89 protein-coding genes and 2 pseudogenes (1 of these 91 running past the window's edge) are annotated in these 115,343 nt (G+C 70.3%); 36 read left to right on the top strand and 55 right to left on the bottom strand.

The genetic code is table 11. The annotated features are described in order from the left end of the window. From ABEA10_RS48935 to ABEA10_RS48895, 9 genes are all read right to left on the bottom strand, one after another. On the bottom strand, positions 1 to 560 hold the start of the coding sequence (locus ABEA10_RS48935; protein ID WP_345475567.1) for a beta-ketoacyl synthase N-terminal-like domain-containing protein. 1,900 nt of this gene lie to the left of the window's left edge; the window shows 560 of its 2,460 coding nt (coding positions 1-560); its start codon is at positions 558 to 560; its stop codon lies beyond the left edge, outside the window. A 14-nt stretch (positions 561 to 574) separates the two neighbouring features. After that, positions 575 to 9,577: an SDR family NAD(P)-dependent oxidoreductase gene (locus tag ABEA10_RS48930; RefSeq protein WP_345475566.1), complete on the bottom strand. Its 9,003-nt coding sequence runs from the start codon at positions 9,575 to 9,577 to the stop codon at positions 575 to 577. Between the two features lie 42 nt (positions 9,578 to 9,619). Continuing rightward, positions 9,620 to 15,841, bottom strand: a complete 6,222-nt coding sequence (locus ABEA10_RS48925; protein WP_345475565.1) for an SDR family NAD(P)-dependent oxidoreductase — start codon at positions 15,839 to 15,841, stop codon at positions 9,620 to 9,622. Between the two features lie 111 nt (positions 15,842 to 15,952). After that, complete coding sequence (locus tag ABEA10_RS48920; RefSeq protein WP_345475564.1) at positions 15,953 to 17,620, bottom strand: NAD(P)/FAD-dependent oxidoreductase; 1,668 nt, start codon at positions 17,618 to 17,620, stop codon at positions 15,953 to 15,955. 188 nt (positions 17,621 to 17,808) lie between these two features. Beyond that, the gene (locus tag ABEA10_RS48915; RefSeq protein ID WP_345475563.1) at positions 17,809 to 19,083 is read right to left on the bottom strand and encodes an NAD(P)/FAD-dependent oxidoreductase; all 1,275 of its coding nucleotides are present in this window, start codon (positions 19,081 to 19,083) and stop codon (positions 17,809 to 17,811) included. Between the two features lie 294 nt (positions 19,084 to 19,377). After that, on the bottom strand, positions 19,378 to 20,640 hold the full coding sequence (locus ABEA10_RS48910) for an MFS transporter (protein ID WP_345475562.1): 1,263 nt from the start codon (positions 20,638 to 20,640) through the stop codon (positions 19,378 to 19,380). 14 nt (positions 20,641 to 20,654) lie between these two features. Beyond that, positions 20,655 to 22,322, bottom strand: coding sequence for an FAD-dependent monooxygenase (locus ABEA10_RS48905; RefSeq protein ID WP_345475561.1), 1,668 nt, complete (start codon positions 22,320 to 22,322; stop codon positions 20,655 to 20,657). Then, positions 22,319 to 22,843 carry a truncated hemoglobin gene (locus ABEA10_RS48900; protein ID WP_345475560.1) on the bottom strand — a complete coding sequence of 175 codons (525 nt, stop codon included), beginning with the start codon at positions 22,841 to 22,843 and terminating at the stop codon, positions 22,319 to 22,321. The genes ABEA10_RS48905 and ABEA10_RS48900 overlap by 4 nt, the downstream gene beginning before the upstream one ends. 87 nt (positions 22,844 to 22,930) lie before the next feature. Then, the gene (locus tag ABEA10_RS48895) at positions 22,931 to 23,125 is read right to left on the bottom strand and encodes a hypothetical protein (protein WP_345475559.1); all 195 of its coding nucleotides are present in this window, start codon (positions 23,123 to 23,125) and stop codon (positions 22,931 to 22,933) included. Positions 23,126 to 23,411: 286 nt separating this feature from the next. Between ABEA10_RS48895 and ABEA10_RS48885 the strand changes: the two genes are divergently transcribed. The 4 genes from ABEA10_RS48885 to ABEA10_RS48870 all read left to right on the top strand — a co-directional run bounded on the left by ABEA10_RS48885 (position 23,412) and on the right by ABEA10_RS48870 (position 30,465). Further along, entirely contained in the window at positions 23,412 to 25,454 is a 2,043-nt protein-coding gene (locus ABEA10_RS48885; RefSeq protein ID WP_425551068.1) for a sigma-70 family RNA polymerase sigma factor, read from the top strand. 96 nt (positions 25,455 to 25,550) lie between these two features. Continuing rightward, a complete protein-coding gene (locus ABEA10_RS48880) occupies positions 25,551 to 27,503 on the top strand; it encodes an AfsR/SARP family transcriptional regulator (RefSeq protein WP_345475558.1) in 1,953 nt (650 codons plus the stop codon). Positions 27,504 to 27,536: 33 nt separating this feature from the next. Continuing rightward, the gene (locus tag ABEA10_RS48875; protein ID WP_345475557.1) at positions 27,537 to 28,205 is read left to right on the top strand and encodes a class I SAM-dependent methyltransferase; all 669 of its coding nucleotides are present in this window, start codon (positions 27,537 to 27,539) and stop codon (positions 28,203 to 28,205) included. Between the two features lie 508 nt (positions 28,206 to 28,713). Continuing rightward, complete coding sequence (locus tag ABEA10_RS48870; protein WP_345475556.1) at positions 28,714 to 30,465, top strand: NAD(P)/FAD-dependent oxidoreductase; 1,752 nt, start codon at positions 28,714 to 28,716, stop codon at positions 30,463 to 30,465. Between the two features lie 194 nt (positions 30,466 to 30,659). On the opposite strand, the gene ABEA10_RS48865 is transcribed toward ABEA10_RS48870, so the two are convergent. Together ABEA10_RS48865 and ABEA10_RS48860 are read right to left on the bottom strand one after the other, a co-directional pair. Then, a complete protein-coding gene (locus tag ABEA10_RS48865; RefSeq protein WP_345475555.1) occupies positions 30,660 to 31,490 on the bottom strand; it encodes a methyltransferase domain-containing protein in 831 nt (276 codons plus the stop codon). A 428-nt stretch (positions 31,491 to 31,918) separates the two neighbouring features. After that, positions 31,919 to 32,230 carry an antibiotic biosynthesis monooxygenase gene (locus tag ABEA10_RS48860; protein WP_345475554.1) on the bottom strand — a complete coding sequence of 104 codons (312 nt, stop codon included), beginning with the start codon at positions 32,228 to 32,230 and terminating at the stop codon, positions 31,919 to 31,921. Positions 32,231 to 32,428: 198 nt separating this feature from the next. Between ABEA10_RS48860 and ABEA10_RS48855 the strand changes: the two genes are divergently transcribed. Then, a complete protein-coding gene (locus ABEA10_RS48855; protein ID WP_345475553.1) occupies positions 32,429 to 32,767 on the top strand; it encodes an FG-GAP repeat protein in 339 nt (112 codons plus the stop codon). A gap of 120 nt (positions 32,768 to 32,887) precedes the next feature. Here ABEA10_RS48855 and ABEA10_RS48850 read toward each other — a convergent pair. Continuing rightward, positions 32,888 to 33,076 (bottom strand): annotated as a pseudogene (locus ABEA10_RS48850) (amino acid permease); the annotation flags it as partial. Between ABEA10_RS48850 and ABEA10_RS51495 the strand changes: the two are divergent. Further along, positions 33,074 to 33,640: pseudogene (locus tag ABEA10_RS51495) on the top strand (IS1634 family transposase); the annotation flags it as partial. The pseudogenes ABEA10_RS48850 and ABEA10_RS51495 overlap by 3 nt on opposite strands. Before the next feature lie 18 nt (positions 33,641 to 33,658). Here the strand turns inward: ABEA10_RS51495 and ABEA10_RS48845 are convergent. Together ABEA10_RS48845 and ABEA10_RS48840 are read right to left on the bottom strand one after the other, a co-directional pair. Continuing rightward, the gene (locus ABEA10_RS48845) at positions 33,659 to 34,783 is read right to left on the bottom strand and encodes an enolase C-terminal domain-like protein (protein WP_345475552.1); all 1,125 of its coding nucleotides are present in this window, start codon (positions 34,781 to 34,783) and stop codon (positions 33,659 to 33,661) included. Beyond that, a complete protein-coding gene (locus tag ABEA10_RS48840) occupies positions 34,780 to 35,703 on the bottom strand; it encodes a ketopantoate reductase family protein (RefSeq protein WP_345475551.1) in 924 nt (307 codons plus the stop codon). Before ABEA10_RS48840 ends, ABEA10_RS48845 begins: the two co-directional genes overlap by 4 nt. 107 nt (positions 35,704 to 35,810) lie before the next feature. On the opposite strand from ABEA10_RS48840, the gene ABEA10_RS48835 reads away from it, so the two are divergent. Then, entirely contained in the window at positions 35,811 to 36,407 is a 597-nt protein-coding gene (locus tag ABEA10_RS48835; protein WP_345475550.1) for a TetR/AcrR family transcriptional regulator, read from the top strand. Between the two features lie 222 nt (positions 36,408 to 36,629). Beyond that, the gene (locus ABEA10_RS48830) at positions 36,630 to 37,421 is read left to right on the top strand and encodes a maleylpyruvate isomerase family mycothiol-dependent enzyme (protein ID WP_345475549.1); all 792 of its coding nucleotides are present in this window, start codon (positions 36,630 to 36,632) and stop codon (positions 37,419 to 37,421) included. A 213-nt stretch (positions 37,422 to 37,634) separates the two neighbouring features. On the opposite strand, the gene ABEA10_RS48825 is transcribed toward ABEA10_RS48830, so the two are convergent. After that, entirely contained in the window at positions 37,635 to 38,297 is a 663-nt protein-coding gene (locus ABEA10_RS48825; RefSeq protein ID WP_345475548.1) for a peroxiredoxin-like family protein, read from the bottom strand. A gap of 208 nt (positions 38,298 to 38,505) precedes the next feature. Between ABEA10_RS48825 and ABEA10_RS48820 the strand changes: the two genes are divergently transcribed. Both ABEA10_RS48820 and ABEA10_RS48815 read left to right on the top strand, forming a co-directional pair. After that, complete coding sequence (locus ABEA10_RS48820; RefSeq protein WP_345475547.1) at positions 38,506 to 38,994, top strand: peroxiredoxin family protein; 489 nt, start codon at positions 38,506 to 38,508, stop codon at positions 38,992 to 38,994. A 19-nt stretch (positions 38,995 to 39,013) separates the two neighbouring features. Then, positions 39,014 to 39,736, top strand: a complete 723-nt coding sequence (locus ABEA10_RS48815; protein WP_345475546.1) for a mycothiol-dependent nitroreductase Rv2466c family protein — start codon at positions 39,014 to 39,016, stop codon at positions 39,734 to 39,736. A gap of 366 nt (positions 39,737 to 40,102) precedes the next feature. Here the strand turns inward: ABEA10_RS48815 and ABEA10_RS48810 are convergent, their stop codons facing one another. Continuing rightward, entirely contained in the window at positions 40,103 to 40,252 is a 150-nt protein-coding gene (locus ABEA10_RS48810) for a hypothetical protein (protein WP_345475545.1), read from the bottom strand. Between the two features lie 406 nt (positions 40,253 to 40,658). Here ABEA10_RS48810 and ABEA10_RS48805 point away from each other — a divergent pair, with 406 nt between their 5' ends. The 4 genes from ABEA10_RS48805 (at position 40,659) to ABEA10_RS48790 (ending at position 45,871) form a co-directional block, all read left to right on the top strand. Further along, a complete protein-coding gene (locus ABEA10_RS48805; protein ID WP_345475544.1) occupies positions 40,659 to 41,615 on the top strand; it encodes a GlxA family transcriptional regulator in 957 nt (318 codons plus the stop codon). Then, positions 41,612 to 42,211: a DJ-1/PfpI family protein gene (locus ABEA10_RS48800; RefSeq protein WP_345475543.1), complete on the top strand. Its 600-nt coding sequence runs from the start codon at positions 41,612 to 41,614 to the stop codon at positions 42,209 to 42,211. Before ABEA10_RS48805 ends, ABEA10_RS48800 begins: the two co-directional genes overlap by 4 nt. Positions 42,212 to 42,951: 740 nt before the next feature. Next, positions 42,952 to 44,484 carry an alpha/beta hydrolase gene (locus tag ABEA10_RS48795; RefSeq protein ID WP_345475542.1) on the top strand — a complete coding sequence of 511 codons (1,533 nt, stop codon included), beginning with the start codon at positions 42,952 to 42,954 and terminating at the stop codon, positions 44,482 to 44,484. Positions 44,485 to 44,518: 34 nt separating this feature from the next. Then, positions 44,519 to 45,871: an alpha/beta hydrolase family protein gene (locus ABEA10_RS48790; protein ID WP_345475541.1), complete on the top strand. Its 1,353-nt coding sequence runs from the start codon at positions 44,519 to 44,521 to the stop codon at positions 45,869 to 45,871. Positions 45,872 to 46,376: 505 nt separating this feature from the next. Here the strand turns inward: ABEA10_RS48790 and ABEA10_RS48785 are convergent. The 5 genes from ABEA10_RS48785 to ABEA10_RS48765 form a co-directional block, all read right to left on the bottom strand. Then, positions 46,377 to 47,402, bottom strand: a complete 1,026-nt coding sequence (locus ABEA10_RS48785; RefSeq protein ID WP_345475540.1) for an ABC transporter substrate-binding protein — start codon at positions 47,400 to 47,402, stop codon at positions 46,377 to 46,379. 26 nt (positions 47,403 to 47,428) lie between these two features. Beyond that, the gene (locus ABEA10_RS48780) at positions 47,429 to 48,244 is read right to left on the bottom strand and encodes an ABC transporter permease (protein ID WP_345475539.1); all 816 of its coding nucleotides are present in this window, start codon (positions 48,242 to 48,244) and stop codon (positions 47,429 to 47,431) included. A gap of 25 nt (positions 48,245 to 48,269) precedes the next feature. After that, a complete protein-coding gene (locus ABEA10_RS48775; RefSeq protein WP_345475538.1) occupies positions 48,270 to 49,109 on the bottom strand; it encodes an ABC transporter ATP-binding protein in 840 nt (279 codons plus the stop codon). Next, positions 49,106 to 50,296: an FAD-dependent monooxygenase gene (locus ABEA10_RS48770; protein WP_345475537.1), complete on the bottom strand. Its 1,191-nt coding sequence runs from the start codon at positions 50,294 to 50,296 to the stop codon at positions 49,106 to 49,108. The genes ABEA10_RS48775 and ABEA10_RS48770 overlap by 4 nt, the downstream gene beginning before the upstream one ends. A gap of 228 nt (positions 50,297 to 50,524) precedes the next feature. Further along, positions 50,525 to 50,842, bottom strand: a complete 318-nt coding sequence (locus tag ABEA10_RS48765; RefSeq protein ID WP_345475536.1) for a hypothetical protein — start codon at positions 50,840 to 50,842, stop codon at positions 50,525 to 50,527. Positions 50,843 to 51,164: 322 nt separating this feature from the next. Between ABEA10_RS48765 and ABEA10_RS48760 the strand changes: the two genes are divergently transcribed. Continuing rightward, positions 51,165 to 51,497 (top strand): transposase, encoded by a 333-nt coding sequence (locus ABEA10_RS48760; protein WP_345475595.1) that lies wholly within the window; start codon positions 51,165 to 51,167, stop codon positions 51,495 to 51,497. 346 nt (positions 51,498 to 51,843) lie between these two features. Here ABEA10_RS48760 and ABEA10_RS48755 read toward each other — a convergent pair whose 3' ends face one another. The 3 genes from ABEA10_RS48755 to fdxA form a co-directional block, all read right to left on the bottom strand. Beyond that, complete coding sequence (locus ABEA10_RS48755) at positions 51,844 to 52,986, bottom strand: acyl-CoA dehydrogenase family protein (protein ID WP_345475535.1); 1,143 nt, start codon at positions 52,984 to 52,986, stop codon at positions 51,844 to 51,846. 358 nt (positions 52,987 to 53,344) lie between these two features. Next, the gene (gene dapC, locus ABEA10_RS48750; protein WP_345475594.1) at positions 53,345 to 54,427 is read right to left on the bottom strand and encodes a succinyldiaminopimelate transaminase; all 1,083 of its coding nucleotides are present in this window, start codon (positions 54,425 to 54,427) and stop codon (positions 53,345 to 53,347) included. Between the two features lie 71 nt (positions 54,428 to 54,498). Beyond that, a complete protein-coding gene (gene fdxA, locus ABEA10_RS48745; RefSeq protein WP_345475593.1) occupies positions 54,499 to 54,825 on the bottom strand; it encodes a ferredoxin in 327 nt (108 codons plus the stop codon). Positions 54,826 to 54,844: 19 nt separating this feature from the next. Here fdxA and ABEA10_RS51490 point away from each other — a divergent pair, with 19 nt between their 5' ends. Continuing rightward, positions 54,845 to 55,186 carry a putative acetyltransferase gene (locus tag ABEA10_RS51490; protein WP_425551067.1) on the top strand — a complete coding sequence of 114 codons (342 nt, stop codon included), beginning with the start codon at positions 54,845 to 54,847 and terminating at the stop codon, positions 55,184 to 55,186. Positions 55,187 to 55,244: 58 nt separating this feature from the next. Here the strand turns inward: ABEA10_RS51490 and ABEA10_RS48740 are convergent, their stop codons facing one another. The 3 genes from ABEA10_RS48740 to ABEA10_RS48730 form a co-directional block, all read right to left on the bottom strand. Continuing rightward, complete coding sequence (locus ABEA10_RS48740) at positions 55,245 to 56,132, bottom strand: enoyl-CoA hydratase-related protein (RefSeq protein WP_345475534.1); 888 nt, start codon at positions 56,130 to 56,132, stop codon at positions 55,245 to 55,247. A 137-nt stretch (positions 56,133 to 56,269) separates the two neighbouring features. After that, positions 56,270 to 57,226, bottom strand: a complete 957-nt coding sequence (locus tag ABEA10_RS48735; RefSeq protein WP_345475533.1) for a hypothetical protein — start codon at positions 57,224 to 57,226, stop codon at positions 56,270 to 56,272. A gap of 91 nt (positions 57,227 to 57,317) precedes the next feature. Beyond that, positions 57,318 to 58,235, bottom strand: a complete 918-nt coding sequence (locus tag ABEA10_RS48730) for a hypothetical protein (RefSeq protein WP_345475532.1) — start codon at positions 58,233 to 58,235, stop codon at positions 57,318 to 57,320. 181 nt (positions 58,236 to 58,416) lie between these two features. On the opposite strand from ABEA10_RS48730, the gene ABEA10_RS48725 reads away from it, so the two are divergent. The 5 genes from ABEA10_RS48725 (at position 58,417) to ABEA10_RS48705 (ending at position 62,904) form a co-directional block, all read left to right on the top strand. Further along, a complete protein-coding gene (locus ABEA10_RS48725) occupies positions 58,417 to 59,166 on the top strand; it encodes a class I SAM-dependent methyltransferase (protein WP_345475531.1) in 750 nt (249 codons plus the stop codon). Positions 59,167 to 59,180: 14 nt separating this feature from the next. After that, positions 59,181 to 59,801, top strand: coding sequence for a cysteine--tRNA ligase (locus ABEA10_RS48720; protein WP_345475530.1), 621 nt, complete (start codon positions 59,181 to 59,183; stop codon positions 59,799 to 59,801). A gap of 114 nt (positions 59,802 to 59,915) precedes the next feature. Beyond that, on the top strand, positions 59,916 to 60,500 hold the full coding sequence (locus ABEA10_RS48715; protein ID WP_345475529.1) for a hypothetical protein: 585 nt from the start codon (positions 59,916 to 59,918) through the stop codon (positions 60,498 to 60,500). Beyond that, positions 60,494 to 61,231, top strand: a complete 738-nt coding sequence (locus tag ABEA10_RS48710; protein WP_345475528.1) for a hypothetical protein — start codon at positions 60,494 to 60,496, stop codon at positions 61,229 to 61,231. The genes ABEA10_RS48715 and ABEA10_RS48710 overlap by 7 nt, the downstream gene beginning before the upstream one ends. Continuing rightward, the gene (locus ABEA10_RS48705; RefSeq protein ID WP_345475527.1) at positions 61,228 to 62,904 is read left to right on the top strand and encodes a serine/threonine-protein kinase; all 1,677 of its coding nucleotides are present in this window, start codon (positions 61,228 to 61,230) and stop codon (positions 62,902 to 62,904) included. Before ABEA10_RS48710 ends, ABEA10_RS48705 begins: the two co-directional genes overlap by 4 nt. On the opposite strand, the gene rraA is transcribed toward ABEA10_RS48705, so the two are convergent. Beyond that, on the bottom strand, positions 62,901 to 63,380 hold the full coding sequence (rraA, locus tag ABEA10_RS48700) for a ribonuclease E activity regulator RraA (protein WP_345475526.1): 480 nt from the start codon (positions 63,378 to 63,380) through the stop codon (positions 62,901 to 62,903). The genes ABEA10_RS48705 and rraA overlap by 4 nt on opposite strands. Positions 63,381 to 63,389: 9 nt before the next feature. Next, positions 63,390 to 63,845: an Lrp/AsnC family transcriptional regulator gene (locus ABEA10_RS48695; protein WP_345475525.1), complete on the bottom strand. Its 456-nt coding sequence runs from the start codon at positions 63,843 to 63,845 to the stop codon at positions 63,390 to 63,392. Between the two features lie 113 nt (positions 63,846 to 63,958). On the opposite strand from ABEA10_RS48695, the gene ddaH reads away from it, so the two are divergent. The 4 genes from ddaH (at position 63,959) to ABEA10_RS48675 (ending at position 68,428) form a co-directional block, all read left to right on the top strand. Beyond that, positions 63,959 to 64,834 (top strand): dimethylargininase, encoded by an 876-nt coding sequence (gene ddaH, locus ABEA10_RS48690; RefSeq protein WP_345475524.1) that lies wholly within the window; start codon positions 63,959 to 63,961, stop codon positions 64,832 to 64,834. Between the two features lie 64 nt (positions 64,835 to 64,898). Then, positions 64,899 to 66,092 (top strand): ornithine--oxo-acid transaminase, encoded by a 1,194-nt coding sequence (gene rocD, locus ABEA10_RS48685; protein ID WP_345475523.1) that lies wholly within the window; start codon positions 64,899 to 64,901, stop codon positions 66,090 to 66,092. A 138-nt stretch (positions 66,093 to 66,230) separates the two neighbouring features. Continuing rightward, positions 66,231 to 66,821, top strand: a complete 591-nt coding sequence (locus tag ABEA10_RS48680; RefSeq protein WP_345475522.1) for a PadR family transcriptional regulator — start codon at positions 66,231 to 66,233, stop codon at positions 66,819 to 66,821. Then, positions 66,818 to 68,428, top strand: a complete 1,611-nt coding sequence (locus ABEA10_RS48675; RefSeq protein ID WP_345475521.1) for a DHA2 family efflux MFS transporter permease subunit — start codon at positions 66,818 to 66,820, stop codon at positions 68,426 to 68,428. Before ABEA10_RS48680 ends, ABEA10_RS48675 begins: the two co-directional genes overlap by 4 nt. On the opposite strand, the gene ABEA10_RS48670 is transcribed toward ABEA10_RS48675, so the two are convergent. The 4 genes from ABEA10_RS48670 to ABEA10_RS48655 all read right to left on the bottom strand — a co-directional run bounded on the left by ABEA10_RS48670 (position 68,429) and on the right by ABEA10_RS48655 (position 71,725). Then, complete coding sequence (locus tag ABEA10_RS48670) at positions 68,429 to 68,935, bottom strand: flavin reductase family protein (RefSeq protein WP_345475520.1); 507 nt, start codon at positions 68,933 to 68,935, stop codon at positions 68,429 to 68,431. Positions 68,936 to 69,006: 71 nt separating this feature from the next. Then, positions 69,007 to 69,411, bottom strand: a complete 405-nt coding sequence (locus ABEA10_RS48665; RefSeq protein WP_345475519.1) for a DUF6113 family protein — start codon at positions 69,409 to 69,411, stop codon at positions 69,007 to 69,009. Between the two features lie 39 nt (positions 69,412 to 69,450). Next, a complete protein-coding gene (mshB, locus tag ABEA10_RS48660) occupies positions 69,451 to 70,299 on the bottom strand; it encodes an N-acetyl-1-D-myo-inositol-2-amino-2-deoxy-alpha-D-glucopyranoside deacetylase (protein ID WP_345475518.1) in 849 nt (282 codons plus the stop codon). Between the two features lie 28 nt (positions 70,300 to 70,327). Beyond that, on the bottom strand, positions 70,328 to 71,725 hold the full coding sequence (locus ABEA10_RS48655) for a serine/threonine-protein kinase (RefSeq protein ID WP_345475517.1): 1,398 nt from the start codon (positions 71,723 to 71,725) through the stop codon (positions 70,328 to 70,330). A 117-nt stretch (positions 71,726 to 71,842) separates the two neighbouring features. On the opposite strand from ABEA10_RS48655, the gene ABEA10_RS48650 reads away from it, so the two are divergent. The 3 genes from ABEA10_RS48650 to ABEA10_RS48640 all read left to right on the top strand — a co-directional run bounded on the left by ABEA10_RS48650 (position 71,843) and on the right by ABEA10_RS48640 (position 74,876). Further along, complete coding sequence (locus ABEA10_RS48650; RefSeq protein WP_345475516.1) at positions 71,843 to 73,927, top strand: S9 family peptidase; 2,085 nt, start codon at positions 71,843 to 71,845, stop codon at positions 73,925 to 73,927. Positions 73,928 to 74,000: 73 nt separating this feature from the next. Next, on the top strand, positions 74,001 to 74,234 hold the full coding sequence (locus ABEA10_RS48645) for a hypothetical protein (protein ID WP_345475515.1): 234 nt from the start codon (positions 74,001 to 74,003) through the stop codon (positions 74,232 to 74,234). Between the two features lie 66 nt (positions 74,235 to 74,300). Continuing rightward, entirely contained in the window at positions 74,301 to 74,876 is a 576-nt protein-coding gene (locus tag ABEA10_RS48640; RefSeq protein WP_345475514.1) for an arsenate reductase/protein-tyrosine-phosphatase family protein, read from the top strand. Positions 74,877 to 74,922: 46 nt separating this feature from the next. Here the strand turns inward: ABEA10_RS48640 and ABEA10_RS48635 are convergent, their stop codons facing one another. The 11 genes from ABEA10_RS48635 to ABEA10_RS48585 all read right to left on the bottom strand — a co-directional run bounded on the left by ABEA10_RS48635 (position 74,923) and on the right by ABEA10_RS48585 (position 89,345). Further along, on the bottom strand, positions 74,923 to 76,371 hold the full coding sequence (locus ABEA10_RS48635) for an ATP-binding protein (protein WP_345475513.1): 1,449 nt from the start codon (positions 76,369 to 76,371) through the stop codon (positions 74,923 to 74,925). 112 nt (positions 76,372 to 76,483) lie between these two features. Next, entirely contained in the window at positions 76,484 to 78,292 is a 1,809-nt protein-coding gene (locus tag ABEA10_RS48630; protein ID WP_345475512.1) for an ABC transporter ATP-binding protein, read from the bottom strand. A gap of 64 nt (positions 78,293 to 78,356) precedes the next feature. Beyond that, positions 78,357 to 80,045, bottom strand: coding sequence for an ABC transporter transmembrane domain-containing protein (locus ABEA10_RS48625; RefSeq protein WP_345475511.1), 1,689 nt, complete (start codon positions 80,043 to 80,045; stop codon positions 78,357 to 78,359). Between the two features lie 118 nt (positions 80,046 to 80,163). Further along, the gene (locus tag ABEA10_RS48620; protein ID WP_345475510.1) at positions 80,164 to 81,153 is read right to left on the bottom strand and encodes an ABC transporter ATP-binding protein; all 990 of its coding nucleotides are present in this window, start codon (positions 81,151 to 81,153) and stop codon (positions 80,164 to 80,166) included. Continuing rightward, positions 81,143 to 82,207 carry an ABC transporter ATP-binding protein gene (locus ABEA10_RS48615; protein ID WP_345475509.1) on the bottom strand — a complete coding sequence of 355 codons (1,065 nt, stop codon included), beginning with the start codon at positions 82,205 to 82,207 and terminating at the stop codon, positions 81,143 to 81,145. The genes ABEA10_RS48620 and ABEA10_RS48615 overlap by 11 nt, the downstream gene beginning before the upstream one ends. Continuing rightward, positions 82,204 to 83,130, bottom strand: a complete 927-nt coding sequence (locus tag ABEA10_RS48610; protein ID WP_345475508.1) for an ABC transporter permease — start codon at positions 83,128 to 83,130, stop codon at positions 82,204 to 82,206. Before ABEA10_RS48610 ends, ABEA10_RS48615 begins: the two co-directional genes overlap by 4 nt. Further along, positions 83,123 to 84,049 carry an ABC transporter permease gene (locus ABEA10_RS48605; protein ID WP_345475507.1) on the bottom strand — a complete coding sequence of 309 codons (927 nt, stop codon included), beginning with the start codon at positions 84,047 to 84,049 and terminating at the stop codon, positions 83,123 to 83,125. The genes ABEA10_RS48610 and ABEA10_RS48605 overlap by 8 nt, the downstream gene beginning before the upstream one ends. Position 84,050: 1 nt before the next feature. Continuing rightward, positions 84,051 to 85,631, bottom strand: a complete 1,581-nt coding sequence (locus ABEA10_RS48600) for a peptide ABC transporter substrate-binding protein (RefSeq protein WP_345475506.1) — start codon at positions 85,629 to 85,631, stop codon at positions 84,051 to 84,053. Positions 85,632 to 85,838: 207 nt separating this feature from the next. Beyond that, entirely contained in the window at positions 85,839 to 86,585 is a 747-nt protein-coding gene (locus tag ABEA10_RS48595) for a succinate dehydrogenase/fumarate reductase iron-sulfur subunit (RefSeq protein WP_345475505.1), read from the bottom strand. A gap of 85 nt (positions 86,586 to 86,670) precedes the next feature. Further along, positions 86,671 to 88,611 (bottom strand): fumarate reductase/succinate dehydrogenase flavoprotein subunit, encoded by a 1,941-nt coding sequence (locus ABEA10_RS48590; RefSeq protein ID WP_345475504.1) that lies wholly within the window; start codon positions 88,609 to 88,611, stop codon positions 86,671 to 86,673. After that, a complete protein-coding gene (locus tag ABEA10_RS48585; RefSeq protein ID WP_345475503.1) occupies positions 88,608 to 89,345 on the bottom strand; it encodes a succinate dehydrogenase cytochrome b subunit in 738 nt (245 codons plus the stop codon). Before ABEA10_RS48585 ends, ABEA10_RS48590 begins: the two co-directional genes overlap by 4 nt. A 79-nt stretch (positions 89,346 to 89,424) precedes the next feature. On the opposite strand from ABEA10_RS48585, the gene ABEA10_RS48580 reads away from it, so the two are divergent. Beyond that, positions 89,425 to 90,366 carry a LysR family transcriptional regulator gene (locus ABEA10_RS48580; RefSeq protein WP_345475502.1) on the top strand — a complete coding sequence of 314 codons (942 nt, stop codon included), beginning with the start codon at positions 89,425 to 89,427 and terminating at the stop codon, positions 90,364 to 90,366. On the opposite strand, the gene ABEA10_RS48575 is transcribed toward ABEA10_RS48580, so the two are convergent. Continuing rightward, the gene (locus ABEA10_RS48575) at positions 90,353 to 90,904 is read right to left on the bottom strand and encodes a hypothetical protein (protein WP_345475501.1); all 552 of its coding nucleotides are present in this window, start codon (positions 90,902 to 90,904) and stop codon (positions 90,353 to 90,355) included. The two genes, ABEA10_RS48580 and ABEA10_RS48575, sit on opposite strands and share 14 nt — an antisense overlap. Positions 90,905 to 91,247: 343 nt before the next feature. Here ABEA10_RS48575 and ABEA10_RS48570 point away from each other — a divergent pair, with 343 nt between their 5' ends. The 3 genes from ABEA10_RS48570 to ABEA10_RS48560 are packed head-to-tail and all read left to right on the top strand — an operon-like array spanning position 91,248 to position 94,747. Next, on the top strand, positions 91,248 to 92,078 hold the full coding sequence (locus ABEA10_RS48570; RefSeq protein WP_345475500.1) for a hypothetical protein: 831 nt from the start codon (positions 91,248 to 91,250) through the stop codon (positions 92,076 to 92,078). 13 nt (positions 92,079 to 92,091) lie between these two features. After that, a complete protein-coding gene (locus ABEA10_RS48565; protein WP_345475499.1) occupies positions 92,092 to 93,969 on the top strand; it encodes a fumarate reductase/succinate dehydrogenase flavoprotein subunit in 1,878 nt (625 codons plus the stop codon). Between the two features lies 1 nt (position 93,970). Then, complete coding sequence (locus tag ABEA10_RS48560; protein WP_345475498.1) at positions 93,971 to 94,747, top strand: succinate dehydrogenase/fumarate reductase iron-sulfur subunit; 777 nt, start codon at positions 93,971 to 93,973, stop codon at positions 94,745 to 94,747. Between the two features lie 348 nt (positions 94,748 to 95,095). On the opposite strand, the gene ABEA10_RS48555 is transcribed toward ABEA10_RS48560, so the two are convergent. Both ABEA10_RS48555 and ABEA10_RS48550 read right to left on the bottom strand, forming a co-directional pair. Continuing rightward, a complete protein-coding gene (locus ABEA10_RS48555) occupies positions 95,096 to 95,566 on the bottom strand; it encodes a hypothetical protein (protein WP_345475497.1) in 471 nt (156 codons plus the stop codon). Positions 95,567 to 95,699: 133 nt separating this feature from the next. Then, positions 95,700 to 97,847: a hypothetical protein gene (locus tag ABEA10_RS48550; RefSeq protein WP_345475496.1), complete on the bottom strand. Its 2,148-nt coding sequence runs from the start codon at positions 97,845 to 97,847 to the stop codon at positions 95,700 to 95,702. 567 nt (positions 97,848 to 98,414) lie between these two features. On the opposite strand from ABEA10_RS48550, the gene ABEA10_RS48545 reads away from it, so the two are divergent. The 3 genes from ABEA10_RS48545 to ABEA10_RS48535 all read left to right on the top strand — a co-directional run bounded on the left by ABEA10_RS48545 (position 98,415) and on the right by ABEA10_RS48535 (position 102,611). After that, the gene (locus tag ABEA10_RS48545) at positions 98,415 to 98,957 is read left to right on the top strand and encodes a DUF4282 domain-containing protein (protein WP_345475495.1); all 543 of its coding nucleotides are present in this window, start codon (positions 98,415 to 98,417) and stop codon (positions 98,955 to 98,957) included. Positions 98,958 to 99,027: 70 nt separating this feature from the next. Then, positions 99,028 to 101,388: a protein kinase domain-containing protein gene (locus tag ABEA10_RS48540; protein ID WP_345475494.1), complete on the top strand. Its 2,361-nt coding sequence runs from the start codon at positions 99,028 to 99,030 to the stop codon at positions 101,386 to 101,388. Further along, positions 101,385 to 102,611 carry a response regulator receiver protein gene (locus ABEA10_RS48535; RefSeq protein ID WP_345475492.1) on the top strand — a complete coding sequence of 409 codons (1,227 nt, stop codon included), beginning with the start codon at positions 101,385 to 101,387 and terminating at the stop codon, positions 102,609 to 102,611. The genes ABEA10_RS48540 and ABEA10_RS48535 overlap by 4 nt, the downstream gene beginning before the upstream one ends. A gap of 30 nt (positions 102,612 to 102,641) precedes the next feature. Here the strand turns inward: ABEA10_RS48535 and typA are convergent, their stop codons facing one another. After that, positions 102,642 to 104,498, bottom strand: coding sequence for a translational GTPase TypA (typA, locus tag ABEA10_RS48530; RefSeq protein WP_345475490.1), 1,857 nt, complete (start codon positions 104,496 to 104,498; stop codon positions 102,642 to 102,644). A gap of 304 nt (positions 104,499 to 104,802) precedes the next feature. Between typA and ABEA10_RS48525 the strand changes: the two genes are divergently transcribed. Then, entirely contained in the window at positions 104,803 to 106,710 is a 1,908-nt protein-coding gene (locus ABEA10_RS48525; RefSeq protein WP_345475489.1) for a serine/threonine-protein kinase, read from the top strand. On the opposite strand, the gene ABEA10_RS48520 is transcribed toward ABEA10_RS48525, so the two are convergent. From ABEA10_RS48520 to ABEA10_RS48490, 7 genes are all read right to left on the bottom strand, one after another. Continuing rightward, positions 106,705 to 107,004, bottom strand: coding sequence for an MTH1187 family thiamine-binding protein (locus tag ABEA10_RS48520; protein WP_345475488.1), 300 nt, complete (start codon positions 107,002 to 107,004; stop codon positions 106,705 to 106,707). The genes ABEA10_RS48525 and ABEA10_RS48520 overlap by 6 nt on opposite strands. Next, positions 107,004 to 107,393, bottom strand: a complete 390-nt coding sequence (locus ABEA10_RS48515) for a (deoxy)nucleoside triphosphate pyrophosphohydrolase (RefSeq protein ID WP_345475487.1) — start codon at positions 107,391 to 107,393, stop codon at positions 107,004 to 107,006. Before ABEA10_RS48515 ends, ABEA10_RS48520 begins: the two co-directional genes overlap by 1 nt. A 75-nt stretch (positions 107,394 to 107,468) precedes the next feature. Continuing rightward, positions 107,469 to 108,560, bottom strand: a complete 1,092-nt coding sequence (locus tag ABEA10_RS48510) for a C40 family peptidase (protein ID WP_345475486.1) — start codon at positions 108,558 to 108,560, stop codon at positions 107,469 to 107,471. Positions 108,561 to 108,621: 61 nt separating this feature from the next. Continuing rightward, positions 108,622 to 109,248: a hypothetical protein gene (locus ABEA10_RS48505; RefSeq protein WP_345475485.1), complete on the bottom strand. Its 627-nt coding sequence runs from the start codon at positions 109,246 to 109,248 to the stop codon at positions 108,622 to 108,624. A gap of 7 nt (positions 109,249 to 109,255) precedes the next feature. Next, on the bottom strand, positions 109,256 to 111,502 hold the full coding sequence (locus ABEA10_RS48500) for a type IV secretion system protein (RefSeq protein ID WP_345475484.1): 2,247 nt from the start codon (positions 111,500 to 111,502) through the stop codon (positions 109,256 to 109,258). Positions 111,503 to 111,588: 86 nt separating this feature from the next. Continuing rightward, positions 111,589 to 114,117, bottom strand: a complete 2,529-nt coding sequence (locus ABEA10_RS48495) for an ATP-binding protein (RefSeq protein ID WP_345475482.1) — start codon at positions 114,115 to 114,117, stop codon at positions 111,589 to 111,591. Positions 114,118 to 114,246: 129 nt separating this feature from the next. After that, positions 114,247 to 115,343, bottom strand: a 1,097-nt coding sequence (locus tag ABEA10_RS48490; protein ID WP_425551066.1) for a MinD/ParA family ATP-binding protein, incomplete at its 5' end; no start/stop codon positions are given.

The raw sequence follows: 115,343 nt of genomic DNA, 5'->3' as shown, positions 1-115,343 counted from the left end.
CCGGCGCCGAAGCACAGACCACCGCCGGTCGTGTAGTACGGGTCGATGCGGGTCCGTGAGGAGTCCTCCAGCCGCTCGCTGTACTCCGACGCCATCATGCCCAGGTAGACGCCGACGTTCAGCCGCTCGGACCGCCGTACGGCGACGCCCCCGCGCTCGAGGGCCTCCCAGGCGGTCTCCAGAAGCATCCGCTGCTGCGGATCGAGCAGTTTGGCCTCCCGATGGGTGATGCCGAAGAACTCCGCGTCGAAGTGCGCGATGTCGGAGATGAAGCCACCGCGGTCGACGTACGAGCGGCCCGGCCGGCCGACGACCGGGTCGTAGACCGCGCGCAGGCCGGGGCGGTCGCCCGGGATCTCCGACACCGCGGTCTCCTCGCCGCGCAGGAAGTCCCAGTACCGGTCCGGGGAGTCGAGGTCGGGAGGAAACCGCAGGCCCATGCCGACCACGGCGATCGGTGCGTGCCGGGCGCCCTCCAGCTCCCGGATCCGTGCCTTCAGCCGCTGGGACAGCCGGAGCTGGTCCTCCAGCAGCCTGCGAATCTCCGGGGAGTCCACCATGTCCACTCTCATTTCTAGGATGTGAGGTCTGCCCGCACGGCCTCGACGAGCTCGTCGAAGGACAGGTCGGCCGGGTCCGCCGCGCCGTCTTCGTCGCCCGCACCGCCCCGGCCGGTCACGTCGTTCTCGCCGGCCGGTCCGGGCTCCTCGCCGAACAGCAGCCCGGTGACATGGGTGGCGAGCTGTCCGACGGTGGGATGGTCGAGCGCCACCGTGGCGGGCAGGTCCGCGCCGAGCGCGTGGGCCAGCCGGGTGCGCAGGTCGATCACCATGATCGAGTCCAGTCCGAGCTCGCTGAACCCGACGTCGTCCTCTGCCGGCGCCGGGGCGCCGAGAACGCCGGCCACCATGTCGCGCACCGCGTCGCGGAGCCGGTCGTCGCGGTCCACCGGATCGGTGCCGGCCAGCCCATCGGCCAGCCAGCCGCGCGGCCGCCCGTCCGGCTCCGGCTCGGATGGCCCCTCCCTCTTCACGCCCAGCTCCGCGAGCAACTCCGCGCGGGGATGGCCGGCCGCGTTGGCGAGGTACCGTTCCGCGTCGAGCGCCACGGCCACGAGCCGGGTGTGGCCGCCGTCGACGGCGAGCCCCAGCAGTTCCTCGGCCTCCTCGTCGGTCAGGGCGCGGGTGCCCATCCGCTCGATCGCCCGCTCCACCGCCGACGAGGCCGCCATGCCGCCCTTGACCCGCGGGATCCACGCGCCCCAGTCGATGCTCGTCGCCGGAAGACCACGGGCGCGCAGTGACTCGGCGAGGCCGTCGAGGTAGCCGTTCGCGGCCGCGTAGTTGGCCTGTCCCGCGGTCCCCAGCACGCTCGATGCGGAGGAGAACAGCACGAACGCGTCCAGCTCGTGGTCGCGCAGCTCCGCGGCCAGGGCCGCGGCGCCGCGCGCCTTGGCCGCGAACACCGTCTCGAACGCCGCGGGAGTGAGGGCGTCGAAGGCGTGGTCGTCGTTGACCCCGGCCAGGTGCAGGACGGTGCGAAGCGGCTGGTCGCGCCCTGCCTCGGCCACGGCCCGCCGGCACGTCTGCGGCGCGGTGACGTCGCCGCGTACCACGTGGACGCGCACTCCGAGCTCGGTCAGTTCGCGGATGACCTTCCGGGCGGCCTCGTCGGGTGCCGAACGCCCCATCAGCGCGATCGACCGAACGCCCTTGCGGGCGAGAAAGGCGGCGACGCTGAGGCCGAGCGCGCCGAGACCGCCGGTGATCAGAGCGGCACCCTCACCGATGACGGTGTCTTCGGCGGCGTCGGACCGGTCGGCGGCGCTGAGCCGTGCCACCTGGACCTCGCCGGCGCCGATCTTCAGCCGTGTCTCGGGAACGCCCTCGTCGAGGGAGCCGAGCAGCGCTCGCGCGAGCGTGGCGTCGTCCCATCCACCGGCGAGTGTGACGCGCAGCAGCCGGCGATCCGCCTGCTCGGTCTCCAGTGCGGTCAGCAGGCCGTACAGCGACTCGCGTACCGGCGCCGCGTGTTCGTCGCCCGCGCACAGCACGGCGTAGGGAACCTCGCGCGGGACCTCGCGGAGTCGCTCGGCGAGGGCGATGACCGAGGCCAGCGCATCGTCGGGCGTGCTCGCGTCCGCATCGGCGAAAGACGCGTCGACGATCAGGTCGGGGACCTCATCGCCGAGTTCGCCGGCCGCCGCGGCCGTGACGCGATGGCCCGTGGATTCGAGCGCGCGGCGCAAACCCGCGGAACCGCCGTCGCGGTCGATGACCGCGACGTGCCGCCGGTGCCCGGCCACCGCCTCCGCCGCATCCGCTGCCGGCCGCCGCGGAGTCCACGACAACGTGTAGGCGTGCACGGTGCTCTCCCGCAAGGACCGTTGCAACAGCGCGCGGGGAGCCCTCCGGAACCGGAAGCCCTCCACGGCCAGGACGGTCGCGCCGCCCGGATAGAAGAGGTGGAGGTCCGCGGCGTCGATGTGCAGCAGGTCATCGGACTCCCGGTCCTGGCGGGTGGCCCGCACGTGGCCCCACAGCTCACGGCCGGGCACGGGGCGCCCGGGGAAGGCGAGCCGTGCCGCCGCGAACGGGATGCCCAGGGCCCCCTGCTCCGCCGCCTCGCTTCCGGGCAGGCCGACCGCGAAGGCGACCGTGCTCTGCAGCACCGAGTCCAGCAGGCCGGGGTGAATCTCGTATCCGGCCGGGTCCTCGTTCATCTCCGGCGGCTCGGCGTACCGGACCAGCGCCTCGTCCCCGCGGATCCAGACCTCGCGGATCCAGCGGAACGACGGGCCGAGGTGGTAACCGAGCGTCCGCAGGTGCTGGTAGAAGTCGTCGCCGGACAGGTGGCGCTCCGCGCCGCCGACGAACGCGCCGGCGTCCGGCACGGGCCAGGACGCCGCCGGGTCCGGCGGGACCACCCGGGCGGCCAGATGCTCCTGCCAGCGGTTCGTGTCCGGGTCGATGAGGCTCTGCACGCTCACCGTACGCGCGCCGTGGTCCTGTATCGCGTCGATGATCTGCATTTCGTAGCGCTCGCCCTCGTGCAGGACGAGCGCGCGCGGGAAGTGCAGGTCCTCCAGGACGAGCGGTGATCCGTCGGCGCCGAGAGCCGACAGCACGGTCGCCGTCTGGGACGCACCCGGCACCGACACGGTGCCGAAGAGCCGGTGGTCGGTGAGGTGGGCGGGGAAGTCGGTGCTGCGCTCGGTGGCGAACACCCGGCCGCGCAGCCCGGGCGAACGCAGTTCCGTGCCCCACGCCGCACGCCGGACCGCGCCGGACGACGCATGCCACGGCACGTCGCTCCAGTGCCGGATCTCGGCGAACGGGTACAGCGGTGCCGGCGGACGGTCCCCGCCCGCCCGCGGATGGATGCGCTGCCAGGCGAAGTCCTGCCCCTGCTCGTACAGTGCGGACACCGCGGTGATCATGGCGGCCCGATCGCTCGACCGGCGGCGCAGCGAGGAGACGAGGCCGCCGCGGGGCGTGAGTTCGGCGGCCTTCACCAGGTTGATGAGGGTCCGGTCCGGGCCGATCTCCAGGCAGACGTCGATGTCGAGGTCGCCCAGCCGCCGCGCCCCGTCGTGGAACCGCACCGGGTTCCGGGCGTGGCTCGCCCAGTACGCCGCGTCGTACTCTCCGGGCTCGACGAGCCGCCCGGTCAGGTTCGAGATGATCGGCACCTGCGGCGCGCGCATCTCCAGCGCGGCGACGGCCGCCGTGAACTCCTCCAGCATCGGGCCCAGCAGCCGGGAGTGGAACGCGTGCGACACGCTGAGCCGGCGGTGCCGGACCTTCCGCTCCTTCAGCCGTTCCACGAACGCCGCGATCGCCTCGGACGGACCGGACACCACGGTCGAGCCGGGCCCGTTCACCGCGGCGACGTCCAGGTCGCGGTCCGCGATCCAGCCGGCGACGTCCTCCTCGGAGGCCACGACCGACACCATGGCCCCGCGTTCGGTCGCCTGCATCAGCCGCGCCCGCTCCGCGATCAGCCTGAGGCCCGCCTCCACGTCCAGCACACCGGCGTGGATCGCGGCGGCGATCTCCCCGACGCTGTGCCCCATCACGACGGCCGGGGTGACGCCCCAGGACTCCCAGAGGGCGGCGAGCGCGATCTCCAGGGTGACGAGTGCCGGCTGGGTGACCCGCGTCTCGTCGATCACCGCCGGATCGTCGCCGTACAACGTCAGCTCGGCGAGCGACGCGCCGAGCAGGGGTGTGAGCGTCCGGTCGCAGCGCTCGAAGGCGTCGCGGAAGACGGGTTCGGTCTCATAGAGCTCGCGGGCCATGCCGAAGTACTGGCTGCCCTGCCCGGCGAACAGGAACGCGACGCGCGGGGCGCCGGTGGCGGGCCCCTTGGGCGCCGGTGCGGCCAGACCGGTCAGCAGCGCGTCCCGCGTCGTGCCCAGCAGGGCGCGGCGGTACGGGAAGTGGGCACGCCCCACGGCCGAGACGGCGGCCAGGGCGCCGAGCTCATCGTCGGAGGAGGTCTTCAGCCGGTCCGCCCACACGTCCGACAGCCTGGCCAGCCCCTCCGCGTCGGGCGCGGACAGCGTGATCAGGTGGGGTCCGTCGGGGGCGTCCGCGCCGGGTTCGCGGCCGCCCGGGTCCTCCGCCGGCGCCGCAAGGACGAGGTGGGCGTTGGTCCCGGTGAAGCCGAAGCCGGACACGCCCGCGATGCGCCGTCCGCCGCCGGCCGGCCACGGCGTCGGCGCCGCGACGACCTCGACGTTCATGGCGGACCAGGCCACATGCGGGTTGGGTTCGCGGAAGTGAAGGTTGGCGGGGATCATCTCGTGACGCATCGCGAGGATCGTCTTGATCACGGCCACGACGCCCGCCGCGGACTCGCAGTGACCGACGTTGCTCTTCACCGACCCGATGCGCAGCGTTTCGTCCGGCCGCCGGCCCTCTCCCAGCACGCGCCACGCCGCGCCGATCTCGACCGGGTCCCCGAGGGAGGTCCCGGTGCCGTGCGCCTCGAGGTAGGACACGTCCCGTCCGGTCACGCCGGCGTCGGCCAGGGCGGCGCGGAGCAGTGCCTCCTGCGCGGTGCCGCTGGGCGCCGTCAGGCCCGACGAGGCGCCGTCCTGGTTGACGCCGCTGCCGAGGATCACGGCCAGTACCCGGTCTCCGTCGCGCCGGGCGTCCGACAGCCGCTTGAGGACCAGCACGCCACAGCCCTCCGCGCGGACGAAGCCGTTCGCGTCGGCGGAGAACGCCTTGCACCGGCCGTCGGGCGAGAGCATGTGGGCCCGGCTCACGGCCACCGACGACGTCGGGTCGAGGATGATGTTGACACCGCCCGCCAGCACCGCGTCGGTCTCGCCCCCGCGCAGGGATCTGACGGCCAGGTGCAGGGCCACCAGCGACGAGGAGCAGGCGGTGTCCACCGCGACCGCCGGTCCGCCGAGTCCCAGCAGGTAGGCGATGCGGCCGGCGGCCGCGTTCAGCGCGGTGCCCGTGCTGTAGTAGGCGTCGATGTGCTCGGGCCCGCCGCGGGCGAGGATCCGCGCGTAGTCGCTGTAGCTGACACCCACGAAGACGCCGGTACGCGAGCCTTTCAGGCCGTGAGGGTCGATGCCGCCGTCTTCCAGGGCGTGCCACGCCGACATGAGCAGCAGCCGCTGCTGTGGGTCCAGGTCGTCGGCCTCACGTACCGGGATGTCGAAGAACGCGGCGTCGAAACGGTCGATGTGGCGGAGGAAGCCGCCCTGGTCGGTCGTCATCCGGCCGGTTCGCCGCGCGTCCTCGGTGAAGAGCATCGTGTCCCGGCGGTCCCGCGGCATGGCCGTGACACCGTCTTCGCCGCCGCGCAGCAGGTTCCACAGCTCGTCGACGGAGTCCGCGCCGGGGAACCGGCCGGCCATGCCGACGATCGCGATCGGTTCACCCGGGCCGTCGCCCGTTCCCTCACCGGTCGCCGGCCCGCCCGCCGGCCGGTCCGCCGCGCGCGGAACGGGCCGCGGGCGGTGACCGACCGGCCGCCCCGTACCGCCCGCCACGCGATCCGCCTCCGCGGCCACGGGCCGGGCCAGGATGAACGCCGTCAGCTCGGCCACTGTCGGATGGTCGAAGACATCGGCGGCCTGCAGGTCCACGCCGAACGCGGCGGACAGCCGGCCGACGAGATCGACTGCCATGATCGAGTCGATGCCCAGGTCCATGAACCCGGTGTCCTCGGCGACCGCGGACGCGTCGGTGTGGCCCAGTTGCTCCGCCACCATGCGCCGTACGTGCGAACGAGCCGCCGCGGGACGGCTGCGCTCCGGGAGCTCCGCCAGCTCCGCGGCGAGCGACGCCTCACCGCGCGCCGGCTCCACGGCCCCGGCGGTGTCCTCCGTGACCACACCGGCGTACAGGCCGCGCCGCCGTACCGCCGCCATCACGCCGGTGAACCGCGGGAGGTCCAGCAGGCAGGCGATCACGTGTCCGGCAGGGCCGGCGGCCCGCGCGGTCAGTGCCGCGCGGCCCTGTTCGGCGCTCAGCGCGCCGACGCCGATCCGGTCGTATCGGCGCAGTGACGCGTCGTCGGCCATCCCGGCGCCGGCCAGCGCCCACGGGCCGTACGCGATGCTCACCGCCGGAAGCCCCAGCGACCGGCGGTGAGCCGCGAGGGCGTCCAGCGCTCCGTTCGCGGCGGAGTAGGCGCCCTGTCCCTCGGTCCCCCAGACCGCCGAGACGGACGAGACCAGAACGAAGAAGTCCAGCGGCCAGTCGCGCGCGGCCTCGTGCAGCCACCAGGCACCGGCGAACTTGCCGAGCAGCGCGGACTCGAAGTCGGCGGCGGTCAGCCGGGACAGCGGAACAGGGTCCGCCACCCCCGCGGCGTGGACGACGCCACGTACCGGCGGCATCTCCGTGAGGCAGGCGCGGGCCTCGGCGAGCGCTTGCGGTGTCTCGCAGCCGCCGCCCCGGTACACGACGTGTGCTCCCGGCTCGCGCAGCCGGGCCAGGAACGCGGTGGTGTCCGTGTCCAGGGTCTCCGGGGCGCGGCGCCCGATCAGCAGCAGGTGACGGGCTCCGCGGCGAACCAGATCGGCGGTGATCTCGCGCCCGACCGCCCCGAGCCCGCCCGTGACGACATAGGTGGCGTCGCCCCGCACGGGAAGCTCCGGCCGGTGCCCGCTCGCGGCGCGCAGCCGCGCCGCGAGCACCCGGCCTCCGCGGACGGCCACCAGGTCCTCGCCGGCCGCCGGTGGGTCGATGCCGGACGCGGCGGCGACGAAGGCCAGCAGCGCCCGCGTGTCCTCGGCCGTCGGTTCCCCCGGAAGGTCGATCACACCGCCCCAGGCGCCGCCGGCCTCCAGGCCGAGCACGGGCGCCAGGCCGTGCAGGGCCCCGTGGCCGACCGTGATCGCGGTGTCGCCGTCGCCGACGCGGCGGGCCGCGCGCGTGACCAGGAACACGCGCGCGTACGGCCCGCCGGCATCGGCCGCGGCGCTGACCGCCGCCGTCACCGCGGAGCAGAGCGCCGCTGTGACGGCCGCCGGGGAGGCGTGGCCGGCCGCGGCGTCCGAGAGCGGAGCCGCCTTAATGGTCAGGATCAGCGTGGTCCGTCCGCCGGCGGCGTGCGTCTCCCAGAACCCGCGCCAGCCCTCGGCGCCGTCCGGCGCTTCGAGGCGCCGCCAGCCCGCCGGGACGGCCGTGGGGCCGCCGCCGAGCACCGTCCCGGTCCGCCCCAACGCCACGGCCTCGCCGACCAGCAGACCGACAAGTTCGTCGTCGTCGCCCGCGATGACCAGCGGGCCGCCGTCGGCCGCCGCGGCCGGTGCCGGAGCCGACGGTGCGGTCTCCCACGCCAGCTCGTACGCCACCGGCGCCGCCGGTTCCACCGCGACATGGCCGGGCGCGTGCCGGACGCGCTGCCACGGATAGGCCGGCAGGTCGATGATCCGGCGGGGCAGGTCCGCCGCCGGTCCGCCGTCCTCATCGCCGGGGCCGATCGTGACGGCCGCGGACGGCGTTCCCGCGGCCAGCGACCGCAGCGCCGCGGCCGCGTCGGCGGGGTTCGCCGCCGTGACGCGCGCCCGGACGTCGTGCCGGGCGCGTCCCCGGGTGACCGTGTAGGCGAACGCCGCGTAGTCGTCCGGGCCGATCCGGGCCACCCGTTCGGCGTAACGGCCGGCCATCGCGCGGAGGGCCTCAGGGGTCTTGGCGGAGACCTCGAATCCGTCCATCCGCTCCGGCCCGGTGCCCGAGACGGTGGCGTCACCGGGGTCGGGCGCGGCGAGGATCAGGTGCGCGTTGGTGCCGCTCATGCCGAACGAGCTGACGCCCGCGTAGCGTCCACCCGCCGAATCCCAGTCCGTCAGCTCGGCCGGAACCCCGATCGCGGTGCCGGACAGGTCGATGCGGGGGTTGAGGACGCGAAAGTGCACGACCGGCGGCGCCGCGCGGTGGCGCAGGCAGAGGATCGCCTTGAGGAGCCCGGCGACACCGGCCGCCGACTCCAGATGCCCGAAGTTCGTCTTGACCGCGCCGGTCAGGAGGGGCGCGCCGCCGTTGCGCCGGCCGATCGCGGTCGCCAGCGCCTCCATCTCGATGGGATCGCCGAGGGACGTACCGGTGCCGTGGGTCTCGACGTATCCGATGTCGGCGGGCTCGACACCGGCGTCGGCCATCGCCTGTTCGAGCAGCGCCACCTGGGACAGGACGTTCGGCGCGGTGAACCCGCCCGACCTCCCGTCCTGGTTGACCGCCGAGCCGTGGATCACGGCGTGCACGCGGTCGCCGTCGCGCAACGCGTGGTCGAGCCGCTTGAGCACGAGCGCGCCGCAGCCCTCACCGCGGGTGAACCCGTTGGCGCGAGCGTCGAAGGTCCGGCACAGGCCGTCGGGCGACAACGACCGCGTCTCCTGCACGAGACGGGTCGAGCGGGGGGACATGATGAGGTTCACCCCCGCCGCGACCGCCGTCTCGCACTCGCCCCGGCGAAGCGCCTGGACGGCGAGGTGCGCCGCGACGAGGGAGGAGGAGCACGCCGTGTCGACCGCCATGGCCGGTCCGGTGAAGCCGAGGGTGTAGGCGATGCGGCCGGCCGCGAAGTTGTGGCCGTTGCCGGTCGTCCAGTACGCGTCCGGGTCCCCGGTCAGCCACTCGCGGTAGTCCTGCCACATGATGCCGAGGTAGAGGCCGGTCTGGGCGCCGGCGAGCCGGCCCGGGGGCAGCGCCGCGTCCTCCAGCGCCTCCCAGGTGACCTCCAGGAGGAGCCGGTGCTGTGGGTCGAGCCCGCGCGCCTCGCGGGGGCTGATGCCGAAGAACGCGGCGTCGAAGTCCAGCACCTCGTCGAGAAAGCCACCCCGCTGCGGCAGGGTCGCCCAGGCGTCGGCGAACGGCCCCTTACGCGCCTCCGGCATCGGGCGCACCAGGTCACGGCCCTCCGCCAGCGCCTCCCAGTACGCGTCGAGGTCCTCGATACCGCCCGGGAGGCGCAGCCCGGTGCCGATGACGGCGATCGGCTGGTTCCCCTCCTGCTCGTCCAGCCGCTGCCGCAACGACCGGATCGTCTCGAGCGCCCGCGTGAGAGGAGTCTGTTTCCCGTCGGTGAGGCTCATATCTTCCATGCAGTCGTTTCCTCGCTGTCGAATGAGAGGCTTCGTCGCGCGTCAGGACACGTCGGACAACTGCTCACAGAGCGCGCCGGCCAGCGTCCTCGTGGTCGAGTAGGTCCACAGGAGAGTCGGCGAGAGCCGCAGACCGAACGCCGATTCCAGGCGATTACGCAGCTCGAGGCTCATGAGCGAGTCAAGGCCGAGCGCCTTGAACGGTGTCTCCGGCTCCATACGGGCCGGGTCGGCGCGCAGCACGCGGCCGGCCAGCTCGCGCACCTTCTGCTCCACCAGCTCCGCCCTGGCCTCCGGTGCGGCCTGCCGCACGAGGGCGCGGAACTCCCCGCCGGACACGTCGGCTGCGCCGCCCCGCCGGGCGACCTCGTACAGCAGTTCCCAGCTCGGCAGCGCCGCCGTGTCGGGATAGGCGTCGAACCAGCGTCGCGGATCGAGCGGCACGTAGCCGATGACCGGTTCGTCCTGGCCGAGCATGTCGGCGAGCGCCGGCCACGCCTCCTCCACGGTGATCCCGCCCATGCCGCGCTCTTCGAGCCGGGCGCCGCGTTGCTCGTCGGCCGCCGCGAGACCGATCCCGGTGAACGGTCCCCACTGCACGCTCAGCGCGGGCACACCCCGCCTGCGGCGCGCCTCGGCGAGCGCGTCCAGGAAGGCGTTGCCGGCGGCGTACGCCGCCTGGCCGGCGTTGCCGACGAGCGCGGCGGCCGAGGAGAACAGCACGAACAGGTCGAGCGGGTCCTCCGCGGTGGCCTCGTCGAGGTTGTGCGCCCCGTCGGCCTTCGGCGCGAGAACCCGGGCGATCTGCTCACCGGTCAGGTTCTGGATCGTCGCGTCGTCGAGAAGTCCGGCGGCGTGCACGACGCCGCGCAGCGGCGGCAGGTCCGCCCGCAGCGACGCGAGGCTCCGCCGTAGCGCCGCGGCGTCCGCGACGTCGCACTGGACGGTCTCGACGCGTGTTCCGGCCTCGCGCATCCGCGCCAGGAGCTTCGCCGTGGTGTCGTCGGGCTCCGACCGGCCCATGAGGGCGATGGCTCCAGCGCCGTGGTCGGCGAGGAACCGCGCGAACGACAGGCCGAGCGCCCCCAGGCCACCGGTGACCAGGTAGGTGCCGTCGGCGCGGAACCTGCCACCGGGCATGGGCACGGCGGTGACCGTCTCCACGCTCTGTGGCTCCGTGAGCACGATACGACCGACGTGCTGGTTCCGCGCCATCTCGAACAGCGCCGCACCGGCCCGTGCGAACGGGCGCCGGTGCACCGGCAGCGGTTCGAGGTCGCCGGAGCGGATGTGTTCCCAGACGGTCCGAAGAATCTGGACGAACCTCGCGGGGTCACGCTGGGCCATCCCTCTCACGTCCGGGGCGGAGAGGGTGATGCCCTTGGCGAACGCGCTGAGGCCGACGCGGCGGCCCTTCATGATGTCCTGCCGGCCGGCCTCGACGAACCGCCCGCCGGGGGCGAGGACGTCCAGCCCCGCAGAGATCGCCACGCCGGGCAGGAAGTTGAGGACCACGTCGACGCCACGGCCCTCCGTCGCGGCCCGCACGCCCTCGGCCCAGGACAGATCACGCGAGTCGAAGACGCCGCCGATCCCCATCTTGCGCAGGTGAGCGCGCTTGCCCTCGGTGTCGGCGGTGGCCAGGACGCGTGCGCCCAGGAGCCGCGCGACGTGCACCGCCGCCAGACCGACCGTGTCGGCGGCCGCCTGGATCAGGACGGTTTCGTCCGCGCTGACGCGGCCGTGGTCGACGAGCATGTACCAGGCCATCGCCATGACCAGGGGCAGCCCGGCGGCCTGCGCGTCGTCGAGACCGCCGGGCACGGGGAGCACCCGCGCGGCGGGCACCGTCACGTGGCAGGCGAGGGCCCCGGGGACGCACGCGGCGACCCGATCCCCCGGTGACACCAGGGCGACGTCGGGGCCGACGGCGACGACGCGGCCCATGCACTCGTCTCCCAGGACGGCGGCGGCCTCGTCCGGCGGGCCGGGGAACGCGCCGGCCGCCTTGAGCGCGTCGGTGGGGTTGAGCGCGGTGGCGCAGACCTCGATCTCCACCTCGCCGGGCCCCGGTTCCCGCCGGGCCGCCGGAACGCAGCCGACACCGTCGGGCCGCCCGGGACGCAGGACGGCGACGCGGAACGGCTGCGCCGCGGTACGGGGCGGCGGCAGTTCGGCCGCCGGCGTGCCGGCCGTCTCGCCCGCGGTCAGCCGGGCGGCCAGGCGCCGCTCGCCGCGCAGGGCCACCTGGTCCTCCTCACCGAAGAGGATTTCGGCCGCGCAGGCGGTCGCCCAGTCCGGCGCGGACGGGTCGACGTCGATCGCACGGGCGTTCAGCTCGCCGTGCTCGCGGCGCAGCACGCGGGTGTAACCCCAGTAAAGGGCGGCTCCGGGGTCGGGGCGGTCGGCCGGCGTGACCGCCTGGGCCAGCGCGGTGACCACCGCCAGGCGCGGCGGAACGCCCATGCCGGCACAGGCGCCCACGAGCCGGGTCAGCCGCTCGAGGCCGAGACGGTACGTGCCGAGTTCCGCGCCCGCAGCGGGCACGGCGTACACGACTCCGTCGACGTGGGGAAGGTCGATCGCCCCGGCCGTCTCCGGATCCGCGACGGCGACGAGCTCCGCTCCGGCGAGCGTCAGGGCCGTACCGAGCGCGGCGTCACCGAAGACGATCCACCGGCCGGGTGACGCCGGCGCGTCGCCGGACCTACCCTCCGTCACGTCGATCCAGCGGATGTGGTGCCGGCGCTCGGCTCCGGCCGCGGCCGGGGCCGCGCCGGGCAGTGGCTCCAGCGCGAGCCCCTCCATGACCATGAGGGGAACCCGTGTCGCGTCGAAGACGCGAACGTCCACGAGACCGTCGTCACGGCGAACGGCGTGGGACCACACCTCGGTCACGGGCTCGGCCGGGTCGCCGAGCAGCCGGACGGCGCGTACGGCCGTGGGCACCAGCGCCTCGTCACCGTCGAACAGCGAGAGCGCCACCTGGAGGGCGCCGTCCCACAGAGCCGGGTGCAGCAGCGTGTGCGGACGGTTGCCCGGCAGCAGCCGGTCGGCGAGCCGGACCCGCCCCGCCGCCTCGGCGTCTCCCTCCCGGACGTGCACCGACCGCACACTCTGGAACATGGGCCCGTAGCCGAGTCCTCGTTCGGCGCACCGCCGGTAGAAGGCGTCGCCGCTTCCGGCGCCGTCATCGGCCCAGGCCGGGAACTCCGGAGCGGGCGGGCCGCCGGCGTCGGCGAAGGAGACCCGCGCGGTCGCGTTCACGACCCAGGCTTCGCCGCTCTCGGGCAGCGAAAGGAGCCGGAACCCGCCACCGTCGGCGAGGTCGTCCCGCCACTCGGCGGTCAGCCGGACCGATCCGCCGCCGAGCGCGAGCGCACTGCCGAAGACGACGTCGTCCACACGGCGGGGCGCGGCCCCCCTGCGCGCCCGCGCCGTGCTCACCACCACGCCGAGCATGGCCGCGCCGGGCAGGACCGGCGCGTCGTACACCTGATGGTCGAGCAGCCACGGCAGGTCGTCGGTGTCGATGCCCAGCTCGCCGTGCCAGGTGTCCGGCTCGCCGGGCGCCGGGAGGAGCGCGACGTCGAAGCCCGCGGCCGTGGCCGGGCCGCGCCGGCGCACCGGCGTCCAGTGGCGCTCTCCGTGCAGCGGGTACCCGGGAGCCTCGGCGAGGTGCCGCCGGGGCAGGCCGCCGAACGGCTCCAGGCCGGCGGCGTACGCACGCCCCAGCGCGAGCGCGAAGCTCTCGGGTCCCCCGTGGTCGCGACGCAGCGTCGGCAGGGCGACCGGCGGCTCGGCGCGGTCCGCGGCGAGCTGCTCCAGCGCCGGGGTCAGCACCGGATGCGGGCTCACCTCGACGACGTGGGTGACGCCCTCGTCGAACAGCGTGCTCATCGCGTCCGCGAACAGCACGGGACGGCGCAGGTTCTCCACCCAGTACGCCGCGTCCATCTCCGGGCCGTCCAGGCGGCGGTTACGGACGGTCGACAGCAGTTCGACGTCTCCGGCCCGCGGTGCCACCGGAGCGAGCGCGGCGAGCAGGTCATCGCGCAGCTCGTCCATCTGCGGGCTGTGGGAGGCGTAGTCGACGTTGACCAGGCGGCAGAAGATCTCCTCGGCGTCCAGCAGCTCCTTGAGCATCAGCACGGAGTCCTCGTCGCCGGACAGGACGCACGAACGAGGCCCGTTGTGCACGGCGAGCGCGACGCTGTCCTCGAAACCGTCGAGGGCCCGCAGCGCGGCGTCACGGTCGAGATCGACCGCGAGCATGCGGCCCCGTCCCGAGGTGCGACGGGCGATGGCGCTGCGCCGCGCCATGACGAGGGCGCCGTCCTCGTACGAGAGGACACCGGCGAGCGTCGCCGCGGTGATCTCACCCTGGCTGTGGCCGAGGACGACGTCGGGTTCGACGCCGGCGGCACGCCAAAGCTCGGCCAGGCCGAGCGACATCGCCCACAGCGTCGGCTGGAGCATGTCGATCCGGGTCATCCACTCGTCCCCGGACTCGCCGAGGAAGACGGTGAGGGGATCCCATGAGACGTGAGGCCGCAGCGCGTCGGCGCAGCGGCGTACGACACGCGCGAACACGGGGCTGTCCCGGTAGAGCTCGCGTCCCATCCCCGCCCACTGGGAGCCCTGGCCGGGAAAGACGAACGCCACCCGGCCACGGCCGGTGGCCCGTCCGGTCACCAGGCCGGGCGCGTCCGGCTCGTCCTCTCCCGAGGCCAGCGCGCCGAGCGCGGCGCGGGCACGCTCCGGTTCGTCCGCGATCACCGCCGCGCGTACCGGGAAGTGGTCACGCCGCCAGGCGAGGGCGCCGGCGAGCGCCGGGAGACCGTCCGGTTCCTCCGGCAGATCGTCGCTCAGCAGGGCGGCGCGCTCCGCCAGCACGGCCGGGTGCTTGGCGGAGATCGGCAGCAGGGCGGGCAGGCCCAGAGCCGGGCTCTCGTCATCCGTCCCGTCCGTGGTCCGCGGCGCCCCGGTGATCACGACGTGGGCGTTCGTGCCGCCCCACCCGAAGGAGCTGACCCCGAGATAGATCGGGTCGGTCTCCGGCAGGCGCAGCGGTTCGCGCACCACCTGGACGTTGAGCTCCTCGAAGGGGATCGCGGGGTTCAGCTCCTCCGAGTGCAGGCTCGGCGGCACCACCCGGTGCCGGAGGGCGAGAAGGATCTTGAACAGGCCGGCGAGCCCGGCGCAGGCCTCCAGGTGCCCGATGTTCGTCTTGATCGAGCCGATCGGCAGGGGCCCGCACGTACGCCCGCGCCCGACGACGTTGCCGATGGCGTTCGTCTCGATGGGGTCGCCGCGTCCCGTGCCGGTCGCGTGCGCCTCGATGTAGGCCAGCGCGTCTAGGGGCACGGCGCCGTCACCGTAGACCTGGCGCAGCAGGTCCTCCTGACCCGCCCGGCTCGGCGTGACGAGACTGTCCCCTCCGCCGTCGTTGTTGACCGCCGTACGCGCGACGACACCGTGGATCCGGTCGCCGTCGCGCAGCGCGCGTTCCAGCGTCTTGAGGTACAGGACCGCGACGCCCTCACCGCGCACGAAGCCGTTCGCGGACGCGGCGAACGACTTCGAGCGGCCGTCGGGCGACAGCCCGCCGAAGTGGGTCAGCCCGATGGTGACGTGCGGGTCCAGCATGAGATTGGTCCCGCCGACGATCGCCGAGCCGATCTCGCCCTGCCGAAGTGCCTGCGCGGCGAGGTGCAACGCGACGAGCGACGACGAGCATCCCGTCTCGACGGTGAGGCTGGGCCCGCGCAGGCCGAAGAAGTACGAGAGGCGCGCCGCGATCACGTCGAGCGCGTTGCCGACCAGGCTGTGCGGGGTGGCACGGGCCCCGCGCTCGCGGCGGAGGATCTCATAGTCATGCCAGGACGCCCCGACGTAGACACCCGTATGGCTGCCGGCGAGGTCACCGGCCCGCTGCCCGGCGTCCTCCAGCGCGAGCCAGCTCATCTCCAGCAGCAGCCGCTGCTGCGGGTCGATCGCCTCCGCCTCGCGCGGGGAGACGCCGAAGAAACCCGCGTCGAACAGGTCCACTCCATCGATGAAGCCGCCGACCGCCTGGATCCGCCGCTCCGGATCGAGCGGGGCGGACGTGTCCCACCGGTCCGCCGGAACCGGCCTGATCGCGTCGCCGCCTTCCATCAGGAGCCGCCACAGGCTCCCGGCGTCCGGCGCGTCGGGGAACCGGCCCGCCATGCCGACGATGGCGATCGGTTCCGCGATTTCCTCTGCTGCGTTCGCGTCCATACGCTGCCTTTGTGTCCTCGATGATGACCGCGGGGTCCGGTGCGCCGATCGCGCCCGGCGCCCCGGCTCCCGCGGTGGACGGCTCCTGCCACGGTGACGGTGGCGGGGCTGCTACTCCTTGAACCGCATCCGCACGAGGCCCTTGCTCGCCCGGATCATGCGCGGACCGACCTGCGGCGGCGCCTCGCGACGGCACCAGATCGCGTTCTTGGCCATCTTCATCGGCGTCATGTTGAAGCACCGCGTGTCGCGTTCGCCGAGACGGAAGGAGGGTGCGATGAAGTCGGCGTTCTTGATCCGGTCGAGGATCTGGCGCGCCGCCTCCTCGGCCGCCAGCGACCCGTCCTCGACCTGGCGGCACAGCTCGCGCGTTGCCACGCCCATCTCGTTGAAGCCCTCGCTGACCGGGAGGGGCGACCCGGGACAGGCGCTCTGCTCCAGTTCGAGGAAGACCTGGTCGTCGCCTTCCTTGATGTAGCGGTAGTAGGCGTCCTCGAGCATGACGTTGCCGAGCATGGTGCCGAGCATCCACGTGCGGCACACGGCGTTCCACAGCTCGTAGTTCCCGAAGCCGACGAAGGAGCTGTAGACCAGATCGTCGTGGAAGTCGAACAACCCCTGTTGGAGCGCCTCCAGGTACGCGAACCGCTCATAGGACCAGTCACCGTCCCGGGACGCGGCGATGAGCCGCCAGCCCAGGGCGTTGATGATCTCCAGGGTGTTCGTGAGACCGCGGGAGTACAGGGCGTCGATGAACCCGGCCGCGTGCGAGGTCAGGCAGAACCGCTCGCCCACCACCTGCTTGGCCGAGTACTGCAGCCGGCCGGTGGACACCCACGGCCGCACCGCCTTCGCGTTCCTGAACTGGTGCGCGATCTGCGGGAAACGCTCCAGGAACGCGTCGAACTCCTGCTGCGGTGACATGTCGCCCTTGGGGAAGACCCGTGGGTCGAGGGTCAGGCCGATGCTGCACAGCGGGTTCATCGCGCCGGGGTGGTTGTCGAACGGGATGACCCAGAGCCAGCCGCCCTCGAACACGTGGTGCAGGGTTCCGTTGTGCCACGGGTTGGGCTGCCGGTGATTCTTGGCGGCGGGCGCCTCGTCGAAGGGGGTGACCCCGACCATGTGCGTGAACAGGCAGCGCGAGTGCGTACGCGCGCGGGTCGGCGTCTCGCGAAGCTCGAACTTCTCCGCCAGGGGGGACCGGAAGCCGCTGCCGTCGACGACGTAGCTCGCCCGGAACTCCTCACCGCGTTCCGTGCGCAGGACCGCGCCGGAGTCGGGGTCGATGTCGATCTCGGCGATACGGGTGTTCAGCCGGGGGTGCGCGCCGTGCTTGACCGCCACCTGGAAGAGGTACGCGTCGACGTCCTGCCGGAACAGGTGGGTCTCGGTGCGCAGCAGCGCCGGAACGACCAGCTGGTTGATCTGCTCGGGATCCTGCGGCCGGCCCGCCTCGTGGTAGACGAAGCCGAAGTTCTGCTTGCGGCCGCAGTTGCGGGACACGTGCTCCTGGACGCCTTTGAAGCTGGACATCGCCTTGAGCTCGGGCACGTTGTACCGATCGGCGATGAGGCGCGTCATCCCCGACGTGTAGGGGATCGTCGACTCGCCCACCGCGAACCGCGGGTGCGTGCCCGCGTCGAGGAGGAGCACCTTGACCCCGTTGCGGGCCAGTACGGCTCCGAGCATGCCCCCGGCCATGCCGCTCCCGAGGATCGCCACGTCGTACTGGTCGGCGGACGTTCGGGAGGTGTTGTTCTGCGTCAACTCCCTCACCCTTCATTCCTGGTTCTGTAGGGCATTCGTGGTTTCGCGGACCGGCTGCGAGCGTCGGCGGACGTCCGCAGGACGGCCGCCGGGATGACGGATCCCGGCCTCGTCCGTCCGGGGCATCGCGGTCGCGGCCCGGACGGCGAGGTTCGGGGGCCGGCGGGTGGTGACGCGGTGTCCGCCACCCCGGCCGGTCAGGAGGATGTGGCGGTCAGCGAGTCCAGCTCGACGTCCTCAAGGTCGATCTTGAAGAGCGCGTGCTGTCCGCTGAGTCCGGAGATCAGCGTCACGAAGTCCTTCGAGGGCTCGTTCTTCTTCTCCGGGTCGACGAGTTCCTGCGCGAGGCCGTAGTAGAACTCCTTGTGCCGGGTCCGGTCGTAGAAGCGCTCGACGAACATCCGGATCTCGTCGAAGAAGGACTTGTACGCGTCGGAGTAGCGCCTCAGCGCCTCCTGCTCGATGGCCGGATGGTCCAGGATCTTGTGGATGACCTTCGCCAGCACGCTCGCCGCGAGGGTCGCCAGCGCCACACCGGTGGAGAACAGCGGATCGACGAACGCGGCCGAGTCGCCGACCAGCACCCAGCCGTCGCCGTAGAACTTGGTGCCGGTGTAGGACCAGTCGCGCGCGGTACGGAAGCCGCTCGCCTGGCGGGCGTCCTTGAGGAGCTCCTTGAGCCGGGTGGTGCGCTCGCGTTCGGCGTTGAACACCTCCTGGAGCGACTTGTCGGTGCTGCCGACCTTCTCCGAGCGCGTCACGTACCCGACGCTCATGTTCCCCTTCTCGATGGGGATGGCCCAGAACCAGCCCTCCTCGAGCCCCTCGATGAGGATGTTCGTCCACTCGTCGCCCGGGAGCCGGTGGCAGTTGTCGAAGTACGTCCACACGGCGACGTTCCGCAGCTCGTCGTGCCAGGTGACGTCGGCGTACTTACGGCTGAGGATGCGGGCCTGCCCCGACGCGTCCACGACCAGCGAGCCACGCGCTTCGCGCACCTCGTCCATGCCGCGGATCTGGTACCGGACGCCGACGACACGACCGTCCTCGTTCTCGATGGTGTCCTTGACGGTGGTCTCCTCCATGACGAACGCGCCGAGTTCGCGCGCGCGGTTCAGGATGAGGGCGTCGAAGTCGGCCCGGCGCGTGTGGTAGGCGTGGCTGAACTTGCCGCCCTTGATGAACGAGAAGTTCCACGGGATCTGCTCGTTCCCCCAGACGAGGCTTCCGCCGTACTTGCGCTCGAAGCCGCGCTCGTCCATCAGGTCGGTCAGACCCAGCTCGTCCATGGGGCGCATGACCGCCGGGATGAGTGACTCGCCGATGTGGTACCGCGGGTGACGCTCCTTCTCGAGGACGAGCACACGGCGCCCGCGCTGGGCGAGCAGGCCCGCGGCGGTGGCGCCGGCGGGGCCGCCGCCGATGATGACGACGTCGAAATCGTCAGGAATCCCGAAGACAGTGGACGACATCCGTGACCTTCCCTTTTCCGAACCGGTCGCGCACGCTTGGGAGTACGCGGTACGCCGGACCCAGCATGCGCGGGAGCATCTGAATTCGATCTGCACGTTGTCTGGATCGGACGGTGCCGCGATCGGCCCGCCCGCGGGGAGTCCGGAAAGGCGGGCACGCCACCGGTCCCGGTCGAGCGGCAGCGGTTCATGTCCACCGTTCCGCGGGTCCGGGACCGGGCGGGGGCGAGGGCGGGTGCCCAGGGGCGATGCCGTGCGTAAGGTCCGGCGAGTGACGGGCCGGCCCCGGCGGGGTCAGGGCGTGTCGGGCGCGACCGGCCGGGTGCGAACGGCCCACTGCACGGCGGGCCGGCTCAGGGCCAGGGCCGCGAGGAAGAGAGCCGTGAGCAGGAGCCACCCGGCGAGACCGAGCCGGTCCGGCACCGCCGTGACGAGCGTGGGGCCGACGATCAGGGCCACGGCGTCACCGATGGCGAAGGCGGCGCCGTACTGGCCCTGCAGCTTGCCGGGCGCCAGTTCGTACCGCAGCCCCCAGCGGGCCGCCTCACCCCAGATCTCCCCGAACGTGAACAGGACGACGGCGGCGGCCAGGATCAGGCCCGCGCTCCAGCCGGGGACCCCGCGGGAGAAGCCGGTGATGACACAGGCGCCCGCGATCACCATGAACGTCCAGCGTTGCAGTCTCGAGGCGCCCGGGACCGTGTCGGCGCCACGGGCGGCGCGCACCTGGAGGAACACGACGATCAGCGTGTTGATCAACGTCAGCCACGCGGCGAGCGGCCGCGGCGCGGACGTGTGGGTGACCAGCCACACCGGAATGCCGACGGCGACGATCGTCGGGCCGATACGGGCCAGGCCGGCCACCTGTGCGACGAGGACGTACGGCACGTCGTGCAGCGCGCCCAGCCCGGAGCGTTCGCGTCCCTCGGGGCGCACGCCGGGAACGCGCGGCAACCTCATGTACAGCGCGGAGACGGTGACCATCGCGGCGGCGTTGCCGAAGAAGAGTCCCCGGTAGGCTCCCGTGCTGTCGACGGCGATGACGATTCCGGCGGCGAGAGAGGCCAGCGCGAAGCCACCGTTGAAGACACTTCGCATGTACGCCGAGAGCCGTACCCGGCCGTCGCGGCCCATGACGCCCGCCACCAGCGCGCCACGCGCGACGTGGCCGGTGTTCTCGGCGACACCGAGAACGGCGGCGACCACGACGTATGTCGCGAACGAATGCACGAAGGCGGCGAGGGTGAGCATCAGCGCCTTGCCCAGGGCCAGTACGGCGGTCGTGCCCCGCGGGCCGAACCGGTCGGCGAGATAGCCGACAGGAACACCGATCGGCAGCGCGAGGACCCCGGCGATGGACAGCCCGAGTCCGACCTGGCCTGGCGAAAGGCCGACCTTGCGCACGAAATAGACGGCACCACCTGTCATGTACAGGCCATTGCCGAGACTGGCCACAGCGGTGCACAACAGGAGGAGCCGACCGGGTCCAGGCTCTGGGAGAAGCCGCCGCACCCAGGTTTTCGCCACTGGTCTCGCCTTTCGCCGGTCACCGACCATCGAACACGTGGAGCTCAGGAAATATCGGCCTTCAGCCCGCCGACATAAGCGAATAAGTCGATCCGGCCCCCGAGGATAAGAGTGTTGATCTCATCTCGCGAGAAAGGCTCGGCCGAAAGCAGCAACACGGGAAGTCCGCATTCATAACGGGCCTCGTCGGCGGCGCGCGTCCGCTCGCCGCGCCCGTTCCCGGGAAGCGACGGCACCGCGAGGAAGTCGCAGCCGGCCGCCGTCGTCTCCTTCGCCTTCGCGGGCTCCGCGGCCGGTACGAGCAGGCCGACGGCGGACGCGCCGCCGGAGCGGAGCCTCCGCACGAAGGCCCCGAGGCCGGCGTCCGGGTCGCCCGCGACCAGCGCGCAGCGCGGAACCGGGTCCGGAGGCGGACCGCCGGCGTCGAGGACCGGGCAGGGAACATACCCGTCCGCCGCCGGTAGCCGGAGCACGGGACCTCCCCGGCCGTCGTCTTCGACCGCGGCGCAGCGGCCGGTGAGCCGGATGCCGCCGAGCCCGATCGGCAGGTCGGCCGGTTCGCCGTCGGCCGGGCCGCCGGCCAGCGTGCGTACCGCCGCGTCGACGAACTCCGGGTCGCGGGCGCGCAGCCGGCCGTAGGTGTTCGCCGCTCTTCGGCTGCGCAGCGCGAACACCGTCTGATGCCCCCGGACCCGCTCACGGCGGCTGAGCGTCTCGAACCACCGCCGGCTCTCGTCCGCCTCGGCCTGCGCGGCCTGGATCACCGGCCTCCGCTCCGCCTCGTACTCCGCGAGCGCCTCCGCCGCCGAGGACCTCTCCGCGAGCGCCCGGGCGAGACAGCGGGCGTCGTCGATCGCCAACGCGGTGCCCGAGCCGGTCGAGAAGTGCACCGTGTGCGCGGCGTCCCCGATGAGAACGAGGGGGCCGCTGTGCCACCGCTCGTTGGTGATCGTGGAGAAGGCCCGCCATCCCCCGGTCTGGGCGCGTAGCGGCGCCCCGCGCAACTCGTCCTTGAAGATCTCCGCCAGCAGCGTCTCGACCTCGGGCGAGGGCCGGTCGTACAGGCCCTGAGCGGCGATGACCTCGATGTCCGCCTCGACGATGAAGGTGCTCACGTCCGTCCCGTGAGGATAGGAATGGACGATCAGCAACCCGCCGGACACCGGCTTGAGCACGAAGGTCGGCTCCAGGGCGATCGGCGTGCTCATCCAGAGGAAGCGCGTCCGGCCCGGGAACGCGCGTGTGCCGAACTCTCCCTCGCGCGACGCCCGCGTCCGGCTCCTCGCGCCATCGGCCACGACGACCAGGTCGTGGTCTCCCGGCTCGCCCGGGCGGCCTGAGACGGTGCGCCGCCGGAAGGTGACGTTCGGCAACCCGGACGCCAGATCCCGCGCGTGGCGCTGGAACTCCTCCCTGGACACCCCGAACATCCCGTACGCCCCGGACCACACCCGCTCGGTGTCCACCACCGTGAGAGTGCGATCCCACGTCGCCATGGCGGAGCCGGGAATGTCGAGGACCTGCGGGTGATCGGCCTTGATGCGGTCGGCGAACTCCCAGGAGAGCACGATGCCGGCACCGGGCGGCGCACCACCCCGTTCATAGAGATCGATCGGCACGCCGGGACGCAGCCGGGAGAGTTCGAGCGCGAAGAACGCTCCGGCGGACCCCGCCCCCACCACCGCGATCCGGCCGGCCGGCCGCCGGCTCATTTTTCGGTACCGTCCCAGTGGAAGCGCTTGCCCCGCGCGATCGCGGCACCGCGCGAGACCGCCATCATCTCGCCACTCGCGATCTTCATGATCGTCATGAACTCGCTGAAGTGGGGTTCCGGCGCCTGCATGAGCTCACCCGCGCGCTTCATCAGCGCGAGCCAGCGCAGCCGCTGCTCTCTGGTGATGAGCCAGTGACTGTGCGCCTGGTGCAGGTGAGGGTCCCATGCCGCCGTCAGGTCGTTGTCGCCGTACAGCTGGATGTAGTGCGCCGCGAGGCGCTCCGCCTGGCGCGGCCAGTCGGCGACCGGGAACAGCGGGGCCAGCAGATCGTCCTCGGAGACGAGTTCGTAGAACCGGTCCGCGAGAGCGCGGAAGAAGTTCTCACCGCCGATGCCCGCATAGAAGTCATCGACCCTCTGGTCGACGTCGGCCCTGGACATGTGCTCGGCCGATCTCACGCCCTGGTCGGCGACGAGAAGGACCTTTCCGTCATGCTTCGGCGCTGGTGTGGACGGCATGGTCGCTCCGGTTCTCCTCGGGATGTGACAGCGCGGGGACGCCGAGCGACGTTCCCGCGCCGTACTGGATGAACAGGACCGACCGGATCAGGCGGCCCGGTCCCAGACCTTGAGCTCGTCCCAGACCTTGAGCTCATCCCAGACCCTGAGCTCATCCCAGACCTTGAGCTCATCCCAGACCTTGAACTCGTCCCAGACCCTGAGCTCGTCCCAGACCTCGGCCTCGTCCCAGACCTCGAGCCGGTCCCAGACCCTGAGCTCGCTCACGACGGTCTCGGGCATAGCAGTCTCCTTTCGAGCGGAACAGCGTCATATAAGCCACGAACACGGCACACCGCTGTTGTGATTGATGGCCGGATCAGGACAACCCCTTGCGTCAGCGGCAATCTCGGAGAAGACAGCATCCGAGCCATTTGCGAACCTCAGTGAGCAGCGGTGCCGCACCCACCGCGGTAGCGGTGACGGCGGCACGGGCAAATGACCGATCCCGCGATCAGTGATTCGTGAAATCCGCCTCTACCAGGTCCACCTGGGGGCACTCAGTCCGGCCGGCGATGCTCGAGAGGCGATGACCGTGGACGAGGCGAAGGATTTTAATGATCTGTTCATCGAGATCCGGCCGGCCCTGTACACGCGAGTCGTGCAGTTATTGGGCGATCCGCACGAGGCCGAGGAAGTCGTGCAGGAGGTATATCTAAAAATCACCGCCAAAAAGGCCCGCCAGAACTTCGAAGCCCATCCCAACAAGGTGGCATATCTTCTGGTGACCGCGAAGAACATCATCCGCGACTCGTGGCGAAGGCGACAACGCCTTTCCCGGACCCTGGCCCTCGAGCACGCACTGGATACCGAACGAAGCCACGACGGCGGGCTCCGAGAATGTGAGGATCGCCTGGTCGTCGCCGCCCTGCTCAACAGCCTGACGGCGAGGGAAGCGGCCGCGATCAGGCTCGTCGACATCGAGAGCTACTCGCTTGAAGAGGCGGGACTGCTGCTCGGAGTCCATTGGGGGACGGTCCACCGGAATCGGCAACGCGGCCTGCGTCAGCTCCGCGCGAAGTTCGACGGCATCGGATCGACCGGCTCGCGCCAGGTGAAGAAGTCACGAGGGCAGGGACCGCCGAGCGTTTCGCCGCATCAGCCGCCCCACGAGAAATCGCAAGGAGAACATGTGGTGAAAACGTCCACCGCCCCCATGCCCACAGCGTCCAGGCGGGATGACGATCCCCGTGCACCGCTCAACCGGCTCACCCGTCTGCTGGATCCCGGGTCCCCGGTGATGCTGCACGAGCCGGACGAGATCGCGACGACGACCGTACGCGGCCAGATCGACGGGCTGAAGGTCATCGCCTTCTGCACCGACGCCACGCGGCGAGGCGGCGCGCTGGGCCTGGCCGAATGCGCACGGATCGCCGAGGCCATCGACCTCGCCGCCGGCGAAGGCTGCCCGATCATCGGCCTGTGGCACTCCGGCGGCGCGAGGATCGGCGACGGCATCGAGTCGATGCACGGCATCGGGCAGATCTTCGCGGCGATGATCCGGGCATCCGGTGTCGTGCCGCAGATCTCCGTCGTACTCGGCCCGGCCGCGGGAGGTGCCGCGTACGGACCCGCGCTCACCGACCTGGTGATCATGGCGCCCGCCGGGCGGATCTTCGTCACCGGCCCGGACGTGGTCTCGAGCGTCACGGGTGAAAAGATCGACATGGAGGGCCTGGGCGGTGCCGAGGCGCACGGCCGCAAGTCCGGAGTCGCCCACGTGACCGCCGAGTCCGAGGACGCCGCGTTCGACACCGCTCGCCGGCTCGCCGACCTCCTCGGCCGGCCCGGATCGTTCCAGGTCGGCGCCGCGGGACCGCCCAAGGACCTGCGGGCGTTGTTGCCCGAGTCGCCGCGCCGGGCGTACGACGTGCGTCCGCTGGTGCACGAGATCGTCGATGACGGCGACTTCCTCGAACTGCAGCCGAAGTGGGCGGCCAACGTCGTGATCGGCCTGGGCAGACTGGGCGGCGGCACGGTCGGTGTCATCGCCAACAACCCGCTGCGCAAAGGCGGATGCCTGGATTCGCTGAGCGCGGAGAAGTCGGCGCGTTTCGTGCGAATGTGCGATTGCGCCGGAATCCCGCTGATCGTTCTCGTCGACGTGCCCGGCTACCTTCCGGGCGTCGGGCAGGAGTGGAGCGGCGTCGTGCGGCGCGGCGCGAAACTCCTGTACGCGTTCGCGGAGGCGCGGGTACCGCGCGTGACATTGGTAACCCGCAAGTCGTACGGCGGAGCCTACATCGCGATGAACTCCCGTTCCCTGGGGGCCACGGCGATCTTCGCCTGGCCGGAAGCCGAAGTCGGCGTGATGGGCGCGGAGTCGGCGGTCCGGGTCCTCCACTGGAAGAAGATCGCGGCCGTACCGGAGGACGAACGCGAGCCGATGCGAACCCGCCTGATCGAGCAACATCGCGAGGCGAACCGCGACCTGGACCACGGCGTCCGGCTGGGTGTGATCGACGGGGTCATCGATCCGTCCCAGAGCCGCGTCCGGATGCTGGAGGTGTTCGCGGCCCAGCAGGAGGGCAGGCCCGCCGGCCGAGGGAAGCACGGCAATATCCCGCTCTGAACGCACCGCCCAGGCCGCTCCGGCCCCGGCCGGAATGACTCGGCGGCCCGAAAGTGGCGCGACAACGGCAACGCAGACGAAGTGAGGCGACCGGTCTTGTCAGACACATGTGAACCACTGCGCCTTGAACTGCTGGGTCCGATGCGGATCTGGCGGAACGGCCGGGAAGTGGTGATCGCACCGTCGAAACAGCGTGCCGTCCTCGGTCTGCTGGGACGCCGGGTGAACGACGAGGTGCGGCCGGACGAGATCATCGACGCGGTATGGGGGCGGAACGCTCCCAAGTCGGCGGCCAACTGCGTACACGTCTATATCGCGAGGCTGCGCAAGGTCCTTGAGCCGGAGCGGGGCAGGCGGGAGTCCGGCGGGCTCATCGTCACCTCCGAGAACGGCTACAGCCTGCGAATGGACCCGGAGAACGTCGACGTCGAGCGGTTCCTGCGGCTGCACACGCGGGCCCGGCGGCTGAACGCCGAAGGGCGGCCGAAGGCGGCGCTGGAGGCCTTCGAAGCGGCGCTCGGGTTGTGGCGTGGCGACGCCTACGTCGACCTGTCCGGTCCGTTCGCGGAGCTGGAGCGTACGCACCTGGCGGAGATGCGGTTGACGGCCGTGGAGGACTGGGCCGCCGCGCTGCTGGCCGCCGGGCGTCACACGGAGGTCACCGGCGTGCTGGCGGAACTGGTCGCCAAGGAGCCGCTGCGGGAACGGCTGCGGTGGCTGCTGATGCTGGCCCTGTACCGGGGAGGCCGTCGGGCGGACGCCCTCACGCTGTACCGGGAGACCTGGCGCCTGCTGGGCGAGGAACTGGGCATCGAGCCCGGGCCGGACCTTCAGCGGCTGCACGAGCAGATCCTGACCGGCTCCTTCGACGCGATCCCGTACGGTCTCACGGAGACGGCGCCGGCCGTGGCCCCGGCCGAGCCGGATCCGCGGGACGCTCCGGGGCCGGCGATGCCACGGCCCGCGCAGCTCCCGCCGGACGTCCGTGGCTTCGTGGGCCGGGAACGCGAGCGCGCACTGTTGCGTGACGCCCTCACTCCACGCCGGAATGCCGGCGGCGCGGGAGCCACGTTGGTCGTGATCGACGGGGCGGCGGGGGTGGGCAAGACGGCGCTGGCCGTGCACGTCGCGCACCGCTTGTCCGGGCTGTACCCGGACGGTCAGCTCTTCGCCGACCTGTGCGCGTTCAACCCGGACCGCGGCCCGCTGAGCGCGTCCGCCGCGCTGGCCTCGCTCCTGAGCGGCCTGGGCGTCCGTGAGGCTTCGATGCCCTCACGGCTGGAGGACCGGGCGGCGCTGTACCGGAGGCTCCTGCACGACCGCAGGATGCTCATCGTGCTCGACGACGCGTCCGGCGCCGAGCAGGTACGGCCCTTGATACCCGACGGACCGGTCTGCGTGCTCGTGACGAGCAGGCGGCGGCAGGCCGGGCTGGTCGCACGGGACGGCGCCCGGCGCGTCCGGCTGGCGCCGTTGGCGCCGCGCGAGTCGCTGGAACTGCTGACCTATCTCGCCGGTCCGGGACGGCTGGCGTCCCGGACGGCGGACGCGCGGCGCCTCGCCGAACTCTGTGGCCACGTCCCGCTCGCGTTGCGGATCGTCGCGGAACAACTCGCCGCCGACCCCTCGATGACGCCCGCGGGCCTGGCCGGCAGGTACGCGGCCAGGCGGGGACGGCTGGACCGGCTGACGGTCGCCGGGGACGCCACGGCCAGTCTGCGCTCCATCTTCGCCGCGTCGTACTGTGACCTGCCGCCTCAGGCGGCGCGCATGTTCCGGTTGCTCGGGCGGTACGGCGCACGATTGATCACCGTGTCCGGGGCGGCGGTCCTGGCGGGTGTCAGCCGGATGACCGCCGAACAACTCCTCGAGCTTCTCGCCGCCGACCACCTGCTGGAGCCCGCCGGCCGGAACCGTTACCGCTTCCCGGCGCTCATCGACGTGTACGCGGCCTACTGCGCGCAGGAGGAGCCGTGCACCGGACGCCCGCGTGATGCGATCGCCCGGCCGTGGCCGGCCGAAGGCGGCACACTGGCGGTGATGGGATGAGCGGCACTTTCCGCCACTCGATCGGGAGGTCTCGTGAGCGACGGCCACACCGCCAACCGCCTCGCGGTGGAGTCTCTGGCGGCCGGTGATCCGACCGGCTGGTTCGAGCCCCTGTACGCCGCCGCGTCCCTCGGGCGGACGTCGGTGCCGTGGGACCGCGGCGGTCCGCAGCCGCTGCTCGTGAACTGGGCGCGGGACGAGAACCTCTCCTGTGCCGGCCGACGGGCGGTCGTGATCGGCTGCGGGCTCGGCGACGACGCGGAGTTCGTCGCGGGTCTCGGATTCGACACGGTGGCCTTCGACCTGTCCGCCAGCGCGATCCGGATGGCACGCCACCGCTTCCCTCGGTCCGATGTCCGCTACGTCCAGGCGGACCTGCTGGACCCGCCGGCCACCTGGCCGGGCGCTTTCGACCTGGTGGTCGAGGTGCAGACCGTCCAGGCGCTGCCCGACCCGGAGCGCGGCCGTGCCATCTCCGCGGTATCCGGGCTGACGGCACCGGGCGGCACGCTCGTCGTCGTCACGGCGGCGGCCGAGACGACGGAACCGAAGAGCCCGGTTCCGCCATGGCCGCTGACCCGCGCCGAGATCGAGGCGTTCGCGACCGGGGGCCTCGTCCGTCAGCGGGTGGACGACGTCCGATACCCGGCCGGTCCGGGCGGGGGGCGTTTCTGGCTCGCGGTCTTCCGGGCGGGCCTCTGACGCACGCCGCAGGACCGGCGAGGATGAGCCGTACCCGGCCGCGAGAATGAGACGGCCGGCTCTGATGATCCTCGTCTAGTCCTCGTCGCGGATTTCGGAATTGAAAATTCAACCGGATACGGACCGAAAACGGCATACGCCCGGCGACAGAAACCCTCCTCCTACGGTAAGCGCACAACTCAGCAACGACGAAGAAGACAGCCGGTTCCGGCTCATGCATGCTCGGTAATTGCTGGACGACCCTGCCAGGAGGAGAGGTGCGGGCACGGAATCCTCCGGCCGCCTTCCCTCGAGCCCGGGGGAGGAGAACGTGCGCGTGCGCGAGATTCCGTACGAGGCCGGCCACGGCACTCGCCTGCTCAGTACGGGATGAGTTTTCCCCAGGCTCACCTTTGTGGCGGGTTCGCCCTTGTCCATTGCCGTCCTGAATCCTTGGCTCAGCCAATCAGAGAGGTCCCTTGTGGCTACTCAAGAGGAAACGGTAGAGCGCACACACGCCGATGTCTGTGTGATCGGTTCCGGTATCGTCGGGCTGATCAATGCCATCGCCCTCACCAAACGCGGTCTGTCGGTGGTGTGCATCGACCAGCCGACGGAGAAGCAGCTTTCCAGCTACAAGGTCGGCGAGTCCCTGCTCATCTTCTCCAATGCCTTCCTGCGAACTCTCGGGGACCTGGACGACCGTCTCAACGAGTCCTTCGAGAAAGAGGGCTTCTGGATGGTGCACGGCCTGGAGGGCCGCAGCAGCTTCGACTCCTCCGTCTCCGAGTGGGGCTTCGAGAGCCACATCCCGCAGAGCTGGATCGACAAGTTCCACGACCCTCTCTTCCCACGGGCCCTCTTCAAGGACGCGCAGATCGTCCGCCCCGAGGTCGAGGCCGAGCTCCGCGACCGCGCGCGGCGCACCCCGGGACTCGACCTGAACGAACGGGGACTGGTCCGCGACGTGCGGCTGGGTGAGGACGGCGATGACCACCTGCTGCACTGGAGCTCCCGCGACAAGCGAGAGAGCGGCGAGATCGCCGCCCGCTGGGTGGTGGACTGCTCTGGCCGCAACCGGCTGCTGGCGCGAAAGTTCGGCCACACCCTGCCGCTGGACGATGACTTCAGGACCACGGCCGCGTGGGCGCAGTTCTCCGGCTGCACCAGCGACCTCTTCGACGACCGGTGGAACTACACCTTCCCTGACGGGGTCGTCGCGCGCCGCGACCACAACACCATGCACCTGTGGGGCGACGGCTACTGGATCTGGCTCATCAGGCTCGCCGGAGACCGGATCAGCGTCGGTGTCACCTACCACCGCGGCCGTCCTCCGGAGGAGGGCAACGCCCGCGAGGTCTTCTGGAAGGTGCTGCGCCGCTACCCGCTGCTGGACTGGCTCAGCGAGGACAACGTCCTGGAGTTCAGCGCTTACCGCGACGTCCAGCACCTGACCGACACGTTCGTCTCGCCACGCCGCTACGCCATGGTGGGCGACGCCTCCTCGATCATCGATGCGTTCTACAGCCAGGGCATCTCACTGTCGATGACGACGTCCTGGCACATCGCCAACATCGCCGAGCAGGACGTCAAGCAGGACCGGCTCGACACCGACTACATCGACCACGTCAACCGGGCCGTCACGGCGGACTGGCGGATCATGCGGTCGATGGTGAAGTCGAAGTACAGCCCGGCCATCGCCGACAGCCGCTTCTTCATCCTCGATCACATGCTCGACTACATGATCTTCGGGGCGACGCTGCTGGGCAGGTTCCGTGCGGTCCGCTGGCTCCTGGAGACGGACGGCGGCTACTCGGACCGGGAGACGCAGGAGCAGATCCGGCTCCGCACCAACCTGACCCGGCGGCTGTACCTGTCGCAGTCGGCTCCGTGGCACCGCGTGGATCCGCATCGGGTCGCCGGCATCATCGAGGCGTGGCACCGAGGCCTGGAGCGGCGGGCCCGGTGGCGTCTTGACAACGGCGTCGAGCTGCCGCCGACCAAGGCGGCCATGCGCGCGTACTCCGCGCTGCCGGGCCTGTGGAAGCTGCCGCGCGTCCACCGTATGGAACAGGCCGACCTCAGCCTCGCGGCCACCAAAGAACCGGAGTTCGTGGCGGCCACGGGCAAGGAGTACCGGCCGCCGGTCATGGCGGTCAACGGCACGATCCTGCTCACGCTCACGGCCGTGAGCACTCTGTGGGACATGGCCGACACCCGGGTGCGCAAACTGCGTAAGGGACTGCGGCTGCGGCAGCGCAGGCGGTACGCCACCAGGTGACCGATCCCCGCCCGACGCGGACTCCCGGACAGGTGCGAAGGGCCCACGCGGGGCCTGGCGCCGGTATTCCGGGGGTTCGGGGGCGGTATCGCCCGGTCGCCGGCCGGGTGAGCGGAGTCTGTTCTCCCGGCCGGATCCTGACGCACTGAGCCGCCGGCAAGGCGAGCCTTGCCGGCGGCTCAGTGGCGGACGGCTCAGCCGCGGATCGCGGTGGCGTAGATGTACCCGATCTCATGCGTCCGGGAGGCGGTACGCATGAAGGCGATGAGCGCATCGGCCTGCTCGGCACCGACGAGGTCCACGAGCTCGTCTCGCTTGGCCTCCACAGCACGAGCCATGGCCATGCCGGTGCGAGGCATGACGTGGTCTCCGATGTCGCGAACCCGCACGTCCACGAAGCCCTGGGCCTTCAGCCACCGCTCGTACCGATCAACGGTCTCCAGTGTGTGCAGGGCGAAGAGCCGGCAGATGGCGTCGACGTCGCCCTGCCGCTCCGGGGAGACGGGGTCGCGCCGGATGACGTCCACGATCGCCAGCCGGCCACCGGGGCGCAGCACACGGGCCGTCTCCGACAGCATGCGCTCGCAGTCGTCCATATGCGCCATCGACTCGATCGCCCATGCCGCGTCGAAGGACGCGTCGGCGAACGGCATATCGGCGGCGTCGGCGTACTGGAACGTCGCGCGATCGGACACGCCCTCTCTTCCGGCGCGAGCCGTGGCCTCGGCCACCTGCACCTGGCTCACGGTGATGCCGTGCACACTGACCTTGTGGGCGTTCAGCAGGCGCATGGCCGGATTGCCGATGCCGCAGCCGATATCGAGAATGTGTTGACCCGGCTGGGGGGCGACGCCTTCCATCACCATATCCGTGAGACGGTTGGTGGCCTCTTCCACGGTGCTCGAGTCGTTGTCGTCGTCCCAGTATCCGAAATGCAGGTCGGGTCCCCATGTGGCGGCGACGACCTGAGCGACCCCGTCATAGAGCGCCGCCACATCGCTAGTGGGCCCCTGACTCGACGTCATTTAGCTCCTCCTGACCATCCGCGACAAAAGTGGTCACGCGTCAGCCACCGGGCCGACTCTCCCCGCCGATGGTGCTCTACCGGCGCCCCCGTGTCGCCTTCCAAATTGCCGGGCCCGGCGTTGAGCCCGGAAGAGAGCCGGCGGGGTGCCATGGGCGCGCTGACGGCACGCTCGTAACACCCCGCCGGAGCGCGGTCGCCACTCCGTGACCGCCCCCTCCACTGCGGTGTCAGGCAACGCCGGGCCACCCGCCGACTCGCCCTGCGCCCACCGCGCACGCGAAACCCGTACACGGCCGCACGGCTTTGGACCAGACCCACCGGACGCAGCGCGCAGGCGAAACCCGTACACGGCCGCACGGCTTCGGACCAGACCCACCGGACGCAGCCGCGCAGGCGGGAACCCGTACACGGCCGCACGGCTTCGGCTCAGACGCGCTGAGCGACCTCGACGGCCTCTCCCGAGACGTCGCTTATCAGGGCGAACGCCGCCGCCACCTCGGGAACGCTCTGGGCGTTCTGCTGCGCCGTCCGCAGTTGTTCGGCGGTGTCCCACCGCCAGACGACCGCCCACGTCTGGTCATCGACCCGGCCGAGCTCCGCCTCCCGGGGCCCGGAGGCGACCGGACGCAGAGCCGACACCAGGCTGTCGTGCTTCGCCTTCAGCTCCTCGATGTTCGCGGGGTCGACCTTGAAACGGGTGATGACGACGACTTCGCCCTTAGATGCTTCAGCGCTCATATCAACAAGCTTGTCGGCAGCCCCGCACAGATCACGCACAGACCACGCACAGCAGGAAGGCCCCGGCCGGCCTACAGGCCGCCGGCGGTCTTCGTTCCCACCACGATCACCTCGCTTACCACCGGGGGCTTCAACGGTGACGGAACGGCCGACGTCGCCGTCGGGGACAGCGGCGAGACCGGGGGGACGGTCGGCCACGTGCAGATCTGGCCGGGCGACTCCTCCCTGTCATTGGATTCTTCCACCACCATCACCCAAGACACCGCGGACGTGCCAGGCACCGGGGCGGCGGGTGACCGCTTCGGATACCCCGTCGCGTCCGGTGACTTCAACGCCGACGGCAAGGACGACCTCGCGGTGGGCGTGCCGTACAAGACGGTCAGCGGCCAGGCCGTGGCCGGTGAGGCGGTCGCGTTGTACCGCGGGGCCGACGGCCTGACCGGAACCGGCGCGCAGTCCTTCTCTAGGCCACCGCGGACAGCAGCACCATCTGCGCCCGCCGCCAGGTCACCACCGAACCCGTGCCCCTGCGGATGATCCGCAACAACCGTCCGCCCTCATCCTCATCGATCTCACGCACCTGCACCCGTTCCGCCACCCGCACAGACTGGACGTCGAGATACACCGAGAGCCAGCACCCCCACGGTGCGTCATCACAACACCGACGTAGTTGACGGCCGTCAACGCCACCACCACGGCGACCGCGACCACCCGTGCATGTCCGGGCCACGCGTACGGGCCCACGGTCAGCGCCATCGCCGCGCATGACGCCGTCTTGCCGATGACGAAACCCGACCCGGCCAGATACCCCCAGAACGGTCCCGGCCGCTCCCGCCCGTACAGATACGGGAACGGCTTATCGCCCAGCTCACCACCCTGATCGCCGGCACCGACAAGCTGAACGCGACCAAACGGGCCGAGCTGCGTGGAGTGATCTCCACCAAACCCGGCCTGAACCGCTACCTGCACACCACCCCCGGCGGGCCGCTGCGCATCGACGCTGCCAGGATCAAGGCGGAGGAGAACCTGGACGGTAAGTACCTGCCGCGCACATCCGACCCGAAGGTGAGCGCCGAGGACATCGCGCTCGGCTACAAGCAACTCCTCGAAGTCGAACGCGGCTGGCGGGACATGAAACAGGTCATCGACCTGCGGCCGGTGTTCCACCGCAAGGAACAGCGCATCCGCGCTCACGTCCTGCTCTGCTGGCTCGCCCTGCTCCTGGCCCGGATCGCCGAGACCTCCACCGGGTGCACCTGGCCCACTCTGCGCCGCGAGCTCGATCGGATAACCCTCGGCACCTTCACCGGCCCCGCCGGCACCTTCCAGCAACGCACCGAGATCAGCAAAACCCAGCGTGACCTGCTGCACGCCCTGCGGATCGAGGCTCTGCCCAGGATCTACCAGCTCACTGTGCCGATCTGCGGCTCAGCCCACCCGGTATCGCGCGACGGCATCGGTGTCCCATGCCAGGCCGTTGCCTGGGCGGTCGGTCGGCGTCGCATGACCGTCGACAATACGGAGGGGCTCCTGGAGAATGGGATTAGCCCAGTCGACGTACTCGAGCCAGTGGGCCGTGGGTGTGGCGACCAACAGGTGGGCGCTCACCTCGGGGTACAGGTGGGACGACATCGCGATCCCGGCCACGTCGGCCAACGTCGCCGCGCCGAGCCAGCCGCTGACACCGCGGATGCGTTCCAGGTCGGGCATCACCAGGTCGCTCGCGCCGTGTTCCAGCGCGAGGGACATGGCACGGGGCCCGGCGAAATTCTCGCCGATCTGCACAGGCGTGCGGAGCGCGGCGGCGAGCCGAGCGCTCGCGGCGTAGTCGTCGTGGCGAACCGGCTCTTCGATCCAGGACAGCCCCTCGTCATCGAGCTGCCCGCAGCGTTCCCAGGCGGTGGCGAGGCCGAGTGCCTGGTTGTAGTCCGCCATCAGCTCCACGTCCGAAGCGATTGCCGCACGCACCGCGCGTACGGCGGCCAGATCCTCGTGCGGAGACGGGCGGCCGAGCCGCATCTTGACGGCGCGGAAGCCCTCCGCCACCAGCTGCTGCGCCTCCTCGGCGGCGGCCTCCGGCTCCACGAGGCCCAGGCCGTTACTGTTGTAGGCCGCGACCGGCCGCGGCGTCGCACCAACAAACCGGGCCAAGGGAAGCCCTGCGGCGATCGCCAGCGCATCCCAGCCGGCAACGTCGACGCCGGCCAGCACCGCCGAGACGAGGCCACGGACTCCCAGCAGCTTGAAACGGGCCTCGGTCGCCTGCCGGAATGCTGCGGGCGACACGACCGTGCCCGCGAGCAGTGCACTGACATCGCGCATCAGAGCGACCGCCGCGTGGCCGGCCGACTCGCGGTAGCAGAACAAGTAGGCGCGGCCGGTGATCCCCTCCTCGGTTCTGAGGTCGATCAACAGCAGCGGTGCCTCGGTGATCCGCGTGGCGCTGGTGCCGAGCGCCCGGCGCATCGGCACCAGCACCAGGGTGGCGTCGACCGACCGCACGGTGAGCGGCCCGCTCGCGCCCTGGCCGGAGGCGATGACGGGTGGGGTCATCGGGCGTGCCCTTCGCTGTGCACCGAAAGAATGTCGAAGATCGCCCGGTTGCACGGGGTCTCCACGTCGAGCGCGGCGCCGCGCTCGACCACGTCGCCGCTGAGCCAGGCGACCTCGAGCCGGTTGCCGTGTTCGAGGTCGTGATGCATCGAAGACGTCATGTCGGCGGGCACCTGGTCGGTGAAGGCGAGGCGGTCGTCGGCGTAGTCGGCGGGGAGCGACACTCCTTGGGCGCGCGCGACCCGTACGACCTCGTCCATCACATCGCGCAGGAACGCGCGTGAACGCGGATTGTCGCGGATCGGGCCGATGGTCGAACGTGCCGCGCTGGTCGTGCCGGAGAGCCCGACGAGGAAGACGAACTTCTCCCAGATCGTCTGCTTGATCCGGTCGCTGATCTCCACGTCGATGCCGCTGTCGACGCAGGCGTCGTGAAAGGCGCGTACACGTGGGGACGTGGTGCCGTCGTACTCGCCGAACACCAGCTTCTGGAGTGTGCCGGAATGGCGGATCAGCCCGGGCTCGGCGATCGTGGCGGCGATGTAGCACACGCCTCCGACGACGTGCTCGGCACCGAGGGTCCGCCGCAGGATGTCGTCCTTCACCACGCCGTTCTGGAACGACACCACGGCGGTCCCGTCCCCGAGCAACGGCTTGACGAGGTCGGCGGCCGCCTGCGTATCCCACAGCTTCACGCCGAACAGCACGAGGTCGGCCTCGCCGAGTTCGGCCGGATCGTCGGTGACCTCGACCTTGGGAAGATGCATGTCGCCCAGCGGGCTCTGCACCCGCAGACCGTGGGCACGGAGGGCTTCGAGCTGCCGCCCCCTGGCCACGAAGGCCACGTCGTTCCCGGCCTGAGCCAGCCGGGCGCCGAAGTAGCCGCCGACACCGCCGGTGCCCATCATCACGATCCGCATGCGACCCCCTATAGATAAACGATCGTTCAAATATATGAGGGCGGATTCTGGTCTGTCTACCACCATGTACGGAGACATCGTTGAATGCGTATTCTACAATCTCTGCCATGGGTAGGACGCGTGGTTTCGACGTCGACGAGGCCCTCGACGTGGCACTGGACGTGTTCTGGCGGCAAGGCTTCGACGCCACTTCGATGCAGGATCTGTGCCAAGCCATGGAGGTGCGACCGGGCAGCATCTACGCCGCGTTCGGCAGCAAGCGGGATCTATTCGTTGCCGCCCTGCGCCGGTACGTCGAGACGGTGTCGACCGAGACCGTCGAGCGGATCAATGGGGCACCTACCGGATTGCAGGGCTTGCGTGAGTACTTCGCCCACCTGGTCGACGCCATGGTCGATGGCAGGCGCCGGTGGGGCTGCCTGATCACCAACTCGCTGGTCGAGTTCGCCGGACGCGACCCCCAGCTGGCCGGCATGTTCGAACTGCACCTGGCCAACCTGCAGACCAGCTTCGCGGCCGCGCTCGCGCGAGCGCGCACAGACGGCGAGCTTCGCCCAGGGGCCGGGCCGGACTCGGCTCGCCTCTTGGTGGCCGTGGTGCAGGGCATGAACGTGATGGCCAAGAGCCGGCCCGGCCGGCACGCGCTGCAGGCCGTCGCCGACTCCGCGCTGGCGGGACTCGTCGCATCACCCACCGCGGAGTGAAGGTAACGCCTGGCACGCGCTGATGCCGGCGTGGACGAACGACATCCCCGGATGTGGCCGTCGAAAACCGTGTGCCGCCCGCAGGTAGCCTGCCGCCATGGACACCAGTGGTGACTTGATCGCGGGGGCGCCTTATCCGGGTATCCGGGTCCGCCTGGAAGCCTGCGGCCCGTGCGCCGAGGACTTCCACGGCCTGCTGGCCGCCGTAACGGGGAGCCCTGAGTGACCGACGACGCGGTTGCCACTCCCGGCGTAGGCTCAGAGCGGCTGCTTCAGGTAGTCCAAGACGAGGGGCGCGCCGTGCTACAGCTGGCCGCCCAGACGGATCTGGTACGTGCGGTTCCGGGGTGTCCCGGTTGGACGATCGCGGATCTGGTGGCCCACCTCGGATCCGTGTACCGCTGGGTCGGTCTCATCGTCGGAGAACGACGAAACGAGCGACCCTCGCCCCAGGAACGGGCCGCGCTGGACGGTGTCGAACGCCGCGATCAGGCGCTGTTGACAGCCCTGATGATGGCTCACACCCAGGTCGTCGAGGTGCTGCGGTCCGCTTCGGCCGACCTGGATTGCTGGAGCATGTGGCCGGCGGCGAACAGTCGCCATTACTGGATCAGGCGGCAGGCTCACGAGACCTTGGTGCATCGCATCGACGTCCAGAACGCCGCCTCCGGAGAAATCGCCGCCTGCGCGGACGTCGACCCGACGATCGCGGCAGACGGGGTCGACGAGATGGTCATCGGCTTCGCGAATCGCTACCGTGATCGGCTGCGCGCCCCCAGCCCGTGCACATTGTCCCTGCACGCCACGGATGTCGATCGCCGGTGGTGGGTCAGACTCGGGCCGGCGGAGCCTGAGTTCGGACGCGGTCCGGTCGATGGCCCGGCCCCGACCGAGATCCGCGGGCGGAGCGGCGAGCTGTTGCTGCTGCTGTGGAATCGACGCACCTGGGACGGCATGAAAATGACCGGGGACGGCGACGCCCTGCAGGTATGGCGATACGCCGCCCGGCTGTGACGCCGGCCCGGTGACCGGCCCCCGGGAACGCAGGTGCGAGGGGCCGTTCATCCGCGTGTCATCGACGCCGGGTCGGCGGGATCCGGGGCAGAGGGTAGCGACGAGCCCATGCCCGGACGAGGTACCGTGCAGCTGCGGTGACGCGGCTGGAACTGTGTTAACGACGTTGGCCCGTGACAGCCCGGTTGTCCAGCCCACACCGCCGCACAGGCGTCAGGACCTCATACAGCCGAGAGCGGCCAGGATGTCGGCGACTTCCGACCGCGAACTGTAGTCCGGGTACACACCGACCCAGCGCACGACGCGGCGGGCGTCGACGATGAGCGTGGTCGGCATCGGGATCGCGGTTGTGCCCTCGGCGTTGGCCGAGGGCAGGTCCAGGCCGAGCTGCGGCTGTGCGGCGATCACGTCCGGCGCGGGGGCGACGACGAGGCCGAGTTGGCCGGCGAGTGCGTTGCCGGGGTCGGACAGCACGGTGGACCGCAGCTCGTTCTTGTCTCGGGTGGTCAGCGATCCGTCCGGTGTCTGCGGGCTGATCGCGACCAGGTTGACACCGCGGTGCTCCAGTTCGGGCAGGAGCTGCGCCCGGTAGGTGGCCAGTGCGAGGTTGCAGTACGGGCACCACGCTCCGCGGTAGAACACCACCACCGAGATGTGCCCGCCCAGTGCGTCGTAAACCGTGGTCTGTGCCCCGTGCGGATCGAGCAACGTCCGGTCGTCGATCGTCGTACCCACGCCGACGACGCCGCCGGGGACCGCCGTGGCGGCCAGCCGGACTCGCTCCTCGGCAAAAACGCTGATCGCCGTGTTGGGCGGCTGCCTGGTTCGGTTGTGGGCCAGTGCTCTGGCCTGTTGGGCAATGGTCATTTCGATCATGACCATGCACCCTTCACTCTCGTATGCAGGGTGTTGCGTCCGATGAGTCAGCGTCGCATCGGGAGTGGGGTCTTACCTCCGCGCGGACGATCGGACGATGGCGGTCGATCTTCCGGCGAGGTGACAGGTAAGACCGTGGCCGGCGGGTGCCGCCAACCGTGTGGACGGTTCCACTCGGGATCCGCCCGACCAAGGAAGGAGACACAGCGTGCCCCTGCTCAACCCAGGTGAGTCGTTCCCCCGGCTGACGGTGTCCACGCCCGGCGGACAGACCGTCACGGTTCCTGACACGTTCGCCGGCGGATTCGGGGTGGTACTGCTCTACCGTGGCTCCTGGTGCCCGTACTGCAACGCCCAACTGCGGGCGTTTCAACGGGCCGGCGACACCCTCGCCGACCTCGGCATCCAGGTGGTTGCGTTGTCGGTCGATGACGAGGCGACCACCGTGGCGCTGGTCGAAAAGCTCGGTCTGACCTTCCCGGTCGGACACAGTGCCGACGCACGCGCGATCGCGGAGCTGACCGGTGCGTTCGTCAACGCCGAGCCGCTCCACCTGCAGTCCACCGGCTTCGTGCTTGACCCGGAGGGCAAGGTGATCGTGAGCGTGTACTCCAGCGGCGCCATCGGCCGACTCGTCCCCGAGGACGTCGTCGGTCTCGTACGTTACCTGCGTAAGCACGCCGCGGCGTCGGCCTGAGCAACGGAAGCCGAGTGGCATGGATAACGCAGACATCGCCTTCTATTTCGATCCGCTGTGCCCGTTCGCGTGGATGACGAGCAAGTGGGTCCGGCAAGTCGTCGCACAGCGCGACTACACAGTGGACTGGCGGTTCATCTCATTGCGGATGATCAACGCGAATGTCGACTACGACAGCCATTTCCCGCCGGACTACGAAGCCGGCCACACGGCCGGTCTGCGGTTGCTACGAGTAGCCGCCCGCGCTCGCGCGCAGCACGGCCGCGACGTGGTGGGGCCGCTGTACGAAGCGATCGGCGCACGGGCGTTCGACTCCGACGTCTCCCAAACCCTCGGGGCGGCCGAGCGAGGGCATCGCGGCTTCGTCGAGCCGCTGCTCGACCAGGTCGGGCTGCCCGCCGACCTCGCCGATGCCCTCGATGACACCAACTGGGACACCGAGCTGCGCGCCGAGACAGATGAGGCCCTCGCGCTGACCGGTAAGGACGTCGGCACCCCGATCATCCATTTCGGACCTCCGCACGGCACCGCGTTCTTCGGGCCGGTCATCAGCAGGCTGCCCAGCGACAAGGACGCGGTACGGCTGTGGGACCACGTCGTCGCGCTGGCCGGCTTCCCGGGATTCGCCGAACTCAAACGCAGCCTGCGCGAGCGGCCCCAGCTGCGCAGCTTCGGTGTCGGCACTGACGAGGCCGGAATCCAGGAGGACTGGCACGGCGGCAGCCGACGTCTCAAGAAGTAAGGCGGCGGAGACGGCGTGCGGGCCAATCATGAGCCACGCAGCCGCCGAGGCCGTCCGCCGGACGCACACCGAACGAATCGCGACGACGAACGGTGTCAAGGTCGGGCAGTGTCCGGTGGGCTTGACGGTCGCGACGATGAGGTCAGCGATCTTGGTCTGGATCGGTGGGACGTTGCTGATACCGAGCAGCTCCACGACCTCGCTGATTTCTCCATCGGCCGCGTCTTGGGAGGCGAACTACCGCGCCGGAGCGGGTTGTGGTGGGTGCCGTCGGCTTTAGGCGGGAGTTCGAGCTGATAGGCCCAGTTGCCGTGGTGAAGGCTCCATCGCCCGTTGCGGCGCCGTGGCATCGATGCTCTCGCCGAACTACCGCCACCCGTCACCGCCGATCTGCCCCTCGCCGATGCGTTGCACATCCTCGTCGCGGCGCCGGGAGCAGGCCTGCCCGTGCTCGACGGCCACGGCCCGGGTGGCGTGCTCGATGAAGAGCAGCACATAGATCCGCTTACCGAACACGCCTGCCACGGTTACGGATCTGGTCGGCGGGTTGGGGAATCGTGCAGCCGATGCCGCGTCGCCGCCGATAGCTGCGGTTGGACCGGGAAGAGTACGCCTTGCCCCCACGGACCCGGTCAGGTCGCTTGCGCGGTCGCCCCGGGCCTTGCCGAGCCACGCTGATGCGTTCCAACACGGGCTCAAGCTGTGGGGAGTCGCCGCGTTGACCGGCGGCGATAACGATCGACAACGGCTTTTGGCGGAGCCGACCTCACGCCTTCAGCGGCTTAACATCCATAGGAGCATCCGACCCACATCGATCGTGCCGTCCTCGTGAATCCTGAATCTGGAGATCAACGAGCCGATGGCGCGAACCGTGGGGTACGTGTCATTGACGCCACCGCTCGGGGGCAGTGAAGGTTGGGGCATGCATCCGCGACAGGTCACGTTCGTGATCTTTGACGGCTTTCAGCCGCTCGACCTGGCCGGCCCGCACGAGGTCTTCGCCGCCGCCGGATACCGGTGCCGGATCGTCGCGGCGCGGCCCGGGCTTGTGCGGTCGCCCAGCGGGCTGCCGGTTCACGTCGAGAACGGTGTGTCCGGAACCGCACCATCCGGCGTTGACACCCTCGTGGTGACGGGCGGACCCGGTGTCGATGCCGCACGGCGGGACAGGGCGCTGCTGGACTGGATCACCGCGGCCGCCGTGTCCGCACGGCGCGTGACGTCGGTGTGCAGCGGGGTGCTCCTACTGGCGGCGTCTGGCCTGCTCGGCGGGCGGCGAGTCACCACCCACTGGGGGCGCCGCGATCAACTGGTCCGCGAGCATCCGGAATTGACCGTCGACTGTGATCCGATCTTCATCCAGGACGGCCGGTTCTGGACCTCGGCGGGAGTGACGGCCGGCATGGACCTTGCCCTCGCCCTTGTCGAGGACGACTTCGGTCGTGATGTCGCACATGCGATCGCGCGTGAGCTGGTGCTGTTCCTGCGGCGGCCGGGCAGCCAGTCGCAGTTCAGCGTCCCGCTGTGGTCCGCGCAGCCCGCCAGCGATCCCATCCGGGCCGCGGTGCGGGCGATCCACGCCCGGCCCGGCGCGCGGCACGGCATCGGCGACCTTGCCGAACGTGCCGGGCTCAGTACCCGTCATCTGCAACGCCGATTCACCGCCGAGTTGGGGGTTCCGCCAGCCGCCTACGTCGAGCGGGTACGGATCGAGGCGGCGCGCCGGGCGCTGGCTGAAGGCGATGACACGATCGAGGCCGTGGCGCGGCGATGTGGCTTCGGCACCGCCGAGAGCCTGCGTCGCGCATTCCACCGGCACCTCGGCGTCCCACCCTCCGATTACCGGGACCGCTTCCAATCTGCGAAGGAGTACGTGTGACGACGTACGGCCTGCTGACATTCGACGGCGTTGAGGAACTCGACCTCGTCGGCCCGTGGGAGGTCTTCACCGCCTCCTCGATGCTGCGCGACGGCGCCGACACGGCAGTGACCATCGCCGAACTACCACGCCCGGTTCGCTGCAACAAGGGGCTGCGGCTGCTTCCAGATCACACCTTCGCCGATCACCCTCCGCTGGACGTCCTGCTCGTGCCCGGCGGCAACGGAACCAGACGCGAGGTGTCCAACCCCGTGCTGACCGACTGGCTCAAGCGGACCCAGGCGAGGTGGATCACTAGCGTCTGCACGGGCGTGCTGCTGCTCCACAAGGCGGGACACGCACGCGGAAGGCGTGTGGCCACGCACCACGCCTTCGAGGACACCCTGGAGTCCCGCGGCGAAATCACCGTCGTCCGCGACGCACGCTATGTCGTCGATGGGAACCTGGTCACCAGCCAGGGCGTCTCCGCCGGTATCGACATGGCGCTCTGGCTGATCGGACGGCTACATGGCCGGGGCCACTCGCGCGCGGTGCGGCGCTATATCCAGTACGAGCCGGCTCCGCCTTATCTCGCCGACGAGCCGGCCGGCGGTTGAGCCGCGGCCCGATTCGGTATGGCCTGGGCGGCTCTCCTCAGGTCGGTTTGGTCTTCCATGCCTTTGTAGTAGCGCTGGTAGATCTCGCCCTTGCGGCCGTTGACGTGGTGTACAAGTCCACCGACGACGGCAAGACCTTGCGGGCGGGGGTGCCCATGGGGTTGTCCGGCCAGGCATCGATCCGCCGCGCGCCGATGGCGCTCTTTCCGCTGCGGTCGAACCGGCTCATCGCGCCGGTCCACGGCCCGCAGCCGCAGCCGCTCCGGCACCGCAGTCGCCGACCCCGATGCCGTCGGATGAGCGGATGCTTGCCGCCCGCACGCCCTCCGACTACGCGAGATCGAAGAATCACTGGGGCATCAGTGGCGGTGGCGGTGCATGGAGCTCTGCACCGCAATCGACGAAACGGTAGCGCAGGCCGACGAGTCAGCCCTTACCTCTTGCCATCTCGCGCCGGCGGGTGACCTGCTGAGGCAAGCGACGGATCGTACGGCGCAGGTCGGGACAACACCGTAAGCGACAACCGGTCGGCGTGATTCCACCTCAGGCCGTCCCCAGCCGACGGCGCAGCACGTGGCGCTAAATCGTCCGCGCGCTCACCAGAGCGGCGAATCCATAATTCGCGCAGCGTGTATCAGTAAAGAAATCGATCTATCAATAGATTACCATCATATGGTATGACCTTCATACCGAGCTTACCCATCTGAACCACTCAGTGGATGAGGCGGGACGGAGGTTTCATGTTCGAGAAGCTCTTGAAGGTCATCGCCATCGGGGTTGCCACGATGAGCGCGTTCGCGAGCGTCGACGCCCTTGCGCAGCTCCAGCCCACCACGAACGTCCACACCCATCCGCAGCTTCAGCCCACCACCAACGTCGCCGTCACCTCCGAGCTCAACGCGGGTGGTCAGATCAACGTCGCCGCCGCGCGACTGCGCAGGCCGGTGAGCGACGCGCTGAGGCACGCGCACGTCGGCATCTTCGTGATGCACCCGTACAGCAGCTACCAGGACAACGCGCTGTGCAACGGCCTCGCACAGAGGGGCTTCACGGTCCTTTGCGCGGACAGCGTCTTCACCGGCCGTCCCGATGACTACTACGGCTACGAGCAGCATGCACCGGGCATTCGGGCCGGCATCAAGTACCTGCGCGGCATCGCCGCAAGCCCGTCGCTCCCCGCCGTGACGCGGGTATTGCTGCTCGGCCACAGCATGGGCGCGCCGATGATGGCGTTCTACGAGAACGTGGCCGAGAACGGCGCGGCGGTCGCGTGCCAGGGTGCCGAAAAGATCCTCCCCTGCGTCGACACCAACCTGCACGGCCTGCCACGCGCCGACGGCGTCATGCTCTTCGACCCACACCTCGGCGACGGCCTCGCGACGTTCACCTACGTCGATCCCGCGCTCGGCATGTCGACCACCGAGTGCGTCGACCGCAAGAGGCAGTACGACATGTTCGACGCGGCGAACGGCTACGTGTCGGACCCGGGCGGGCTCGACGACAACAGCGCCGCGTACGGCAAGCAGTTCCGTAAGACCTTCCTCGTGCACCAGGCGAACCGCAATGAGGCACTGATGAAGGAAGCGCTGCGGCTGCTCGCGGAGCGCCGCCGCGTGACCGGAAACCCGAACGACATGGGCGACGAGATCCCGTTCAACGTTCCTGGGGCCAATGGCGCGCGCCTCTGGCAGCCCGACACCGCACTGATGCGATCGACGCAGAGGCCGCACATGCTGCTCGCGCGTGACGGGACGCGCCCGATCACGACCATCCACTCGGTGCGCCCGCCCTCGGGCAACCTCGCTGCCGCCTCCTGCGAGGAGTCGACGCTCTCCGTGAACGTGCACGTCTGGCTGGGCGCGAAGGCGCTTCGCGCGACGCCCGGACTCTACGACCAGACCGAGAACGACATCACCGGCGTCGACTACGCGTCTTCGGCGACCAGCACGGTCGCGGGCGCACGAGGCATCGGCACGCGCCCTGCCGACGGCCAGTCGACCACGCCGCTCCTCATCATCGCGAACACCGGGCATTACTTCCTGCGTCCTGCCGAGATCGTCTACGACAACGCCATCAGCACCGACAAGACGGTCGCGTACTCGGAAGGCGCGGTGCACGGGGGCGGCCCCTGCGCGCAGTGCACGCGCATCCTGCTGAGCGACCCGAGCCTGCCGACGGCGGCCGCCAACGCCTACTGGACGGACCCGGCGGGCAACGGGCCTCTCGAGCGCTCGCTCGACTTCATGGCGGAGTGGCTGTCGGCCCGCTTCTGAGCCGCGCGCTTCGCATCCACAAGGGAGGAACACCGTGATCATGACCCGAGTGTTCAGAGCGCTCGCATTGGCCGGCGCGCTCACCATGGCCACGGCTGCCGGGGCGGCAGCCCCGGCAGCCCCGGCACCCGCGCCGCCGGCGCCGACCTTCGTGCAGTTCTCGCCCAGCGCCACCAAGGGCGCGCTCTACCGTCCGGACCCCGTGCTCTATCCCCACCCGCACGTCGGCGTGATCGTGATGCACCGCGACTCCAACTACCTCTCGCACATCAGCACCAAGGAGCTGCCCAAGCGCGGCTTCGTCGTGCTGGGTATGAACCCGCGCTGCGACAACAACGAGGCGGCCTGCGCCCCGTGGGAGAACAACGCGCTCGACGTGAAGCAGGGCGTGAACTACCTGCGCGGCCTGCCGGGGATCACCAAGGTGGTGCTGCTGGGCCACAGCGGCGGCGGCCCGACGATGACGTTCTACGAGGCGGTCGCGGAGCAGGGCGTGGCCTTCTGCCAACAGCCCGTCAAGCTCATGAAGTGCAGCGATGCGCTCGCCGGCCTGCCGAAGGTAGACGGCATCCTCCTGATGGACGCGCACCCGGGCAACGGCATCAACGCGGTGCGCAGCCTCAGCGCCGACGTCACGAACGATCCCGCGGTCCTGAACGAGGGGCGGGCGCCCAGGACCAACTGGCGCCTCGACCCGTTCGACCCGCGCAACGGCTATCGCCCGGGCGGCATGACGCGCTACTCGGACGACTTCAAAAGCCGCTACTTCCGGGCCCAGTCCGCGCGCATGAACTACCTCATCGACCAGGCGAAGGCGCGCCTCGCCGACGTCGAGGCGAAGGGGTTGGGCGACGCGCCGTTCGTGGTGCCGCTCGGCGACAACGCGCGTCTCGCCCAGATCGACCTGAGCATCCACGACAGCACACTCCTGCCGCGCAAGCTCCTCAAGAACGACGGCACGGTCGAAAGCCGCTTCCCGGTGAAGAGCGTGCGCGTCCAGGACGTCGAGCCGGGCGACGAGCAGGGCTTCGACTCGACGATGTTCCTCACGGTGAAGTCGTTCCTCAGCGTGCGTGCGGTGCGGTCGACCAGCTCCATGGACGGCATCGACTGGTGCTCGAGCAACAACTCGACGCCGTGCAATCTACAGCAGGTCCACGTTCCCCTGCTGGTCACGGCGATGGGGGGACACTACTTCATCCGTGACGCCGAGCAGTATTTCGACATGGCGGCGAGCCCCGACAAGGATTTCTACGTGATCGAGGGCGCGACCCACGGCGGCACCGAGTGCGTGCCGTGCGAGAAGGCGCCGGGCCAGTACTCGAACGCCACGAAGAACCTGTTCGACCTGATGCAGCGCTGGATGGACAAGCGCTTCCCGGCCTGAGCGGCCTCGGCGACCGGTGGCGGAGCACCGTGGGCGCGTGGACGCCGGCTCGTCGCACGACGCTGTGAGCTGAGGCCGAGGATCTTGGAACGCATGACGTTCCATGCCTGGCATCCGGCTCGACGTCGCTGGGGAATGAGCAGTGCCTGCGACAGCGGAGCGGTGCCGGTTCCGCGCCCGGTCGTACGCCGACGGGCAGAGCATGCCGTCGGCGGTGAGATCCTCGGCGATCGCGAAGTCCCCCGGGCCCGCGATGAACTCGGCGAAGATCCGCCGGACCACCTCGGCGGGCTGCGGATCGACCTCCAGCACGTGCAGACGCTTCCCGTCGGCGGCATTGGCCGGGTTGGGGTGCGGACCCGCGTCGGCGAGCCGGTATCCGTACGGGGTCTGCCGCCGAGGAACCGTCCCTGGCTGTGGGCGAGCGCGGCCGGCGGTCTGAAGCGCTCCGGGTCTGATGGAAGCCTCCACCGGTCCCGGAACACTTCATGCCGTGCTCACATCGTCACTTCACGAAAGAGCCGTTCACGAGTCGGTTCAGATCGAGGCCGCGAACCTTCTGGTCCTGTGCGCCGAGGACGTTCTGGGCCGTCTTCAGCTGACTGACATCGGGGTTGAGCTTTGCCGGCAGCACTTCCTTGGAATAGAAGTCATACGTCTGCTCGGCGGTCTGATCATCGGACAGCCTGAGCCTCGTCTTCAGGACGTGCGTCGCGGTGGTCCTGTCGGTCCGCTCGATCTGCGCCGCCTCCGTCAGCGAGTCCGTGATCTTCTGAACGATCGCCTTGTTCGATGTCAGGAACGTGCTCTTCCCCACCATGGCCACGGTGGCGTACGGAATGTGCTGGGCAGCCATGTCGAGTAGCGGATTGAGCCCCTTCGCCTTGAACGCGAGCGAGCCCGGCGGATGTGAGACCGCCGCCTTGACCGCACCCTTGACCAGCGCGGCGTTGACGTTCGGGACCTCGCCGAGCGGCGACAGGGTGACCCTGGCCGGGTCCACTCCCAGCTTCTGGAGCGCGACCTTCGTAGCGATCCCGACAGAGCCGGTCGCAGAGGTGATGCCGACCCGCTGCCCGGCGAGCGCCTTGGCGTCCTTGATCTCCGGTGAGGAGTACAGGATGAAGGTGAAGACCGGGGCCAAGGCGGCGAAGTACTGCAGTTTCGCACCCTGGGCGGCTGCGGAGACGCCTTCCGCGGCGCCAATCGCCGCGATCTGGGTCTGACCGGAAAGCAACGTCTGGAGGCCGGTCTGCCCGGTGATGTACTTCACCTCGACGTTGACGCCGTTCTTTTTGAAGATCCCCTTGTCCGCCGCGATCCAGAGCGGCAGGTTCTCCGGGACGAGCTGACTGAACGAGATCACGATCTTCCCGCTCGCCTTGATCTTGCCGGTGGCGCTCCCACCGCACGCGGTCAGACACGATAGGGCGATGGCGACGGCGGACAACCCGGACACCGCGTGCTTGAGGCCGGGCCATCGCCATAGCGGCGGCTTCGCCGGAATGGGCCTCGGCGCTTGGTCGAGCATAACCGTGTCCTCCAATATCACCGGGGCTACTGTGCCCGCCATGAGCTGAAGTGCCGCTCGGCCAGTCCGAGCAGGTTCGTGAGTACGACTCCCGCCGCCGCGATCAGTGCCACTCCCGCGAGCACCCTGGGGGTCTGGAAGCTGGCGCCGGCATTGGCGACGAGCAGCCCGACGCCATGCTGGGCGCCGAGGAGCTCGCCGACGAAAACCCCGATCAGGCCCTGGCCGACGGCCAGCCTCATCCCGCTGAGCACGAACGGAACACACGCCGGCAGGTTGACGGTGAGGAACACTTGACGATCCGTCGCGTTGAACACCCGCGCCGCCTGTATCAGCGTCCGATCCACCGTTCGTACGCCGGCAGCGGCATTGATCAGTATCGGGAACACTCCACCGAGGAACACCACCGCGATCTTCGAGGACAGGCCGATGCCGAACCAGATGATGAGGATCGGCATGAGGGCGATACGCGGGGTCGAATAGAAGAAGTTGATCAGCGGTTCGAGCGCGAACCCCAGCCGCTTGTACCAGCCGATCAGCATCCCGAGCGGCAGCCCGATGACGAGGGAGAGCAGAAATCCGATGATGAATTCCACGCCGCTCGCCCGCAGGTCCGCGCCAATGCCCGGTGAGGTGAACATATCGCCGAACGCGCTGGCGACGGCGGTCGGCGCGGGCAGCAGGATGGCATCCACCGCACCGGAGACCGACACGAGCTGCCAGCTGATGAGGAAGACGCCGACACCGAGCGTGCCGAAGATCAGTGCTTCGGTACGACGACGCCCGCCTGCCGGCTTCCGGCGCTCACCGGTCGCGGTGGTTCTCGTACGGCTGCTGCTCATCTGTGTCGCCACGTCTGCTCCACGATCAGGGAGTGGGGGTCTGGTGCAACTCATCCCAAATCCGGTCCTCGAGCGAGTGGAACGCCTCCTCGCGGCTCGCCTCCGGTTTGCGAGGACGGGGTAGATCCACATCGATCCACGTCTTCACGCGTCCAGGTCCTGCGGTGAAGACCAGTACGCGGTCGGCCAGAAGTACAGCCTCCTTGATGTCGTGCGTAACGAAGATCGCCGTCATCCCGAGCTGTTCCCAGATCTGCAGGAGCTCGGCCTGCATGCGCTCGCGGGTCTGCGCGTCGAGAGCGGCGAAGGGCTCGTCGAGGAGCAGCAACTCCGGCTCGACGGCGAGCGCCCGCGCGAGGTTGACGCGCTGCTGCATCCCACCCGACAGAGTTGAGGGGAAGCGGTTCCCGAAGCCTTCGAGGCCGACCAGCCGCAGCAGGTCGTCCACGCGCTCGCGCAGCTCGGCGCGGCCGAGCGTGCCCTGCAGGTCGGGACCGTAGGACACGTTGCGGCGCACGGTACGCCATGGCAGGAGACTGGGCTGCTGGAATACCAGCGCCCGCTCGGGCCCAGGCCCGCGGATCGGCGTCCCGGACAGGAGCAACTCTCCGGAGGTCGTGGGGATGAGCCCCGCGACCGAGTGCAGGAACGTGGTCTTGCCGCAGCCGGAGGGGCCGACCACCACCACGAACTCGCCGTGCCGGACCTCCAGGTCGACGCCGTCCACGGCGGTGAAGACGCCCCCCTCGGCGTCCGGGGACGGATACTGGATGCCGACGCCGCGCGCCACCAGGTGCGGCGATATCTCGTCGCCGGTCGCGGTCGCGGCATTCGTGGCGGACCTGGCTGCTGATGAGCGGCTCATGCCTTCATCCCCGCTACCGCCTTGTCGAACTCCTCGTCCGCGTCGTAGCCCCACAGCCACTCCCCTTTCGTCGCCAGGGTTGACGCCGCCCGGCGCTCCTGCTCTTTGGGGTCGGTGAGGTCGTAGATCTCACCGGACTGCCGGGACGCGCTCTGCACGCGTGCGGTGCGTTCCTTGCGGATACGCTCGTACCGGTGCAGCCAGGTCTCGACCGTGTCAGGGCGGGCGCGTTCGAGGCAACGAGCGAGCACGATCGCGTCTTCTACGCTCTGCCCGGCACCCTGCCCCTGGTGCGGCAGCATCGAGTGGGCGGCGTCGCCGAGCAACGTGACACGTCCGAACGTCCACTTCGGCAGCGGCTCGCGGTCGTACAGTGCCCAGCGCATGGTTCGGTCGAGCGCGCCGATGATGCCGAGCACGGTCGGATCCCAGCCCTCGAAATGCTCGGCCAGGCGCTCGACCTCCCCCGGCGCACTCCAGGACTCGACCGCCCACGAGCCGTCGGCCGGAACGAACGCCACCACGTTCATCACCGCGCCCGCAGCGATGGGGTAGGTAAGGAAGTGCTGATTGGGCCCCAGCCACATCCGGTGCAGGTGGCGGTCCTCTCCCAGGAAGGACAGCCGCTCCATCGGGACCAGGCCCCGATAGGCGATCTTCCCAGAGAAGACCGGCGCGTCCTGCTGGTAGGCCGAACGCACGACGGAGTGGATCCCGTCCGCGCCGACCACCGTGTCGGCGACCGCCGTGGAACCGTCGTCGAACGTCAGGTGCACCTCGTCGTCGCGCTGCTCGACCGCGGTGCAGCGCTTACCGGGCTCCAGGTACCGCTCGGCGACGCCACTCACCAGGACGTCGAGGAGCTGGGCCCGGTGAACGGTCAGGCTCATCCGCCGACCGAGGAGCCCGGCAGTCCGGCTGTCGACGATGACCTTTCCGTCGTGCCAGCGCCGCCGCTGGTACGCGGAGGGCCGGGACGCGATCGCGTCGAGCCGGCTCTCGATCCCCAGCCGGTTGAGCAGCCGTACGGCGTTCGGGCCCAGCGCCACGCCCGCGCCCACCTCGGTGAACTCCTTCGCCTGCTCATAGACGCGGAAATCGACTCCGGCCCGCTGCAACGCGAGGGCAGCGGTCAGGCCGCCGATTCCACCTCCGACGATCGCGGCACGCAACGCGCGCTGTGTCATGCCAGACCTCCGATGCCCTCAGCCGCCGGAAGATGGCGGCCCCGCCGGGCGGGTGGCGACGTACGGTGACGTACTGCTCTGTCCATCAGCTCCGTGATCCCTCGAACCTCTCCGACTCCGTCACTGACGGCCGGACCTATGGTGGGCTGTCAGTTTGCGCTGTTCAGACCGGGTACGCGTGCCCGTCTCGGAGGATGAAGCTGTCCGAAAGCGGCGGCGGCGAAGTTCTCATCGACGTCGAAGCGCCGCTTGGCGAGCCCTGCTCGAAGGAGTAGCGGTTGAGCGTCTCGACGGCGCGCCGGTCTTCTCCCCGAGGCCGTACTCCCAGAACTCGTCGCCGAACGCGCTCGTCGTCTCGGCCATGTAATCCGGGAGCCAGGGCAGCATGGTCTTCAGCGCGTTCCGGTACCGCAGCTCGTCGTTGAGGTCGTACCCGCCCTGCGTTCCGCAGACGGACACGCGGTCCTTCTGGCTGTCATGCAGCTTCGCCTGAACGTCGGAGTCGTCCGACTCACCATGTGCTGGCTTGGCCTCAACCTCAGTCACGGCACCGACCTCCTGCAGCGGCGGTTAACGCTCGTCGATGTCCAAATGGTCTAACCATATAACAACCATGGCGGAGTCCCATTGGTCAAGCGTCCCGCCGCGCGCCTTGACGACCCGTCCGGCGGCGAGGCCCGCACCGGGCCGTCACGCCACGCACTTGACGTCAGCCGACGCCCGCGGCGGACCTCGGGCGCGTCCTGGTCCAGCACTCACTCGTGCGAGTTGATCCCCGTGCTCCTCAGCAGGTGCGCTTGCCGCCCTCTGAGCGATCGGTCAATGCCCACTCCCATACTTGGCGTGCGTTCGTTAACGCCAATACGTTCTGGGCCGATCCCGCGGCGGGCTGGCTATCAAGGTGTACCTCGCAGCCAACGGCCGTGGCCTGCCACTGGCCGTCGTCCTCACACCGGCCAACGTCAACGACTCCACCATGTTCGACGTGATGCTGGACGTGATCCGCGTACCACGACTGTCCGCAGGCCGGCCTCGGCGCAGGCCCAAGACGGTCATCGCCGACAAGGCCTATTCCTCCCGGGGCATCCGTGCCGGCTTACGACAGCGCGCCATCCGCACCGTCAACCTCGAACGCACCGATCAGATGGCCAACCGGGCCCACCGCAGATCGGCGGGCGGCCGCCCCAGCCTTCGATACTGAGCGGACAAGGCCCGCAACGTGGCCGAACGATGCTTCAGCAGGCTCAAGCAGGTCCGGGCCGTCGTCACCCGCTTCAGCAAAGGGCAGCCGCTACCTCGTTGACCTCCGCCTATCCGCGCTCATCCTCTGGCTCCGCGAACCCACCGGATGATCTTTGCCAGACAGATCCTAGTCCGCGTACCGGATCCTTCACTGGTCAAGTCGTACCCGAGTCTCACGACATCGAGGCATTCCATCGCTGCAGGCGGGGAGGCCCCCGAGGATATTGACTGGCGCGGTTGACCAGTTCGCCGATCTGGTCATGTTCGTGGGGGCGTGGGACCTGGCGATGAGCCGGATGTCAGGGCTACAGGCCGAGGCTCCGGCCGATGATCTCCTTCATGATCTCGGTCGTGCCGCCGAAGATCGTCTGGATGCGGGAGTCGAGGTAGGCCTTGGCGATCGGGTACTCCGTCATGTAGCCGTAGCCGCCGTGCAGTTGCAGGCAGCGGTCCACGACGCGGTTGCACAGCTCGGTGTTCCACCACTTGAGCATCGAGGCCTCCTCGGTGCTCAGCCGCTCCGCGACGTGCTCGGTCACGCAGCGGTCGGTGAACGCCCGGGCCACCGACAGCTCGGTCTTCATCTCCGCCAGCGTGAACCGGTTGTGCTGGAACCGCCCGATGGGCCGGCCGAACGCCTCGCGGTTGCGGCAGTACTCCAGCGTCTCCTCGAACGCCTTCTCCGCCCCCGCGAGCGCGGTGACGCCGATGGCGACCCGCTCGCGCGGGAGGTTCTGCATCAGGTAGACGAAGCCCTCGCCCTCCTCGCCGAGGAGGTTCGCCTTGGGGACCCGTACGTTCTCGAAGTACAGCTCGGCCGTGTCCTGGGCGTGCAGGCCGATCTTTTCCAGGTTGCGGCCCCGCTCGAAACCGATCATGCCGCGCTCGACGACGAGCAGGCTGATGCCCTTGTGACCGGCCTCGGGGTCCGTACGGGCGACGACGATGACCAGGTCGGACAGGATCCCGTTGGTGATGAAGGTCTTCTGCCCGTTGAGGATGTAGTCGTCGCCGTCCTTGACCGCGGTCGTCCGGATGCCCTGCAGGTCCGAGCCGGCGGCGGGCTCGGTCATGGCGATCGCGGTGATGATCTCGCCGGAGCAGTAGCCGGGGAGCCAGCGCTGCTTCTGCTCGTCGGTGGCGAGGCGGCTCAGGTAGCCGCCGTTGATGTCGTTGTGCACCGCGAAACCCGGGCCGTGAACCCCGGCGCGGGCCAGTTCCTCACCCATGACCACGTAGTAGCGGTAGTCACGCTCGCCGCCACCGCCGTACCGCTCGTCGATGTCGATACCGAGCAGGCCCTGGCGTCCGGCGGCGAGCCACACGTCGCGGGAGACGACACCGTCCTTCTCCCACTGCTCGTGGAAGGGCGCGACCTCCTTCGCGATGAAGGATCGCACGGTGTCGCGGAAGGCCTCGTGTTCTTCGGTGAAGATCTCGCGCTGCATACGTTGCGCTCCTCGACGGCGGTGTAAGTAGAACCTTATTCGGTTCTATGAAACACCATGAGGCCCGGGCGCGCACAGCCCGGCACAGCCGATCTACCCAAGGTCACGGCATGAGATACGTCTCTTCGGCGATCAGAGACCGCCCGGAGTCCTCGCCCGTCGCGAGCGGTGTCCAGGCGTCGCGTCGCAAGGCGGAGGAGGGAGTCGACCCGGGTTTGGCTGGCGACCCTTCCCGGGGTCCCCGCGGAAGCGTGCCGGGCGGCGGAGCCGTTCGGCACGGTTTCGTGGGGTGGGGGCGACAACGCGGCGAGGCGGCGCCTGGGCGCCGCCCAGCAGGGCATGGGGTCCGGGCGGTCTCTCAGCCCGCGAGGCGCGTGACGGCGGCGGCGACCCGCTCGTCCGTCGCGGTGAACGCCGCGCGTACGTGACGCGCTCCCCGCGTGCCGTAGAACTCACCCGGCGCGACGAGGATGCCGAGCTCGGAAAGCGTCTTCACGGTGTCCCAGCACGGCTCGTCGCGGGTCAGCCAGAGGTACAGGCCGCCCTCGGAGTGATCGACGCGAAAGCCGTGCGCCTCGAAGGCGGTGCGCAGGGACTCGCGACGTCGTGCGTAGCGCGCCCGTTGCTCCTCGACGTGCTCGTCGTCCTCGAGTGCGACCGTCATCGCGGCCTGAACCGGCGCCGGCATGATCATCCCGGCGTGCTTGCGGATCTCGAGGAGCTCCTTGACGAGTGCCGGGTCGCCGGCGACGAAACCCGCGCGGTAGCCCGCCAGGTTGGACCGCTTGGACAGCGAGTGCACGGCGAGCAGGCCGGTGTGGTCGTCGCCGCAGATGTCCGAGCGCAGGACGGAGACCGGCTCGGCCTCCCAGCCGAGCTCGGCGTAGCACTCGTCGCTGATGAGGATCACGCCGCGCTCGCGGGCCCACCCGACGACCTTGCGGAGGTGCTCGGCGGGGAGCACCTGGCCGGTCGGGTTGGACGGTGAGTTGATCCAGAGGATCTTCGGGGTCTGCGGCCCGAGGCCGAGCAGCCCGTCGACCGCCAGCGACGTGGCCCCGGCGAGGCGCGCGCCGACGTCGTACGTCGGGTAGGCGAGGCCGGGGATCGCCACGGTGTCGCCGGCTCCGGCGCCGAGCAGCGTCGGCAGCCACGCGACGAGCTCCTTGGTGCCGATGACCGGCAGGATCGCGGCGGGGTCGGCGGCCACCCCGAGCCGGCGCGCGAGCCAGCCCGCCGCGGCCTCACGCAACGCGGGAGTGCCGTAGGTCGCGGGGTAGCCGGGCGCGTCGGCGGCCTCGGCCAGCGCCCGGCGTACGAGCTGGGGGGTGGGGTCGACCGGCGTGCCGATCGACAGATCGACGATGCCGTCCGGGTGTTGCTGCGCCTGGTCCTTGTACGGGGCCAGCAGGTCCCACGGGAAGTCCGGCAGCGTCTTGATCATGCGTCTCCCAGCCGTGCGCGCCGTCCGTCCGGCAGGGACGGACGGCGCACGGACATTCTCATCCGAACTCAGGCTTCGTCTCCCTGCGGCGGCAGTGCCGCCACGATCGGGTGGTCCTTGTCGATCTTGCCGACCTTGGACGCACCGCCCGGCGAACCGAGATCGTCGAAGAACTCCACGTTGGCCTTGTAGAAGTCCTTCCACTGGTCCGGCGTGTCGTCTTCGTAGAAGATCGCCTCGACCGGGCAGACCGGCTCACATGCGCCGCAGTCGACGCACTCGTCCGGGTGAATGTAGAGCATGCGCTTGCCCTCGTAGATGCAGTCGACGGGGCACTCTTCGATGCATGCCTTGTCGAGCACGTCCACGCAAGGCTGCGCGATGACGTAGGTCACGTCGTACTCCTCAACGTCTGTGGCCGTCGCCACGGCTCGCAGCGGTTCCTTGCCTAGTATTGCCGTTATCAGTCAACCGTTTCGACATGGGGGGCGTCACATCGGACCGCGTTTCTCCGCCCGGTACGTCGTTTCGGTATCCCCCTCCGACGTCGGGCGACGTGTGTCGCTCCGTCGACGGCTGCCTAACGGAGCGTACAGCGACGTGCTCGGAGACCTGCAGGCGTGGTCCCGGGGCGAGCTCACGGTGCGCCGCCGGGACGGCTCCGTCGTCACGGTGGCCGAAACCGAACTCGTGGCGGGCAAAGTCGTTCCGCCTCCTCCCCCGCGTCGCAGGCCGTCACGGAACCCCGGCGGTTGAACACCCGGCCGCGGCGCCTTCCCATCTCCTGGGATACCACCGCTCGCCAGAGGATCGCTCAAGCCACCCCGGTCGGGTCGGGACCCGGCCAGATGGGAACGTCGGCGGGCAGATCCCGGCCGACCCTCATGGGGAACTCGGCCGGGCGCTTCTCCAGGAACGCGGTGACACCCTCGGCGGCGTCGGGCGCCGCGCCGAACGCGCGCATCAGCAGCGAGTCGGCGCGGTGGGCGTCCCAGGGGGAGGAAGCGCCGAGCCCGGACCACATCAGGCGGCGCACGGCGGCGACCGCGACGGCCGACGTGTTGGCGGCGATCTCTCCGGCCAGTTCGTAGGCGGCGTCGAGGAGGCCCTCGGCGGGGTAGAGCCGGGAGACGAGGCGGCCCCGCAGCGCCTCGTCGGCGTCGAAGACGCGGCCGGTCACCGACCATTCCATGGCCTGGGCGATGCCGACGAGCCGGGGCAGGAACCAGCTCGACGCGGCCTCGGTGACGATGCCGCGCCGGGCGAAGACGAAGCCGAACCGGGCGCCGTCGGCCGCGAGCCTGACGTCCATCGGCAGCGTCATCGTGACGCCGACGCCCACGGCCGGGCCGTTGATCGCCGCGATGACCGGCTTGAGCGACCGCGCGATGCGCAGGGCGACCGTGCCGCCCCCGTCCCGCGGGACGCCGTCCGCGAACACCTCACGCTCACCGGGAACGTCCCTGACCGCGTCGTGGTCGAACGTGCCCGCGCCGCGCTCGAGGTCGGCACCGGCGCAGAAGGCGCGCCCGCGCCCGGTGACCACGACCGCCCGAACGTCGTCATCGGCGTCGGCCCGGTCGAACGCGTCGATCAACTCGCCTCGCATCACGTAGGTGAACGCGTTGAGCCGTTCCGGCCGGTCGAGAGTGATCGTGGCGACCCGGTCGGCGACGGAGTACTCGATCTCGGTGTACGACACTGCTGCTCCCTGCTCGTGACGTGATCGCGCCCACCACACCGGCCGGCGCCGGCGGCCAAGGCGATGGTGAACCGGATTCTAGAAGCCGATACGCAAGCGTGGCATGAGCGGACCGCCCCCGCATCGGGAGAGGTGGTTCACGCCTTGTTCTGCGCGGGGTGCGGCCATGGGGCGTCCTCATCGGCGGGACAGCCCACCAGCGGAGGCATGGCCGGGACGAGCACCTCTCGGCTCCAGACCGCGCGGGTGCCCGGATAGTCCTCCGGCGGCATGACCTTGAGGGTGCCGCGCGAGACGGGGACCAGGCGGGCCGTGATCGGGCGGCCGTCGACGAACGGCGTGGCACCCCAGAACGTCCAGAAGTCCTCCGGATCGATCTCGGGATGGTCGTCGAGCGGACGGGTGGGCTTTCCGGGGTGCAGGCGGGCCCACCGCCACTGGTCGGTGAGCAGCCGGCACGCCAGGGAGCGCAGCAGGCTGAGGGCCGGCAGGTCGTGCGCGCAGGCGATGTCGTCGATCACCAGGTCCGGCAGGCCGAACCGCCGCAGGCCGAGCAGCGTGATCCGCAGGCAGGAGCAGGACTCCGCACCGTCGAGGTCGTCCTGGTGCGCGGAACGGGCCGAGGTCTCGTCGACGTCGTAACGCGTGCCGAACCACTGATCGCCCATCCGGAACCAGCCGCGCTCCGTCCGGGCGAGGCCGTCGCGGAGGACGACCTGACGGGCCTGAGGATCGATGAGGACACCGTCGGTGGCGTCGGCGATCGCCCGGGCCACCGCGCGCGCGGTCTGCTCGCCGTAGGGCTGGTCGACGGTCGCGACCCGGTGGACGACCAGGACCTGATGCGTCGACTCCCGGACTCTCCGGCGGTCGTCGTCGGAGGCCAGGAGGTCGTCCAGGCGCCACGTCGCCTCGTCCGCGCCGATGGTGAAGACGCCGAGCCGGGGTGATCTCAGCGCCTCGGCGGCAGCGGCGCGAAACGGCTCGGGCACACGCCACGGCACGACCGTGCCCGGGTCGTCGAGCACTCGGCTCGTCGCGACCACGTAGTGCGACGTCACCGTCTCCGGAACGGAAAGCACGAGCTGGGGCACTGCTGTCTCCTTCGTCTTCTGGTCGAGGCCGGCGCGACCGTCGCCGCGAGGGCGCCGGCCCGCACCGCCCGAGGGACACGGGGGCCGCCGGTCAGGCGGCCGTCCGGCGGGGAGCCTGGGGGACGTACGGCATGGCCAGGTCGACCACGTCGTTCCACCATTCGGAGGCCGGAGAGGCGAAGTCGTCCGGTGGCCCGACGGACAGGTAGGGGAGCGTCTTGGGGCCGATCTCGCCGCTCTCGTCCAGCTGGACCTGGACGCGGCCGTCCGCCGTGGGCCTGGGCGCGGCGGCCCAGTAGCGCCAGACGTCACGGCTCTCGACGCGGGCTCGGCGCGCCAGGCGGCGGGTGCGGGCGCCCGGGTTGCAGGCCAGCCAGTCCCAGTGCTCCGACAGGAGCACGACGGACAGACACCGCAGCAGCGTCACGGCGGCGAAGACGTTGCTCAGCGGGACCGCTCGCGCCTCCAGCTCCGGCAGGGCGAAGCGGTGCAGGCCCGCGGTCGCCAGGCTCAGGCCGCCGTCGCGGGCGCCGAGGCCGTCGTCGTGCCCGCCTCCGGTGATGAACGTCGCCAGCCAATCGTCGGCCAGGCAGAACTCCGGGTGCTCCGCACCGTGGCGGAAGTCGTGCGACAGCACCTGATGGGACCAGGCGTCGTAGATGACGCCCCCGCACGCCTCGGCCACGGCGCGCGCGATGGCCCGCGTGGCCTGACCGTGGCCGGGCTGGGAGACCGGCGGGATGTGGCCCATGACCACCACGTGATGCGTGAACTTGTGCAGTAACGGGCGGTCGGCCGGGCGCGCCCACGCCGCACCCTCCATGAGCTCCGCGTAGCCGGAGGCTCCGGCCGGCAGCGTGGAGATCTGGACCAGGGGCGTGCCGAGCAGATCGGCGGCCAACGGCTGGCGCACCCGGGCGCGTGCGGCCGTCACCGGGTCGTGCGGCGGCTGGTCGGTGGCCACGACGAACGGCGTCGCGACCGTCTCGGGAATATCGAGGTCGATCACTGGGGCCTCCCGTGCAGTCGGTCTGCGAGACAGCCTGGCGTGACCGTGACCGGGCCGGAAGGCGTGTGCGCGGGCTGTGGATAACTTCGTACGGACGCGCTCACGTGACCCGGATCACTGTCGGCGATCCACGATGCGAGACGTTCCGGCACCTGACCTCTATGTCCGATATGTTTCGCCCATGCGATGGGGCGTGGCGACGTACGACACAGCGTTCGGCTACGTGTCCGCCCACGGCGCGCCGCTGATCGACCTGCTCGACCCCAAGCCCGACGAGCGGGTCATCGATCTCGGCTGCGGCACCGGCACGATGACCGTCGAGATCGCCGCCCGCGGCGCCGAGGTCCTGGGCATCGACGGGTCGGTCGAGATGGTCAACACGGCGCGTTCGGAGCACCCGAACCTGTCGTTCGCGGTCGGCGACGCGCACGACTTCACCACCGGCGACCAGTACGACGCCGTCGTGTCCAACTCCGCCCTCCACTGGATGACGCGTGACCCGTCCGCGGTGATCTCGCGGGTCCGGGCGGCGCTGCGGCCCGGCGGGCGGTTCGTCGCGGAGATGGGCGGCGCGGGCAACTGCGCGGCGCTGATCACCGCCGTACAGACCGCCTGGCGCGTCTTCGGCCTCCCCGAGCCCGAGCTGCCCTGGTACTTCCCCACTCCCGGCCAGTACGCCGCCCGCCTGGAGGAGGCCGGCTTCACCGTACGGCTCATGGAGTACTTCGACCGCCCGACGCGCCTCGCCGAATGCCCGGACGGGGCGGCCGACTGGGTGCGGCTCTACGCCCCCGAGCTGATCGCGGAGCTGCCTCCCGAGGTCGCCGGGCCGGTGCTGGACCGCGTGAACGAGCTCGCCGCGCCGGCGCTCCGCCGCGAGTCGGGCTGGATGGCCGACTACGTACGGCTCCGCTTCGCCGCCGTGAGTTGAACTAAGGTCGTGGTGTGCTGCGGCTGTACGACGGAGAGACGGGGAACGCCGAGGAGATCACGACGGCCCGCCCCGGTGTCGTACGGGTGGCGTGCACCGGCGGGCTGCGGGCGCTGCTGGTCGGTGACCTGATCCGGCGCGTCGCCGACCATCACCGGCTCCGCGCGATCGGCGTCTGGGACGACGTCCCCGGCGCCGCGGACCTGGGCGTACGGCCCGCCGAGCTCACCTCCGGCGCGGCCGACGTGCACATCGGACCGACCGTCGGGCGCTGCTCGCTCGCCTCCGCGGACGGCTTGGACCCGCTGGCCGTCCGGCTGGCGCTCCTGCTGCGGCACTACCGGACCGACGTGGACCTGACCAGGCGAGACCTGGAGGAGGCGGACGCCTCGCTCACCTCGTGGCGGCGCCGGGTCGCGGGCTGGGCGGAGTCGCCCGGACGGCCGCTGAGCCGAGAGTACGTCCGCGAGGCGGTCGCCGCTCTGGACGACGATCTCGACACTCCGGCGATCTTTCCGACACTTTTCCGGCTGACGGAAGACGACTCCGTGCCCCCGGGCGCGAAGTTCGAAACAGTGATCAAGCTTGACATGATCCTCGGGCTTGACCTGGTCGCCCTCGTCGGACGACTGTAACCCGGGAATAGGTCAAGACCGTTTACCCGGATCCGCCAAAGGTCTTTTCTTACCTCTACGGTCTCAGTAAGCTCAACAGGTAATTTTTGCCCTGATGCCAGCGAGAATTTGACCATGCGATTCCGTAAGAGCGTCGGCCCCCTCGTCCTGATGGGTCTGCTGGCGGCCTGCGGAAGCCGCGCGCAGACCGGCGGCTTCCATCCGAACGGTCAAGCCCCCGGCGACGGTGCCTCGGCGGCATCCTCATCCGGCGCCACGGGTGGTGCGACCGCCGGCGACGACGCTCCGGGAGCGGGGGCCCCCGCTCCCAAGACCCCGCAGTCCGCACTCGCCGCGTACCGCGCCTACCAACTCGCCTACGAACGGGCGTATGAGACCAATGACGCCGGCGGGCTCTCCGCGGTCGCCATGGACCCCCTGCTGTCCAAGGTCACCCAGGACATCGGCGCCGTTCGGGCCCAAGGGCTGATCTGGCGTTTCCACAACATTCTGAATCCGCGGGTGCAGGGCAGTTCGAGCGATCTGTCGACCGTGGTGATCCTCGACTGCGTACGCACTCTTGGTTCCTACAAGTACTCGGCGAAGACCGGCAGGCGCCTGACCTCGTGGCGCGGCGGCACGGTCCAGTATCAGGCGGTCATGCGTTACTCCGACGACGTCTGGAAGATCTCCGAAGCGACGGAGGGCGAAAAATGCTGATCAGGCGATTCTCGGCCATCGCGATCCTCATCGCCGGCGCGACGGTCACGTTCGGCATGGCGCCCACGCCGGCAGGCGCCTCCACCTGCGGCGACCTGTGCGTACACGTGACCGGGACGCGGCACTACTCCGGTCAGCCCAGCAGGCGTAGCGGCGGCGGTGGAAGAGGGGGCAACGGCGGCAAAGCCGCGCCGCTCCCCTGCCCGGGAGCGGTGAACTGCAACGCGCTCGGCGCGGGCAACGCGCCGGCGGCCGTTCAGCGGGTACCCACGATCGACGTGGCCTACGACGCGCGTGCCCGGCTCATCCTGCCCGCGCCGCATGTCCACACGTCACCGGCGGGCAAGACCTACGTCCAGCTCAAGACCGGCCTGTGGGTCGATCCCGGTGACTTCGCCCACGAGGAGGCGTCGGCCCCCCTCTTCGGGACGACGGTGACGGCGGTCGCCGACCCCAAGGACATCACCTGGAACATGGGCGAGAGCAGCGTCACCTGTACGACCGCGGGCAGCCGCACCGGGACCGCGTGCGGGTACACCTACCAGCGCTCCTCCGCCGGCCAGCCGAACGGGAAGTACGCCATCTCCGTCACCGTGACCTGGAACATCTACTGGACCTGCCAGGGCGACTGCGACGCCGAGCGCGGCTACTTCCCGGATCGCACCACCTCGATGACGACCAACGACACCCTGGCGGTCGGTGAGGTGCAGACCGAGTCCCGCCCCGGATGAGCCGCTGGCGGCTGACCGGGTTCGAAGAGCTCCACCAGCTGGGCGCCGGCGCCCAGGGCCGGGTCGTGCTGGCCCGTCGCATCGCCACGGGCGAGATCGTGGCGATCAAGTATCTGGCGCCCGAGCTCCTGGAGCACGCGCGGCATCGGGCGATGTTCCGTGACGAGGTCAACATGCTCGCCCGGGTGGCGGATCCGCACGTGGCCCGGCTTCATGACTACGTCGAGACGTCCCGGGGCGCGGCGATCGTCCTGGAGGCCGTCGACGGCGTCGCCCTGCGCGACGTGCTGAGCCGGAACCCCGGTCCGCTGTCCCCCGAGGCGGCGCTCACCGTTCTCAAGGGCTCGCTGCTGGGGCTGGCGGCCGCGCACGCCGTCAACGTGGTCCACCGCGACTACAAACCCGCGAACGTCCTGGTCACCGCCGACGGGAACAGCAAGCTCATCGACTTCGGCGTCGCCGTGCTGGCGGGAGAGCGCACGTTCGCCGGGACTCCCGCGTACATGGCCCCCGAGCAGTGGAATCGCGCTCCGGCCACTCCCGCGACGGACGTGTACTCGGCCACGTGTGTCTTCTTCGAGTGCGTCACCGGCGTCCCGCCGTACGCCTCGGGGGACACCACCACGCTCCGGCGCCTGCACGAGGCCGCGCCGATCCCGGCGCAGGCCGTGCCCGAGCGGCTGCGCCCGCTCCTTGCCCATGGCATGGCCAAGGACCCCGGCCACCGCCCGCCGGACGCGCGGCGGTTCGTCGACCTGCTGGAGCGGATCGCCACCGACGCGTACGGCCCGGACTGGGAGCGCCGCGGCTGGGTCGCGCTCGGCGCGGCCACGGCCGCCCTCGCCGCCGCCTTCCCGGCCGCCGTGCTCGGGGTGACCTCGGGCATCACCGGCCTCGCGCACGGCGCCGCCGAGCTCGCCGGGAAGGCCGGAGCGAAGGGCCTGTTCGGAAAGGCCACCGGAATCAAGGTCGGCGGCGGGCTGGTGGCGACGGCTGTCGCCGCGTCAACGATCTACCTGGTCTGGCCCACACCGCAGGTCGGCGGCGCGTCGTCCGGCTCGGTCCACATGACCGTGACCCGGCCGGGTGCGTTCCTGCCCTATCCGGATGCCACGACGGCGGACGGCCCCGTCCTCGACTACGGCTTCACGATCTCACCCGCACGCGTCCGGCCGGGGCTGCCGGTCCGCGTGACCGAGCGGATCACCACCGTGAGCCCCGGTCCTCCGGACAAGCGGGCGACGGCGCCACGCTGCTACGACCAGATGATCGCGCGGGCGCGGCGCGCCCGCATCCGCAGCTTCAGCTATCTCGTGATCCCGGGGAACCAGCGGGGGAACAACGCCTATGTCTCCTTCTACCCGGACCGGCCCGAGAAGCGGCTGCCGACCGGACGGAGCGTCGACGTGAACGTGGGGCTGCAGAAGGATCTCGCGCACGACAGCCACTACGACGCGAGCCACTGCGCGCTCGTCGGGCATCTGACGGCGACCTTCACCCTCACCGTGCCGAAAGACGGCCGCCTGCGGCCGGGTGACTATCTGTTCTCCCCGATGGGGCCACCGCGGATCACCGGGATCGACACGAGCGTGAACGGCGAGAACCGGCACGTCACCCCGGATGCGGCGGGCGCTCGGGCCCAGGGAACGCTGCCGAGGGTCACGATCCTCTAGAGGAGGGCGCGGGAGGCGAGGACGATCCCGTCCTCGTCGCTGTAGAGCCACGCGCCCGGGTGGAAGGCGGCGTCACCGAAGGACACCGTGACGCCCGTCTCGCCCTTGCCCTCCTTGCGGCTCTTGCACGGGTTCGAGCCGAGCGCCTTGACGCCCAGGTCCAGCCCGGCCAGGGCCCGTACGTCGCGGACCGCGCCATTGATCACTACGCCCGCCCAGCCCTGGGCGACCGCCGAGGCGGCGATCATGTCACCCATCAGGGCGCGCCGTAGAGAGCCGCCGCCGTCCACCACCAGGACGCGGCCCTCGCCCGGGGTCGCCAGCACCCGCTTGACCAGGGCGTTGTCCTCCAGGCAGCGGACCGTCTCGATCGGGCCGGCGAAGCGGGACCGCCCCCCGTACGAACGGAACTGCGTCGAACAGCCCGTCAGCTCGGACTCGAACTCGTCGATGAGATCAGCGGTCGCGAAGTCCACGCCCGCAGACTACGCGTCCGGGCCGCCGGTCGGCCGTCCGAGGAGGCGGGAGAGGACGATCGACGTCTTCGTCTGCACGATGTTCGGTTCGTTGCGCAGCCGTTCGAGGGCCTCCTCCAGCCCCTGGATGTCGTGCGCCCGCAGATGCACCAGGGCGTTGGCCTCGCCCGTCACCGTGTACGCCGCGACGACCTCCGGATGCCGCCGGATGCTCGCGTAGATCTCCGCCGGTGACGTGCGGCCCGCGCAGAACAGCTCCACGAACGCCTCCGTCGTCCAGCCCAGCGCCGCCGGATCCACGACCGCCGCGTAACCGGTGATCACGCCGTCGTGGCGCATCCGGTCCACGCGCCGCTTGACCGCCGGGGCGGACAGGCCGATCCGGGCGCCGATCTGGGCGAACGACAGGCGGGCGTTCTCCAACAGGCACGCAACGATTCGCCGATCCAGGTCGTCAAGACGCAATGATCCGCCCCTCTCGCGTCTGATTTCGTTATTGGTCTGCGCTCCAGCGCGACTTTACGCTGCACGTGATGCCTCATGAACACCAAGGGCATCCAGCATTGCCAGGAGACCCAATGACGATGCAGGCCTTTGCCCGTGCCACCACGGGCTTCGCGCCGGAGACGACCGGGCGCCCCTCGGGTCCGTCCGGCCGGCCGGCGCGGACCTACCTGATGTGCCCGCCGGAGCACTTCGCCGTCGAGTACGCCATCAACCCGTGGATGGACCCGTCCACGCCGGTCGACCGGGACCGTGCCATGGCCGAGTGGGAACGGCTGCGCGCGACGTACGTCTCGCTCGGCCATACCGTCCACCTGCTCGAACCGGTCGAGCACCTGCCCGACATGGTCTTCGCCGCGAACGGCGCCATGGTGGTGGGCGGCATGGTGATGGGCGCGCGGTTCCGCCATCCCGAGCGCGACGGGGAGGCGGAGGCCCACCGGCGGTGGTTCGAGAGCCACGGCTACCCGCGGTTCACCCCCGCGGTGCACGTCAACGAGGGCGAGGGGGACTACGTCTACGCCTACCGCGCGATCGTGGCCGGGCACGGCTTCCGTACCGATCCGCGGGCGCACAACGAACTCCACGACGCGTTCGGGCTCCCCGTGGTCAGCGTGGCCCTCGTCGATCCGCGCTTCTACCACCTCGACACCGCGCTGTGCGTGATCGACTCGTTCACCGCGGCGTACTACCCGGGGGCCTTCGACGACGACGGGCTGCTCAAGCTCAAGACGCTGTTCCCCGAACTGATCGAGGCGACCGAGGACGACGCGCTCGCCTTCGGCCTCAACGCGGTCAGCGACGGACGTCACGTGGTCGTCCCTCACGACGCCGCGCGTCTTCGGGTTGAACTCACGCAGCGTGACTACGAGGTGATCCCGGTCGAGATGACCGAGCTTCGCAAGGCGGGCGGCGGCCCCAAGTGCTGCACGCTTGAACTCCGCCCGTAAATAGCCTCTAACCTGGAAAAACGGACACTCGCGGAGACCCCGCGAGTCGACGAAGGAGCCGCCGTTGAACACGAACGATCTCCGCGCGTTGTCGGAGCGGCACAGCGCCCACAACTACCATCCGTTGCCGGTCGTCATCGCCGAGGCCGAAGGCGCCTGGGTCACCGACGTCGAGGGCCGACGGTACCTCGACATGCTCGCCGCCTACTCCGCGGTCAACTTCGGGCACCGCCATCCGCGCCTCGTCGAGGCGGCCCGGCGTCAGCTGGAGCGGGTCACGCTGGTCAGCCGGGCCTTCGACCACGACCAGTTCGGGCCGTTCGTCGCCGAGCTGGCCGAACTGGCGGGCAAGGACATGGTCCTGCCGATGAACAGTGGCGCCGAGGCCGTCGAGACCGCGCTCAAGACCGCCCGCAAATGGGGGTACGAGGTCAAGGGCGTGCCGGCCGAGCAGGCGAACATCGTCACCTTCGAGGGCAACTTCCACGGCCGGACGACCACGATCGTCAGCTTCTCCACCGACCCGGACGCGCGTAACTCCTACGGCCCCTTCACCCCGGGCTTCCGCACCGTGCCGTACGGCGACGTGGCGACCCTGCGCGCGGCCGTGGACGAGGACACGGTCGGCGTGCTGATCGAGCCGATCCAGGGCGAGGCGGGCGTCAACGTGCCGCCGAGCGGATTCCTGACCGCCGTGCGCGAGATCTGCACCGAGGCCGGCGCGCTGATGCTCGCCGACGAGATCCAGTCGGGCCTGGGCCGTACCGGCACGACGTTCGCGGTCGAGCACGAGAACGTCGTCCCGGACGTCTACATCCTGGGCAAGGCGCTCGGCGGCGGCATCATGCCGATCTCCGCGGTGGTGGCCGACCAGGAGATCCTCGGGGTGTTCAAGCCGGGCCAGCACGGCTCGACGTTCGGCGGCAACCCGCTCGCCTGCGCGATCGCGCGCGAGGTCATCGCGATGCTGCGGACCGGGGAGTTCCAGGAGCGGTCCCGTACGCTCGGCGCCCACATGCACGAGCGGCTCGGCGCGCTGCCCTCCGAGCTGGTCCACGAGGTACGGGGGCGCGGGCTGTGGGCCGGCGTCGAGCTCAACGGCAAGGCCCGCCCGGTCAGCGAGCGACTCATGGAGCGCGGGGTGCTCGCCAAGGAGACCCACGAGACGACGCTCCGGCTCGCGCCGCCGCTCGTGGTGGACGAGGCCGACCTCGACTGGGCGCTCGATCGGCTCACGGAGGCTCTCGCCGAGAGCTGAGGCTTGTTCACAAGGCCTGGACCGCAGGCGGTCCAGGCCTTCGTCATGCACGCATACATGGCCTCATAACTCGATTGCGGCGAACTGTCCAGAGGCATATAGTCCACATGGATTATTGAGAGTCGACTAGAGGACCCCATGTCCCGACCACTGACGCCTTTGGGCCTCACGGTGCTCCGCCTGCTCGCCGACGAGCAGATGCACCCGTACGAGATGCAGCAGCGCATCCGCGAGCGTGCCATCGACCACGTCGTCAAGGTCGCCCACGGGTCGCTGTACCACACGGTCGCGCGGCTCGCCGAGCACGGACTGATCGAACCGGTGGAGACCAGCCGGGAGGGCCGGCGCCCGGAGCGCACGGTCTATGCGATCACCGAGGCGGGCCGCGACGAGGCGCGTGCGCGGCTGCGGGAGTTCATTATGCGCCCGGTCCAGGAGTACCCGAGCTTCGGCATGGCGCTGGCCTTCGTCTCGATGCTGCCCCCGGCGGAGGCCGCGACGCTGCTCGACCGGCGCACCGTCGACCTGGAGGCGAAGCTGGCCGCCCATGACACCGTCGTGGAGAGCCTGATCAAGCAGGGACATTCCCGCGTATCGGTCCTCGAGGTGGAGTTCCTGAACTCCCGCCTGCGCGCGGAGTTGGACTTCGTCCGTGCCCTGAGCGAGGACATCAAGAACCGCCGGATCGACTGGCGGCCGCCGAACGGCGGAGACGGGGAGAAACAATGAGAAAGTGGCACGGCAACCCGTGGGCGATCCTGCTCACGCTCAGCCTTGGCTTCTTCATGACACTGCTGGACCTGACCATCGTCAACATCGCGATGCCCAGCATGATCGACCAACTGAACGCGTCGCTCGACGAGATCCTGTGGGTGGTCAACGCCTACGTGCTCATCCTCGCCGTGCTGCTCATCACCGCCGGACGGCTCGGTGACGTGCGGGGGCAGCGCAACATGTTCATCTTCGGCGTCGCGGTCTTCACGGTCGCGAGCCTGCTCTGCGGGATCTCCCAGAACCCCGCCGAGCTGATCGCCGCCCGCTGCGTGCAGGGCCTGGGCGCGGCCATGCTGATGCCGCAGACGATGGCGATCATCATCGCGACCTTCCCACCGGAGCGGCGGGGTGCCGCACTCGGCATCTGGGGCGCGGTCGCGGGGGTGGCCACGATCGCCGGGCCGACGCTCGGCGGCTTCCTGGTGACCAAGTTCGACTGGCGATGGATCTTCTTCATCAATCTGCCCATCGGTGTCGTCGTGCTGTTCGCGTCCTTCGTGCTGATCCCCTCGGTGCGGCAGGAGCGCCGGCACCGCATGGACCTCGGCGGCGTGCTCATCGCCACGGTCGCGCTGTTCTGCCTGGCGTTCGCGCTGACGGAGGGCCAGCGCTACCACTGGAACGCCTGGATCTGGGCACTCGGCGCGGCGTCGATCGTGCTCCTGGTCATCTTCCTGCTGCAGCAGCGGACCCAGCAGGGCAACGAGCCCCTCGTGCCCTTCCGGCTGTTCCGCGACCGCAACTACACGATCCTCAACTTCGTCGCCGCCGCGGTCTCGGTCGGCATGGTCGGCATGTTCCTGCCCCTGACGATCTACCTGCAGTCGGTGCTCGGCTACAGCGCTCTGAAGTCCGGCGTGGTCATGGCCCCGATGTCGGTGATCTCCATGTTCATCGCCCCGGTGGCCGGGCGGCTGTCGGACCGGATGGGCGGCAAGTACATCCTCATGGTCGGCCTGACCCTGTACGCCCTCGGCATGGCATGGATCGTGCTCCTCGCCGAACCGACCACGAGCTGGGCCGCGTTCCAGCCCTGCCTCATCGTCTCCGGCATCGGCGTCGGGTGCGTGTTCGCGCCGATGGCCACCGAGGCGATGCGGGGCATCGAGCCGCGCATGGCCGGGGCCGCCTCCGGCGTCTACAACACGATCCGCCAGATCGGCTCGGTGGTCGGCAGCGCGGCGATGGGCGCGATCCTGCAGAACCAGCTGGCCACCTCGCTCCAGCACGAGGCGACCGCGCGGGCCGGTCAGGTGCCGGTACAGGCTCGCGCGCAGTTCCTCGCGGGCTTCAAGCACGCCGCCACGGGCGGTATGGAGGTCGGGGCCGGGCAGACCGGCGCGTCGCAGAACGTGCCGCAGGGCGTGCCCAAGGAGGTCGCCGCGCAGATCGGCAAGGTGGCCAAGGCCGTGTTCGACCACGGCTTCGTCTCGGCGATGAAGCCCACCATGGCCCTGCCCATCGTGGTCGTGCTGGTGTCCGCCGCCTCGTGCCTGGTGCTCCGGCGCCACGTGCGCGCCGGCGAGCCGCAGCCCGCAGAGCCGGTCGAGGCCCCCGCCTGATCAGCGTGGACGGACCCGGTGGTAGTCCCCGTCGTAGTACAGCAGGGGGCTGCCGCCGGCGTCCGGCCGGCCGACGCCCAGCACCTCGCCGACCACGATGCTGTGGTCGCCGCCGTCGTGGACCGCGTGGGTACGGCACTCGATCGCGGCGATGGCGCTCCGCAGGATCGGGGCGCCGGTGTGCGGGCCGGGGTGCGACGGCCAGCCGTCGAGCTGGCCCTTGAGCTCGCGCCCGCGCGTGGCGAACCACCGCGAGGCGTCCTCGCCCTCCTCGCCCAGCACCGAGACCGCCCAGACGCCGGCGGCGATGACCGCGTCGTGAAAGCGCGCCGCCTTCTCGGGGCAGAACAGCACGAGGACCGGATCGAGCGACACGGAGGTGAAGGCGTTCACCGTCATCGCGTGGGCGACACCGTCGACGACCGTGGTCACCACCGTGATGCCGGTGGCGAAGCGCCCGGCCACGCGCCGGTACTCCTCGGGATCGACTCCCGCGGACCTCGGCATGGACGCGCGTCTCCTCACACGGTCTCGGAGCGGCCCACGACGGGCCTCCCTCGGATGTTACCGGCCGGTCGCTAACGCGCGCCGGGCGGGCGCGGAGCTCCGGTGAGCATCCACGGACGGGCCGACCGGGTCCGGACGATCGCGATCAGGGCGGCGACCGCGCCCCCGAACATGTAGACGTACCCGGCGGCCGTGCCGGTGACGACGAGGTCGCCCTCGGGCCGGCGGGCGGACAGCACCACCAGGACGATCAACCACGGCACCGCCGGCATGACGGCGCCGAGCCGGCTCGCCATCGCCCAGCCGGCGGCGCGGAAGACGGCGAGGTTCACCAGCGACAGCACGATCGCCGCGACCGGTACGCCGGCCACCTCCCAGGAGAACTGGAACGACTCGACCACTCCCAGCACGACGCCCAGCACGGCGAGCACGCCGTAGGCGAGCCCGGTCACGAAGGCCGGCTCCGGCGTGGGCACGGATGGGGGGTACGGACCCGTCGTCTGTTCCACGACCGGTCAGGCTACCGGGTGCACCAGACCGGCCTCACGCCCGTCCTCTCCGGGAATGCCGGGTTCGCCGGCGAGGAGCGTGTAGTACTCGGCGTCGAGCAGCGGGACACCGATGTTGTTGGAGAGGGCGTAGTAGGGCGGGGCCACCGTGATCTGAGTGGCGTGCCAGCGCATCGCGGCCACCTTCGCGTGAAGGTGCGGCCCGGCCTGGATCCGGGTCGTGACCTGGTCGTCGGGCACCCCGAAGCCGAACTCCTCCACCGAGCCGACCCGGTCGAACGGGCCGCGGCCCACCTCGGCCTCCAGCGCCGAGATCGGGATCGCGGTGGCGTAGAACCGCGACGGCGCCCACGCCTCGCCCTCGCCGTAGGAGGGGTCGGCGGACCGCTCGAAGGCGCGCCAGGCCACCCGGTGGGCCTGGATGTGGTCGGGATGGCCGTAGAAGCCGTTGGCGTCGTAGGTGACGATGACCTGCGGCCGTACCTCGCGGACGATGCGGACCAGCGCGTCGGTGGCCTCGTCCAGGTCGGCGCGCCAGAAGCAGCGGGGATCGTCGTTGGCCGGGTCGCCCATCATCCCGGAGTCGCGCCAGCGGCCGACGCCGCCGAGGAACCGGTGGTCGGTGACGCCGAGCGCGGAGCACGCCCGGGCCAGCTCGCCCACGCGGTACTCCCCCAGCGCGTCACCGGACAGGTGGCGCAGGTCCTCGGGGATCACCTCGCCCTCCTCGCCGCGGGTGCACGTCACGAGGCAGACGTGGGCGCCCTCGGCGGCGTACTTGGCCATCGTGGCGCCGGTCTCGATCGACTCGTCGTCCGGGTGCGCGTGCACCAGCAGGATGCGGGGTTCGGCCATGGACGAAACGGTATCCGGTGGCTCCGTGTCAGGTCGTCTGTGCGGCCGGCTGGGTCGCCTTGCCGCCTCCGCCGTCGCCGGTGCCGGGCGCCGAGGTGTCACCGCCGCCGCCGGTGCCGCCGGTCGGCTCGCCGGTGTCGCCGTCGCCGGGGTCGGTCGTGTCGCCGTCGCCGGGCTCGGTGGTGCCGCTGGAGGCGGTCGGATGCGAGGTCGTGGGCTCGGGCCCGCCGCTGTCCGTCGGGGCCGGACCGCTGTAGGTCGGACGACCGGTCGGGCCGGTCGGCACCTCCGGCTCCGAGGAGGTCACCGGCGCGCTGGAGGGAGCGGGCGTCGGCCCACCGCCGCCGCCGGACGGGTGGTCGCCGCCGCGGGAGGCCGCCCACACGACCAGGGCGATCACACAGACCGCGATCAGCAGGCCCGCGACCATCGCCACCGCCGCGCGCGGGGAGAGCGGCCCCCGCGCGCCGGTGCCCGTGGCGGGCCTGGTGGCGCCGGCCGCCCGCGTCGGCTCCGTCGGCGGGATCGCGTCCGCGACCGCCGTGCCGGCGAACGCCGCGCCCTGGCCCAGGATCGCCGTCTCCGCGTCGCCGGAGCCCCCTGACGAAGGGGTGAGGCCCTCCTCGCCGAGCAGCCGCATCAGCAGCGCCTGGGTCTGCGGGCGCTGCGCCGGATCCTTGGCGAGGCAGTCGGTGACGATGCCGCGCAGCGGCTCCTCCATCGAGCCGAGGTCCGGCGGCTCGTTGAGGATCCGGTGGATCACCGCCATGACGGTGTCCTGGCCGAACGGCGCGTGCCCGGTCGCGGCGTAGGCCATCGTCGAGGCCCAGGAGAACAGGTCGGCGGCCGGGGTGATCTCCTGGCCGAGCAGCTGCTCGGGCGCCATGTAGGCGGGCGTGCCGATGGCGGAGTTGGTCATGGTGGCGGCCGCGTCGAGCGCCCGCGCGATGCCGAAGTCGATCACTCGTGGCCCGTCGGCCGCGATGAGGACGTTCTGCGGCTTGAAGTCGCGGTGGACGATGCCCGCCTGGTGGATGGCGACGAGCGCGGTCACCGTGCCGATGGCCAGCCGTTCCAGGTCCGCGCCCGAACGCGGGGAGTCGGAGGAGACGAGCTGGTACAGCGACGGGCCGGGGACGTACTCGCTGACGATGTAGGGCCGGTCGCCGTCGACGTCGGCGTCGAGCACCTGCGCGGTGCAGAACCGCGCCACGCGCTTTACCGCGTCGAGCTCGCGCAGGAACCGCGTGCGCGCGACGTCGTCCTGGGCGAGGTCGGCGCGGAGCAGTTTGACGGCCACCTGCTCGTCCGAGGCGGACCGGCCCAGGTAGACGACCCCCTGGCCGCCCTCGCCCAGGCGCGCGGTGATGGTGTACGAGCCGAGCCGCTCCGGGTCACCCGGCTTGAGTGGACGGCCGTCCGGCATCAACGCTCCTGTAGGGGAAGTCTGCGGGGTGACTGTCTGCGGGTGACTACCGTAGCCGTTCGCCCGGGGCCACGGCCGTCTTCGCGGCGCTTGTGTCCGGCTGGCAGGATCGAAGGCATGACCATCAGCTTCCCACGACAGAGCGCTCGAACCCGGCGATTCACTCTCGGTGCCCCGCGCGGCTTCCTCGTGTCGTCCGACGGCGCCCGCGTCGTCTTTCTGCGTTCCCGGCACGGCACCGATCCGGTCACGTGCCTGTGGACGGTCGACGTCGGCGACGACGCGACCGGCGAGGAGCGTCTCATCGTGGACCCGCGCGTCCTCCACCTGCCCGGCGAGGAGGACCTGCCGGCCGAGGAGCGCGCACGCCGGGAGCGCGCCCGCGAGCAGGCCGGCGGCATCACCTCCTACGCGGCCGACCGCGAGCTGACCATCGCCGCCTTCGCCCTGAGCGGGCGGCTCTTCGTCACCGACCTCGACAAGGACGTGCGGCCGCTCGACGCCGCGTCCCCCGTCTTCGACCCGCGTCCCGACCCGACCGGCCGCCGCGTCGCGTACGTCTCCGGGCGCGCCCTGCGGGTCATCGACGTGTCCTCCGGCGCCGACCGCGTGCTCGCCGAGCCAGAGGATGACCAGGTCTCCTACGGGCTGGCGGAGTTCGTCGCGGCCGAGGAGATGCAGCGCATGCGCGGCTTCTGGTGGTCGCCGGACGGCGAGTCCGTGCTCGCGGCGCGCGTCGACGAGTCCCCCGTGCAGCGGTGGCACATCGCCGACCCGGCCAACCCCGGCCGTCCGCCGGTGGAGGTCGCCTATCCCGCCGCGGGCACGCCCAACGCGGACGTCTCGCTGGTCGTGCTCGGCCTCGACGGCCGCCGGCAGCCGGTCGCGTGGGACCGCGAGACCTACCCCTACCTCGCCGCGGCGAGCTGGGACTCCGGCGGCATCCTGCTCGTCGTACAGACCCGCGACCAGAAGGTCATGCGGGTCCTGTCCGCCGACCCGGCCACCGGCGAGACCACGCTCGTGCGGGAGGACACCGACCCGGTCTGGATCGACATCGTGCCCGGCGTGCCGGCCCGTACCGCGAGCGGCGACCTGGTCTGGGTCGCCGAGGACGACACGACCCGCCGGCTGCTCGTCGCCGGCGAGCCGGTCACCCCACGTGGCCTGCAGGTACGGTCCGTGCTGAACGTGGACGGCGACACCGTGGTGTTCACCGCCTCCGACGAGCCCACCGAGATCCACGTGTGGGTCTACGACGGCAGCGGCCTCACCCGGCTGAGCAGCGGGAGCGGTGTGTTCGGCGGCCGGCGCAGGGGCGGCACCACCGTGATCACCGGAGGCCGGCTCGACGGGTTCGGCGTCGAGACGACCGTCCAGCGGGCCGGCAAGACGCTCGGTCACATCGCCTCCCACGCCGAGACGCCCGCGATCGAGGTGAACGTCAACCTGATCCGTGCGGGAGAGCGCGAGCTGCGCACCGCCGTGCTGCTGCCCTCCGGCTACTCCGGCGACGAGCCGCTGCCGGTGATCATGGCCCCGTACGGCGGTCCGCACGCCCAGCGGGTGCTCGCCACACGGCGAGCCTTCACCGAGTCGCAGTGGCTCGCCGACCAGGGGTTCGCCGTCGTGGTCGCCGACGGCCGCGGCAGCCCCGCCCGCGGGCCCCAGTGGGAGCGGGCGATCCACCGCGACCTGGTCGAGCCGGTGCTGGAGGACCAGGTGACGGCCCTGCACGCGGCCGCCGAGCGCTTCCCGCTCGACCTGTCACGCGTGGGGATCCGCGGCTGGTCGTTCGGCGGGTACCTCGCCGCGCTCGCGGTGCTGCACCGCCCCGACGTCTTCCACGCCGCGGTGGCGGGCGCCCCGGTCACCGACTGGACCCTGTACGACACCCACTACACCGAGCGCTACCTCGGCGACCCGAACGAGGACCCGGGGCCGTACGAGCGGGGGAGCCTGATCGCGGCGGTGTCGGCCGAAGAGGGCCCGCGCACGATGCGCCCGCTGCTGATCATCCACGGCCTGGCGGACGACAACGTGGTGGTCGCGCACACACTGCGATTCTCCTCGGCGCTGCTCGCCGCGGGCCTGCCGCACAGCGTGCTGCCGCTGTCGGGCGTCACCCACATGACGCCGCAGGAGGTCGTCGCGGAGAACCTCCTGCTCTTGCAGGTGGAGTTCCTCAAGAACGCGCTGTAGACCTGGAAGCGGGCGGGACGGGCCGGCCGTCCCGCACCGCGCCCTCATGGGCTCCGGACAGGAGTGGGCCAGAGTGCCGAACGAGCAGGGGCCGCCGCCGTGCCCGCACTGCGGTCATCGCGTCGCGCGGCTGGTGTACGGCCGGGTGCGCCGGTCCGCGGAGCTCCAGCGAGCTCTCGACGCCGGTGAGGTGGTCCTCGCCGGATGCGTCGTCGGGGTCCACCGGTGGGCCTGCACGGGGTGCGGGGCGCGCTACGCCGACGCCCCCGAACCGGGCCGGGACCGGCCGGACGGCTCGACCGCCTGAGCGGCCGCGGACCACGGGCGCCCCGGGTCGGCCGAACCGTCCGTCGAGAGTTCTAGGATGCCCGGCATGACACAGGAGTTCCGGATCGTCGTGGTCTGCACGGCGAACATCTGCCGGTCACCGATGGCGGAAGCGATGATCCGGCACGCACTGCGCGCGGGCGGGCCGGACGCCGCCGGTGTCGTCGTCGAGAGCGCCGGGGTGTACGGGCACGAGGGCAGCCCGATCGCGCCCGGCTCGGCGTCGGCGCTCCGCGCGCTGGGCATCGAGGACGACGATCACCGCGGCCGGCGGCTGACGACCGCCATCGTCGGCGCCGCCGACCTCGTGCTCACCATGGAGGAAGGCCACCGCGACGCGATCCTCGCCGGCACCCCCGAGGCGCGCGACCGCACCTTCACCCTGCGGGAGTTCGCCCGGCTGGTCGGCGGCCAGGCGCCGCCCTCCGGAGCCGGAGCCGCCGCCCGGGCCCGCGCGCTGGTGACGACCGCCGACTCACGGCGTACACGGCTGCCCTGGCCCGGCGTGGACGACGTTCCGGACCCGTACGGCGGGCCGAGCGAGGGCTACCACGCGTGCGCGGCCCTCATCCTCGGCGAGGTCGGCACGCTCTTGCGCCCGCTGCTGGTGCCTCTCGCGTGACCCCGCTTTCCGCGCCGCGATGAGGTGACGCCGGCGGACCGGCGCGTCAGCCCTGCCAGGATTCGATCACGTCCCGGGGAGTCCACAGGACGTCGACCGATCGCTCATCGACGTCCGGGCCGAGGCCGCTGAGGGAGGCGATGAGCAGGCCGGTCGACGCGGGGTCGTACCCGGGGATCTGCGCGACCGCGCGGCGCGCGGCGGCCAGGTCGTGACGGTCGAAGCCGCTCGCGAGCCACTTGATCGAACCCGCGAAGAAGATCCTGCCCGCGGCCGGCGCTCGATCGGCACCGACCATGTCGACCTCCGGGTCGAACCGGCGGTTCCACCAGCCGCCGACCGCCGAGACATCCGGCCAGGGCAGCCTCTCCGACAGGGCGGCGAGCTCGATGGACTGGCGGATCATCGGCTCGACGGCACGGCCGCGCCACGCCGTCCAACGCCGTTCGACCAGCCGGAACCCCGCTTCCGGACGGCCCCGCCGGGCCTGCTCGTGCACGGCGCGCAGCACGCCCAGGTACAGCCGCAGGTTGCTGTCGGCGACCCGGTACAACGCCGGCTTGCCGGGCTTGGTCGACAGCGGCTCGTCAACGGCCAGGACCTGTTTCTCCTCCGTCAACCGGCGCAGTAGCGGCGACAGCGTCCCGGACGGCAGCGCTCCCCCGCGGCTGCCCGCGGTGGCGGCGATGTTGGCGTGCGTACGATCGCCGGCCCCGACCGCCTCCAGCACACGCCGTGACACGTCCGGATTGGGGAACTCGGCCATCAGTGCCGCCTCCGGCACACCGAAGACCGCGGCAGCGGGATCGGCGGCCTCCTGGCGCAGGAACTCCAACGCGGGCGTCCCGTGCGGCCAGGTCCGTACGATGCCCGGCAGACCGCCCGACACCAGATGTGCGTCGATCGCGTCGGGCGCTTCGAGCCCGAGGGCCCGCGCCACGTCGGCGGGGTTCAGGGGTCCGAGCACCAGGTTGTCGGCTCGCCCGAAGAACGGCCGGTCGTAGGCGGTCAGGCGTTCCATCATGTGCAGGTCGCTGCCGAGCAGCAACAGCAGCACCGGTTTGGTGGACAGCAGACGGTCCCACGCCGTCTGCAACGCCCCGTCGAACCGGCCGTCCTGCTCCGCGAGCCAGGGCAACTCGTCAAGGACGACGACGCAGGGCCGCGGCGGAAGTACGGAGGCCAGCACCCGGAAGGCGGCGGGCCAGTCGGCCCCGTCCAGTTCTGGGACGAGCTCGGGATCCACCGGCAGCGCCGATTCGCGCAGATCGTCCAGGAAGGAGGCCACCGCTTCGATCGGCGAAGCTCCCTTCGTCGCGACCGAGAAGACATAGGGCACAGTCGCGAGATCACAGAACTCCTGCACGAGCCGGGACTTGCCGACCTGCCGCCGCCCGCGGATCGTCAACGCGACTCCGGTCCCCGAAGCCGCCACTCGCTCAAGCCTCTTGCCGAGCACGGACAGCTCGGCCTTCCGGCCGATGAACCTGGTCATTCGCCGCCCCTAAGCCGCTATGTAGATTACTCCTACGTAGAACCAATCTACATAGCGACCGCAGGGCCACGACCAAGGCGGCGGCGCAATGCCGTCCGGGTGCGGCCGGTCGTCACCGTGCCTCCCTGCGGCTCTCGACGGGCGCGCCATGCCAGGACTCCCACAGCGCGGCGTAGGAGCCCCGCGCCGCGATGAGCTCGTCGTGGCCGCCGAGCTCGGTGATCCGGCCGTCCTCGACCACGGCCACCCGGTCGGCGTCGTGCGCGGTGTGCAGCCGGTGTGCGATCGCGACGACCGTACGGCCCGCCAGCACCGCCGACAGCGTGCGTTCGAGGTGGCGCGCCGCCCGTGGGTCGAGCAGCGAGGTCGCCTCGTCCAGCACCAGCGTGTGCGGGTCGGCGAGCACGAGCCGGGCCAGCGCGAGCTGCTGGGCCTGCGCGGGCGACAGCGCCAGGCCGCCCGTGCCGACCTGGGTGTCCAGACCCTCCGGCAGCTCGGCGACCCAGTCCGCCTCGACCGCGGCCAGGGCCGCGGACGCCTCCTCCGCGGACGCCTCAGGCCGGGCCATCAGCAGGTTGTCGCGCACCGTGCCCTTGAACACGTGGTGCTCCTGGGTGACGAGCGCGACGTGCCCGCGCAGGTCCTCCAGTGGCAGGTCCGCCAGCGGCACCCCGCCGACCTTGAGCGTGCCGGTGCGCGGTCGCAGGATGCCGGCGATCAGCCGGCCCAGCGTGGACTTGCCCGCGCCGCTGGGGCCGACCATGGCGAGCCGCTCCCCGGGCCGCAACCGCAGGTCCACGCCGTGCAGCACGTCATGGCCCTCGCGGTAGGCGTAGCGGACGTCGTTCAGCACGATGCGCTCACCGGCGGGGCGCGCCGTGGTGGGCGTGCGGTCGGCGCGGGCCTCGGACACCCCGAGCAGCCGGGCCAGCGACGCCCCGCCGACCTGGAGCTCGTCGATCCACGACAGCAGCCGGTCGAGCGGGTCGATGAGCTGCTGGACGTACAGCGTCGCCGCGGTCACCTGCGCCAGCGAGGCGAGCCCCCAGATGTAGAGCAGGCCGCCGACCAGCAGGGTCGCCACCACGGGCAGGACGTAACCGACCTCGACCATCGGGAACCACACCGTGCGGAGCCCCAGCGTGTAGCGCTCGGCCTTCCACGCGCCGGCGATGTCGGCGTTCGTCCGCGCGACCCGGCGGTCCTGCAGGCGCAGCGCATCGACCGTACGAGCGCCCTCCACCGTCTCGGTCAGCCCGGCGGTGACCGAGCCCCACGCGGCGTTCTCCCACAGGTAGCCGTCCCGCGCCCGCGCGAGGTACCACTTCGTGCCGCCCCACAGCAGCGGCACGCCGACCAGGCACGGCAGCGCGGTCAGCGGCCCGACGAGCACGAGCGCCCCGATCGCGAACGCGCCGGTCACGATGGCGATCAGTGTCTCCGGGACCGCGTGCCGCACGCTGCGCGACAGCACGTCGACGTCGCGGGACGTCCGGGTGATCAGGTCGCCGGTGCCGGCCCGCTCGACCGTCGACAGCGGGAGCTCCAGGACCCGGTCGACGAACTCCTCACGCAGCCGGGCGAGGACCTTCTCTCCCAGCCGTGCCGAGACGTACACGGCGTACCTCATCAGCACGCCCTGGGCGACGACGAACACCGCGATGGTGAGCGCGATCCGGTCGACCGTCCAGTGGGAGGTGCCGTGGCGCACGTCCTCGACCAGATCGCCGAGCAGCCGCGGCGCGACCAGGCCGGAGACGGCGGCGAGCCCGTGCAGGCCGAGCGCGAGCGCGAGCTGCCGCGGGTAGGCGACGGTCAGCCGCCGGGCGTACGCGCGCACCTGCGCCGGTGTCGCGACGGGCAGGATCCGGTCGTGCGCCGGGATCCGCGGCGGCCCGTCGGCGAGCGCGTCGTCGGTCATGAGCCCTCCTTCGTCGGAGAGTGTGACCACAGGGACGCGTTTCCGACTCCCTCGCGTCGCTCGGTCATGGCTCCTCCTCTCTGGTGACGGTCGCGGCGTAGCGGGGGACGGTGGCGAGCAGTTCGCGGTGCGAGCCCGTCGCGGTGACCCGGCCCGCCTCGACGAACGCCACCTCGTCGGCCCGGTCGAGGACGAGCGGGCTGGTGGTGCACACGACGGTGGTGCGGCCGGCGCGGAGGTCGGCGAGCCGCCCCGCGATGCGTGCCTCGGTGTGGGCGTCCACCGCCGAGGTCGGCTCGACCAGGACCAGCACCTCGGGGTCGGCGGCGAGCGCGCGGGCGAGCCTGAGGCGCTGGTGCTGCCCTCCGGAGAACTCGCGCCCGCCCTCGGCGATCTCATCATCGAGGCCCGATGGCAGCTCCTCGACGATGTCGGTCGCGCTGGCCGCGTGCAGGGCCTCGCTCAGGTGCCGGTCGGAGCGTCCGCCGATCTCCTCCCGCAGCGGCCCGGAGAACAGCCGGGCGCCGGGGTCGGCGACCAGCACGGCCCCGCGCATCGCGGGCAGCGTCAGCTCGTGCACGGGCGTGCCGCCCCAGGTCACCTCGGCGTCGGTGAACCGGCCGAGCCGGTCGGCGATGGCCTGCGCGTCCTCCGGCGCGGTCGCGGCGATCGCGGTCAGCCGGCCCGGCCGCACGGTGAGGCCGGAGGCCTGGTCGACCAGGTCGCCGGCCGCCTCGGTGCGGGTGCCCTCGTCCGGCAGCTCGGGTTCGGTGTTCAGGATCCGGACCACCCGGCGCGCCGCGACGTGCGCCTTGGTGATCTTGTCGGCCGCCTCGGTCAGGGTCCGCATCGGCTCGACGAGGAACACCGAGTAGCCGTAGAAGGACACGAGCTGGCCGATGGTGATCTGGCCGGCCAGCGCGAACCGGGCGCCCATCCAGGTGACCAGCGCGACCAGCAGCCCGGGCAGCAGCACCTGGGCGCCCTCCAGGAGGGAGTCGCTGCGCGCGACCCGCACTCCGGCGGCGCGAACCGCCTGCGACTCCTCGCGGTAGCGCCCGGCGAACACCTGTTCACCGCCGATGCCGCGCAGCACGCGCAACCCGGAGACGATGTCGCTGGACCGGGTGGCCAGCTCGCCCTGCAGGTCGCGCTGGTGTCGCTGGCTGCGGTGCAGCGGCCGCAGGATCGGCGCGACGACCGCGGCCATCAGCGGCACGCCGATCAGCACGACGAGTCCCAGCGGCAGCGAGGTGACGAGCAGGATCGCGCCGACCAGGGCGATCGCGACGACCGCGCCGGTGCCGCGCGCCGTGATGTCCATGGCGTTGCCGATGTGGGCGACGTCGGCGATGCCGACGCTGACGACCTCACCGGTCGCCAGGCGTTTGGGCAGGGTCGCGCCCAGTCGCGCGGCGTGGCCAGTCGTCACCTGGACGGTGCGGAAGGCCGCGCCGAGCCAGTTGGTGACCGCGAACCGGTGACGCATGACCCCGGCCACCGCCTGCACCGCGCCGAGCGCGAGCAGCACGCCCGACCACAGGAGCAGCGCGTCGGTGTTCTTCGCCGTCACCCCCGTGTCGATGGCGCGGCCGATGGTGGCCGGCATGAGCGCCTGGGTGCCCATCCACACGACGCCCCACACGGCCCCGCCCACGACCGTGGCGGCCTGGACGCGCGCGATCCACAGCAGGTAACGCGCCGGCGAGCGGCGATCGGGCGTGCCGGGATCGGGCACGGGAAAGGAGCGCATACGAAATCCCCGAACCGGGAGGCAGTGGACCTCCCGACGTTACCCATGCGCTGTGATCAGCCGCGAACCCTTTTTCAGCGCCCCCGCGGATAGGGACTGTCCCTATCCGCAAGGGCTCTCAGGCGCGAGCCGACTCGGCGGCGAAGTGGCACGCGGTCGGGTGGTCCGAACGGCCGGCGCGGACCTCCAGCGCCGGTTCCTCGCTCGCGCAGATCTCCTCGGCCTTCCAGCAGCGAGTGCGGAACCGGCAGCCGGACGGCGGGTCCGTCGGGCTCGGCACGTCGCCCTCGAGCACGATCTCCCCGGTCCGCTTCGTCGGGTCGGGCACCGGGACCGCCGACAGCAGCGCCTGCGTGTACGGGTGCGTGGGGTGGTCGTAGATCTGTTCCTCGTCGCCGATCTCGACGATCTTCCCCAGGTACATCACCGCGACACGGTCGGAGATGTGCCGGACGACGGCGAGGTCGTGGGCGATGAAGACGTACGACAGCCCGAACTCCCGCTGCAGGTCGGCGAGGAGGTTCATGACCTGGGCCTGTACCGACACGTCGAGCGCGGACACCGGCTCGTCGCAGATGATGACGTCGGGCCGCAGCGCGAGGGCGCGGGCGATGCCGATGCGCTGCCGCTGCCCGCCGGAGAACTGGTGCGGGTAGCGGTTCACGTGGTCCGGGTCGAGGCCGACGATCTCCAGCAGCTCGCGCACGCGGCGGCCGCGGCCGCCCTCGGGGTCGCCGTGGACGGCGAAGGGCTCGCCGACGATGTCGCCCACGGTCATCCGCGGGTTGAGCGAGGTGTAGGGGTCCTGCATGACGAGCTGCATGCGGCGCCGCAGCCGGCGCAGCTCCGCCTTGGACAGGGAGAAGACGTCGCGGTCCTCGAAGTACACGCTGCCGGAGGTCGGCCGCTCGGCGCCCATGAGCAGCTTGGCCAGCGTGCTCTTGCCACAGCCGGACTCACCGACCAGGCCGAGCGTCTCGCCCTTGCGGAGTTCGAACGAGACGCCGTCGACCGCCTTGACCTGCCCGACCTCGTGCTGGAACAGCACTCCCCTGGTCAGCGGGAAGTGCTTGGTGACGTCCCGTACGGAGAGGATCTCATCGGCCACCGGAGACCTCCTCGGCGTAGTGGCAGGCGCTCCGGTGGGGTGAGGGTGTCCCGGACCGGGCTCCGGACCGGCCCGGGGCACCCTCACCGGCCTGGGAGGGACCCTCGAAAAGACGGAGTTCGGGGATCTCGGTCGAACAACGGTCCCGCGCGCGGGGGCAGCGGGGGTGGAACGGGCAGCCCGAGGGAATGGCCGCCAGGTTCGGCGGCGCGCCCTTGATCGGTGTCAGCGCGCGGTCGCGTACGTCGATGCGCGGCACCGACGCGAGCAGTCCCTCGGCGTACGGGTGCGCGGGCCGGGCGTACAGGTCCTCGACGTCGGCCTCCTCCACGACGCGGCCGGCGTACATCAGCGCGATGCGGTCCGCCACGTCGGCCACCACGCCCAGGTCGTGGGTGATGAGGATGAGCCCCATCCGCATCTCTTTCTGCAGCTCCGCGAGCAGCTTCATGATCTGCGCCTGGACCGTGACGTCGAGCGCCGTGGTGGGCTCGTCGGCGATCAGCACGTCCGGCTCGAGGGCCAGCGCCATGGCGATCATCACGCGCTGCCGCATACCGCCGGAGAACTGGTGCGGGAAGTCGTTCACGCGCGAGGCCGCGGACGGGATCCGCACGTGGTCCATCAGCTCGACCGCCCGCTTGCGCGCCTCGCCGCGCGAGGTCTTCCGGTGCACGATGAGCATCTCGGCGATCTGGTCGCCCACCCGGTGCACCGGGTTCAGCGCCGACAGCGCGTCCTGGAAGATCATCGAGATCTTCGCGCCGCGGTAGTCGCGGCGTTTCTTCTCCGGCAGGCCGAGCAGCTCGGTGCCGCGGAACCGCACCGAGCCCTTCGTGACGTGCGCGGGCGGTGAGTCGAGGATGCCCATCACGGCCTGGGCGCCCACGCTCTTGCCCGACCCGGACTCCCCCAGGATGGCGAGCGTCTCGCCCTCCTCCAGCGTGTAGGACAGGCCGTTGACCGCCTGCACGGACCGCCCGCGGGAGCGGAACTCCACGTGCAGGTCCTCGACCGCCAGCAGCGGGCCGGTGCTCACTTCTTCGTCGCTCATCGCAGCTTCGGGTCCAGTGCGTCGCGTACGGCGTCGCCGAGCAGCAGGAAGCTCAGCACCGTCGCGGTCAGGAATATGGCCGGGTAGATCAGCAGGTAGGGGTAGTCGGTGAAGATCTCCTGTGCCTGGCTGAGCTGCAGCCCCCACGAGACCGTGGGGTACTGCAGGCCGACGCCCAGGTAGTCGAGCGTGGCCTCGTACCCGATGACCACGCCGACGTTGAGCATCGCGTAGACGAACACGGGCGCGATGGCGTTCGGCAGGATGTGGCGCAGCATGATCCGTATGTCGCCGGCGCCGATCATGCGCGCGGCCTGCACGTAGTCGGCGTCGCGCACCGACAGCACCTGGCCGCGCATCAGCCGCGTCATCGTCGGCCACCACAGGAGGCCGAGCACCAGCGACTCGGTCATCATCCCGTGCGAGGGGAAGGCGGTCAGGATGACGAGCGCGCCGAGGATCAGCGGCAGGCCGAAGAAGATGTCTGTGACACGCGACAGGAACGCGTCGAGCAGGCGTCCGTAGTAGCCGGAGATCGAGCCGAGCACGATCGCCAGGGTGAGCGCGATCGCGGTCACCAGGAATCCGACCACGATCGGCGCGCGGGTGCCGTGCACCATCTGCGCCCAGTAGTCGCAGCCGTGGCTGTCGGTGCCGAACGGGTGGTCCCCGGCCGCGAACGGGTTCCACGACGCCGGCCGCTGTTTCGCGTGCCGCACGTCGCAGCCGTCGTTCGGCCCGAGACCGGTGAACAGGGACGGGAAGGCCGCGATCAGGCCCATCAGCAACAGGATCACCGCGGAGACCCAGAACGTCACGCGGCGGCACAGGTCGCGCCAGGCGTCGCTCCACAGCGACGCGGCTCCGCCCTCGATCGCCGACCCGGTCTGCGCCGTCGCCGCGGCCTCACTCACCTCAGTCATGGCGGATCCTCGGGTCGAGCACGCCGTAGAGGAAGTCGACGACGAGATTGGCCAGCAGATAGATGAGCACCAGGAACGTGCAGATGCCCACGACGGTCGGGCCGTCCTTGATCTGGATGGCCAGGAAGATCTGCTGGCCGATGCCCGGCAGGTTGAAGATGCCCTCGATGATGATCGCGCCGGCCATCAGGTTGCCGAGGTCGACGCCCAGGTAGGTGACGACCGGAATCAGGGAGTTGCGCAGCGTGTGCCGCACGAGCACCCGCCGGCGGCTCAGGCCCTTGGCGACCGCGGTGCGCACGTAGTCCGAGCGTCCGTTCTCCACCAGGCTCGTCCGCGTCAGCCGGGCGATGTAGGCGAGGCTGAGCGAGCCGAGCAGGATGCCGGGCAGCAGATAGCTGTACGGCCAGCCGTCGTCGGTCCCCGCGGTCGGGAACCAGCCCAGCTTGAGGCCGAATATCAGCTGCGCGGAGTAGGCGAGCACGAAGCTGGGGATGGCGATGACCAGGGTGGTGCCGCTCAGCACGAGCGTGTCGACCACACCGCCCTTGTGCAGGCCCGCCCAGACGCCCAGCGCGATCCCGACGACCAGCTCGAAGATCCACGCCGTGATGGCGAGCTGCACGGTCACCGTCCAGCCCGCCGCCAGGACGTCGCCGACGGGCTGGCCGTTGAGCGTCTGGCCGAAGTCACCGTGGACCAGGCCCCACAGGTACTTGCCGTACTGGACGATCAGCGGATCGTCCAGGTGGTAGTGGTGCCGCAGGGTCTGGTACACCGCCGGTGGCATCGGCTTGTCGCCGCCCAGGACCCGGATCGGGTCACCGGGCAGCGCGAACACCGCCAGGTAGATCAGGAGCGTCGTCCCGATCAGGACCGGCACCATCTGCAGAAGGCGCCGTACAACGTAACGCCACACGCTATTTGACCGTCACCTGGTCGAGGTGGACGAGCGGGTAGACGTACGGGTCGGAGTGGATGTTGCCGACGTGGCTGGAGGCACCGAGCTGGTCCTGCCAGTTCCACAGCGGGGTGATCGGCATGTCCTTCAGCACCATGTCCTCGGCCTGCTGGTAGTACTGCTGGCCTTCCTCGGGCGTCTTGGCCGCGTTGCCCTTCATGATGAGGGCCTCGCACGCGTCGCCGTTGTAGCCGCTGCGGGTGGGCTTGGCGCAACGCGGCGTGAGGTAGTCCTCGGGGCTCGGGTAGTCCATCGTCCAGTTGCTGCGGTACGGACCGGCCGCCTTGTGGTCGCTCAGCTTCGTCAGGTAGTCCGACACCTGGACCTTGTCGAACTTGATGTCGGTGATGCCGAGGTTCTGCTTGAGCTGGTTGGCGACGTCGGTCATCCACTGCTCGTACGTCGGGTCGGCGTTGGAGAACACCAGGTGCAGCGTGCCCTTGTAGCCGCCCGCCTTGTCGAACAGCTGCTTGGCCTGCTGCGGGTTGTAGGTGCAGGCCGTGCCGCAGGCGTTCGCGCGGTAGCCCGGCACGATCGGCGCCAGCAGCGACGCCATCGGCTTGAACGTCCCGTTGTAGACGGCGTTCACGATCGCCTGGCGGTCGATCGCCATCGAGATCGCCTTACGCAGGTCGGGGTTCTTGAACGCGGGGTCGTACAGCGGGAACTCGAGGAAGTCCATGGTGCCGCTGGGCACGGTGATGAGCCGGTCGCCGAGCAGCCGCTTGGCCTCGGGCGCCTTCGCCGCGGGGATCTGGTTGTCGAAGTCGACCTTGCCGGCCCGCAGGTCGGTGTAGGCGGCGTCGCGGCCGGCGTACTCCTTGAAGGTCACGCCCTCGGACTTGGCCGGGCGCGGTCCCTTGTAGCCGGGGAACTTCTTGACCTTGATCTGCTTGTTGTGCTCCCAGGAGCCGTCCATCATGAACGGTCCGTTGCCGATCGGCTTCTGCTCGTAGGCCTTGAGGTCGGTGAAGGCGGCCTTGGGCATGGGCGCGGTGCCGATGAACGACAGCACGTACGGGAACTGGCTGAACGGCTGGGAGAGCGTCACCTGCAGGGTCTGCGGGTCGACGGCCTTGAGGCCCTTCATCTTGTCGACCTTCGGCTTGCCCTTGTCGGGGTTCAGGTCGGCGTAGCCGTCGATGCTGCCGAGGTAGTAGCCGTTGCCCCAGGCGTTCGAGGAGTTCGCGGTGGCGTTCCACGCGTCGATGTAGCTCTGGGCGGTGACCGGCTCACCGTTGTGGAAGGTCAGGCCCGGCTTGATCTTGATCGTCCAGACCTTCTGGTCGGACGTGTTGATCGACGCGGCCTCTTCCGGCACCGGCTTGCCGTTGGGGTCGAGCGTCATCAACGTGTCGAAGAGGGCACTGTCGACGGTAAGGCCCTGCGCGTCGTTGGTGTTGCCGGGGGTGAGATGCTCCGGCTCGGTGATCGCGTAGGTGAAGACCTTCGACTTGTTCCCAGAACCGCCACCGCCGCCGCACGCCGACGCCGCCATCGCGACGGCGACGATGCCGACGAGCATCCCCTTGACCTTCATCAAGCCTCCATAAGCCACGCAGGTGGGAGCTACCTTGGCCGAGTACGGTCAGGAGGCGGTAGATCTTTGCCGAAACCGTGTCGAGATCGAAATATTCCTACCGCCACCTGCGGCGCCATGGAGTGAGCGCCATTGTCCTCCCGGAGCCCGGGAGTAGTCCACGGCTCGGGAGGAAGGGGGGACGTACCTTCCTCCCGGGCCGTGAAGTCAAGAGGCCTTCCGCGTGGCCTTGAGCAGGTCGGCGTTGAGGCGGGAGATGGTCTCGAACGGGATGCCCTTGGGGCAGACCGCGGTGCACTCACCGGTGTTCGTGCAGCCGCCGAAGCCCTCGGCGTCCATCTGGGCGACCATCGCGGTGACCCGGCCGTACCGCTCGGGCTGGCCCTGCGGCAGCAGGCCGAGGTGGGTGATCTTCGCGGCGGTGAACAGCATCGCCGAGGCGTTCGGGCAGGCCGCGACGCAGGCGCCGCAGCCGATGCAGGTCGCGGCGTCGAACGCGTCGTGCGCGTCGGCCTGCGGCACCGGGATGGACGCCGCCTCCGGCGCCGACCCGGTCGGGGCGCTGACGTACCCGCCGGCCTGGATGATGCGGTCGAACGCCGAGCGGTCCACGACCAGGTCCTTGATGACCGGGAACGCCGCCGCGCGCCACGGCTCGATCGTGATCACGTCGCCGTCCTTGAAGTGCCGCATGTGCAGCTGGCAGGTCGTGGTGGCCTGCTGCGGGCCGTGCGGGGTGCCGTCGATGACGAGCGAGCACATGCCACAGATGCCCTCGCGGCAGTCGTGGTCGAACGCGACCGGCTCCTCGCCCTCGAGGATCAGCTTCTCGTTGAGCACGTCGAGCATCTCGAGGAACGACATGTCCGGCGAGACGCCGTCCAGCTCGTACGGGACCATCCGCCCCGCGTCATCGGCGTTCTTCTGCCGCCAGACCTTCAGTGTGAGCTTCATGCCCATGGGTCGCTCACCCTCCTCATTCGCTCCGCGAGCGACCTCCTTCGTCGGCCGCTCACTCCACTCACTGCGTCGGGTTCGCTCACTTGTACGACCTCTGGACCATCTTCACGTACTCGTATTCCAGGTTCTCCTTGTGGAGGACCGGGGCCTCGCCGGTGTACTCCCAGGCGGCGACGTAGGCGAATCGCTCGTCGTCGCGCAGGGCCTCGCCGTCGGGCGTCTGGGACTCGGCGCGGAAGTGACCGCCGCAGGACTCCGTGCGGTGCAGGGCGTCGATGCACATCAGCTCGGCCAGCTCGAAGAAGTCCGCGATCCGTCCGGCCTTCTCCAGCGCCTGGTTGAGCTCCTCGTTCTCCCCCGGCACCTTGACGCGGGTCCAGAACTCCTCACGCAGCTCCCGGATCCGGTCGATGGCCTTGCGCAGGCCCTCGTCGGTGCGCTCCATGCCGCAGTACTCCCACATGAGCGCGCCGAGTTCGCGGTGGAAGGAGTCCGGCGTGCGGTCGCCGTCGATGGACAGCAGCCGCTCGATGCGTCCGGTGACGGACTCGCGCGCCTCGACGACGGCCTCGTGGTCGTCGGCGACCTTCGGGAAGGGACCTTTGGCGAGGTAGTCGCTGATGGTGTTCGGCAGCACGAAGTAGCCGTCGGCCAGGCCCTGCATCAGCGCGGACGCGCCGAGCCGGTTGGCGCCGTGGTCGGAGAAGTTCGCCTCACCGACCACGAACAGGCCGGGGATGGTGGACTGCAGGTCGTAGTCGACCCACAGGCCGCCCATCGTGTAGTGCACGGCCGGGTAGATGCGCATCGGCACCTCGAAGGGGTCCTCGCCGGTGATGCGCTCGTACATCTCGAACAGGTTGCCGTACTTGTCCGCGACCGCCTTGCGGCCGAGCCGCTGGATCGCGTCGGCGAAGTCGAGGTAGACGCCGAGCCCGCCCGGGCCGACGCCCCGGCCCTCGTCACAGACGTTCTTGGCGGCGCGGGAGGCGATGTCGCGCGGTACGAGGTTGCCGAACGAGGGGTAGATCCGCTCGAGGTAGTAGTCGCGCTCGTCCTCGGGGATCTCGCGCGGGTCGCGCTTGTCGCCCTTCGCGACCGGCACCCAGACCCGGCCGTCGTTGCGCAGCGACTCCGACATCAGCGTCAGCTTCGACTGGTGGTCGCCGCTCTGCGGGATACAGGTCGGGTGGATCTGGGTGTAGCAGGGGTTGGCGAACAGCGCGCCCTTGCGGTGCGCCCGCCAGGTGGCCGTGACGTTGCAGCCCTTGGCGTTCGTGGACAGGAAGAAGACGTTGCCGTACCCGCCGGAGGCCAGCACGACGGCGTCGGCGGTGTGCGTCTCGATCTCACCCGTGACCATGTCGCGGGCGACGATGCCGCGCGCGGCCCCGTCCACGATGATCAACTCGAGCATCTCGTGCCGGGTGAACATCTCCACGGTGCCGGCCGCGACCTGGCGTTCGAGCGCCTGGTACGCGCCGAGCAGCAGCTGCTGGCCGGTCTGGCCGCGCGCGTAGAACGTGCGGGAGACCTGGACGCCGCCGAAGGAGCGGGTGTCGAGCAGGCCGCCGTACTCACGGGCGAACGGCACGCCCTGCGCCACGCACTGGTCGATGATCTCCACGCTCACCTGGGCGAGCCGGTAGACGTTCGACTCGCGGGACCGGTAGTCACCGCCCTTGACGGTGTCGTAGAAGAGCCGGTGGATGCTGTCGCCGTCGTTGCGGTAGTTCTTCGCGGCGTTGATGCCGCCCTGCGCGGCGATGCTGTGCGCGCGGCGCGGGCTGTCCTGGTAGCAGAAGGACTTGACGTGGTAGCCGAGTTCGCCGAGCGTCGCGGCGGCCGAGCCGCCGGCCAGGCCGGTGCCGACCACGATGACCGACAGCTTCCGCCGGTTCGCCGGGTTGACCAGCTTGCCGCCGAAGCGGCGCTTGTCCCAGCGTTCCTCGATCGGCCCCTCCGGTGCGCTGGTGTCCCGGATCGGCTCGCCCTCGGTGAACAGGTTGACGGAATTCACGAGACCACCCCGATGGTGACGAAGACCGGCACGGACACGAAGCCGAGCACGATCACGGCCGCGACCACGTCGGCGAGCAGGTGCAGGCCCCGGTAGCGGCCCTGCCGGCCCCAGCCCAGCGTCTGGAAGGCACTCCAGATCCCGTGCTTGAGGTGGAACCCGACCAGGACCACGGCGACGATGTAGAAGATCGTGATGTACCAGTGGGAGGGAGCGAAGTCGGCGACGACCTTGTCGTACGGCTGCGCGTCACCGCCCTTGGGGTTGACCGCGCCGAACGTCAGGTCCAGAAGGTGCCAGATGACGAACAGCAGGATGACGATCCCGCCGTAGCGCATGACGTGCGTGGCGTACCGGTGCTCCTGCGTGGTGGGCCGGGCCGCGTACCGCACCGGGCGGGCCCGCCGCGCGCGCCGGGCGAGCGAGACCGCCGACCACATGTGGAGGATCACCGCCACGGTGAGCACGATCTCGATGGCGGTCAGGACGGTCCGGTACGGGAGCGCCGGCTCGCCCATCGTGCGCAGCCAGTGTGCGTAGTGGTTGAAGTCGTCGCGGCCCAGGAAGACCTTGAGATTGCCGATCATGTGGGCGATCAGGTACAGGACGAGGATCGCCCCGGTGACCGCCATGACGGCCTTCTTGCCGACGGAGGACCGGTACAGCCTTCGCGGAAGCGCCTGTGAGGAGGGCGTCTGCGGAGGTGCGGCCACCGTGCTCGCTCTGGATGACACATTGCGGACCGTATGTCCGATTCCAAAGAGACGTCCAAGACATGATGACGCTCGTTTCGATAGCCATAGGCTATGGACTGTGCAGCTACAGCAACTCTCGTACTTCGTCGCCGTCGCGGAGGTGAGGCATTTCACACGGGCGGCGGAAACTCTCCGGGTGGCGCAGCCGTCCCTGTCCAAGCAGATCAAGACGCTGGAGGCGGAGCTGGGCGCGCCGCTGTTCAGCCGGGCGCGGGGCAACATCACGCTGACGCCGGCCGGCGAGGCGCTCCTGCCGCTCGCCCGGCGCATCCTCGCCGACGTCGAGACGGCCCGGCGTGAGATCCAGGACCTGACCGGGCTGCGCCGGGGCCGGGTGCGGCTCGGCGCGACCCCGTCGCTGTTCGCCGGGCTGCTCGCCGATGCTCTGGCGCGCTTCCGCGGGCGCTATCCGGGCATCGAGCTGCGCGTGGAGGAGGGCGGCTCCCGCGACCTCGTACGGGACCTGGCGCGCGGGCACCTCGACCTGGCGCTGATCATCCTGCCGCTGCAGAGCACCGACCCCTCACTGGAGACCACCCCGATCCTGCAGGAGGACCTGGTCGTGGTGTCGCCGCGCTCGGACCCGCCCAAGCGGCCGTACGTGCGGATCGAGGACCTGCGGGGCCAGCCGCTCGTGATGTTCCGCAGCGGCTATGACCTGCGGGAGGCGACCCAGACGGCGTGCCGGCAGGCCGGGTTCGAGCCGACGTTCGCCGTCGAGGGCGGCGAGATGGACGGGGTGCTGCGGTTCGTCGAGGCCGGGCTGGGACGGGCGCTCGTGCCCTCGATGGTGCTGTCGGGCCGGGCTGGGCTGGTCGGCACACCGCTGGCGCCACCGGGCCTGGAGCGCACGATCGCGCTCGCCCACCGCAAGGACGTGCACCCGACCCACGCCGCGCGGGCGTTCCACGAGACCCTGCTGACGTTCCTCGCCGAGGCCGAGAGCCGCGGCGACCTGCCGCCGGGCGTCTCGCGGATCGCGGGGATCAGTGGGAGATGACCTCCACGTCGGGGGCGAACTCCCGCAGGGCACGGCCCAGCCGCCGGGGGGCGATGCGCCAGCCGCCGAGGCGGGTGGAGACCAGGCGCGGGCGGTCGTCGCGCTCGGGCGCGTAGCCGCGCAGCGCGACCGCGCCGCGGCCGGTGGACCCGCCGTCGGCGGAGTGGAACTCGATCGCGGTGACCTCGTCCCAGGCGAACCACTCGCCCTGCGAGGGCTTGCCCGACGGGCACCAGTAGACGCCCTTCTCCGCGACCGCGAACGCCACCGCCCCGCGCGCCACCCGGCGGAGGCCGACCACGGCGAAAACCAGCAGCCCGGCGCCGACGAGCGGCATCAGCCACTGCGCGCCGTACATCGTCCAGCCCCAGGGGTCCAGGTGAGAGCCGGGACGCCAGTGCAACCACGGCGGACGTGAGGTCACGCCGAGCACGAACCCGGCGACGATCGCCGCCCCCACGACGGCCGGCACGAGCGGCCCCCACCAGGCGTAGCGGACGACGTACGCTCCCGGCCCGAAATGGCTCCGGCCCCGCATCGACAACTCCCGTCACAGATGTCTCGTAGTTCGCATGCTAGTGAGGCCTGAGGGGCCGATGGGAAAATCCTGGATTCGCCCGCCACACCATCTTCTCAAACGGACACTCGACGTGAAACCATCACAGACGGTGCGATAATTCTCATAAGTAGATCTTTGGTCAATAAGTCTTGAATCGGGCGCACCCTACTGGTGAGTAAGTGGGGAGTTTCACACGTGGCGACCGCGCCTCGTATCGTGCTCGTGACAACTCCCTAATAACGTATGAGCGCCCCTGAACAGAGGAGAGGCTCAGAGCACAGGCAGCCTCCCCAGGTGGTGTGCCTTCGATGGAGAATCCCGCATGACGCAGACAACGGTGGAAGCGCCGTCCAAGGATCGGGCCCAGATCCCGGCGCGCACCCTACGCAAGGACCGTTACTGGCTCAGCCCGCTGGCGACGTTCGTCTTCTTCCTGGCCTGGGTCGTCTACGCGACCGTGCGCTCGATGATGGGCAGCAGCTTCTGGGTGGACAAGTACCACTACCTGACGCCGTTCTACTCCCCGTGCGTCAGCAAGGCGTGCCCACCCGAGGCGGCGGACTTCGGCAGGTTCATACCCGACCACCTGCCGTTCTTCATCCCGTACGCGCTGATCTCGCTGCCGTTCCTGCTGGGGTTCCGGCTGACCTGCTACTACTACCGGAAGGCCTACTACCGGGCGTTCTGGCTGACGCCGCAGGCGTGCGCCGTCCCGGACAAGAGCCCGGTGCGCAAGACGCCCGGCGCCTACACCGGCGAGCGGCGCTTCCCGCTCATCCTGCAGAACGCGCACCGTTACTTCTGGGTGATCGCCGGCCTGATCTCCATCGTCAACACCTGGGACGCGATCAAGGCGTTCCACGGCGCGGACGGCGGCTTCGGCATCGGGCTCGGCACGATCATCCTGTGGGCCAACGTCATCCTGCTGTGGGCTTACACCCTGTCCTGCCACTCGTGCCGCCACGTCATGGGCGGGCGGCTGAAGAGCTTCTCCAAGGCTCCGATCCGCTACTGGCTCTGGACCCAGATCAGCAAGATCAACACCCGGCACGGGCAGTTCGCGCTCATCACGCTGGTCTCCCTGGCGGTGACCGACGCGTACGTCGCGCTCGTCGCGCACGGGGCCTTCTCCGACCTGCGGATCTTCAACTAAGGACCGACCACAAGTGACTGAAATCGAAAGGCTGCAGTTCGACGTCGTGGTCATCGGCGCCGGCGGTGCAGGCCTGCGCGCCGCGATCGAGGCCCGGCTGCAGGGCAAGAAGACCGCGATCATCTCCAAGTCGCTGTTCGGCAAGGCGCACACGGTCATGGCCGAGGGCGGCGCCGCGGCGGCCATGGGCAACGCCAATCCGAACGACAACTGGCAGGTCCACTTCCGCGACACGATGCGCGGCGGCAAGTTCCTCAACAACTGGCGCATGGCCGAGCTGCACGCCAAGGAGGCGCCGGACCGCGTCTGGGAGCTGGAGGCCTGGGGCGCGCTGTTCGACCGCACCAAAGAGGGCAAGATCAGCCAGCGCAACTTCGGCGGCCACGAGTACCCGCGCCTGGCGCACGTCGGCGACCGTACCGGCCTGGAGCTGATCCGCACCTGCCAGCAGAAGATCGTTTCGCTCCAGCAGGACGACCACAAGGAGCTCGGCGACTACGACGCCAAGATCCAGGTGTTCGCCGAGACGACGATCACCCGGCTGCTGAAGGACGACGAGGGCAAGATCTGCGGCGCCTTCGGCTACATCCGCGAGACCGGCAAGTTCGTGGTCTTCGAGGCGCCCGCCATCGTGCTGGCCACGGGCGGCATCGGCAAGTCCTTCAAGGTGACCTCCAACTCCTGGGAGTACACCGGCGACGGGCACGCGCTCGCGCTGCTCGCCGGCGCGTCGCTGATCAACATGGAGTTCGTGCAGTTCCACCCGACCGGCATGGTCTGGCCGCCCTCGGTCAAGGGCATTCTCGTCACCGAGTCCGTCCGCGGTGACGGTGGCGTGCTGCGCAACTCTGAAGGCAAGCGGTTCATGTTCGAGTACATCCCGGACGTCTTCAAGGACCAGTACGCGACCAGCGAGGAAGAGGCCGACCGCTGGTACGAGGACCCCGACAACAACCGGCGCCCGCCCGAGCTGCTGCCGCGTGACGAGGTGGCCCGCGCGATCAACGCCGAGGTCAAGGCCGGGCGCGGATCACCGCACGGTGGCGTGTTCCTCGACATCGCCTCCCGGCTGAAGCCCGAGCAGATCATCAAGCGGCTGCCGTCGATGCACCACCAGTTCAAGGAGCTGGCCGACGTCGACATCACTTCCGAGCCCATGGAGGTCGGCCCGACCTGCCACTACGTCATGGGCGGCGTGGAGGTCGACCCGGACACCGGCGCGGCGCTCGTGCCCGGCCTGTTCGCGGCCGGCGAGGTTTCCGGCGGTATGCACGGCTCCAACCGCCTCGGCGGCAACTCCCTGTCCGACCTGCTGGTCTTCGGGCGGCGGGCCGGCCTCGGCGCCGCGGAGTACGCCTCGGAGGTCACCGTCACGGTGCCGGAGCCCGAGATCGAGGCGGCGATGGCCGAGGCGCTCGCGCCGTACGAGCGCGAGGGCGGCGAGAACCCCTACGCGGTGCACCAGGAGCTGCAGCAGACGATGAACGACCTCGTCGGCATCATCCGCCGCGAGGAGGAGCTGGAGCAGGCGATCGAGGCCCTCGGCAAGCTGCGCGAGCGGGTCGGGTCCGTCTCCGTCGAGGGCGGCCGCGGTTACCACCCGGGCTGGCACCTGGCGCTCGACCTGCGCAACATGGTGCTCGTGTCCGAATGCGTCGCGAGGGCGGCGCTGGAGCGTCAGGAGAGCCGCGGCGGCCACACCCGCGACGACTACCCGAAGATGTCGGCCGAGTGGCGCAAGCTGAACCTCGTGTGCAGGTTGAGCGACGGCACCGTCGAGCTCAAGCGCCAGGACATGGAGCCGATGCGGGCCGACCTCATCGGCCTCTTCGAGCTCGACGAGCTGAAGAAGTACCTGACCGAGGACGAGCTCCCCGCTGAGGAGAAGTGAGATGGGCTACAAGGCGAAGTTCCGGGTCTGGCGCGGCGACGCCGGCAAGGGTGAGCTCAAGGACTACACGGTCGAGGTCAACGAGGGCGAGGTCGTCCTCGACGTCATCCACCGCCTGCAGGCGACGGAGGCGCCCGACCTGGCGGTCCGCTGGAACTGCAAGGCCGGCAAGTGCGGCTCGTGTTCGGCGGAGGTCAACGGCCGCCCGCGGCTGATGTGCATGACGCGGATGTCGACGTTCGACGAGGACGAGACGGTCACCGTCACGCCGATGCGCACCTTCCCGGTCATCCGCGACCTGGTGACCGACGTGTCGTACAACTACCAGAAGGCGCGCGAGGTCCCCTCCTTCGACGGAGGCGACGTCAAGCCGGGCGAGTTCCGCATGCAGCAGGTCGACGTCGAGCGCTCGCAGGAGTTCCGCAAGTGCATCGAGTGCTACCTGTGCAACAACACCTGCCACGTCATCCGTGACCACGAGGAGAACAAGGAGCACTTCGCCGGCCCTCGCTTCCTCATGCGGGTGGCCGAGCTGGAGATGCACCCGGCGGACGTGGCCGACCGGCGGCAGATCGCCCAGGAGGAGTTCGGCCTGGGCTTCTGCAACATCACCAAGTGCTGCACCGAGGTCTGCCCGGAGCACATCAAGATCACCGACAACGCCCTGATCCCGATGAAGGAGCGCGTGGTCGGCCGCCGCTACGACCCGCTGGTCTGGCTCGGTTCCAAGATCGGCATCGTCAAGCGCGACAAGGAGAAGGAAACCCCGAAGGCGTAAATTCCGTTGCGAAAGCCCGGCCCAGACGCCGCCGGGCTTTCGCGTTTCTTACCGGATCGGGCCGTCGCACGGCGACGCAGAGGCCACCACCCGCACCTGGGTGGTCGGAAACGAAAGCGAGTTCGCCGGACGAGATTGGAGTACTTTCGGCCCGAAGATGTATGACCTTGAAATTGCTGAGCAGTCTTTCCGCTAACTCAAGAAGCATGCATCACTGTATATTCCACAGCAGGGCGAGAAGCTCTGGGGCATACCTCCTAATATCCGGGCGAACTCGCCGCACGCAGGATCACATTTGCTGCGCACATACCGCCGGCTCTGAGTGCCGCCAGCGCGCTCGCCATGCGATCAGCCGCTCGCCGCCGCTGGCCTGCAGTGATGCAGAACCCCAAACCGCCGCTGCGCGACGCGCATGAGCCCAGCCAGATCCGCGGTCGCGTCCCGGCCGGGAGACACTCCCCGAATAAAGATCTCAATCCATGCGTCACGCGACCCGCATGTGAAGGCCGCGGCGGTGAAGTACGGAAGCCGGGCACTCGGCGAGTGGACCGTAAAGCCGGTGCCGAGCGTGGCGGGCAGGCGGGTCGGATGATCGGACGCGACATCCTTCGTCCGTCCCGCGATCTCGCTCTGGCCGCCTGTCACATCCCACTGCACGGTGAGCGGCCCGTATCTCTGCTCGTCCTTCACCGCGCACATCGAAAGGTCCTCGCCGATCCCGGCGTTTCGTACTTCATACAGGCTCCCTGAGACACCGGTGACCTGGCTCAGCGCGCGCCGGGAGACCAGGTCGCACCAGTACGGCGCCATGTCGGGCACGGATCCGACAGAGGCGACACGGCCGAGCGGCGACGTCACCGTCGGCCGCGGGGGAGGCCGTCTTTCGTGGTGATCGGACGAGCAGGAACTCATCAGCGTGACGGACGATACGAGGGCCATCACCCGCCCTGCCTTACGGTGTCTCATCGGTATCGTTGAAACTGCTGATCGCGTCGTCATGGCTGTTTTTTATAACCGTCTCGACCTGCTGGCTCATCTGCGGAGCCGCGAAGTTTTTAACCTGGGACCAGTCGATGAAGCGCGACCGCGCCTGATCGTCCCACTGGCTCGGCGGGAGGATCTTTCCCTTATCGTCGGCGAACGGCTCGCCCGATGCCGTGCCTCCAGAAGCGTTGAAACGGTCGATCGCGACGGATAGCGACATGTGGCGTAGCAGTTTGCGTACCGCCTCCTCGTTGGTGGCGACCTTCGTGTCCTGTGCTACGGACCCTCCGTCCTGCTGCATGTGCTGAAAGAGCCACGCACCCACCTTGCCGTACTGCTGGCCAGCGAGTTCACCGTAGACACTCGCGGGCACGCCGCTGAAGAGTTTCGCATACGGGACGGGAACGAGTCCGATCCCTTTGTCGATCAACTCCTTGATCTGAGCGTTCGCCGTATCGACCGTCACGCCACGGGCGACGAGCGCCTCATGGCGCAGCGCGAGGAGGTGACCGAGGAAACCGCCCTCTGCGATCAGCATGTTATCGACGCCTTCGGCGGGACGCTGATCGAGCAAGGCGCGTGAGCGGCCGATCGCGTTCTCCACCAGGGACATGAATCCATCGTCGGACTGACCAGCCTCGGCCAAGAGCGCGTCGACGTCTCGCGGGGAGGGCAGAAATTTCGGTGGTTCGCTACCACTGATGTCCGCGAATATGCTGTCTTCCAGGTCCTTGAGGTGAGAGCACATAATGGCCCCTAGACTGGGACGGAGGCCGGACAGATCGTCGGCGTGGCCATCTACGTTGGTGAACTTTAGTTTGTGGTCCTTGCCATAGGTGAAGTATTTCCGCGTATCGCGGCCGAGCAGCTCGCTGGTCTCCTTGAAGAGCTTCTGCGACACCGGGTCGTGGCCGGACATCGCGGCGCTCATCGCCTGGCCGAGCCTGGTGCCATGGTCGGTGTAGGCCCACAGGGGGCGACGCTCGTGTAGGAGGTATTCGAGGTCGGAGTTTCTCTGGCCAGGCGGCGTGTGGTTCAGGAGGGCCTGCGATCCGTCCTTGCTGAAGCCGGCCGCGTGTAGTAGTCCGTTCAAGAAGTCCGTGCGTCCCTGGGACGGTGGATCCGTCGTGGCCCTTTCGCCCTCTGGGGTGAGCGCCCAGCCCAGGTGCAGGAGACCGGCCAGGTCGGGGATGGGTGCCGATCCGTCCTCCGGACGATGATGCGGCAACCCGGGCACATACGGGGACACGACCGGAGGCGGCTTTCTCGGGAGAGGATGCCTCGGGCGGTGTTCTCGGTCATAGGCGACCATATCTGTCCCGACGACCTGCATGAACTGGGCTGAAAAGGGCGGGTGCCCGTCGCTCATGTCGAGAAGAGTCGCAAGGGACTGATAGCCGTTGTACGTGTCGTTGGGTCCGCCTACGGGGAAGCGGTGATCGGCGCGTCCTTGGGTCTTGAGCTGATCCAAGAACGCATCGCCGAGATAGCCACTACTCGCCGGATTCGTCCCTACCGCGAGCGCCTTGCTGAGCATCTTCAGCGCACTCTGGACGCCCGCCTCATCGGCTCCGAGGTTGGGATTATGAGCGTCCATGGCCGTCCGTAGCCGTTGCGCGAGAGCGGCCGGCAAGGTGATCACTCCGTCTGCTCCCAGTCGCTGGAGCAGAGATCTGGCGAAGTCAGGGTTGTTCGCCTCCGGGGCGTACTTCATGAGCCGGCTGAGGGCCTTCCGGTCGCCGGCCGCGGCCTTATTCGCGAGATCGGCCGCCTCCAGGCCGTCGAGTCGGCTCTGAAGGGCGTCCAGCCGGTCGGGAAGATCCCAGAACGTCCCCCCGGACGTACGGAAATCAAAGCCGATCTTCTGGCGCTCCATCTCGTGGATCAGACGCTGACGACGCTGGAGATCGGCCGTCTGTTTCCGCAGACGGCCGGCCACCTCACGGATCCGGATCGCCGGGAAAGTATCGAGCTGTGCCTTGTTCAGCTCCGCCCACAGTGCCTGGGCGAGCTCCTCGATCTGCGAGGCCGCTCGCGAGTGGCTGCTCACCAGCATGTCGAACGCCGGCTGCTTGCCCCCTACGAAGTTCGGATTGATCGTCGGGTCGCCGCTCATGAGGTCTTGGGTAGCCCGGCGAGCTTGTCCTGCGCGCTGCGCACCGCCTTGGCGAGTTGTCCCTGAAGCTCGCTCCGATACGAATGCACGGCTGTGCCGAAGCGGCGGCCGGCGGGCCCCATCCAGGCTCGGTCATCCATGTAACCGCACGTCGGATCCAACGCATGCCAATATTGGTCGGACAATTGTTGGATTCGGGCCACCGCGGCTTGCAACTCCTGAGTCAGTGCACGGAGATCCCGTCCGCCACGACGCTCGCCCCCCATACGGGTCTCGTTGCGGCAATGCAAAGGCAATCTTTGCACCTTGTTGGGACGCTGTCATCCTCAAAAGAGAGAGTCGCAGCGTTGAATACCCCACTTCGACCACACCGCAAAACCGGCATATGCTGCTAAAACACTTATGACCGCGCACCAAGGCCCCTCCGGTTCCGGGCACCTGTCCAACGGGTCCCTGCCCGGCCCGACCCGCCGACCGGCCGCCGGGTTTCATCATGCGGGCGGAACAAGAGAGGCTTTGGCGGCTCGGTCACGTGAAGAGCGGTCGTTGTCGGTCTAGCCTTTGACGGTGGAAGCCGAGGAGACCGCGATGTCAAACCCCCACGACGATCCCGGGCACCGTCCCCCGCCACCGCGGCAGGGCGAGCCCCAGCCGTCGTACCCGGGCGGACCACCGCCCCCGCCTTACCAGACCGACCCGCACGCCTACCCGGGTCCGCCGCCGCAACCCGGCGGTCCCTGGCAGGCTCCGCCTCCCGGCCATGGCGCGCCTCCTCCGCCGCCGGGCTACGCGCCACGTGGTCGCGGGAACAAGGGCTTCTTCGGAACGCTCTTCGATGTCAACTTCGATCACATGCTCACCGTCAGGTTGGCACGAACGATCTATACCTTGATGACGGTCCTGATCACTATGTTCGCGCTGGTCGTACTGTGGTATGGACTGTCGTTCTTCACCTGGAACCCGACGCTCGCCGTAATGACGATCGTCGCTGCGCCCTTGATCTGGCTATTCGACCTCGTCGTGATCCGTGTGTTCATGGAGTTCGTCATCAACCAGTTCAAGATCACGGAGCATCTCAAGGCGATGCGGGAGCGGGAAGGGCTTCGCTGATCCCTGTCCTGGGCGCGCGCGGGCGCGTTAGGCTCGCACAGGCAACGGCGGACGTGGCGAGGGACGGGTAGTGGCGGACATCGAGCGGCCGTCCGACACGCGGCGCGATGAGTTCGGGACGCGCCGCGACACCGACCGGCCGGACACGACCCGTCGCGACGGTGAGCCGTCCGCGCCGCCCTCGCTCGTACGGCTCCCGGCCGAGCTGTCCGGCCGGCTCACGCTGCTCGGCGAGCTGCCCACGCAGGGCGCCGAGTCCGACCTCCTGCACGTACGCGACGCCGCGGGCACCGAGCTCGTCGTCAAGCTGTTCCGCCGCGGTTTCACCGCCGACCGCGAGGTCTGGCAGAAGCTGCCCACCCTCGACTCGCCGCACGTCGTGCGCATCCTGGAGACCGGGCACGCCGAGGGCCGTGACTACGAGGTCATCGAGTACATCGCCGCCGGCAACCTGAGGGCCGTCGGGTCACGGCTGCCGCCCGCGCTGGTCGCCGAGGTGGTCGCGCAGCTCGCGGCCGGGCTCGGCCGCCTGCACCGGGCGGGCATCGTGCACCGCGACCTCAAACCGGAGAACGTCCTGGTCCGCGGCACCACGCCGATGCGCCTCGCCATCACCGACTTCGGGCTGAGCCGGGTGATCGAACAGAGCGTGGTGTTCGCGTCGTCGTCGCGGACGCTGGCGTACGCCGCGCCGGAGTCGCTGTCCGGCCAGGTCTCCCCCGCCCGTGACTGGTGGTCGCTCGGCATCATCGTGCGCGAGCTCCTCACCGGCCGTACCCCGTTCGCCGGCATGAGCGAGACCGCCGTCGTCGACCACCTCGCCACGCGCACCATCGACTGTGACGACATCGCCGACCCGCGCATGCGGTTGCTCTGCCGCGGCCTGCTCACCCGTGACCCCCGACGGCGCTGGACCCGCGAAGAGGTCGAGCGCTGGCTCGCCGGCGAGAGTCCGGCCGTCGCCGAGCCCGAGCCGCCGCGCGTCTCGCCGCTCGCGGCCGGCGCCGCGCGGGGCGCTCTGGCATTCGGCGGGCAGACCTACACCGACCGCGCACAGTTCGCCCGTGCGCTCGTCGCCGACTGGGACAACGCCGCGCGCTACTTCTTCGGCACCATGTTCACCCCGGTCGGGCCGAGCGAGGCGTGGCAGGCGCTGCGCGAGTGGCTGAGCGGCTTCGACGACGACTCCGAGGGCCGCATCCGCCTGATCGACCAGTCACTGACCGGCGACCGCCCGCCGAACGTCAAGCTCCTGCACCTGGTGCGCTGGCTCGACCCGACGCTGGAGCCGTACTATCTCGGGCTCCGCGTCCTGCCGGAAGACCTGCCCTCGCTCGCGGGCGTGGTCGACGACCCGCGCCACCCCGACCGGGCCACCGCCGCCCGCGTCGTACGGGAGCTCTGGGAGCTGCACCTGCTGCCGGAGTTCGCCGCGTTCGCCGGAGGCGACGAACTTCCGGCGATCAACGACCGCTGGCACGGGCTCGCCGCCGAGTGGAACCGCCTCGCCGGCTGGCTGCGCTCCCAGCTGCCGCGTACGGCGAGCCGCCTCCCCGACGCGGGTGCCCGCGGGCTGGACGAGCCTCCCGTGGTGCTCGCGACCCTCCTCGCGCTGGCCGGCCGGCCGGCCGAGACGGAGGACGCGCTGCGCTCGGCCGCCGTACGGGCGCGGGAGCAGGTCCGGGAGCCGGTTCCCTGGTTCGGCTGGCTGTCCGAGCAGGTCGGAGACGATCCGCTGCGCCTCTTCGCCCTCGTACGCGCGGCGCCCGACGCCGTGCTGGAGATCGAGGGTGCGGCCCGCCACCGGCAGGAGGCCGAACGCCGGACCGCCGAGGGTCTGCGCCACTGGAACGAACGCGAGCGCCGGCGCCTCGCCGGCCGTCCTGCCGCGATGGCCCGGGCCGTTCTGTGGACGCTGCCCCTGCTGGTCGTGTGGGCGGGTGGCGGATGGCTCCTGGCCCAGCTCCGCCACGCCGCGCGAAGCGACAGCTACGGCGGTGTCGGCGCGGTCGGCGCTCCCACGACACTGCTCGTGGTCGCCGCGGTCGGCACCTGGCTCGTCGGCGTCGCCTGCGAGGTCCTCCTCGCGTCGCGCCAGGGCGCCGACTACCTGCCGCTCGGGCCGTGGTCCTGGCTGGCCAAGGGCCTCGGCGGGGTCAAGCGAGGCGTGTCGGGCGCCTCCCGCACACTGTCGGGAGCCACGCGGCGCCGTGGTCCGGCCGGGTGCGGCGTGCTGCTGCTCGTCGCGGTGGTGCCGATGGTCGTCTTCCTGGTCGTGGTGGCCATGGTGATCTCCATCGCCTGGCTGCTGTGGCTGGCGGTCATGGTGGCGGCGGCGATCGCGCACGTGGTGATGACCGGAGTCCGGGCGCAGCGGTGGCGGCAGGAGCGTGAGCGTACGAAGGAGCAGGCCGTGGGAGGGCGACTGTGAGCAGCGGCGTCGAAGCCGACATCGCACTGGACGCGGCGGTCATCGCCAGCCTCGGGCTGATCCGCGTGCTCGGTGGCGCGGCCGGGCTGGCCGCCGCCGGCACGGGTGTGCTCGCCGGGCTGGCCGAGGAGCGCGCCGAGGTCCGGGCACGCCGGCTCCAGGAGATCCGGCACCACGAGCAGGCGATCGCCGAGGTGCTCGACCGCAACGCGCGCATCGCCGCGCTCGCCTCGTCGGCCAAGGAGAACGACGCCCAGATCGCGTTGCCGCTCCCCTTCGAGCCCGCCGAGAAGACCGCCGGCGAGCTCGTCGCCTGGTGCGCCGAGACCGACGCCGCCCTGGCCACGGCCGAAGAGGAGCTCGCCACCGCCATCGCCTCCACCGTGACCGGCCGCATCTTCGCTCCCGCCGCCGAGACGCTGAAGGCCACGGCACCGGCCGCGTCGCCGCCGCCCGCCGCCACCGCGCTCGCCACCACGCTGGCCCGGGTCCTCGCCCGGCTCCTGCCCGACACCACCGAGGCCGACCGGCGCCGTGTCACCGAGGCCGCCGAGGAGGCCGCTTCCGCCACCACGCAGGGGGAGGCCGAGAGCCGCCTCACCGAGGTGCGCATCCGCATCCAGGAGGCCAACGAGCACGCCCGCAGGCGGCGCGACGACCGTGCCGCCGCCGCGCGGTTCGTCCGCGAGCTGGAGACCCATCCCGCCGCCGGCGACGTACGCGCGCGGCTGGCCGAGGTCGCCGAGGGCGCCGCAGCCCTCGACGAGGGGCTTCGTGCCGAGGCCGTACGCCTCGTCGGCGACCTCCAGCGCGAGGCCGAGCGCCGGTACGTCACGACCGCGCTCCAGGAGGCGTTCGCGGGCCTCGGCTACGAGGTGGACGAGGGCTTCGAGACCCTGACCGCCGACTCGGGTGAGGCCGTCCTCACCCGGGGCGACTGGTCACAGCACGCGGTCAAGGTCCGTGTCGACGAGGCGCGGCGGATACGCATGGCGCTGCTGCGCACCGAACCCGCCGAGAGCGACGACCAGCGGCGCCTCGACCTCGAGCGCGAGGAGCAGTGGTGTGCGTCGTTCGAGGCCGCCCGCGAGCGCCTCGAACAGGCCGGCATCCACGCCGACGTGCGCTGGCGGATCGAGCCGGGCGAACAGCGCCTTCCGGTCACACGGCGGCGCAGCGACCGCCGGCAGCCCCAGGCCCGGCACCGCGAACGCGACCGCTGACCCGCCCGGACCCGCTCGACCCCGGCCCGGTCAGACCTGGCCGCGCTTGCCGCGGGCGCGGATGCGCTCGCGCTCCTTGGAGTCCAGGACCACCTTGCGCAACCGGATCGCGGCCGGGGTCAGCTCCACGCACTCGTCGTCGGCGATGAACTCCAGCGCCGCCTCGAGGCTGAGCACGCGCGGCGGGGTGAGGCGTTCGAAGACCTCCGCGGTCGAGGACCGCACGTTGGTCTTCTGCTTCTCCTTGGTGATGTTGACGTCCATGTCGTCGGCACGGGAGTTCTCACCGACGATCATTCCTTCGTACACCTCGGTCGCCGGGGCGACGAACAGCGTGCCGCGCTCCTGGAGGTTGAACATCGCGTACGCCGTGGCGGCACCGGTCCGGTCGGAGACCAGGGATCCGGTCGGCCGGGTGCGCAGCTCGCCGAACCACGGCTCGTAGCCCTCGAACACCTGGTGCGCGATGCCCGTGCCACGGGTCTCGGTGAGGAACTCGGTGCGGAAACCGATCAGACCACGCGCCGGCACGAGGAACTCCATCCGGATCCAGCCCGTGCCGTGGTTCGTCATGTGCTCCATACGGCCCTTGCGCACGGCCAGGAGCTGGGTGATCGCGCCGAGGTACTCCTCGGGCGCGTCGACCGTCAGCCGCTCCACCGGCTCGTGCACCTTGCCGTCGATCTCCTTGGTGACGACCCGCGGCTTGCCGATGGTGAGCTCGTACCCCTCGCGGCGCATCGTCTCCACGAGGATCGCGAGCGCCAGCTCGCCACGTCCTTGGACCTCCCACGCGTCGGGCCGCTCGGTCGGCAGAACGCGGATCGAGACGTTGCCGACGAGCTCGCGGTCCAGGCGGTCCTTGACCAGCCGCGCGGTGACCTTCGTGCCCTTCTCGCGGCCCGCGAGCGGGCCGGTGTTGGTGCCGATCGTCATGGAGATGGCCGGCTCGTCGACGGTGATCAACGGCAGCGGACGCGGGTCCTCCGCGTCGGCGAGCGTGTCGCCGATCATGATGTCCGGGATGCCGGCGATGGCGATGATGTCGCCCGGACCCGCCTCCTCGGCGGCCTTGCGCTCGAGCGCATCGGTCATCATCAGCTCAGTGATCTTCACCCGCTCGATGGTGCCGTCGTGCTTGCACCACGCGACCTGCTGTCCCTTCTTGATGACGCCCGCGTGGACGCGGCACAGCGCGATCCGGCCGAGGTAGGAGCTGGCGTCCAGGTTGGTCACGTGCGCCTGCAGCGGCGTGTCCGGGTCGTACGACGGGGCCGGAATGGTCTCGCGGATCACCTGGAACAGCGGCTCGAGGTCCTCGCTGTCCGGCAGCCCGCCGTTGTCGGGCTTGGTGAGGCTCGCCCGGCCGGCCTTGGCCGAGGCGTACACGATCGGGAAGTCGATCTGGTCCTCGGACGCGTCGAGGTCGAGGAACAGCTCATAGGCCTCGTCGACCACTTCGGCGATGCGCGCGTCGGGCCGGTCGACCTTGTTGACGACGAGGATGACCGGCATCTTCGCGCTGAGCGCCTTGCGGAGCACGAACCGGGTCTGCGGCAGCGGGCCCTCGGAGGCGTCCACGAGGAGGACGACGCCGTCCACCATCGACAGGCCGCGCTCGACCTCGCCGCCGAAGTCGGCGTGCCCCGGCGTGTCGATGATGTTGATGGTCATGCCGCCGTGGCGGACCGCGGTGTTCTTGGCGAGAATGGTGATGCCCTTCTCGCGCTCCAAATCGTTGGAGTCCATGACCCGCTCGTTGACGTCCTGGTTCTCGCGGAACGCGCCGGACTGCCAGAGCATGGCGTCGACGAGAGTGGTCTTGCCGTGGTCGACGTGGGCGACGATGGCGACGTTGCGCAGATCGTCCCTGATGGCGGTGGGCATGCGTGCGGGTCTCGCTTCGTGGGTGTGGGAGTGGCCGCGGGATCCACGCGGCGACCACAAGTCTACTTGGCCGACCGGGGCGCCTTGGCCGACCGGGCGGCTTGACCCCCGTGCGGCCCAGGGCGGCGGCACCGGGCAGATGCCCGGAAGTGGCAGATGCCAGGGAAGTATCGGTATTGACGGCAACCGATCCGGCACCCTTCGCGTCGAACGATTGTGCGGGGCGCCTCGATCCTGGCCGGAGCATTCACCGGGGCGTCTCGCGCACTTATGTCCGGCGCCGCCACAGCACCGAGGAGCAGGTGTGACCGACTGGAGAGCCCCGGGCTATACGGAACTGCGCGAGTTGGGCACGGGTGCCTTCGGCCGGGTCGTGCTGGCGCGCCACGATGGGTCCGGCACCCTCGTGGCGATCAAATATCTCTCCGTGGAACGTCTCGGCGGCGACCGGTTCCTGGCCCGGTTCCGCCAGGAGGCCCGGATCCTGGCCACTCTCCACAGCCCGCATGTCACCCGGCTGTACGAGTACGCGGAGGCAGAGGGCGCCGCAGCGATCGTGATGGAGGCGGTCTCCGGCGCGTCCCTTCGCGCGGTACTGGACGCACACGGCCCGGCCGGCCCCGAGGCCGCCCTCGCCGTGCTGAAGGGCTCGCTGGTCGGCCTCGGCGCCGCCCACTCCGCAGGGATCGTGCACCGCGACTACAAGCCCGGGAACGTGCTGGTCCAGAACGACGGACAGAGCAAGATCGCCGACTTCGGGATCGCGGTCCGCTCCGGCCAGGCCGACGTGCCGGCCGGAACACCGAAGTACATGGCCCCCGAGCAGTGGACGGGCGGCCATGCCGCACCTTCCACCGACGTGTACGCCGCGACGTGCGTCTTCTTCGAGTGCGTCAGCGGCCGTCCGCCGTACGAAAGCACCGACCAGGACGCCCTCAAGCACCTCCATCTGACCGCGCCGGTCCCCGTTGAGGACGTCGCCGAGCCGATACGCCCGCTCGTCCTACGCGGCATGGCGAAGAACCCGTCCGACCGGCCGTCGTCGGCACTCGACTTCGTCGGTGAGCTGGAGCTGATCGCGACCGAGGCCTATGGACGCGGCTGGGAACGGGCCGGCCGGCGCCACCTGGCCGAGATCGCCGCCGCGCTGGCCGCGCTCTCCCCTCTGGCGATCGCGCTGGGCACCGGATCGGGCGGTGGAGGCGGGGCCGCAGGTGGCGGCATGGGCGGACCGGGCGGTGGAGGAACAGGCGGTGGAGGGGCAGGCGGTGGAGGAGCGGGCGGCACGGGCGGAGGCGCCACCGGTGGCGCGAACGGCGGCACGGGCGCGACCGGCAACGGGGCCGCGAAGACCGTGCTCGGCCACGCGGGCGCCAAGGCGGGCGCGGCCGTCGTCGGCGCGATCGTCGTCGGAGCGGCGGCCGTCTTCGTCATCGTGAACCACGGCGGCGCCCGCGAACACCACGGACCGCCCCGGTCGGCTGCGCCGAAGGGCCCCACCATCGCGTTCGCCTCGTTGACCGAGCGGTACACGCGCCCGGCCCTCATGGTCGCGGGGAAGTACGTGCGTATCGACGGCCTGCGCGACCCGGCTGTGGCACAACGCGTGAACCGGGAACTGCGAGCGCCACTTGATGAACAACTGCGGCGCTACCGCGTGGCCCGTGTCGCGGATGCCGGGGGCATCGGGGTGAAGAACCCGGCGATCGCGACAGGCATCGAGCTCGGGCTACGCGGTCCACGGCTGGTGGCGGCACGCTACGTCTTCAAGGCCCACAACGCACCGCTCACTCCGTTGGATCTGGGCACCACGCGTGCCGTCACCGTCGACCTCACCACCGGCCGGCGACTCAGGGCATCGGACATCCTCCGGCCCGAGGCCGTCACCCGATCCGGCCTGGCCGACCTCGAACGGCGCATCTCCGACGCCGCTCCCGGCAAGGGACTCTGCGCCGGGAGCGAGAGGTCCGGCGAGGACACGCTGAGCGCCCGCACCCTCGACAATGACGACAAGGAGACCCGGGTACTCGATCTGATGCCGACGGGAACGGGCCTCCAGTTCGACGTCATGCCTCCGCTGCTGGGCTACTTCTGGGCATGCGCCGAGACCGTGATCACCGTTCCGTACGACAGGATCTCCGATCTCGTGCGGCCGGAGGTGCTCGCGCTGATCAAGGCTTCGGCGGCCGACCCGTCGCCTTCTCCCTCATGAACCGGTGCCGAGATGCCGCTCGAGCGTCTCGACCTTGGAGGTCAGGCCCTCCGACACTCCCTCGCGCATGTCGGCCTTGAGCACGAGGCTGACCCGCGGCGCCCGGGCGGCGACCGCGTCGACCGCCCGGCGGACCACGTCCATCACCTCGTCCCACTCCCCCTCGATGCTGGTGAACATCGCGTCGGTCCGGTTGGGCAGCCCGCTCTCCCGTACGACGCGCACCGCGTCGGCGACGTACTCCCCTACCGACTCGCCGACGCCCAGCGGCGTCACGGAAAAGGCAACGATCATCAAGACTCCTTGAGGTGCGCACGTACCGCCTCGATCACGGGCAGGTCGGCCGGCAACCACGCTACGTCGAACAGCTCCGCCTCACTCAGCCAGCGCAGATCCGAATGCTCGAGGGCCTCCGGCTCGCCCTTCGCGATCGTGGCGGTCCAGACATGCATGACATAACCGTTGTGCAGCGGCCAGTCATCCCCGATCCGCCGTCCGACGGTGACCTCGATACCGAGTTCCTCGCGGCATTCACGGGTGAGCGCCTCTTCGACCGTCTCGCCGGGCTCGACCTTTCCGCCGGGAAGCTCCCAGCCGCCCACCAGTTCAGGCGGTGCCGCCCGCTGTGCCGCCAGAAGCCGGCCCCCGGCGATGATCGCCGCCCCGACGACAAGACCGCGCATGCCGGCCCACCTCCCTCTCATTAGCCGACGCCCCGACCGCGTGCCGTCGCTCCGGACTCAGACGTCTCTTCGCCGTCAGAGGTGCTTCGTCGGACCGTTGTGCCCGTTGTGCGCGGTCGGCCGGGTGAAGCCGACCGCTCCGCCGGGATAGGTCTTGTAATTCTGGAGCTTCACCACGTCGCCGGTGTGCGGGGCGACGATCATGATGCCCTTCTGAGGGTTGTAGACGATGCCCACGTGACCCGGCCCACTGTGGCCGGGCTTGTAGTCGAAGAAGACGAGATCGCCCGGCTGCTCCTTGCCCTTGGGCACCGACGCGCCCCACCAGTACTGCGCGTCGGACAGCCGGGGGATGGTCACACCGGCGGTTCGGTAGGCGGTCATCGTCAGGCCAGAGCAGTCGAAGGTGTCCGGGCCGACGGCCCCGTAGACGTACCGCTTGCCGAGCTGGGCTTTGGCGAACGTTATGACCTTGGCGACGACGGCGTTCGGGGCGGCGGGGGCACCGTTCATGTCGGCGCACGTCGGGCCGTTGGCCTGCACCACGTTGAAGGTTCCGCTCGCGTACTTCTGCGCCGTCGACAGCACGTTGTTCACGTACGAGACCAAATGGTTGTACGCGAAGATCGCCGAGCGCATGTGGGTGGGCGCGCCGTCGTGCTTGAGGAGGCGCGCGGCGGCGGGGATGGCGTCCGCGGGATCGTAGCGGTCCTTCTTCCCGTCGTTGTTGCCGTCGACGCCGAACATCTTCCAGGTGCCGGGGATGAACTGCATCGGTCCGCCCGCGTGCGCGAAGTTCTCTCCGCTGAGCACGCCAGGGGCCTTGAGCGTCCCGTGGTGGGTCTCCACCCATCCGATGCCGGCGAGGACGTTCCACGGGATGCCGTACTGCTGGCCGGCCTTCTTGTACAGCGCGAGGTAGTTCGACGGGATGCTGTTGGCGTCCCCCGACTGCTGGGGCTGCGTGGCGGCTCCGGAGGTGTCGGTGCAGTCCCCTCCGCCCGCGGCGCCCTGGTACAGCTGGTTGGCGCCGAAGAAGAGCGGAATCGCCACGAGGCTCAGCAGGAACATCGCGGCGGTGCCCGCGATGATGACGATCGGTAGCCGGACCGCACCCCGGTCCGTACGGGCGAAACGATGAAGCGAGACAAAGCGGCGGCTGTTCATGCGCCCCCCGAAGCCGCTGCCTATCTTCCTCAGGCGCCGGCGAAGCCTCATTTCCTGCCTCTCACTTATCACCTACGTCTGCCGGTGCGAACGCGTAGACCACCCAGCCGCCGCCGGAACGCGTCATCGTGACCGCGTACTGCTGGCTGGAGTCGGTCGTCTTCCCTCCCTTGGTGATGTGCTGTTTCCCGGTCGCGAGAAAGATGAGCTGGTCCTTGGACATGTCCCGGATCGAGTCCAGCGTGGCGTCGCACGTGGAGCTCTCCTGGTCCTGCTTCCGCTGGGCGATGGTCCCGGGTGCCGCGACCCCCTGCTGGAGCTGGTTCAGCACGTCGGAGGTGACCAGGGTGCGCATCCGGTTGAGGTACGCCTGCGGGTCCTCGTCGAACCGATAGGTGCCGTACGCGGCGGTGAAGCGGCGTGCGACGTCCGCCGCGGTGGTGAAGTCCTTCTGCGTGAACGGCAGCAGCGAGAAGATGTCGTACGAACCGGGCGATGGCGTCGGCCCGCTCACCGGCGAGGCGCTGCCCGTGGACGGCGGCGCACTCGGCGTGGGTGTGCTCGCGTGCTCGGCACGCGCGCCGTGGTGCCCTCCGCCGCTACCGATCGTGAGGAACACGCCGACCGCCGCCAGTACGACGACGAGTCCCCCGAACAGCCATTTGCGCTGACGGTCCGTCAGATCCATCCGTAGCTCACTCTTCGCCGTCGTCGCGTTTCACCGGGCGCAGCCAGAACGGCATGGCCGGTGCCTCCTCACGGGACTTCCCGGACCACAGCGGTGGCGCCTGCCGGGCGCCGCCTTCCGTGCCGTCGGTGTCCCGTCTGCCGGCGCCGGACGCGGGATCCCGCCTGCCGCCCGATCCGCCCTTGGCCGACCCGCCGGGCCGGCCGGAGCCGGGCCGTGCCGCCGTGCGGCCGCCACCGGACCGGCCTCTGCCTCCGCCCGAGCCCTCCTTTTCGCCGCCGCCGAACCAGCCGCGGCCTCCGTTGCCGCCGTCCTGGCGCCGGGGCGACGCGCCGCCGCCGCCGGAGCCCGAGCCGCCGCTGCGGCCACCGCCGCCCCAGCTGGGCCCGATGGCCGACGCGGGCGGCCGGCTGTTGCCACCGCTGGGCGCGGACGGCCGGTCTTCGCGCGCGGGCGCGCCGCCGGCCGGTGGCCGCGTGGAGCCTCCGGACGCACCGGACCCGCTGGGCCGGAGCCCTCGGATCGCACCGCCGTTCGCCCTCCCGCCGGACGGTGACGTGGGAGGCTGCGCCCGCGGGGACAGGTTGAGCGGCGGCGCGCTTCCGCGCGGCGCGCCGGCGGCCTTGGCCGCCAGCTGGGACGCGCGGCTCCGCCGCTCGGACCCGGCCGGAACCGCGCCGCCGGCCTGCTCTCCGTCGTCGGTCATGACGAGGCTCGGCGCGGTCGTCGCCGCCCCGGACTCGCGCTTCGCCGCCCAGCGTCCGAACCGGTAGCCCGCGGCTCCCGGCACCGCCGCCGTGGCGACCGCGGTGGTCCGCTTACGCGTCTCTCGTACCGCCTGGTCGAGATGCTCCTCACTCTTACGCGAGCCGACGGCCGAGTAGCCGACGGCGGCGAAGAGATGCTGGAACGGCTTGCGGTAGATGAACGCCGCGAGCGTCACCAGAGAGATGAGCAGGATCTGCAGCCCCCAGGGCAGGCTCTCCGCCATGACGAGGCCGTAGCACCACAGCAGGAGGGCGAGCACGCCGATCAGCGCCGCCTGTTTCAGCAGCGTCGACAGCAGCAGCTCGAACCACCGGATGGCGATGACCCGCCCGATCCCCGGATGGATGCCGATCCCCAGGAAGATCGGCCCCGCCACCAGCAGGAGCAGGAACGATATCTTCAGGACCATCAGCATGACCGCGATGATGAGGACGAGCAGGCCGGCCACGAGCGCGGCGAGCAGCGCGCCGAAGGAGACCGCCAGGCGCGAGGTCCAGTTCTTCCCTTGGAAGAGCGGATAGACGCCGGGATAGTTCTCCTTGATGTTCTTGGTGACGGCCTTGTAGTCGTCTGCCTTCTGGCCGACGTCCGGTTTCTTGCCCGAGTAGGTCTCGGTGAGGTCGACCGCCTGCGACGACAGCAGCTTCGCGCCGTTGTCCTGCACGATCTTGCTCTTCGCGTCGTCGGTGCCGAACTCGCCCATCAACCACGGCTTGCAGACCAGCGTCACCCACAGCCCGTTGGCGTTACGGGTGACCGCGTCGTTCTGCACCGCCTGCTGCGCCCCGGGGCCGCCGGGGATGCAGGCCGAGGCGTTGGCGTTGCTCTGCGGCAGCGCGGCGTTGAACGCCGCCGTCGCGCCGTTCGACACTTTCGTGCCGAGTGTCGTGAAGTCGCTGGGTCTGCCGATCAGCCAGACGAGGGCGACCATCGCCATGACCATCCAGATGGTGCCCTCCGCGACCCGGCTCGCTCGTCGCCGGATCAGTCCCCACCAGGCCAGCCACAACGCGCCGAGGATGACCACCCATGACCAGTACTTGGCGCCGAAGGTGTTGCCCATGCCCTTGATGACGCCGTCGACGGTCTTCTTCAACCAGCCGAGCAACGACTCCGACGCCGCCGCCTCATAGATGGTGATCGTCGTCCGGTCGAAGGCCTTCGCCAGCGTGAAGACCACGTTGGAGATGGAGTTGCCCACCATCGCCATGGCGTCCGAGCAGCCCATGTCGACCGCGTGCCAGGACTGGCCCTCGGTGCCGTAGCGGTCGTAGTAGGTCAGCCGGTCCGGTGGCGACTTCTGCAGTTGCTGGCTCGGGTAGTCGGGCGGCTTGACCATGCCGTCGATTCCGGACCCGTACTCCTCCGGAGAGGGATGGTCGGCTGGCGAACAGGCGTCGTTCGGATTCGATCCCGGCGCCGTCGGAAGGGGCGGAACCGGTGCCGCGCTGGCCACGCCCAAGGGGCTGAGGACGAAGACGGCCATCAGGCAGAGGATGAGAAGCGACCTGCGCTTCCGCCGTGGTTTTGCGGGCCCCGCCGCCTTTCGCCGGCGGCGGGTGGGGGGCACCCTCATCGCGGGACCTCCTGGGTGGCTTCGGTCGCCGGGTCGTGCGGAGCGCTGTGCGGGCCGGGGGGCGTTGCGTCGTCGGCGCGGCCGTTGGGGGCGGCGGTCTCGCCGGGCTTGGAACGCGTGGGGTTGGTGTCGAGCCAGCGGAGCAGCTCTTCGGAGACGAGGTCGACCCCGATGCGGCCCGCGCGGCCGTCCAGGTCGCGGAAGATGCACTCGCCGTTGCCGAGGTTCCGAAGGACCGCCCGGTGCTCGTCGGAGTTCTCCACGCCGAGCAGGGCCATCACGTTGCCGACCTCGTTGCGCTCCGTCGAGCGGAACGAGTAGACGGACGACAGGCAGTTCGTCACCTGTTCATTCAAGAGGTCCCCGGCGTTCTGTGAGACCAGAATCAAGGCGGTGTTCCGGGATCGCCCCATACGTGACACTTCGGGGATCAGCTTGGCGCCCTCCGGTGTCTGAGTGATCGCCCATGCCTCGTCGAGGAAGATGGCCTTCGGCAGGTGCCGGTCGAGGCCGTGCATCAGCCGTCGCGCGAACTGTGAGACGAGGTACATCAGCGCGACCGACAGCCGCTGCTCGTAGGAGTAGTCGTCGCGGTTGATGGCGACGTCGGGCAGGGTCAGGCCGCCGAGGGTGAACACCGTCGTCCACCCGGCCGTGTCGATGCGCTCTCCGCCGGACGGGTCGAAGCACAGCCGCGCGAGCCGCATCTCCGACATCGAGCGCAGCACGGCACCGAGGTTCTTCGACGCTGGATCGTCGGAGGCGTCGAGATAGTCGACGACCTTGCCGAGCGAGGGCTGCGGCTGGTTGGCCACCGCGCCCACGGCCTGGATCATCGCCGACTCGCGCTCCTCCGACATGCGCGGCAGGAGCAGGCGGAGCGTCTCGGTGGCCATGGTCTTCTTGGCGGCGAGGTCGTCGCCGAAGCTGAACGGGTCGAGCAGGCCCGGCGCGGCCGAGCCGAGCGGCAGCACGCGGGCGCGGCGTCCGCGCCGGCGCAACAGCTCGACCAGGGACTCCGCGTCGCCCTTGGGGTCGATCGCGGCGACCGTGACGCCGCGCAGCGCCATCTGGTAGATCAGCAGCAGCGCCAGCGTCGTCTTCCCGCCGCCGGGCTCGCCGGTGATCGCGACCGCGGTGGGCCGGTTGCGGGCGGCGGCCACGAGCGGGTCGAAGTGCACCACCGAGCGCGCGCGGCCGAGAGTCTCGCCGATGTACGGGCCGACCCATCCGGCGGAGTTCTGGTCGAGCCGGTCGCCCAGATCGACCGTCGCGGTGGGCATGCCGCCCGCGATCGTGCGCAGCGGCTGCCGCTGTGCGTAGGCGTTGACCCGGATCCGGTCGCCCGGCAACGACTCGCAGAACAGGGAGAACTGGTCGCCGGTCGAGCACACGATGTCGATGCCGAGGTCGCGGTAGTGCTCGACCACGGCGTCGACACGCTGCTGGAGCAGCTCCTCGGTCGGCGCGGAAACGATCAGCCGGTGCCAGCCGTACACGAAGGGCAGCCGCTCCTTGGTGATGCCGTGTTCGAGCATGCGGGCGGCGTCGATCTGTTCGGCGAGGGCGATGGGCGCCTCGGCGCCGGCCTCCCGGATGTGCTGGTCCATGTCGCGGGCGTGCGCCAGCTTGCGCGACACGTCCTTGGAGGCCTTCGCCGGCGGGACGAGCTTCATCCGCGCCGACACCTCGACCGGGAACGGCAGCGCGTCGGCGTAGTGCAGCCACGGCTCGCCGTCCGGGAACGGCATCAGGTCCGGGAACCGGGCGAACGACAGGTAGGCGGCGTACGACGAGCCGTCCGGCTGCTCCATCCGCAGGTTCGACCGGCCGTTGATGATCGCGCCCTCGACCAGCGTCTCGATCTCGCCGGCTCCCCAGGTGCGGCGCGGCGTGGCCGACGGTGGCGGATCCGTGAGGGACCCGCTGGCGGCGTGCTGGAACAGCCACGCGACCTCGGTCGAGGACGCGTGCCGCGCGTACAGCGCGCTGCCGCTGAGCGCCCGGCCGATCCGCTCGGCCTGCTCGGTCCAGCGCCCGATCTCCTTGGCCGAGATCGCGTCGTCGTGCAGGCCGAGCGCCTCTTCGCTGCGCTTGTAGAAGCCGAACAGCTGGCGGAAGGCGCCCCCGGACAGCTGCGCGCCGACCCCGCGGGGGCCGAGCCGCACACCGAGGTAGACCTCCTTGGTCCAGAAGTCCTTCGACCAGACGTGCGCGTACATCTCTTCGAGGTAGTCGCGCCAGCCCGGGCCGCCGTCAGAGGTCTGGTCGAGCGCCAGTGCCCACTCGGCCGCGGGGTAGGTGCGGTGGGCGATCCGCAGGTGGATCTCGGCGTCCTGCATGCGGATGCCGGCCATCGCGATGGTGATGTTGGTGGCGAGGGCCTCGCGCTCCTCGGCGGTGGTGAACTCGTACGACACCGTCGGCAGCCGGAAGTACGCCCACGCCGCGTTGTCGGTGAGCAGGATCCGGTCGTCGAAATACCGCACGGCCAGCCTGCTGCGGACCTTGGACGTCCTACTCATTCGGGGGCTCCCGCTCCTCACTCACTCCGCGGACGGACACGCATTTCGGCCAACACCGTTTCGGGCCGGCACCGTTTTCGGCCAACGCAGTCTCCGGTCGCGCTCTGCGCGCGCCGCCTGCGGACGGGCTCATCGCGAGACCTCCTGCCGTGGGTAGCGGTCGGGTACCTGGACGAGGCCGCCGGCGACGACGCCGCCGAGCGCGATGTAGGCCTTCCGGGTCGACGCGCGCAGAGCGCGCAGCTCATTGCGCGGCGCCCGGTCGAGGCTGAGATGGTCGTCCCAGGGGATGCGGACGAGCGCCCGGCAGCGACCGCGCGCGACCGACTCGGCCTGCTCGACGTCCTCCATGCTGCGACGGCTCACTCCGTTGATCACCGTGACGGCCTTCGAGCGCAGGTCCTCGTACCCGTGCCCGTCGAGCCACTCGAACGTCATCGCGACCGCACGCGGCGCGTCGGAGCTGGCCGGGGCGACCAGCACGATCTGGTCGGCGTACGGCAGCACCCGGGCCACGACCGCGGCCGCGGCGTCGAGCAGTGTGATCGAGTAGAAGCGGTCGAGCGTGCGCATCGCGAGGGCGTAGTCGCGGTCGTCGAGGGCCTGGACCGGGTTCTTGCCCGCCGCGACCACCTCGAGCCCGGACTTGGCCACGGAGGTGTAGCGGCGCATCATCTGGTAGCCGGTGACCTGCTCGGCGTGCGTGATCAGCGACGTGAGCGTCTCGCGGGTCTCGCTGCGGGTGCGCCGCGCCATGGCCCCGGGGCCCGGGTTGACGTCGACCGCCACGATGCGGTCGCCGCGGTGCTGGGCGAAGGTGTGGCCGAGCATCAGCCCGGTCACCGTCTGCCCGGCGCCACCGGTGCAGCCCAGGACGACGACCCGGCGTGCGCCCTCGAACGCGGTGCGCACCCGCTGCTCGTAGTCGCCGTCTCCCTGGCCGCCGCCGGAGAAGATCCGGCGGATCCCGCGGCTCTCGTCATCACGGCCCTCGTGTTCGGGCGCGGGCGTCGGCATCGGGCCGGGCCGCACGGGTGAGGCCGGGCCCGAGCGGACGCCGCGCGCCGGCGACTCGGGCGGTGCCGCGGTCGGTTCGGTCCATGCCTGCGGGGCCCGTGCCGCCGGCGCCTTGGGGCGTGCCGGGGCGCCGGGACGCGCGGCGCCGCCGCGCTGCGGAGTGGCGGACGGCGGCAGCGGGACCTGCGCGGGGGGTGTCGGACCGGCCG

Source organism: Actinoallomurus oryzae (assembly GCF_039541955.1).
Taxonomy (GTDB): Bacteria; Actinomycetota; Actinomycetes; order Streptosporangiales; family Streptosporangiaceae; genus Actinoallomurus; species Actinoallomurus oryzae.
The sequence above is the reverse complement of the archived record's forward strand: the minus strand, read 5'-3'. Positions and strand labels throughout refer to the sequence as shown.

What these genes read in the sequence shown, in the direction of transcription:
- ABEA10_RS48930 (WP_345475566.1), bottom strand. Translation starts at nt 9,577, where the DNA reads ATGGAAGATATGAGCCTCACCGACGGGAAACAGACTCCTCTCACGCGG.
- ABEA10_RS48925 (WP_345475565.1), bottom strand. Translation starts at nt 15,841, where the DNA reads ATGGACGCGAACGCAGCAGAGGAAATCGCGGAACCGATCGCCATCGTC.
- ABEA10_RS48915 (WP_345475563.1), bottom strand. Translation starts at nt 19,083, where the DNA reads ATGTCGTCCACTGTCTTCGGGATTCCTGACGATTTCGACGTCGTCATC.
- ABEA10_RS48910 (WP_345475562.1), bottom strand. Translation starts at nt 20,640, where the DNA reads ATGGTCGGTGACCGGCGAAAGGCGAGACCAGTGGCGAAAACCTGGGTG.
- ABEA10_RS48905 (WP_345475561.1), bottom strand. Translation starts at nt 22,322, where the DNA reads ATGAGCCGGCGGCCGGCCGGCCGGATCGCGGTGGTGGGGGCGGGGTCC.
- ABEA10_RS48900 (WP_345475560.1), bottom strand. Translation starts at nt 22,843, where the DNA reads ATGCCGTCCACACCAGCGCCGAAGCATGACGGAAAGGTCCTTCTCGTC.
- ABEA10_RS48895 (WP_345475559.1), bottom strand. Translation starts at nt 23,125, where the DNA reads ATGCCCGAGACCGTCGTGAGCGAGCTCAGGGTCTGGGACCGGCTCGAG.
- ABEA10_RS48885 (WP_425551068.1), top strand. Translation starts at nt 23,412, where the DNA reads ATGACCGTGGACGAGGCGAAGGATTTTAATGATCTGTTCATCGAGATC.
- ABEA10_RS48865 (WP_345475555.1), bottom strand. Translation starts at nt 31,490, where the DNA reads ATGACGTCGAGTCAGGGGCCCACTAGCGATGTGGCGGCGCTCTATGAC.
- ABEA10_RS48860 (WP_345475554.1), bottom strand. Translation starts at nt 32,230, where the DNA reads ATGAGCGCTGAAGCATCTAAGGGCGAAGTCGTCGTCATCACCCGTTTC.
- ABEA10_RS48845 (WP_345475552.1), bottom strand. Translation starts at nt 34,783, where the DNA reads ATGACCCCACCCGTCATCGCCTCCGGCCAGGGCGCGAGCGGGCCGCTC.
- ABEA10_RS48840 (WP_345475551.1), bottom strand. Translation starts at nt 35,703, where the DNA reads ATGCGGATCGTGATGATGGGCACCGGCGGTGTCGGCGGCTACTTCGGC.
- ABEA10_RS48835 (WP_345475550.1), top strand. Translation starts at nt 35,811, where the DNA reads ATGGGTAGGACGCGTGGTTTCGACGTCGACGAGGCCCTCGACGTGGCA.
- ABEA10_RS48825 (WP_345475548.1), bottom strand. Translation starts at nt 38,297, where the DNA reads ATGATCGAAATGACCATTGCCCAACAGGCCAGAGCACTGGCCCACAAC.
- ABEA10_RS48815 (WP_345475546.1), top strand. Translation starts at nt 39,014, where the DNA reads ATGGATAACGCAGACATCGCCTTCTATTTCGATCCGCTGTGCCCGTTC.
- ABEA10_RS48805 (WP_345475544.1), top strand. Translation starts at nt 40,659, where the DNA reads ATGCATCCGCGACAGGTCACGTTCGTGATCTTTGACGGCTTTCAGCCG.
- ABEA10_RS48795 (WP_345475542.1), top strand. Translation starts at nt 42,952, where the DNA reads ATGTTCGAGAAGCTCTTGAAGGTCATCGCCATCGGGGTTGCCACGATG.
- ABEA10_RS48785 (WP_345475540.1), bottom strand. Translation starts at nt 47,402, where the DNA reads ATGCTCGACCAAGCGCCGAGGCCCATTCCGGCGAAGCCGCCGCTATGG.
- ABEA10_RS48780 (WP_345475539.1), bottom strand. Translation starts at nt 48,244, where the DNA reads ATGAGCAGCAGCCGTACGAGAACCACCGCGACCGGTGAGCGCCGGAAG.
- ABEA10_RS48775 (WP_345475538.1), bottom strand. Translation starts at nt 49,109, where the DNA reads ATGAGCCGCTCATCAGCAGCCAGGTCCGCCACGAATGCCGCGACCGCG.
- ABEA10_RS48770 (WP_345475537.1), bottom strand. Translation starts at nt 50,296, where the DNA reads ATGACACAGCGCGCGTTGCGTGCCGCGATCGTCGGAGGTGGAATCGGC.
- ABEA10_RS48755 (WP_345475535.1), bottom strand. Translation starts at nt 52,986, where the DNA reads ATGCAGCGCGAGATCTTCACCGAAGAACACGAGGCCTTCCGCGACACC.
- ABEA10_RS48725 (WP_345475531.1), top strand. Translation starts at nt 58,417, where the DNA reads ATGCGATGGGGCGTGGCGACGTACGACACAGCGTTCGGCTACGTGTCC.
- ABEA10_RS48715 (WP_345475529.1), top strand. Translation starts at nt 59,916, where the DNA reads ATGCGATTCCGTAAGAGCGTCGGCCCCCTCGTCCTGATGGGTCTGCTG.
- ABEA10_RS48710 (WP_345475528.1), top strand. Translation starts at nt 60,494, where the DNA reads ATGCTGATCAGGCGATTCTCGGCCATCGCGATCCTCATCGCCGGCGCG.
- ABEA10_RS48705 (WP_345475527.1), top strand. Translation starts at nt 61,228, where the DNA reads ATGAGCCGCTGGCGGCTGACCGGGTTCGAAGAGCTCCACCAGCTGGGC.
- ddaH (WP_345475524.1), top strand. Translation starts at nt 63,959, where the DNA reads ATGACGATGCAGGCCTTTGCCCGTGCCACCACGGGCTTCGCGCCGGAG.
- ABEA10_RS48680 (WP_345475522.1), top strand. Translation starts at nt 66,231, where the DNA reads ATGTCCCGACCACTGACGCCTTTGGGCCTCACGGTGCTCCGCCTGCTC.
- ABEA10_RS48675 (WP_345475521.1), top strand. Translation starts at nt 66,818, where the DNA reads ATGAGAAAGTGGCACGGCAACCCGTGGGCGATCCTGCTCACGCTCAGC.
- ABEA10_RS48670 (WP_345475520.1), bottom strand. Translation starts at nt 68,935, where the DNA reads ATGCCGAGGTCCGCGGGAGTCGATCCCGAGGAGTACCGGCGCGTGGCC.
- mshB (WP_345475518.1), bottom strand. Translation starts at nt 70,299, where the DNA reads ATGGCCGAACCCCGCATCCTGCTGGTGCACGCGCACCCGGACGACGAG.
- ABEA10_RS48655 (WP_345475517.1), bottom strand. Translation starts at nt 71,725, where the DNA reads ATGCCGGACGGCCGTCCACTCAAGCCGGGTGACCCGGAGCGGCTCGGC.
- ABEA10_RS48650 (WP_345475516.1), top strand. Translation starts at nt 71,843, where the DNA reads ATGACCATCAGCTTCCCACGACAGAGCGCTCGAACCCGGCGATTCACT.
- ABEA10_RS48640 (WP_345475514.1), top strand. Translation starts at nt 74,301, where the DNA reads ATGACACAGGAGTTCCGGATCGTCGTGGTCTGCACGGCGAACATCTGC.
- ABEA10_RS48635 (WP_345475513.1), bottom strand. Translation starts at nt 76,371, where the DNA reads ATGACCAGGTTCATCGGCCGGAAGGCCGAGCTGTCCGTGCTCGGCAAG.
- ABEA10_RS48630 (WP_345475512.1), bottom strand. Translation starts at nt 78,292, where the DNA reads ATGACCGACGACGCGCTCGCCGACGGGCCGCCGCGGATCCCGGCGCAC.
- ABEA10_RS48625 (WP_345475511.1), bottom strand. Translation starts at nt 80,045, where the DNA reads ATGCGCTCCTTTCCCGTGCCCGATCCCGGCACGCCCGATCGCCGCTCG.
- ABEA10_RS48615 (WP_345475509.1), bottom strand. Translation starts at nt 82,207, where the DNA reads ATGAGCGACGAAGAAGTGAGCACCGGCCCGCTGCTGGCGGTCGAGGAC.
- ABEA10_RS48610 (WP_345475508.1), bottom strand. Translation starts at nt 83,130, where the DNA reads ATGACTGAGGTGAGTGAGGCCGCGGCGACGGCGCAGACCGGGTCGGCG.
- ABEA10_RS48600 (WP_345475506.1), bottom strand. Translation starts at nt 85,631, where the DNA reads ATGAAGGTCAAGGGGATGCTCGTCGGCATCGTCGCCGTCGCGATGGCG.
- ABEA10_RS48595 (WP_345475505.1), bottom strand. Translation starts at nt 86,585, where the DNA reads ATGAAGCTCACACTGAAGGTCTGGCGGCAGAAGAACGCCGATGACGCG.
- ABEA10_RS48575 (WP_345475501.1), bottom strand. Translation starts at nt 90,904, where the DNA reads ATGCGGGGCCGGAGCCATTTCGGGCCGGGAGCGTACGTCGTCCGCTAC.
- ABEA10_RS48570 (WP_345475500.1), top strand. Translation starts at nt 91,248, where the DNA reads ATGACGCAGACAACGGTGGAAGCGCCGTCCAAGGATCGGGCCCAGATC.
- ABEA10_RS48560 (WP_345475498.1), top strand. Translation starts at nt 93,971, where the DNA reads ATGGGCTACAAGGCGAAGTTCCGGGTCTGGCGCGGCGACGCCGGCAAG.
- ABEA10_RS48550 (WP_345475496.1), bottom strand. Translation starts at nt 97,847, where the DNA reads ATGAGCGGCGACCCGACGATCAATCCGAACTTCGTAGGGGGCAAGCAG.
- typA (WP_345475490.1), bottom strand. Translation starts at nt 104,498, where the DNA reads ATGCCCACCGCCATCAGGGACGATCTGCGCAACGTCGCCATCGTCGCC.
- ABEA10_RS48520 (WP_345475488.1), bottom strand. Translation starts at nt 107,004, where the DNA reads ATGATCGTTGCCTTTTCCGTGACGCCGCTGGGCGTCGGCGAGTCGGTA.
- ABEA10_RS48515 (WP_345475487.1), bottom strand. Translation starts at nt 107,393, where the DNA reads ATGCGCGGTCTTGTCGTCGGGGCGGCGATCATCGCCGGGGGCCGGCTT.
- ABEA10_RS48510 (WP_345475486.1), bottom strand. Translation starts at nt 108,560, where the DNA reads ATGAACAGCCGCCGCTTTGTCTCGCTTCATCGTTTCGCCCGTACGGAC.
- ABEA10_RS48505 (WP_345475485.1), bottom strand. Translation starts at nt 109,248, where the DNA reads ATGGATCTGACGGACCGTCAGCGCAAATGGCTGTTCGGGGGACTCGTC.
- ABEA10_RS48500 (WP_345475484.1), bottom strand. Translation starts at nt 111,502, where the DNA reads ATGGCCGTCTTCGTCCTCAGCCCCTTGGGCGTGGCCAGCGCGGCACCG.
- ABEA10_RS48495 (WP_345475482.1), bottom strand. Translation starts at nt 114,117, where the DNA reads ATGAGTAGGACGTCCAAGGTCCGCAGCAGGCTGGCCGTGCGGTATTTC.